This is a genomic window from Xanthomonas sp. D-109 (assembly GCF_017746095.1).
GTDB lineage: Bacteria > Pseudomonadota > Gammaproteobacteria > Xanthomonadales > Xanthomonadaceae > Xanthomonas_A > Xanthomonas_A sacchari.
Genome location: NZ_JAGHWV010000010.1, coordinates 110,875 through 216,505 on the forward strand (window position 1 = coordinate 110,875; position 105,631 = coordinate 216,505).

The window sequence follows — 105,631 nt, forward strand, 5'->3', positions numbered from 1 at the left end:
CTTCTCCCGAGGGGAGAAGGAACCGCAAGATCCCCTCTCCCATCGGGAGAGGGGTTGGGGTGAGGGTCCGGCGGCACGCAGCGTGCCCCAGCCATGCAGGCGCTGCCCAACCCTCATCCGCCCCTGCGGGGCACCTTCCCCCGAAAAGGGGGCCGTGGTCCCGACGGGAGAAGGAACAGCAGGCAGCCCCTCTCCCACCGGGAGAGGGGTTGGAGTGAGGGTACGGCGGCCACCGAACCCTCCATGCCGCACACCGCCACTCGCACGGGCGCCCGCGCGCCTATACTCCGCCGCTGCCTTCCTGCGCCGAGAGTCGCCGTGTCCGTGTCTTCCCTGCCGCTGCGCGACGCGCGCGACGATTTCCTCGGTCATCCCAAGGGCGTCTACGTCTGCTTCTTCACCGAGATGTGGGAGCGCTTCTCCTTCTACGGCATGAAGGCGCTGCTGTTGCTGTACCTCACCAAGTACCACCTGTTCGGCGACGACGCCGGGCTCGACCTGCTCGGCGCCTACGGCGGCCTGGTGTACTGCGTGCCGGTGCTCGGCGGGCTGCTCGCCGACCGCTGGCTGGGCATGCGCAAGGCGGTGGTGTTCGGCGGCCTGCTGCTGGTGCTCGGCCATATCGGCATGGCCTTCGAGGGCCACGCCGCCACCCGCATCAACGGCGAGGTGGTCCGCGATACCGCGTCCCTGGGCGTGACCTACCTGTCGCTGGCGCTGATCATCATGGGCGTGGGCTTCCTCAAGCCCAATATCTCCACCATCGTCGGCAAGCTGTATCCGGCCGACGACCCGCGCCGCGATGCCGGCTTCTCGCTGTTCTACGCCGGCATCAACCTCGGCGCCCTGTTCGCCTCGCTGGTCTGCGGCTTCCTCGGCGAGGCCTACGGCTGGCGCTACGGCTTCGGCGCGGCCGGCATCGGCATGCTGCTCGGCCTGGGCATGTTCCTGTGGGGCCAGAAATATCTGCACGGCCACGCCGAACCGGCGCAGCCGGCGCTGCTGCGCGAGCGCGTGCTCGGCGTGCCGCGCGAATGGGCGATCTACCTGTGCGCCGTGCTGGGCGTGCTGCCGGTGGCCGCCTTGATGTGGGCCGCGGCCAACGGCGCCTTCAGCCTGGGCGGGGAAATCTCCCTGGCCTTGCTGCTGATGCTGCTGGTGCTCGGCGCGGTGCTGCTGTGGTTCGCCTGGTTCACCGGCACCCAGTGCACGCCGGTACAGCGCCAGCAGATGATCGCGCTGATGGTGCTGATCGCGATGGCGCTGGTGTACTTCACCCTGTACGAGCAGACCTACGGCTCGTGGGTCACCTTCACCGACCGACTGATGACCAAGGACATCGTGCCGTCGCTGGTGATCCGCGGCGGCACGCCCCTGCCCTGGTCGATCGCCTCGTTGCTGCTGGCGCCGCTGGGCTTCGTGCTGGCGGCCTCGCTGTCCGACCGCCGCCCCGGCTCGTCGGCGCCGCGGCGGCTGTTCGTCGCGGTCAGCGCGCTGATGCTGCTGTTCCTGATCCGCGACTGCCTGGTGCTGCCGCAGACCGCCGGCTCGCTGACCTACCTGGGCGCGCTGTTCCTGGTGCTACTGGCGCCGCTGTTCGCCGCGCTGTGGGCATGGCTGGCGCAACGCGGACGCGAGCCGTCCAAGCCGACCAAGTCGGCGCTGGGATTGCTGCTGGCCGGACTGTCCTTCGTGCCACTGGCGCTGGCCGCGCAACAGGTCGGCGCCACCGGACAGATGGCCAGCGTGTGGTGGTTGGTGCTGGCCTACTTCGTGCTGGAAGCCGGCGAAATGTGCCTGTCGCCGGTCGGCCTGTCGGCGGTGACCCAGCTCGCGGTGCCGCGCGTGGTCAGCCTGATGATGGGCACCTGGTTCCTGGCCACGGCGTTCTCCGAGGCGCTGGCCGCGCTGTTCGGCAAGCTCGCCGCGATCGAGGTGCCGGACGGCCAGACCCTCAACGTCGCCGACGCCGCGGCCAAGTACGCGCACCTGTTCTGGCTGCTGCTGTGGATCGGCGTGGGTTGCGCGGTGCTGGCCTTCCTCGCCGCGCCGCTGCTGCGGCGGATGATGCATGGGGTGCGTTGAGCAGGTTGCCGCGGATGCCGCGCCAGCGCGACCGCGATTGCGACAGGCCCGGACGTGAGCCTGAGCCACTGACAGACCGAGTCAAGTGCGATCGGGACTCGCTTTGGACCGCACTGCCCTATGCACCTGCGATGCGTGCCGTGCAGGCACGCATCGCTAAGCGGGCCATTTACGGCTTCGCTGCCGCCGGCGCCGCCTGCGCACCGCCCAGCGACCTGCTGAGGAACGCCAGCAGCCGGGTGTAGAACTCGCGACGATGCGCTTCGGTGTAGAAGCCATGGCCCTCGGTCGGGACGTACAGCGTCTCCACCGGCACGCCCGCCTTCTTCAGGGCGGCTTCCATCTTCTTGGAGTGCTGGATGGGCGCAGTCTGATCCTCGCCACCAGCAGCCAGGAATACAGGCACCTTGATCTTGTCGGCCAGGTTCACTGGTGAAATCGCTGCCAATTCGTTGCCCGTCCCCATCCAGTCACGCAGAAAGTTCTGGCTGGAATCGCGCAGCTGGGCATCACCCCTGACATACATCATCGGCAGGTCGTAGACGCCGACATAGCCTGCCGCGCAGCGATACAGTGTCGGCTCCTTGGCCACGCCCATCAACGACGCATAGGCGCCATAGCTGGCACCGTACATGCAGATGCGCTGCGGGTCGGCGATGCCTTGATCGATCGCCCAGCGCGTGGCGTCGGTGAGGTCGTCCTGCATCTTGCCGCCCCACTGGCCGGCGCCCGCCAACTGGAACGCACGCCCGTAGTTGCTGGAGCCGCGATAATTGACCTGCAGCACCGCGTAACCGGCGCTGGCCAGGATCTGCGCATCCTCATCGAACATGCCGTTGTCGAAGACCAAGAACGGGCCGCCATGCGGCATCACCACCATCGGCACCTTGCCGGACTTGGCCGCCGCCGGCAGCGTCACAAACCCATGCAGCGGCAGGCCATCTCGCGCCTGCAACGCAATCGGCCGCACCTCCGCCAGCTTCGGCACCTGCAGTGCGGCACGGCGCGCGAACACGAAGTCGGCCTTCTTGGCGACGGTATCGAACAGGTAGAACTCGCCCGGATTGCGACCGGACTGCACGTTGACCAGGTTGAGCCGGCCGTCACGTGTGCTGGAAGTGACGTAGACCGCCTGTCCCGGGAATGCCGCTTCCAGCGAACGCTGGGTCTTGGCTTCGGGCGAATTCGTATCGAAGAACACGCTACGTGGCGTGTCGCCAAGTACCTCGATCCCGACGGGGACGCGGGTGCCATGGCGATACACGATCGCGAAAGGATCGGCTAGGGCATCGCGCGCCACTACCTTTCGCTCGCCAGTGTCCACATTCCAGGACTCGATCGCATCGCTACCTTTAGCCTGCTCGACTTGAAGGAAGGCGACACGCCCATCCTCGGAAAAGCCGATCGGCGTCTCTACGTGATGACTGACGCTTTCGTCATTGATCAGCTTCCAGTCGCTGCCCTGCGCATCGCGGTAGAACAGTTTACTGGCGTTGTCCGCGTCGGCGCCCCAGGCAAAACGCACTTTGCCTTGTCCATCGGAAAAAAATTTCGCCCTGCGGACGCTCGGCGAACCGACCAATGCACGTCTGCGGCCGCTGTACACATCCATGACCTCGGTCCGGCTGTAAGGATCCTTGCTCACACTGAAGGGACGTACACGAATGATGACATTACGATCATCACCGGGCAGCGGGCCAACCATGTCGGCAATGACATCCTCCACCTTTTTGGTCTGGATCAGCGTGCCAGGTCCGTTGCCGGTCACGCGCTGGCCCACCAACAGCTCGGCCGCCCCGCCGTCGGCGTTGATCGCGAACAGTTCCCCGGTCCCCCACGGCCGATCCCGCTGCCCGATCTTCTGGACCATGTTGAACAGCACGCGTGTGTCGTTGACCCACACGAAATCGGAGACGTGCGTGTTCTTCTCCATCGAGAAGCTGCCGACGATCTTGTTGTCGGAGCGGCGCATGATCGCCAGCGCGGTCCGATCCTCCAGGGGCACTGTCGCCGCGTAATACTCGCCAGTGGGCGACAGCTTCAGTGTTTCGACCTGCTCCTTGACCAGATACGGCGCCAGATCCACCTGCGCCCATGCACTCCCCGCTCCCAGCAGACACAACAACGCGACTGCGCGCAGTCCCCTCTTCATTCCCTGTTCCCCTGTTCCTGTTGGCGTGACGTCCGTGTGAAGTCTAATCCAGACGCTTGTCCGATGGCGTACCGAAAGCTGGCGTGACCCCTGGCGACCTACCCCCTCGGCGCAGCGGTCGACCCGCGCACCATCAAGCTGAAATCCAGCGTCTGCTGCAGCGGCACGTCCCCCCGCTCGATGATGGCGAGCAGCAGGTTGACCGCGCGGACACCGATGTCGCGCATGGGCTGCCTGATCGTCGTCAATGGGGGGCTGAGGTAACTGGACGAGGCCAAGTCGTCGAAGCCGACGATGGACAGGTCGTCCGGCACGCGGATGCCCAGGTCGCGGCAGGCCGCCAGGGCGCCCAGTGCCATCTGGTCGCTGAAGCAGAAGATCGCGGTCGGCGCAGGCGCACGGCCCAGCAGCGTGAGCGCCGCCGCATGGCCGGATTCGACGGAGAAATCGCCCGGCACGACGGTCAGGCCGCGCAGGCGGCGGTGCGCCTTGGCGCAGGCCCGGACCCCTTCCAGGCGTTGCTGATGCAGGGGATTGTCGGGCGGGCCGCCGACCACGGCGATCCGCGTGTGCCCCAGCCCATACAGGTGGTCCATCACGGCGCCCGCGGCGGCCGCGTTGTCGATGTGCACGCTGGGGATACCCAGCGCCGGGTCGAACTCGCAGCCGTTGACCACCGGCGCGGCGGCGCCCTGCTGCTTGACGATCGCGCGCGCCGTCGGCGGCAGGCGGTGGCCGAGCACGATCAGGCCGTCGGCCTCGTTGCGCCGGAGCATCTGCGCATAGCGCTCCTCGCGGTCGGGCTGGTGCTGGGTATCGCCCAGCAGCACGGCGTAGCCGACCGCCTGCGCAGCGTCTTCCGCGCCCTGCAGGATCTGCGCAAAGAAGGGATTGGCGATGTCCGGGACGGTGACCAGGAGCTTGCCGCTGCGCTGGGTCTTGAGCGTCCTGGCCACCGTGTTGGGGACATAGCCGAGCGCGGCGGCGGCCTGCTCGATGCGCGCGCGCGTGGCGGGCAGGACCTTTTCCGGCCGGGACAGCGCCCGCGACACCGTGCCCGCAGTGACGCCGACGTGCTTTGCGATGTCGTAGATGGTTGTGGCCATGAATCTGAGCTCTTCTTCTTTCTGCTGTGCAGTGCACAACGGGTCTTGCGGGGGGCCCATGCTAGGATCATTCAATCGATTGCACGAGGGCGAATCACGTTGAAGACGCTCAAGGGTCCGGCGCTGTTCCTGGCACAGTTCATCGCCGACACACCTCCCTTCAATCGCTTGGACACGCTGGCCGAATGGGCTGCGGGCCTGGGCTATTCTGGCCTACAAGTCCCGACCAGCGCGCCCCACCTGTTCGATCTGGCCCAGGCCGCGCACAGCCAGGCGTACTGCGACGACCTCGCCGGCATGCTGGCCGGGCACGGCCTGCAGATCACCGAGCTGTCCACCCACCTGCAGGGACAACTGGTCGCGGTGCACCCCGCCTACGATGGCCTGTTCGACGGATTCGCACCGCCGGACAAGCGCGGCAACCCCGCCGCCCGCCAGGCCTGGGCGGTGGAGCAGCTGCAGCTGGCGGCCAAGGCCAGCCAGCGCCTGGGACTGACCGCGCATGCCACGTTTTCCGGCGCGCTGGCCTGGCCTTATTTCTATCCCTGGCCGCAACGCCCGCCCGGGCTGGTGGAAGAAGCCTTCGCCGAACTCGGCCGGCGCTGGCGCCCCATCCTGGATGCCTTCGACGCCTGCGGCGTGGACCTGTGCTTCGAGATCCACCCGGGCGAGGACCTGCACGACGGCGCGACCTTCGAGCGCTTCCTCGACGTGGTCGACCACCATCCACGCGCCAAGATCCTGTACGACCCCAGCCACCTGCTGCTGCAGCAGATGGACTACCTGGGCTTCATCGATCGCTACCACGCGCGCATCGGCATCTTCCACGTCAAGGACGCAGAGTACCGGGCCAGTGCGCGCAGCGGCGTCTACGGCGGCTACCAGGACTGGATCGATCGTCCGGGGCGGTTCCGCTCGCTCGGCGATGGCCAGGTCGACTTCAAGGCGATCTTCTCCAAGTTCGCGCAATACGATTTCCCGGGCTGGGCCGTGCTGGAGTGGGAGTGCTGCCTGAAGCATCCGGAAGACGGGGCGCGCGAGGGCGCCGCGTTCATTCGCGACCACATCATCCGCGTGACCGAACGCGCCTTCGACGACTTCGCCGGCAGCGGTGCCGATCCGGCAGCGCTGCGCCGCATGTTGGGGACCTGAGCCATTGCCGCCCTGGGAGGGGACGCCATGACGCACACCATGTCGCGCTTGGGCGCGATGATGTTTCTGCAGTTCTTCATCTGGGGCGCCTGGTTCGTGACCCTGGGGACCTACCTGGTGCAGGGGCCGCTGCACGCAAGCGCGAGCCAGGTGGCGACGGCGTTCCTCAGCCAGTCCATCGGCGCCATCGTCGCGCCGTTCCTGGTCGGCCTGATCGCCGACCGCTACTTCGCCGCGCAGCGCATCCTGGGGGTGCTGCACCTCGCCGGTGCGGTGCTGATGTGGCTGGCATCCACGGCGACCGACTTCAGCGTGTTCTTCGCCTGCGTCATGGGCTACATGCTGCTGTTCATGCCGACGCTGGCACTGGCCAACAGCGTGGCGATGCGGCACATGCAGTCGCCTGAGAAGCAGTTTCCCCCGGTACGGGTCGCCGGCAGCGTCGGCTGGATCGTGGCCGGCGTGCTGATCGGCTGGCTAGGCTGGGAGCAGGCGCATCGGCTCGAGCTGACCTTCCGGATGGCGGCGATGGCCTCGCTGGCACTGGGCCTGTATGCCTTCACCCTGCCGCACACGCCACCGCTGGCGCGGCAGCGCGACGCCGGGCTGGGGCAGATCCTGGGGCTGGATTCGCTGCGGCTGCTCAAGTCGCGCTCCTATCTGGTGTTCTTCCTGGCCTCCATCGCCATCTGCATCCCGCTGGCGTTCTACTACAACTTCACCAACCCCTACCTCAACGACCTGGGCGTGCGTGGCGCGGCCGGCCTGCAGTCGCTGGGCCAGGTCTCCGAAGTGCTGCTGATGCTGGCCATGCCGTTCCTGTTCGTGCGGCTGGGGGTCAAGACGATGCTGGCGGTGGGCATGGCGGCGTGGGTGCTGCGCTATGCGATGTTCGCCTTCGGCGATGCGGGCGGCGGCTTCTCGCTGCTGGTGATCGGCATCGTGCTGCACGGCATCTGCTACGACTTCTTTTTCGTCACCGGCCAGATCTACACCGATGCGCATGCCGGCCCCGCCGCACGCAGCAGCGCACAGGGCTTCATCACCCTGGCCACGTACGGCGTGGGCATGCTGATCGGCACCTTCCTGTCCGGCGCGGTGGTGGAGCACTACACCACCGCGGCGGGCCCGGACTGGCGGCAGATCTGGCTGTTCCCGGCCGGCGTGGCACTGGTGGTGCTGGTCGCCTTCCTGCTGCTGTTCCGCGACCGGCCCAGCGTTGCGGCCGCGCCCTCCGCGTCTTGAGGATTCCACCGATGCCCCAGCTTGGAATCGCCATCGTCGGCACCGGCATGATCGGGGCCGTGCACCGTCGCGCGGCGCTGCTGGCCGGCGCCTCGGTCCGCGGCGTCGCCGCCTCGTCCCCGCAGCGCGCACGCGAGGTGGCGCAGTCGTGGGATGTCCCGCATGCCTATCGCGATATCGAGGAGGTGGTCGCCGACCCGCAGGTGCAGGTCGTGCACGTGTGCACACCCAACCATCTGCATCGCGCCATGGCACAGGCGGCGCTGGACGCCGGCAAGCACGTGATCTGCGAGAAGCCGCTGGCCACGACGCTGGAGGATGCCCAGGCTCTGGCAGCCTTGGCCCGCTCGACCGGGCTGGTCGCCACGGTGCCCTTCGTCTACCGCTACCACCCGGTGGTCCGCGAGGCGCGCGCCCGCATCGCCCAGGGCGAACTGGGGCCGCTGCGCCTGATCCACGGCAGCTACCTGCAGGACTGGCTGCTGGACCCGGCCAGCAACAACTGGCGCGTGGACCCGACGCTGGGCGGCACGTCGCGCGTGTTCGCCGACATCGGCTCGCACTGGTGCGACCTGGTGGAATGGGTGAGCGGCGAGCGCTTCGCCGAGGTCAGTGCGGCATTCGCGACGGTGATCGCCGAGCGCGGCACCAATACCGGGCAGAGCTTCACCACGCCGGCGGCGGGCGGCGCGATGCAAGCGGTCGCGAGCGAAGACGTGGCCATGGCGATGCTCAGAACCGGCGCGGGCACGCTGGCCTCGTTGACGGTCAGCCAGGTCTCGGCAGGGCGCCGCAATCGCCTCTGGTTCGAGATCGATGGCGCCAGCGCCAGCGTCGCGTTCGACCAGGAGGACGCCGAACGGCTGTGGATCGGCCGGCCGGACCAGCGCGAGGAGATCTTCGTGCGCGGGCCGGGTGCCGGCAGTGCCGAGCAACGCCGGCTGGCGACGTTGCCGGCCGGGCACGCACAGGGCTACGGCGATTGCTTCGAGGCGTTCGTCGCCGACACCTACCGCGCCATCGCAGGCGAGCGGCCGGACGGCCTGCCCACCTTCGAGGACGGGCTGCGCTCGGCGCTGATCGTCGATCGCGTCATCGCATCGGCCAGGACACGCGGCTGGACATCCATCGACTGACTTCCGGGAGGACTTCCTGATGAACACACCGACACGCAGAACCGCAACCCTCGCACTGCTGCTCCTCGTGGCCCTGCCCGCCTTCGCACACGACGTCGCCGGTCCGCAGGCCCCCATCGCGGTGCAGATGTACACGCTGCGCAACGCCGGCTCGCTCGACCAGCAGTTGAAGATCGTCCACGACGCGGGCGTGGGCGCGGTGGAAACGGTCGGCACGCAGAACGTGAGTGCGGTGGAACTCAAGCAGTTGCTGGACAAGTATTCGATCAAGGCGATCTCCTCGCACGTCCAGCTGGCCGACCTGCGCAAGGACCTTGACGGCGCGGTGGCCTTCAACCGCTCGATCGGCAACACGACACTGGTGGTGCCTTACCTGGACCAGAAGGAGCGGCCCACCGATGCCGCAGGCTGGACCGCACTGGGCAAGGAACTGGGCCAACTCGCGAAACGGGCACGCGCCAAGGGCATGCGCCTGGCCTATCACAACCACGACTTCGAACTGGTCGACTTCAATGGCAAGACCGGCCTGGAACTGCTGTTCGCCGCGGCCGGCCCCGATCTCAAGACCGAGCTGGACCTGGCCTGGGTCGCGCGCGCGGGCTACGACCCGGCGGCGATGCTGGGCAAGTTCAAGGGCCGCATGTTCGCGGTCCACGCCAAGGACAACGCACCGAAAGGCCAGGCCGCAGACGAAGGCGGCTTCGCCGCGGTCGGCAAGGGCGTCCTGAACTGGAGCGCGATCCTGCCCGCCGCGGCGGCGAGCGGCGTGCAGTGGTACATCATCGAGCACGACCAGCCACGCGACCCGGCCACCGTCATCAAGACCGGGGCCGAGTACCTGCGCGAACACCTGCCCGCCGCCACGCCGCGCTAGTCCACAGAGGAGTCCCGTTTGAACACGATCCCGACGATGACCGTGGTGCTGATGGGGGCGACGCTGGCGAGCACGGCCTGGGCCAAGGACGACCCGACGGCCGGCGCGCAGCTCTACGCGAACCACTGCACGGCCTGCCACGGTGCGAATCGCGCCGGCGTCCCGCCCACCTTCCCCGCGCTGACCGACGTGGGCACGCGACTGCAGCCCGCGCAGATCAAGGAGAAGATCCGCAACGGCGGCGGGTTGATGCCGCCGTTCTCGCAGCTGTCGCAGCAGGAAGTGGACGACCTTGCCAGTTTCCTGGCGCAGTAGGCGACCCGCGCCGACTGCGCGCGGACCCTACAATTCGCGCACCCAGATATTGCGGTAGCTGACCTTGGAGTCGTGCTCCTGCAGCAGGATCGGCGCGCAGGCATGCGGCGCATACGACGGCGCGCCGATGTACTCGGTCTTGCCCGACAGCACCGTGTCGTTCTGCACCAGCACGCCGTTGTGCAGGACAGTGATGCGGGCGGGCGACGTGAGTCCGCCGCCCTGCGAGAAGCGCGGCGCCTTCCAGATGATGTCGTACGCCTGCCACTGGCCCGGCGCACGCGAGGCGTTCACCAGCGGAATGGCCTGCTTGTAGATGGCACCGGCCTGGCCGTTGGCATAGGTGGGGTTGTCGTAGCTGTCGAGCACCTGCAACTCATAGCGTTCCTGCAGGAAGATGCCGCTGTTCCCGCGCTGCTGGCCGTCGAATCCGCGCGTCGCGGTGGGCGTGCGCCATTCCACGTGCAACTGGATGTCGCAGAAGCCTTGCTTGGTGCGGATGCCCTTGCTGCCCGGCACCACGGTCATTGCGCCGTCGGCGACACTCCAGGGCACGCGTCCGCCCTGCTCCGACTCCCAGGCCGACAGATCCTTGCCATCGAACAGCACGATCGCGTCGGAAGGCGCGCGGCCCGCAGGCGTGGCCACCATCGCGGGCACGGGCTTCCACACTTCGGTCTTGGTCGGATCGCGCGCGGGGTCGGCGTCGGCCTGCGCGAACGCAGGCGCGGTGGCCAGCAGGCAGGCCGCCATCAGCAGGGATCTGGTCATCGTGTTTCCAGGCAAGGAAGGGATGGCGAAGCGTGGCGGTGCATCAACTGGTTGCCCAGGCAGGCGTGCCGGGGACATAGGTGATGTCCTCGTAGCGGCCCGGCACGGCAACGTAGCGCAGCACGTCGGTCGCACCGATCTCGGAAGTGAAGAAACCGAAGATGGTCAGCTGCTTGATCATCGTGAAGGGATGCGGCATCGCGTCCGACGCTTCGGCGGTACCGGTATCGGTCACGTCGATGGCGTGCGCCCTGGCCTCCGCATCCAGGGCGCGCAGCAACTCGGTGCGCGCCTGCGGCGTGAGCGAGACGAAGCGACCGCCGGCACGTTTGTCGATCTCGGCCAGGCCGGCACGGAACGTCGCCTGCTGCCGGGCGGTGTAGCAGTCGGTGACGAATTTCGCCATGAACGCACCGGCAGCGGCGTCCTTCGCCCCCGGCGTCTTGGTCCGTGGCAGGATGGTCTCGGCGATCTCGTCCAGGGTGTCGATGTCGGCGGCGGAGAACAGCGCCTTCGCCCCCGCGGCCGGCGCCTGGCCATGCACGAGCGCGGGCAGGCCCACCATGGCCGCGCCCGTGGCGGCGAAGATCATCTTCAGCAGTTCGCGACGTTCCATCACAGGTTCCCCGCTTTCAGTTCGCGCACCGCATGATCGGCGGCCCGTGCGGTCAGCGCCATGTAGGTCAGCGAGGGATTCACGCAGGCGCTGGAGGTCATGCAGGCGCCGTCGGTCACGTAGACGTTCGGCGCGTCCCACACCTGATTGTACTGGTTCAGCACGGAGTTCTTGCGGTCCCGGCCCATGCGCGCGGTGCCCATCTCGTGGATGCCCTTGCCCGGCGCGTAGTCGGAATCGTGCATCTTCACGTCCTTGACGCCGGCCGCCTCCAGCATCTCGGCGGCGTCGGCGGCCATGTCCTTGCGCATGGCCTTTTCGTTCTCGCGCATGGCCACGTCCATCGCCAGTACCGGCAGCCCCCATTTGTCCTTGCGCTGCGGGTCCAGGCGAATCGCGTTGTCGTGGTGGGGCAGCATTTCGCCGAAGCCGGTCATGCCGATGCGCCAGTCGCCCGGCAGGGTCAGCGCTTCCTTCAGGTCGGCGCCGATGTTCAGTTCGGCGATCTCGCGCGACCAGCCGGTGCGGCTGGCGCCCCCCTGGTAGCCGAAGCCGCGCAGGTAGCCGCGCTTGTCCGCGGCAATGTTGCGGAACCGCGGGATGTAGAAGCCGCAGGGACGACGGCCGAAGTAGTACTTGTCCTCGTAGCCCTCGACCCGGCCGGAGGCACCGGCGCCGAAATGATGGTCCATCACGTTGTGCCCGAGTTCGCCGGACGACGACCCCAGGCCGCCGTCCCACACGTCGGTGGCGGAATTCATCAGCAGCCAGGTCGAGTTGAACGAGGACGCGTTGAGGAAGACGACCTTGGCCGTGTACTGGTAGGTCTGTCCGCTCTCGGCGTCGATGATCTCCACGCCGCGCGCGCGCTTGCGGTCCTTGTCGTAGAGCACTTCCTTGACGATCGAGAACGGCCGCAGGGTCAGGTTGCCCGTCTTCATCGCCGCCGGCAGCGTGGCCGACTGGGTCGAGAAATAGGCGCCGAAGGGACAGCCCAGGATGCACTTGTTGCGGTACTGGCAGTTGACGCGGCCCTGCTCGACCTTGGGCTGGGTGATGTTGGCGGTACGCGAGTGGATCAGATGTCGGGTGCCGCCGAAGGCCTTCTTGATCCGCGCGGCGACGTCCTTCTCGACGATGTTCAGCGGGATCGGCGGCAGGAACTCGCCGTCCGGCAACACGTCCAGTCCCTCGCGCGTGCCGGCGATGCCGGCGAACGTCTCCACGTGGTCGTACCAGGGCGCGATGTCGGCGTAGCGGATCGGCCAATCGGTGGCGATGCCGTCCTTGAGGTTCGCCTGGAAATCCAGGTCCGACAGGCGATAGCTCTGCCGTCCCCACATCAGCGAGCGGCCGCCGACGTGATAGCCGCGGAACCAGTCGAATCGCTTGATCTCGGTGTAGGGCGACTCCTGTTCGTCGGCCCACATCCCCTGCAGGTTCTCGACCAGGCCGTAGTCGCGCATCAGCACCGGATGAGCGGCCTTCATCGCCTGGGTGGGTCGGTTGCGGTGCGGGAAGTCCCACGCCTCCTTCATCGCGTTGACGTAGTCCTTGACGTGCTCGATGTTGCGTCCGCGTTCCAGCATCAGGACCTTGAGTCCCTTCTCGGTCAGCTCCTTCGCCGCCCAACCGCCACTGATTCCCGAGCCAACGACGATGGCGTCGTAATGATTGTCTGCCATGGGTTCTACTTCACCTTGGTGGATAGCGTTTCAGACGTCGCAGAGGCGGATCGCCTCGCGCAGCGAGCCGACGGGATCCGGCGCCGTGGGAATGAATTCCTGGGCCAGATAACCATCGAAACCGGTGTCGCGGATCGCGCGACAGATGGCGGGATAGTGGAGCTCCTGAGCGTCCCCGATCTCGTGCCGGCCCGGAACGCCGGCGGTGTGGTAATGCTTGAAGCACGCGTGATGCTTGCCGATGGTGGCGATGATGTCGCCCTCCATGATCTGCATGTGGTAGATGTCGTACAGCAGGCCGAAATGGTCCGAGCCGATCCGCTGGCACAGCTCCACGCCCCAGGCCGAGTGATCGCACAGATAGTCGTGATGATCGACCTTGGAGTTCAGCAGCTCCATCACCAGCACGACATCGCGCTTCTCGGCATGGCCAAGGATGCGCTTGAGCCCGGCTTCGGCGTGGGCCATGCCTTCCTGCGGATCCATGCCATTGCGATTGCCGGAAAAACAGATGAGGTTGCGATAGCCGGCATCGGCCACCAGGTCGATGTGCCGCGTGTAGCGCTCGACCAGTGCATCGTGGAACTGGCTGCCGGCGAAGCCCTTGTCCAGGCCGAGTTCCGCGCCATTGCACATCGCGCTGTACACACCGTGCGCCTTCAGCGTGGGCCAATCCGCCGGCCCTACCAGATCGATGGCGGCAAACCCGAGGCCCTTCACCACCTGGCAAAGCTGGGCGACCGACAGCTGCGGAAACGTCCAGCGGGCGACGGAATGCTTCAGGTTGCCCTTGAGCGGCGTGGCGGCAGCGAGTGCCGGCAACATGCCCACTGCCCCCAGGCCAAGGCTCCCGGCAACCACCATGCGCAGCGCCTCGCGCCGCGTGAACCCCGAGGCCGGCGCCGGTCCGATCGAATGGATAGACATCCACCTTCCGGCCTCCCAACCGGTTCAAACGCTGAAGAATCGCCGCGATTCAATCGATTGAACCATACGGGAGGAAATGAGTTTTTTGCAAGACGCGGTGCACGAAAACCAATGCTGCAGGGCACAACGTTGTCGCACCGATGGCCGCATGACAGTGATGGAACGTCGGGAGGTGCGTGGAGGTAGACACGTCGATGCACAACGAAAACAGGCTTGCGACAGCGGGAATCATGTCCCTGCAGGGGAAGCATCGCGAGAAGCAAGTGAAACCTTAGCTCGCATTCCGCTGGCGCACTGGGCTGCCCACAAGGCGCCTGGGATGGGGACCGGATGGAAGCTTCAGCGCATCCGCGCCACGCTGCCACGCGCATTCATGTGACGCGGATATTGGCATAGAGGCGAGCGCAACCAATGTGCTTTTCGTAGGAGCGGCTTTTAGCCGCGACAGGCTTTCCCAGGAACGCCGTCGCGACTAAAAGCCGCTCCTATGACGCTTGATCCATCCGGCCACGCCGGCCGGCACCAGCGACAGCATGAATTCGGCACGAGCCACCGCGCCAAGGCGTGCGCGAGGCGAGGGCATGCGAAGCCACGATCGGCGATCAACCCGATTCAGCGAAGGCGAGAACAGCGGGACACTCGCCGCGTGCACGCACGCTTCGCCCACCCCGATGCCCATCGCCCATCGTTTACACCGTCTCCGCGCAGGACACAGGGCCCAGGCCGGCAGAAAGGAAACCATCTCGTGCAAAAAGAAAACCCCGGCAAGCACATTGGCTTGCCGGGGTTTGTCTGCATCGCAGAACCACCAAGAATCAGAACGGGATATCGTCGTCCGCGAAGTCGTCCATCGGTGCGGACTGCTGCGGGGCCGGCTGCTGCCGGCGCGGCGCGTAATCCTGCCCGCCACCACCACCGCCACCACCGCCCATGCCGGAACGCTCCTGGCGCGGCGGTGCCGAGCGCTGCGGACGGTCGCCGCCGCCCATGCCGCCGCCACCACCCTCGCCGCGGCCGCCGAGCATCTGCATCTCGTCGGCGACGATGTCGGTGGAGTACTTCTCCACGCCGTCCTGGCCGGTGTACTTGTCGTAGCGGATCGAGCCTTCGACGTAGACCGAGCTGCCCTTGCGCAGGTACTCGCCGGCGATCTCACCGAGCTTTCCGAAGAAAACGACGCGGTGCCACTCGGTGCGTTCCTGCTGGTTGCCGTCGCGGTCCTTGCGCACGCTGGTGGTGGCCAGGCTGATGCGGGTGATGGCCATGCCGGCCTGGGTGTACTTGGTGTCGGGATCGTTGCCGAGGTTGCCGACGAGGATGACTTTGTTGATGCCGCGGGCCATGAGCTGCTTCCGTCTGGGGTCTCCGCGGGCCGGGGGCGCGCAGAGCGGTAAAGAAGATTTCGGGAAGCAATCCTAACATCGCCGGGCTGGACCGGCCTGCGCCAGGCGCCCGCCGGCGCCCCGGAAAACGCCGCATCGGCCTGTCGGAATCCTGCCTGCGCGCGCCCCGCAGGGCGCTGCAAAGCCAGCTGGGGCAAGCCTTCGGGCCCCGGCGCCGCCCCACCGCGGGACGGATGTGGCCGCGCACCCTATACTTTGCGCACGTTTCCAGTCCTGTCCGCATGAGCATCGCCGAATCCCCCAGCTCCGCCCTGGGCCTGCCCCAGATCCAGATGCTCGCCGCGCCGGACATGGCCGAGGTGGACGCCCTGATCCGCCGCCGCCTGGCCTCGGACGTCGTGCTGATCAACCAGATCGCCGACCACATCGTCTCCGCCGGCGGCAAGCGCCTGCGGCCGATGCTGGTGGTGCTGGCCGGCCGCGCCTGCGGCGCCGGCGGGCCGATGCAGCACCAGTTGGCGGCGATCATCGAATTCATCCACACCTCGACCCTGCTGCACGACGACGTGGTGGACGAATCGGACCTGCGCCGCGGCCGCAGCACCGCCAACGCGCTGTGGGGCAACGCGCCCAGCGTGCTGGTCGGCGACTTCCTGTACTCGCGCAGCTTCCAGCTGATGGTGGAGCTGGACAGCATGGCGGTGATGCGCCTGCTCGCCGACACCACCAACCGCATCGCCGAAGGCGAGGTGCTGCAACTGCTGCACGTGCACAACCCGGACACCGACGAAGCCGCCTACCTGCGCGTGATCGAGCGCAAGACCGCGGTGCTGTTCGCCGCCGGCACCCGCTTGGGCGCGTTGGCCTCCGGCGCCAGCGAGGACGTGCAGCAGCGGCTGTACGACTACGGCATGCAACTGGGCTATGCCTTCCAGATCGCCGACGACGTGCTCGACTACACCGCCGACGCCGCCGACCTGGGCAAGAACCTGGGCGACGACTTGGCCGAGGGCAAGGCCACGCTGCCGCTGATCCACGCGATGGCGCATGCCGACGACGCCACCCGCGCGCGCCTGCGCCAGATCGTCGAACAGGGCGACGCCAGCGCGATGCCGGAGGTGCTGGCGGCGATCGAGGCCAGCGGCGGCATCGACTACAGCCGCCGCCGCGCGGCCGACTACGCCGCCGCCGCCGAGCGCGCCCTGGACGGCCTGCCCGAGAACGAGGCCGTGGCTGCCCTGCGCGGGCTGGCGCGGTACGCGGTGTCGCGGAAGCATTGATCCGGCGCGCTGCGCGCGCCGGATGGGATTTGGGAGTCGGGATTCGGGATTCGTTAAAGCGGCTTGTCTGAGATCCGACGCACTGCTGGCTCACCGGACCAAGTCAACGGCGCACACGCTTTAGGTCTGGTGACGCAGTGGAATTGGCAAAGCGCGATGTACCGCTTTTGCCAATCCCCAATCCCCAATCCCGCCAAGCGCGCAGCGCGAGGCACCTCCCTAATCCCGCCCGAAGCGCTCCTCGAAGAAGTCCTCGAGCATCCGGTAGGCGCGCTTGGCGGCGCGGGGGTTGTACTGGCAGCCCGGCGGGCTGTTGGCGTCGGCTTCGGCGAAACAGTGCACCGCACCGCTGAAGTTGACGAACTGCCAGTCGGCGCCGGCGCGGTTCATCTCCTGCTCGAAGGCAACGATGTCGTCGCGGCTCACGCTCTTGTCGTCGGCGCCGTTGAGTACCAGCACCGGCGCCTTGGCGCTGCCTGCGGCCGCCGGGGCTGCGGTGGCCAGGCCGCCATGCAGGCTGACCACGCCGGCCAGTGGCGCACCGGCACGGACCAGTTCCAGCACCGTGGTGCCGCCGAAGCAGAAACCGACCGCGCCGATCTTGGCCGGGTCCAGCGGTACCTTGCCGGCCTGCGCTTTCAGCGCCGCCACTGCCGCCAACGCGCGTGCGCGCAGCGTGGCCGGGTCCTTCTTCAGCGCACCGGCGAACTGCCCGGCCTCGGCATCGTTGGCCGGACGCTTGCCCTTGCCGTAGACGTCGGCCACCAGCACCACATAGTCGTCGCCGGCCAGGCGCTTGGCTTTCTCCACCGCGGAATCGTTGACGCCGCGCCAGTTCGGCACCATCACCAGGCCCGGACGCTTGTCGTGGTCGGCATCGTCGTAGACCATCACGCCGCTGAAACTGTCCTTGCCGACCTGCCACTCCACCGGCTTGGCCTGCATCGCCGCCAAGGCCGGCAGCGGCAGCGCCAAGGCCAATCCAAGCAACCCGGTCCACCGCATCATCGAACGTGTGCGCATCGCCCTTCTCCCGTGGGAACCCGCGCGGGAGTGTACGCAAGGCGCCGCAAGCGCGATGTGTGCGCCGAGGCGACGCGGCTCAGGCGATGCCCAGCCCCGGAATGGCACTGATCGCGTCCGGGTCGAACCCGGCCAGCGCGGCGAAATGGCGGCCGCGCGCCACGTAGTCGCGGTAGGCGCCGAAGCTGGGCGCGCCGGGCGACAGCAGCACCACGCCGCCCTGCTCGCCCAGCGCCGCGCGCGCCAGCGCCACCGCGTCCGGCAGGTCGGCCGCGGCATGCAGGCCGAAGCCGGCGTCGGCGGCCAGCGGCGCCAGCAGCGCATGGATGCGCGGGCCGTTGGCGCCCATCGTGACGATCTCCAGCGGCGCCCCGCCATCGCGCATGTGGTCGGCGAAGGCCTGCCAGTCCAGGCCGCGGTCGTGGCCGCCCACCAGCAGCGCGATGCGCCGCCCGCGGAAGCACTCCAGCGCCGCGAGGCTGGCATGCGGGGTGGTGCTGATCGAGTCGTTCACATAGGTCACGCCGTCGCGCGTACCGAGGGTCTGCAGCCGGTTCGGCAGCGGCCGGAAACGATCGGCCGCCGGCGCCAGCGCCGCCGCATCCAGGCCCAGCGCCTCGATCGCGGCCAGCACCGCGCACAGGTTGCCGCGGTTGTGCCGGCCCGGCAGCGGCGCCTGCGCGCTGTCGTACACCGCGGCGTCTCCGCGGTAGACCACCTCGCCGCGCATGTGCCAACCGTCCTCGCGGTTGAACCAGCGCACCTCGCTGTCGGGCAGTTGCAGGGCGGCCAGTTGCGGATCGGCGGCGTTGAGCAGGGCGATGCGCGGCCGCGCATGGGTGACCAGCTCGAGCTTGTCGGCAATGTAGCGCGCCTGGCTGCCGTGCCAGTCCAGATGCTCGGGAAACAGGTTCAGCACCAGTGCCAGCTGCGGCCGTGCGCCGCTGCGGGCGACGTCGCCGGTCTGGTAGCTGGACAGTTCGATCGCCCAATACTGCGGCGGCGGCATCGGCGCCAGCACTTCCAGCAGCGGCACGCCGATGTTGCCGACCAGGCCGGTGCGATGGCCGCCGGCGCGCAGCAGGTGCGCCAGCAGCGCGGTGGTGGTGCTCTTGCCCTTGGTGCCGGTGACGCAGACGCTGCCGGGCACCACCCCGTCGGCACCGGCGTGTTCGGCGAACCACAGCGCGGTGCCGCCGATGAAGCGCGTGCCGCGCGCCGCGGCGGCCTGCGCCTCGGGCCGGTATGGACTGATCCCGGGCGACTTGATCACCACATCGAACGCGGCCAGGCGCTCGGCAGTGGCCTCGGTCTCGACATGCAACGCAGGATCGTGCAGCGCGGCGATCTCCGCCGCTTCGTCAGCCGAACAGAACACCGTCAGCGGCAGCACAACTCCCGATTCCCGCGCGCGCACCGCCGCATACGCCGCACGGCCCTCGCGGCCCCAGCCCCACAGCGCGACGCGCTGCGACTCAAGCTGCGAAATTCGCACGCACGCGTTCCCACAGGTCGGCCGGGATGCGGTGCTGCGCGTCCAGTTCCAGCAGCGGCTCCACGCGCAGCTCGGCGGGGTCGAGCTGCGGCTGGATCTCGCGGATGAACCGCGCCACCAGCGCGTCCTCCTTCCATTCCGCGCGCGCCGCCAGCGCCGCCATCGCCGCGCGCGACTCACGGCCTTCGCCGACGCACTCGAACGGCTTGTGGTCCTGGAACTCCAGCAACGCATCGAAGCCACCGGCCTGGCCGGCATCGTCGAGCAGGTTGCGGCCGAAGATCCGCACCAGCCGCGTCTTCGGCATGAACGGCGCCAGCGCCAGGAACACGAAATGGCATTTCGGGCAGACCCCGCACCAGCGGTGCGCCGGACGCTCGCCGAGGATATGGAAATTGCGGTTGCAGCTGGAGAAATGCGCGTCGTAGTGATCGCTCTTGGCGAACTGCCGCGCCACCGCCAGTTCCGACAGCGGGCGCAGCAGCGAGTAGTAGCGCAGGTCCGCGGCCACATAGCGCTGCACCTGCTCACCGAACGCCTGCTCGAAGGCCCAGCCCTTGGACCACTGGTGGTTGACCTCGCCGGTGCCGGCGATCTGGCTGCCGTAGCTGGCCGAGTGCTCGTTGGAGAACACCACCTGGCCGGCGTCGTGCAGCACCGCGGCGAACACCAGGATCGCCGAGTTCACCGCCGTCACCGGAATATGCCCGTTCCACGCGCCCTGCCGGTTAAGCTCGAACAGCTCCGGCGCCAGCGTGCGGCCGATGTTCAAGGTCGGCAGCCCGGTGCGCTCGGCGCAGGCGCGGATCAGCTGCGAGCCGCCGATCCAGGTCACCGTCTGCGCCACGCCGGCCGCGCGCAGGGCCTCGATGCTGACCAGCGAATCCTTGCCGCCGCCGATCGCCACCAGCGCCTGGTCGCGCAGCCCCAGCGCCGCGGCATCGGCCGCGTCGGCGTCCGCAGCCGGGAAGCGGATGCGCCCGCGCAGGTCCAGGCCGTTGCGATAGGCGAACTCGCCCAGGCCATGCAGGTACACGCTGTCCAGCAGCGCGGCGGTCTCCGCATCGATGGCGTAATCGTCGATGACGATGCGCGGCGGCACCGCCGCCTTGTAGTAGCTGACGCCGGCGATCAGGTGCAGCAGGCGCAGGGCGCGCTGCGCCGCCTGCGCGCGCGCCGGGTCGAGCGCGAACGGCGCGCCGGGCACGGTGATGGTCTCCACCAGCTCCGGGCCGTCGTCGAACGCATAGACCAGGCGCGCCACGCCGCTGTCGGCGTCGAAGCCGCAGCGCACGAAGCGGAAGGTGGCGATCTGCTGTTTGTCGAAAGCGGTCATGGACGTCCTGCAAGCACACGGGTGTGCCGCAGATAGCGGCGGCACAGAAGAAATTCGAGCATCGAAAACGGCAAGGCGGCCCACAACAGCGGCAGGCAACCCAACCCGTAGACCATCAGCAGCAACGGCCATGGCAGGCCGGCCGGCAATGCCGCCGCGGACACCAGGAAGATCGCCCCGACATACAGCGCCAGCACCGGCACATAGGCAACCGCGGTCAGCAGCAGGGTGCGCAGCGCCAGCGTGCCGGCGCTCGCACTGCGCCCGCGGCGCGGCCAGCGCAACGCCAGCCAGGCGCCGGCGGCAGCCGCGACCAGCGCCGGCGGCACCCACTTGAGGCTGTCGGCCCACGGCAGCGGTGTGCCGGCCTGGTCCAGTGCGGTGGCCGCGGCCATCGCCACGGCGCCGGCCGCGGCGCTGCACGCGACGAACTCAGCCTGCGCGCCCATCGATCGCCTCCTCGCGGGGCAACTCGCGCTGGTTGTAGGTGCTGGCCATGCTGTAGCCGTAGGCGCCGGTGTCGGCGATCAGCATCACGTCGTCGGGCGCGGTGCCCGCCGGCAGGCGCCGGCGCTTGCCGAACACGTCGCTGGATTCGCAGATCGGCCCGACCACGTCGAACACGGTCTCGGCCGGCTGCTCCAGGCGGCTCAGGTTCGCCACGTCGTGCCAGGCGTCGTACAGCGCCGGGCGGATCAAGGTGTTCATGCCGGCGTCCAGGCCGACCCGGCGGATACCGTCCTTCTCGATCACCTGGGTGGCGCGGGCCAGCAGCACGCCGCATTCGGCGACCAGGTAGCGGCCCGGTTCGATCGCCAGGCGGAACGCCGGATGCACCGCCTTGGCCTCGGCCAGGCCCTGGGCGAAGGTGTCCAGGTCGAACGGTTCGTCGTCTGCGCTGTACGGGATCGGCAGGCCGCCGCCGATGTCGATGATCTCGACGCTGCCGATACGCCGGGCGAAGCCGGCCAGCTCGTCGCACATGCGCCGCCAGTGCTGCGCCGTCTCCACGCCGCTGCCCAGGTGCGCGTGCAGGCCGACGATGCGGATGTCCAGCGCGCGCGCGGCCTCGACGAACTCGTCGACGCGGGTCGCCGACAGGCCGAACTTGGAGGCCTTGCCGCCGGTGTTGACCTTCTCGTGGTGGCCGTCGCCATGGCCCAGGTCGATACGCAGCCACAGGCTGCGGCCGCGGAACAGCTCCGGCCAGCGCTGCAGGGCCTCGACGTTGTCCACGGTCACGGTCACGCCCAGCGCAAACGCGGCTTCGTACTCGGACCGGGGCGCGAAGCTGGGGGTGAACAGCACGCGGCGCGGCGACAGCTCCGGCCTGATCTCGAACACCCGGCGCAGTTCGCCGTGCGAGACGCACTCCAGGCCGAAGCCCTCCTCGACCAGGGTCTGCAGGATGGCCGGATGCGCGTTGGCCTTGATCGCGTAGTAGCGCTGGTCCACCGCGGCGATCGCCTTGAGCGCGCGCGCGCGTTCGCGCAGGGTCGGCAGGTGATAGACGTAGCGCGGCGTGCCGGCCTCGGCCAGGCGCAGCAGATGCGCGCGCTCACCCTGCCACCACGGCACCGGCCGCGGCCGCACCGTGCCGGCGATCTCGCGCCAGCGTGGGCCGAACACCTCGGTCTCCTCCACCGGCATCGCGCCGCTGTCGATCAGCTCGGCGTGCAGGATCGGCAGCAGCCCGTCGGCGTCGGTCTCGTCGATGACGAAGGTCAGGTTCAGGTCGTTGGAGGACTGCGAGATCATGTGCACGCGCTCCTTGCCGAACGTGGCCCACACGTCCGAGAGCTTGTGCAGCAGCGAGCGCATGCCGCGCCCGACCAGGGTGATCGCCGCGCACGGCACGATGATCTTGACCCGGCAGATCTCCGCCAGGTCGGCCGACAGCGCGGCCAGCACGTCGGTGTTGACCAGGTTCTCGCTCGGGTCCAGCGACACGGTGACGTTGGTCTCGGCCGAACCGATCAGGTCCACCGACAGCCCGTGCTTCTTGAACAGCGCGAACACGTCGGCCAGGAAGCCGACCTGCTGCCACATGCCGATGCCTTCCATCGACACCAGCACGATGCCGTTGCGGCGGCTGATCGCCTTGACCCCGGGCACGGTGCGGGCGTTGCCGTCGATGCTGGTGCCGGGCAGCTCCGGGCGCTCGGTGTCCAGGATCGCCATCGGCACGCCGCCGTCGCGGCACGGCTTGATCGAGCGCGGGTGCAGCACCTTGGCGCCGGTGGTGGCGATTTCCTGCGCCTCGTAATAGTCCAGGCGGGTCAGCAGGCGCGCATCCGGCACTTCGCGCGGATTGGCGCTGAACATGCCAGGCACGTCGGTCCAGATCTCGACCCGGCTGGCGCCGAGCAGCGCGCCGAAATACGCCGCCGAGGTATCCGAGCCGCCGCGGCCGAGGATGGCGGTGCCACCGTCCTGGTGCCGGGCGATGAAGCCCTGGGTGATCAGCATGCGCGTGGGCTGGGCGACGAAGCGCGCTCGCCACTGCGGATCGGATTGCCACTGGCACGACACCGACAGGCGCCGCGACCAGGCGCTCTGGTTCGGCTGCGGCGGCAGCGCGTCCAGCCACTGCCGCGCATCCATCCAGCCCATGTCCAGGCCATTGGCGCGCAGGTAGGCGGCGCCGAGGGTGGAGGACAGCAGTTCGCCCTGCCCCAGCACCTCGGCCTGCCAGTCCAGCGTGCGCTCGGCCGCGCGCGGATCGTCGAGCAGGCCGCGCAGCGCCGCCAGGCGTTCGCCCAGCACCGCCTCGGCGTCCAGCTCCAGTTCGGCCAGGAAATCGCGGTGACGCTGCTCCAGCGCGGCCACGCGCTGCGCGCTGTCGGCGCTGCCGTCGGCGATCGCGGTCAGTTCGTTGGTGACCCCGGACAGGGCCGACACCACCACCAACACCCGCGCACCGGTCTCCTCCGCGCGTTTTTTCGCCAGCGTCCCAATCGTGTCCCAGCGATGACGACGCGACACCGAAGTGCCGCCGAACTTGAGGACGATCCAGCGATCGACAGGAGAGGAAGCTGACATGGAGTGGGGGTGTCTGAGATGTGGGGAAAACGCCCGAATGCTCGAGCGGAACCCCCGATTCTACTGCCAACCGAGCACCGATGAGCGAGCGCGGTTACCTGCAACTGGACGTCTTTTCGGCCAGTCCGTGGCTGGGCGTGGTGCGCGATGCCGCCGACCTGGACGCCCCGCGCATGCAGCGCCTGGCGGCCTGGCCGAACCTGTCGGAGACGGTGTTCTTGCTGCCGCCGGACGCGGGCGCGGACCACCGCATCCGCATCTTCAACCCCAGGGAGAACTGCCGTTCGCTGGCCACCCCAGCGTCTGCGCGGCCTGGGCGGCTGTCGAACTCGGCCTGGCCACGCCCCGCGATGGCGTGCTGATCCAGCAGTGCAATGCCGGTCTGCCGCCGGTGCGGATCGACACCGACGCAGACGGTCGCCGCGCCTGCGTACGCAGTCCGCGCGCACGGCGCCGCGACACCGTGCCGTCGTCGCTGAGGGATGAACCGGCAACCGGGTGCAAGCGGTGATCGCCGACAAGATCGCTTGGTAAGCTCCGGCCTCCCCCACCGCCGTCCGGAGTTTCCCGCCATGGCCGCACGCCGCTTCTTCCAGGTCGATGTCTTTTCCGCCCGCGCCGGCAACGGCAATCCCTTGGCCGTGGTGCTCGATGCCGATGGATTGGACGCCGCCACGATGCAGGCCATCGCACGCTGGACGCGCCTGCCGGAAACCACCTTCGTGTTCGCGCCGACGCGGCCGGACGCCAGCTACGGCCTGCGCATGTTCAGCCCGCAGAAGGAAGTGCCGTTCGCCGGCCACCCCAGCGTCGGCACTGCGCACGTCGCGCTGGAAGCGGGCATCGCCAGCCCGCGCGACGGCGTGCTGATCCAGGACGGCATCGCCGGGCTGCTGCCGCTGCGCGTCGATGTGGACGCTGGAGTACGCAGCATCGCCATCCGCACCCCGCGCGCGCAGGTGGCCGAGATCGCCGATGCCGCGGATCCGCGCCTGCAGGCGGCACTGCGCGGCTGGCCCCTGGGCGCGCTGCCGCCGGTGCGCATGGACGGCGGCCGCTGCTGGTGGCTGGTCGAAGTGGCGGACGAAGCCGCATTGCGCGCGCTGGCACCGGATTGGGACGCGATCGCCGCTCTGGCCGAAAGCACCGCCAGCATGGGCGTGTTCGCCTACGCGCGCAGCAGCGGCCAGGCCTATGCGCTGGCGGTGCGCGCCTTCGTCGGCAACGGCCGGCGCTTCGAGGACGCCGCCTCCGGTGCGGCCAACGCCGTGCTGGCGGCGTGGCTGGATCACAGCCACGCCCTGCCCGGCCATGGCGGCCGCTACGTCGCCAGCCAGGGCCGCGAAGTCGGCCACGACGCCCTGCTGACGCTGCACGTGGACGAGACTGGCGAGGTGTGGTCCGGCGGCCAGGTGCAGACGGTGATCGAAGGCCACATCGACTGGCCCTGATCGACAGTCGCCGGCACCTTGCATCGCAGGTGCCGACGGACGCGCAAAACGAAGGGCGCCTCGCAAGGAGGCGCCCTTTGGTTTAGTCGGGCAATACGTCAGTCGGGCAGCACGTCGACGCGGACGCGGATGCGGTCGCCCGGAGGCGAGGCGGTGCGGGTGTGGTAGTAGCGGCCGCCGTACTCGTAGGTCACGTCGTAGCCGTCGACGCGGTCGTAGCGTTCGGTCCGATAGGACACCGGCTCGCATTCGCGGACCACGCCGCCACCGTAGCCGCCGCCATAGGCGCGGGCATTGGTGTCGTAGATCGAACGGCCGGCCAGGCTGCCGAGCATGGTGCCGACGGCGGTGCCGACGAAGCGGCCATTGCCGCCGCCGACGCGGCTGCCGAGCACCGCACCGGCGATGCCGCCGACCACCGACGAGGCGGTGCGGCCGCCATCGGTGCCGCGGTAGCCGTAGTCGCTGGCGTAGCTGCCGGATGCCGGGCGGTCGTAGCAGCGCTCGGTGGTCTCGCGCGGGCCGTTGACCTGCACCATGATCGGATCGGCGCGCACCACGCGCGCATATTCGTAGGTGCCGGACGCATACCCACGGTCGCGGTAGTCGTCGTAGCGGGTGTAACCGTAATCCTGCGCGGCGGCGGAGCCGATGACGCCGACAGCGAGCGCAGCGGTCAACAGACGGATCGAGAGCTTGTTCATGGCGATGGTTCCAAGCGCGTGGATCGCGCGACTGCATGCTCGATCCGAGGCGGTGAAACCAGACTGAATAGGGACGGTTGCGCCGCTTACATTTAGTGGCGCGACAGCATCGGGCGGCCCATGCGTGCAGGTCGGTACGGCAGCGATGTGCATGGCCGCCTCGCGGCGACACCGTGTCGGTGCGCCGCAACACGCGCGGCCCGGCACGTCGCCGGGCCGCGCCGGGCTCAGCCCAGCTCCGCTTCCAGGCTGATCGGCACCGCGCTCAGCGCCTTGGACACCGGGCAGTTCTGCTTGGCGTCGTCGGCCAGTTCGCGGAAGCGCGCGGCGTCGATGTTCGGCACCACGGCCTTGACCTTCAGGCGGATCTGCGACAACTGCGGACCGCCTTCCATCGACAGATCGACGTCGGCGCGGGTGTCCAGCGCGGTCGGCGGGAAGCCGGCTTCCGTCAGCTTGGCCGACAGCGCCATGGTGAAGCAGCCGGCGTGCGCGGCGGCGATCAGTTCCTCCGGATTGGTGCCCTTCTCCTCGCCGAAGCGGCTGTTGAACGCATAGCGGGTGTTCTCCAGCAGGCCGCTCTGCGGCGTGTTCAACCGGCCCTGGCCGGTCTTGAGATCGCCTTCCCAATGCGCGGTGGCGTGACGCGAAATGCCCATGTGAGGCTCCTGTCGGTGAGTGGAGCGCGGACCATAGGCGAGGCGGCGTTACGGGCTTGTGCTTCTGCCCAGCAGCAGCGATGGGCACGCGCGACAGCGGAAATGCCCGACCATCTCTCCACGCAAAGTGCCGGCGCCGGCGAAAAAGACGCCAGTCGCGGCGAATATTCGCGTTTTTTTGCTTCCGGCCTATTGGCGCGGCGTAGCACATGCCCTACATTTCGCCATGCCGACGGGGTCGGCGCGACCCAAACCACCAAATACGGAATCAGGACATCATGGCAAAGACCGCAAAAAAGGCTGCCCCGAAGAAGGCAGTGAAGAAGGTAGCGACCAAGGCCGCCGCCAAGCCGGCCGCTCCCAAGCCGATCAAGGACGTGCTGAGCAAGTCCGCGCTCGTCGCCCACATCGCCGAGACCAGCGGCGTGATCGCCAAGGACGTGCGCGCCGTGATGGCCTCGCTCGAGCACGCCGTGGCCGGTTCGGTCAGCAAGAAGGGCGCTGGCTCGTTCACCCTGCCGGGCCTGCTGAAGATCACCGCCGTCAGCGTGCCGGCCAAGCCGAAGCGCAAGGGCATCAACCCGTTCACCAAGGAAGAGCAGTGGTTCGCCGCCAAGCCGGCCACCACCAAGCTCAAGGTGCGCCCGCTGAAGAAGCTCAAGGACGCCGCGCTCTGAGCAGCGTCGCCTGATCCAGGCAAGCACACCGACGAGACGGCCCCGGCCGTCTCGTTTTTTTGCGCGGCCTGCGCGCCCGGATTGACGGCCTGCTAAGGCCGCGGCCGCTATACCGGTGTTTCCTTTCCACCGGATCGCGTGCATGAAACTCCAGGGCTTTCTCGACCAACTGCTGCAATCGGCGCAGGGCGCTCCCGGCCAGGCCATAGGCAAGACCGGCACTGCCGCTCCGGCACACGCCGGCACCGGCGGCCTGGGCGGCCTGCTCAACGCCGATTTCGGCAAGGGAGCCCTCAGCGGTGGTGCGCTCGGCCTGCTGCTCGGCAAGCACCGCACCACGCGCAAGCTGGCGACCTATGGCGGGCTGGCCGCGCTGGGGCTGATGGCCTATCGCGCCTATGGCGACTACCGGCGCCAGCAACTCGGCGCCGCCGCGCCCGAACCGCAGACGCTGGACCGGCTGCCGCCACTGGAAGTGGAACAGCACAGCCAGGCCGTGCTGCGCGCACTGGTCGGCGCGGCCAAGGCCGACGGCCACCTGGACGAGCGCGAGCGGACGCTGATCGAAGGCGAGTTCGCCCGCCTCCATGGCAACGACGCCGACGTGCAGCAGTGGCTGCATGCGGAACTGGAAAAGCCGCTGGATCCGGCAGAGGTGGCGCGCGCATCGACCACCCCGGAGATGGCCGCGGAAATGTATCTGGCCAGCTTGCTCGCCGCCGACGAACAGAGCTTCATGGAGCGCAGCTACCTGGACGAACTGGCACGGCAGCTCGGCATCGACGACGCATTGAAGCAGCGCCTGCAGGAACAGGCGGCCGCCCTGCACGCGGGCTGAGCGCATGGCCGCGGCGCCCACGCTTTCGCCAGCGCAGCGCCTGCGCCGCGAACTGCTGCGCGCGGCCTTGCTGGCCGCACTGGCGGTGGCCGCGGCCTGGGCCTGGCGGCATCCCTGGGCGCAGCGCCTGCGCGTCGGCTGGGAGTTGGCGCGCGCGCCGGCGCCGACGGCCCTGCACATGCCGGTCGAAGGCGTGGATCCGCGGCGCGTGGCCGCCACCTTCGGCGCGCCGCGCGGGCGCGACCGCCAACACGCCGGCGTGGACATCTTCGCCAGGCGCGGCACCCCGGTGGTGGCTGCGACGCGCGGCATCGTCGTGGCCATCGCCGACCGCGGCCTCGGCGGCCGCCAGGTCTGGGTGCTCGGGCCGGCCCGGCAGCGGCACTACTACGCGCACCTGGAAACGTGGGCGCCCGGGCTGCAGGTCGGCGACCTGGTGGAACCGGGCGACCCGCTCGGCGCGGTGGGCGACAGCGGCAACGCGCGCGGCACGCCGCCGCACCTGCACTACGGCGTCTACGCCGAAGGCGGCGCCTACGACCCGCTGCCGCTGCTGCGCGCGGCACGCTGAACGGACGCACTGGAACAGAGCGTCGCGAGCGACAGGCTCGTGGTGCCGCTCGCGCGCGCCTATCTTGGAGGCACACCCCGCGTGCGCCACTGCCATGACCGCCTCCCAACGCTATCGCGTCACCGTCACCCCGATCCAGGACGACGGCCTGCCCTGCCAGGGCCGCTGCACCATCGAACTGGAGGCGCGCTGCCGGCAGGACTGGATGCGCCTGCTCGAAGCGGCACAGCGCCAGCCCGGACTGCGCGGCGACGAGCGTGCCGCGCTGATCGTCGGCACGCAGTTGCTGCGCGGCCTGGGCGAGCGCAGCGAGGGAGAGGCGCGTGAACTGCTGGCGCCGCTGCAGCCGGCGCTGGACGCGCTGCTGGCACGGCTGGCGCTGCCGGCCGCCTGAGCGGCGACACGGCGCGGCGCCGTTTCCGCTAATCGCGCATTCACCGGCCACGGTTATGGTGAATTCCTCTCGTTCGCCCAGGGCTTCCCGATGATCTTCCGCAAGTTCACCCTGCGCGCGGCCGCGCTGCTGGCGCTCGCCGCCGCCACCCAAGCCCAGGCCGAACCGACCATCCAGGGCCACCAGGTCAGCGTCGGTGCCGCCGACGTGCAGCACTACCTGGACGGCAGCTTCCCGCAGACGCACAAGGCGCTGGGCGGGCTGATCAAGATGACCGTCCGCGATCCGAAGCTGAGCCTGCCGCCGGGCGATCGCCTGAAGATGCAGTTCGACCTGAGCATGGCCACCGGCGGCGGTGCGCCGACGCCACTGGGCCAGGTCCTGCTGACCAGCGCGCTGCGCTACGACCAGCAAAGCCAGAGCTTCCACCTGCAATCCCCCACCATCGACGACTTCCGCCCGGCCGCCAACGGCGGCAAGCTCGACGCCAATACGCGCGAGTTGCTCAATGCCTGGCTGGAGGACTACGCGCGCAAGGAGCCGATCTACAAGCTCGACCCGCGCCTGACCGCGATGCTGGGCGACGTGCAGATCCAGTCGGCCGGCGTGGAAAACGGTTCGCTGGTGGTGCGCTTCAACCAGGACATCGGCAAGCTGGTGCCGGCGGGCATGCTTCCGGGGCAGTAGACGCACGCTCCTGCACGGCCTCGGTCTGCCCAGAACGCGGATGCAGAAACGGCGGCCTAGGCCGCCGTTCTGCTGTTTATCGTTCGTGTTCGCCGCAACGCGGCGCCGTCGCGTCGCCGCCGGTGACTCAGCCCAGCGCCTTGGCCACCGCCTGCGCGAAGGCCGGGATGTCGTCCGGCTTGCGGCTGGTGATCAGGTTGCCGTCCACCACCACCTCCTGGTCCTCCCAGCGTCCACCGGCATTGGACAGGTCGGTCTTCAGCGACGGCCACGAGGTCACCTGGCGGTCGCGCACCAGCCCGCTCTCGGCCAGCAGCCACGGGCCATGGCAGATCGCCGCCACCGGCTTGCCGGCGCTGGCGAAGGACTGGATGAAGGCGATCGCCGTCGGCTCGGTGCGCAAGTTGTCCGGGTTGATGACGCCGCCCGGCAGCACCAGCGCGTCGTAGTCGCCGGCCTGGGCCTGCTGCAGACGCTTGTCCACCGGCACGCTGTCGCCCCAGTCCTTCTTGTTCCAGCCGCGGATGCTGCTCGCGTCGCCCGGCGCGATCACGTCGACCTGGGCACCCCAGGATTCGAGCAGACGCTTGGGTTCCTGCAGTTCCGACTGTTCGAAACCATCGGTGGCCAGGACAGCCACCTGCTTGCCGGCAAGGGAAGGAATCGCGCTCATGGGACACTCCTCGAGTAGGGGGAGTCCCACCGTAGAAACGCGCCGGTGGCAATGCCGTGAACCGCGCGTCGGCGCGGCGTGCACGGCTGGACGCGACCTCAGCGCTTGGGCTGAAGCATGGTGCCGGTGCAGTTCTTGGCGCCGCAGCGGCATTCCCAGATCTTCTTCAGCCGCGGCGTGTGCCGCTCGGCCAGGGTGATGCCGTAGTTGTAGGTGAGCTCCTCGCCGGGCTTGATGTCGCGCAGCGCCTCGATCACCACCTTGTCCTTGCGGCGGTCATCGCCCTCGGCCTCGACGATCACCGCCTCGCAGTTCGGCGCACAGCTGTGGTTGATCCAGCGCGCGTCGTTGCCCTCGTAGTTGGCGTCGATCACGTAGTCGTCGCTGAGGGTGAACAGGAAGGTGTGCCCGGTCTCGACGTCGCCGGCCTCGTCGCGGTCGACCTCGGCGTGGCTGCGGCGGCGGCCCTTGTACTCGATGACCCGCTCGCCTTTCTTGAGCGGCAGCACGGCGAACACGCCGTTGCCATGGATGCGGGACTTGCGGGCGGCGATCTTGCGGGGCATGCGGCGATCCGGACAGGAAAGGACAGATTCTGGCGCACATCGCGCGCGATCCCAAGTCCGCGCGTGCCGGCCCGCCGACCGCGTCCCCGCTCCGGCCCGATCGTACCGATCGAAATAAGAGATGAATGGCCCGGTTGGACGCTGCGGCGCAAAAGAGTACAATTTCGGTCCGCATTGAAAAACCACCGTGTCGCCATGCTCCGCGTCACCAAGCTCACCGATTACGCCACCGTCGTGCTGACCGTGCTCGCCGCGCGTCCGAACGAAGTGCTGAGCGCGACCGAACTGGCCGAACAGGCCGGTCTGGAGCCGCCCACGGTCAGCAAGCTGCTCAAGCCGCTGGCCCAGGCCGGCCTGGTCGAGGGCCTGCGCGGCGTGCGCGGCGGCTACCGGCTGGCACGCCCGGCCGACGCCATCACCCTGATCCAGATCGTCGAGGCGATGGAAGGTCCGCTGGCGATCACCGAATGCAGCCACCACGGCAGCCAGTGCAGCATCGCCCAGACCTGTGGCGTGCGCTCCAACTGGCGGCTGATCAACGACGTGGTCGCCGACGCGCTGCGCGGCGTGACCCTGGCGCAGATGCTCCACCCCCTCCCCCCCTCCGGCGATCCGAAACGGCGTCCCATCGCCGTGCGGTTCGCGACCACCTGACCTGTAGGCAGCCCCATGGCCACCGAAAACGCTGAAATCCTGGAACGGCTGGGACGTCGCTACGACGCCGGCTTCATCACCGACATCGAATCCGATTCGTTCCTGCCCGGCCTGAACGAGGACGTCGTGCGCGCCCTGTCCGTGAAGAAGGACGAGCCGGAATGGATGACCGAATGGCGCCTGGCCGCCTACCGGCACTGGCTGAAGATGCCGATGCCGCACTGGGCCAAGCTGGACATCGCGCCGATCGACTTCCAGGCGCTGAGTTACTACTCCGCGCCCAAGGGCCCGAAGTACGCCTCGCTGGACGAGGTGCCGAAGGAGCTGCTGGACACCTACGACAAGCTCGGCGTGCCGCTGCACGAGCGCGCCAAGCTGGCCGGCGTGGCGGTGGACGCGGTGTTCGATTCGGTCTCGGTCGGCACCACCTTCCGCAAGGAACTGGCCGAGAAGGGCGTGATCTTCTGTTCGATGTCCGAGGCGATCAAGGAACACCCGGAGCTGGTCAGGCAGTACCTGGGCAGTGTGGTGCCGGTCGGCGACAACTTCTTCGCCGCGCTCAACTCGGCGGTGTTCTCCGACGGCAGCTTCGTATTCATCCCCAAGGGCGTGCGCTGCCCGATGGAACTGAGCACCTATTTCCGCATCAACGCCGGCCACACCGGCCAGTTCGAGCGCACCCTGATCGTGTGCGAGGACAAGGCCTACGTGTCCTACCTGGAAGGCTGCACCGCGCCGATGCGCGACGAGAACCAGTTGCACGCGGCGGTGGTCGAGCTGGTGGTGCTGGAAGACGCGGAGATCAAGTACTCCACCGTGCAGAACTGGTACCCGGGCGACGAGGAAGGCCGCGGCGGCATCTACAACTTCGTGACCAAGCGCGGCGAGTGCCGCGGCGCGCGCAGCAAGATCACCTGGACCCAGGTCGAGACCGGTTCGGCGATCACCTGGAAGTACCCCTCGTGCGTGCTGCTGGGCGACGACTCGGTGGGCGAGTTCCACTCTGTGGCGCTGACCCATCACCGCCAGCAGGCCGACACCGGCACCAAGATGATCCACGTCGGCAAGCGCACCAAGAGCAAGATCGTCAGCAAGGGCATCAGCGCCGGCCGCGGGCAGAACACCTACCGCGGTCTGGTCAAGGTGGAGCGCAGCGCCGAGGGCGCGCGCAACTACACCCAGTGCGACTCGCTGCTGATCGGCAAGCAGTGCGGCGCGCACACCTTCCCGTACATCGAGGTCAAGCATCCGACCGCGACCGTCGAGCACGAGGCCACCACCTCCAAGATCAGCGACGACCAGCTGTTCTATTGCCGCGCCCGCGGCATCGACCAGGAGAACGCGGTGTCGATGATCGTCGACGGCTTCTGCAAGCAGGTGTTCCGCGAACTGCCGATGGAGTTCGCAGTGGAAGCCAAGAAGCTGCTGGAAGTGTCGCTGGAAGGCTCGGTGGGCTAGCGCCCTTCCCTTCTCCCGTCGGGAGAAGGTGGCGCGAAGCGCCGGATGAGGGTACGTGCGAAGCCTCGCGCACCCAAACCCGCTAGATGCTTCGCACCGCACCCTCACCCCAACCCCTCTCCCGGCGGGAGAGGGGCTAATCAAGAATTCTGATGGACTACCCCATGCTCACCATAGAAAACCTCCACGCCTCCGTCGCCGGCAAGGACATCCTCAAGGGCCTGTCGCTGCAGGTGAAGCCCGGCGAAGTGCACGCCATCATGGGTCCCAACGGCGCCGGCAAGTCCACCCTGGGCAACGTGCTGGCCGGCCGCGACGGCTACACCGTCACCGACGGCAGCGTGCGCTTCGACGATGCCGACCTGCTCGAACTGGAACCGGAGGAGCGCGCCGCCGCCGGCCTGTTCCTGGCCTTCCAGTACCCGGTGGAAATCCCCGGCGTGAACAACACCTACTTCCTGCGCGCCGCGCTCAATGCGCAACGCAAGGCGCGCGGCGAGGCCGAGCTGGATTCGATGCAGTTCCTCAAGCTGGTGCGGCAGAAGCTGGCGGTGCTGCACCTGAAGGACGAACTGCTGCATCGCGGTGTCAACGAGGGCTTCTCCGGCGGCGAGAAAAAGCGCAACGAGATCTTCCAGCTGGCGGTGCTGGAACCGAAGCTGGCGATCCTCGACGAGACCGACAGCGGCCTGGACATCGACGCGCTCAAGACCGTGGCCGAAGGCGTCAACGCGCTGCGTTCGCCGGAGCGCGCGTTCGTGGTGATCACCCACTACCAGCGCCTGCTCGACTACATCAAGCCGGACGTGGTGCATGTGCTGGCCGACGGCCGCATCGTGCAGACCGGCGGCCCCGAACTGGCGCTGGAACTGGAAGCGCACGGCTATGCCTGGCTGAAGGAGCGCGTGGCGCCCGAGGCGGCAGTGCAATGAGCGCCCTGCTCGACTCGCTGGCCGCCGCATTCCACGGCGATAGCGCGCGCCGTGCGCCGCTGGAGCAAGCGCTGCGCGACGGCCTGCCCGGCGCGCGCAGCGAAACCTGGAAATACACCTCGCTGCGTGCGCTGGAACGGCGCAGCTTCGCCCCGGCGCCGCAGAGCGCGCCAGTGGTGGACGCCGCGCTGCTCGACGGCATCCCGGCGCCGCGCCTGGTGTTCGTCAACGGCCGCGCCAGCGATGCGCTGTCGGACCTGTCCGGCCTGCCGGCCGGGGTGGAACTGCAGCGCCTGTCGACGATCCTGCAACGCGGCGACGATGCCATGCGCTTCCTCGGCCGCCGCTTCGAGCGCAGCGACGAAGTGTTCGCCCGGCTCAACGCTGCCCTTGCCGACGAAGGCAGCGTGCTGCGGGTGGACGCCGGCGTGCGCGTGGAACTGCCGCTGCACCTGGTGTTCGTCTCCACGGCCGCAGAGGCCGACCTGGCCTGGCACCATCGCCACCTGATCGAACTGCGCCAGGACGCGGCGCTGGCCGTGGTCGAGCATCACCTGCATGCCGGCGATGCCGCGCACCTGAGCAACAGCCTGGCGCACGTGCACCTGGCCGCCGGCGCGCAACTGACCCACGCCCGCGTCCAGGACGAGGCCGCCGGCGTCACCGCACTGCTGCGCACCGATGCGGTGCTGGCGCGCGACGCGCAGTACCGGCGCGTGGACCTGGAACTGGGCGGCGCGCTGGTCCGGCACGAACTGAATGTGCGCCTGGAGGGCGACAACGCCCGGCTGGTCGCCAATGGCGTGCTGCTCGGCAACGGCCGGCGCCAGCTCGATACCCGCCTGGGCATCGAGCACATTGCCCGCGACACCGCCTGCGAACTGCTGTGGCGCGGCGTCGCCACCGGGCGCAGCCGCGTGGCCTTCCATGGTGGCATTCATATCCGCCACGGTGCCGACGGCACCGACGCGGCGCTGTCGAACAAGAACCTGCTGCTGTCCGCCGACGCCGAGATCGACACCCAGCCGGTGCTGGTGATCGACGCCGACGAGGTCAAGGCGGCGCACGGCGCCACCGTCGGCCAGCTCGATACCAATGCGCTGTTCTACCTGCGCTCGCGCGGGCTGCCGCAGGAACGCGCCCAGCAACTGCTGACCGCCGCGTTCTGCCGCGAGCCGGTCGGCACGCTGGAACCGGTGCTGGGCGAAGGCCTGCTGGCACGGCTGGAGCGGGCGCTCAGCGCCGCAGGCGTGGCATGAACGGGCCCGCCGCGCATACCGTCACGCCGCACGCGCCGGACTGGGACGCGGTCCGCCGCGACTTCCCGCTGCTGATGCGGGAAGTGCACGGCAAGCCGCTGGTGTACTTCGACAACGCCAACACCGGGCAGAAGCCGCTGCAGGTGATCGCGGCGACCGACGCGTTCTATCGCCGCCACAACGCCAACGTCAGCCGTGCCGTGCACGCGCTCGGCAGCGAGGCCACCGAGGCCTACGAAGGCGCACGGACCCGGCTGGCGCGCTTCCTCAACGTGCGCGCCGACGAACTGGTGCTGTGCAGCGGCGCCACCTTCGCGCTGAACCTGGTGGCGTACTCGTGGGCATTGCCGCGGCTGCGTGCCGGCGACACCATCCTGGTGTCGCGCATGGAACACCACGCCAACATCGTGCCCTGGCAACTGGTCGCGCAGCGCACCGGCGCCACGATCAAGGTCGCCGAAATCACCGCCGACGGCGCGCTGGACCTGGACGCGTTGCGCGCGGCGATGACCGCCGACGTCAAGCTGCTGGCCCTGGCCCATGTCTCCAACGTGCTGGGCACGGTCAACCCGGTGCGCGAGATCTGCCGCGAGGCGCGCAAGCGCGGCATCGTCAGCGTCATCGACGGCTCGCAGGCCGCGCCGCACCGGCCGCTGGACGTGGCCGCGATCGGCTGCGACTTCTACGCCATCACCGGCCACAAGATGTGCGGCCCGACCGGTACCGGCGCGCTGTGGGCGCGGCGCGAGCACCTGCAGGCGATGCCGCCGTTCCTGGGCGGCGGCGAGATGATCAAGGAAGTCAGCTTCGACGGCACCGTGTTCAACGACCCGCCGCACAAGTTCGAGGCCGGCACCCCGAACATCGCCGGCTTCGTCGGCCTCGGCGCGGCGGTGGACTATCTGCAGGGGATCGGACTGCAGCACGTGGAAGCACGCGAGAGCGAACTGCTCACGCACCTCACCGAGGAGCTGCAGCGGATCGACGGCCTGCGCCTGTTCGGCACCGCGCCGGGCAAGGCCGCGGTGGTCTCGTTCCTGATCGAGGGCGCGCACGCCCACGACCTGGCCACCCTGCTCGACCTGGAAGGCGTGGCGGTGCGTTCCGGCCAGCACTGCGCGCATCCGCTGCTGCAGTTCTACGGCGTCGCCGCCACCTGCCGCGCCTCGCTGGCGTTCTACAACACGCATGCCGAGATCGAGCGTTTCGTGGCGGCGCTGCGGAAGGTGCGGGCGCTGCTGGGGTGATTGAAGCCGGGAATCGGGAGTAGGGAATCGGGAATCGGCAAAGCGCTCCACGTATGGACTTTGCCTAGCGGGCGGGAGGTGTCCTCGCCTCCCTGAGAGCGCGCATTTCGATTCCCGATTCACCATTCCCCATTCCCGGCGGCACGCCCTAGAATCGCCCCCATGCACACGCTCACCTTCCGCACCGCCACCGTCGACGATCTCGACGCCATCGCCGCGCTGGTCACCTCGGCCTATCGTGGCGACAGCAGCCGCGTCGGCTGGACCACCGAAGCCGACCTGCTCGACGGCAACCGCATCGACCGCGAGGTGCTGCGCGCCGACATCCTGCGCCCGCGCAGCCTGGTGTTGCTGGCCGAGCGCGACGGCGTGCTGATCGCCTGCGCGCACGTCGCAGACGAGGACGGTGCCGGCTATTTCGGCATGTTCTCGGTGCAGCCGCAGGCGCAGGGCGGCGGTCTGGGCAAGACCGTGCTGGCCGAGGCCGAGCGCATCGCCTGGCAGGAATGGCGATTGCCGCTGATGCGGATGTCGGTCATCGACCTGCGCGAGGAACTCATCGCCTTCTACGAGCGCCGCGGCTATCGCCGCACCGGCATCAAGAAGCCGTTTCCGTACGGCGATGCGCGCTTCGGCCTGCCCAAGCGCGAAGACCTGCGTTTCGAGGTGCTGGAAAAGCCGCTGGGCGGTGCCGCATGAGCGAGACCTGGACCTTCGTCTGCGCCGACGGCGAACTGCTGCCGGGCGAAATGAAGACGGTGTGGGACGAGGTGACCGATACGCCGATCGTGGTGTTCAACTTCGACGGCCAGTTCTACGCACTGGAAGACCGCTGCAGCCACGAGGACTACGAGCTGTCCCCCGGTACCTTCGACCCTGCTGCCGGCAGCATCGAGTGCGTGCTGCATGGCGCCCGCTTCGACGTGCGCGACGGCCGCGCCCTGTGCGCGCCGGCCTACGGTCCGGTGCCGAAGTTTCCGGTGAAGTCCGAACACGGCGGGCTGTGGACCCGCGACGACCGCGGCTGAAGCCGCCCCACTCCGCCGCAAGACGCACTTTGCCGCGCCTCTGGCAATAGCGTGACGCAGCATGCTGCTGCGCCTTGAACGCGCGTGGACACGGCCTTGATCCCAATCGCAGCATCACGGCGCGTGCACCTGCTGTGTGCATGCGCATGCGTGGGACATCCACAACTGGGATGAAAAGACCATCTCGATCGATCCGATTAAAGATCCCGATACCCTCGCCGTTAACGGGAAACGAGGTAGACGAATATGCAATTGCGTCACGATTGCGTGAAATATTCGTTGCTTTTCGTATCAATAAAGTGCCGCGACCATCCCTGGTACTCCCACCCCTCTTGCTAGGACCAGAGCATGACCGCTCTTCTGCATCGCTATAACGTTTCCCGGCGCCTCTCCTTCGCCTTCGGCCTGCTCATCCTGCTGTCCTGCGGGCTGGTGGTCGGCGGCCTGGTCACCCTGTCGCAGGCGCGCAGCCAGTTGGACACCGTCGCCCACCGCACCGTGTCCAGCATCGTCTATACCAACGAAATGCTCGATGCCAGCTCGGACATCGGCATCCAGTTGCGCAACATCGTGCTGCCGACCACACAGGAGGAAAACATCGCCTTCGCCAAGATCATGGTGACGGAACTGCGCCGTTATCGCGAATACTGCACCAAGCTGTTCGCCATGCCCGCCACCAGCGCGCGCGATCGCGCCTTGCGCGAGCAGATGAACCGGACCTACGCGCAGGCGAGCGAGGTCAACCAGCAAGTGCTGGAACTGGGCCTGACCTACAAGTCCGACGACGCGATGAAGGTGCTGCTGCAGCAGGCCGCGCCGGCGACTCAGCGCTGGCGCGAGGCGATCAGCGCCTACGCCAGCTGGCAACGCAACAACGGCGAACAGGCCTACGCCGATGCGACTGCGGTGATGGCGCGCGGCCGCTTCCTGCTGATCGCTGGCGGCTTGGCAGTGGTGCTGGTCAGCAGCCTGCTGGCCTGGACGATCACCCGCAGCCTCACCGTGCCGCTGGCCCGCGCCACCCGTGCCGCCGAAGCCATTGCCGAGGGCCGCCTCGACAACGACGTGGTCACCGACGCGCGTGACGAACCCGGCCGCCTGCTGGTCGCGATGGGCCGCATGCAGACCCAGTTGCAGCGCTTCTCCCGCGAAACCGCGTTGATGATCGAGCTGCATGCCGACAAGGACATCAGCCACCGCATGCCGCAGGACTTCCCGGGTGTGTACGGCGAGCTGAGCAAGGGCATCAACACCATGATGTTCGAGCACCTGGATGCCATCGTCGAGGCGGTGGAGATCCTCAACGAATACGCCAATGGCGACCTGCGTCGCGACGCGCGCCGCCTGCCCGGCAGCCGCGCGGTGCTGCACGAATCGATGGATGCGGCCAAGGCGAGCCTGCTGGCGATCAACACCGAGATCAAGCGCCTGGCCGCGTCGGCCGCGGCCGGCGACTTCAGCACGCGCGGCGATGCCGCGCGCTTCCAGCACGACTTCCGCCTGATGGTGCAGGACCTCAATGCGATGATGGAGGTCAGCGACGTCAACCTGGGCAAGCTGTCGGCGTTGCTGCAGTCCATCGCCGCCGGCGACCTCACCACCCGCATGCAGGGCGACTTCCACGGCGTGTTCGCACGGATGCGCGAGGACGCCAACGCCACCACCGACCAGTTGACCGGCATCGTCGCGCGCATCCAGACCGCCGCCAGCAGCATCAGCGCCGCCGCCGGGGAGATCGCCAGCGGCAACGATGACCTGTCGCGCCGCACCGAGCAGCAGGCCGCCAGCCTGGAGGAAACCGCCGCGTCGATGGAAGAACTGACCTCCACCGTGCGCCAGAACGCCGAACACGCCCGCCAGGCCAACCAGTTGGCGGTCGGTGCCGCCTCGGTGGCCTCGCAGGGCGGCATGGTGGTGGGCCAGGTGGTCGAGACCATGAGCGGCATCGAGGCCTCGTCGAAGAAAATCGCCGACATCATCTCGGTGATCGACGGGATCGCCTTCCAGACCAACATCCTGGCGCTCAACGCCGCGGTGGAAGCGGCGCGCGCCGGCGACCAGGGTCGCGGTTTTGCGGTGGTCGCCACCGAAGTGCGGACCCTGGCGCAGCGCTCGGCCAACGCCGCCAAGGAGATCAAGACGCTGATCGACGAGTCGGTCGACCGTGTTGCTGAGGGATCTGCCCTGGTCGACCAGGCCGGCAAGACCATGCAGGAGATCGTCGGTTCGGTGCAGCGCGTCACCGACATCATGGGCGAGATTTCCGCCGCTTCGCAGGAACAGTCGGCCGGCATCGAGCAGGTCAACCAGACCATCACCCAGATGGACGAGGCCACCCAGCAGAACGCAGCACTGGTGGAGGAAGCCACGGCCGCCGCGCGCGCGATGGAAGAGCAGGCAGGCCAGCTGACCCAGGCGGTGGCGCTGTTCAAGATCGAGGCGGGCGGCAACGCGTCGCCGGGCATGGCGCGCACCGTGACCGTGCAGCGCGCCCGAGCGCAGGCCGAGGTGCTCGAACCCGCGGCCTGAGTGTCGTCTCGGCATGGCCTGCGGCGCGCACGATCGGCGCGCCGCAGGCCATTCGCGCGACATGGGCCGGCGCCGGCACCTGGCGGCGCCGGAGCCGGCTGCGGCACACTGTGCGCCTCCCCCTTGCGAGCGCGCCCATGAAGATCGTCGAAGTCCGCCACCCGCTGGTACAGCACAAGATCGGCCTGTTGCGCGACGCGGCGCTGAGCACCAAGGGCTTCCGCGAACTGGTCACCGAGCTGGGCACCCTGCTCGGCTACGAGGCCACCGCCGACCTGGAGACCGAGACCCACACCATGGACGGCTGGGCCGGCCCGACCCAGGTGCAGCGCATCGCCGGCGCCAAGATCACCCTGGTGCCGATCCTGCGCGCGGGGCTGGGCATGCTGCCGGGCGTACTGGCGCTGATTCCCGCGGCGCGGGTCAGCGTGGTCGGCCTGCAACGCGACGAGGAAACGCTGCAACCGGTGCCCTACTTCGAACGCCTGACCGGCCGCCTGGAAGAACGCGACGCGTTGATCCTGGATCCGATGCTGGCCACCGGCGGCACGCTCATCGCCACCGTGGACATGCTCAAGCGCGCCGGCGCACGGCGGATCAAGGGCATCTTCCTGGTCGCCGCGCCGGAAGGCCTGCAGGCGCTGGAAGCGGCGCATCCGGACGTGGAGGTGTACACCGCCGCCATCGACGAACGGCTCAACGACAAGGGCTACATCCTGCCGGGCCTGGGCGACGCCGGCGACCGCATCTTCGGCACGCGCCTGGGCTAGGGCGCGTCATCAATCCCCGAGCATGCTCGGGAATCGGTGACTCGCCCTGAGCGGCGCCATCGCGCCGCGGCCGCGGATCAGCGCTGCAGCACCTGCAGCGCGGCGCTGACGTACACCAGCGGCGCATTCCAGTTGATCGCCACTTCATTGGTGGCGTAGCTGCATTCCTTGTCCAGGTACGACAACGCCGGCAGCGACGACGTGTAGGCGTGCTTGCACGCGTCGGCGTCCTGCTGCCCCGGCTGCGGACCGCCCACCAGCCATCCCGGCACCGGCGTGGCCACGCCGTCGGCGATGGAGATGCGATGGTGGATGTGCATCGGCGAGCGCGCGCCGATGCCGGTGACGAAGGACAGGCCCAGCGGATTGCGGCCGAGCACGTAGTCCAGCTGCGACTGCGCGGCCTGCAGGTATTCGGGCTTGTGCTGCAACTGGTAGGCCTGCAGCAGCATCATCGCCTGGTTCAGCGCGGTGGCGTTGCTGCCCCAGTGGAAGTCGGCGTCGCGCATGGTCACGCGCCAGGCCGAGCCCTGCCACACCTGCACCAGGTGATCGGCCAGGCCCTCGATCTCGTCGGCGATACGCGCCTGGTCGGCGCGCGGGGTCAACCGCGCACGGTGCTGCGCCAGCGACATCCACGCCAGCCCGCCGACCTGACGCCAGTCGGGCACGCTGGCCGGCACCTTGCGTGCCATCGCCGCCTCATAGAACGCGTCGTCGGCGGTGGCCAGGTACAGCTCGGTGGCGGCCCAGGCGAACTCGTCGTCGAACTCGGTGTCGCCGTAGGCGCCGGTGTGCACGTCGTCCGGCTGCCGGTAGGCCACGTCCGGATGCGCCTGCGCCCAGGCCCACGCGCGCCGCGACGCCTCCAGCATGCGCTTGGAGATGCCGCCGAACTGCGCGTCGTACGGCGCGTAGATGCGGCTGGCCTGGGCCATCACCGCGGCGAAGTCGAGCGTGGCCGCGGTGCTCTTCTGCACCACGTAGCGTGGCGCACGCGCCTGGTCCGGCATCTGCATGCCGGCGAAGTCCAGGTTGGTGAGCTTGTGGTACACGCCGCCGTCGTGCGGATCCTGCATCGCCAGCAGCCACTGCAGGTTCCAGTCGACCTCGCGCAGGATGTCCGGCACGTCGCCGCCACTGTTGGGAATGCCTTCGGGGTGCGTGCTGAAGTAGGTGGGAAACTGCTCGTAGGCGGCCAGCAGCGTGTAGACGGTGATGCCGGAGCTGACCACGTACTTGTTGTAGTCGCCGGCGTCGTACCAGCCCTTGGGCGCGGCGATCACGGTGCCGGCCGGGCGCTCCGGCGAGGCCGCCGAGGCATGCACCAAGATATGGTCGTCCGGGTGGCCGGCGGCGCGCGCGTGGCGGCCGGCGTAGGTGCCGTCCAGCGCGGTGCTGGCGCGGTTGTAGTAGTAGGCCTTGAGCGCGGCGCGCGACAGGGCGTTGTAGGCGTCTTCGCCGATGGCGAAGCTGTCCGACGGCGGCAGGCCGTCGACCAGCAGGCGGTAGCGGCCCGGTGTGCGCAGCGCGGAGAAATCGGCGATGCGCACGGTCTGCTGCGCCGGCGGCCACGCCGCGGCGGTGCCGAGGGTGCCGCGCAGCACCACCTCGTCGCTGTCGGCGCGCGCGATCGAGAATGCGTCGCCGTGGCCATCCGGCACCACCGCCAGCTTGCTTGCGGCAGGCAGGAAACCGACCTGGTTCAGGCGGATCGGCGAGGGCATGGCGGTGTCGGCGTGCGAGGTGCAGCCGCCCAGCAACAGGCAGGCGAGGAACAGGCAGGACAGGGCGTGGGGCAGTTTCATGCGCCGATACTGGCCGGCCAGGATGACGGCTGCAAGCGCCAAATCACAGGCATGTCGGGCGTGGCCTGCAACACGGCGCGGAACGGCCGCAGGCGGCCTTGCTGACAGCGTCGTCAGCGAGGCGTCAGCGTGGGGTCGCCATGCGGCGCCTACGGTGACGGCCTGTCCCCACTGCCGGCGCCGCCCCGTGACCGCCCTGCCCCGACCGCCCGTTTCCCGTCGCCTGGCGCCGCTCGTGCCGCTGCTGAGTGTGCTGCTGCTCGGCGGCTGCATGGCCGGCCCGGACTACGTGCGCCCAGCGCCGCCGGCCGGCACGCAGCAGCCGTTCGAAGAGGCCGACGGCCGCTGGACGCCCGCCGCGCCGGCCGCCGCCGACCCGGCGGTGGCGTGGTGGACCCGCTATGGCGATCCGCAACTGGATGCCCTGGTCGAACAGGCCGACCGCGCCAACCAGACCCTGCGCCAAGCCGAGGCGCGCTATCGGCAGGCGCAGGCGCTGGTCGGCAGCGCGCGTGCCGCCGAGGCGCCCACGCTGGGCGTGCAGGCCGCGACCACGCGCGAGCGCAGCGTCACCCCCAAGCCTGGCCTGCGCGACGCCGATACGCTGGGGCTGAGCGCCAGTTGGGAGCCGGACTTCTGGGGCAAGGTCCGGCGCAGCGTGGAACAGGCCGGCGACAACGCCCAGGCCAGCGCCGCCGACCTGGCGCAGGCGCGGCTGTCGCTGCAGGCCGCGGTGGTCGCCGATTACCTGCAGTTGCGCTTCGACGACCAGACCCTGGCGCTGTACCAGCGCACCCTGGCCGGCTACCGCGACGCGCTGCGGCTGACCCAGGCGCGGGTGCGCGCCGGCGTTGCCAGCGCCGCCGATGTCGCCGCGGCCGAGGCCACCCTGCACAGCACCGAAGCCGCATCGACCGACCTGGCGCTGTCGCGCCGGCAACTGGACCACGCGCTGGCCGTACTGCTCGGCCACACCCCAGCCGAATTCTCGCTGGCGGCGAGCGACGCACCGTTGCCGGCGCTGCCGCCGACCCCGCAAGCGCTGCCCTCGGTACTGCTGCAGCGGCGCCCGGACATCGCCGGCGCCGAGCGGCGCATGGCCGCAGCCAATGCCGGCATCGGCATGGCCGTGGCGGCCTGGTTCCCGACCCTGTCGCTGAGCGCCAGCGGCGGCTACGACGGCGCCGGGCTGGCCTCGCTGCTGAGCGTGCCGAACCGGGTCTGGGCGGTGGGCGCGGCGCTGGCCGGCACGCTGTTCGACGGCGGCGCCCGCCACGCGCAACGCGCGCAGGCGCAAGCCAGCTTCGATGCGGCCGCGGCCAGCTATCGGCAAACCGTGTTGAGCGCGTTCCAGGGCGTGGAGGACCAGCTCGCCGCCACGCGCGAACTGGCGCGCGAGGAGCAGCAACAGCAGCGCGCCGCCGACGCCGCGCAGCAGGCCGAGCGCGTGCTGATGGACCAGTACCGCGCCGGCACCGCGCTGTACAGCGCGGTGATCACCGCCCAGGCCAACGCGCTGGACGCACAACGCACGTTGCTGCAGGTGCAAGCGCGCCAGTTCGGCGCCCAGGTCGCGCTGCTGGTCGCGCTGGGCGGCGATTGGGACAGCGCCCGTCTCCCCGCCGTGCGCGGCGCCTCGCCGGGCGCCACGCCGGCTCCTGTCGTCCCGGAGTAGCCCATGTCCACCGCCGCGCCCACCCGCCCCGCCGATCCGCCACCGCGCCATGCCATGCCGCGACGGCGCTGGCCATTCGTTGCCGCCGCAGTGCTGGCCGCACTGCTGCTGGCGGTGTGGTTGCGCCCGCGCCACGCACCGACCAAGGCGACGCCGCCGGTGCCGGTGACCAGCGCGCCGGTGCTGCGCAAGGACGTGCCGATCCGCCAGACCGGGATCGGCACGGTGCTGCCGATCGCCTCGGTGACCGTGCACTCGCGCATCGACGGGCAACTGATCGCGGTGGGCTTCAGCGAAGGCCAGGACGTCAAGGCCGGGCAGGTGCTGGCGCGGCTGGATCCGCGCACCTACCAGGCGCAACTGGCCGCGGCCACCGCGCAACTGGCCAAGGACAAGGCGCAGTTGGGCAATGCGCAGGCCGACCTGCAGCGCTACCAGCAACTGCTGCAGGACAACGCCACCACCCGCCAGACCCTGGACACCCAGAAGGCGCTGGTGACGCAACTGCGCGCCACCCTGCAGAGCGATGCGGCGGCGATCGACAACGCACGGGTGCAACTGGACTTCACCACCATCCGCGCGCCGATCGACGGCCGCGCCGGTGCAAGGCTGGTCGATCCGGGCAACATCGTCCACGCCAGCGATGCCGGCGGCCTGGTGGTACTGAACCAGATCGACCCGATCGCCGTGCAGTTCACCCTGCCCGAAAGCGCCTTCCAGCAGATCAACCGCGCACTGCAGGCCGCACCGTCCAGCGTGGGCGTGGACGCGGTCGAGCACGGCAGCGGACAGGTGCTGGCGCACGGCACGCTGGCCCTGCTCAACAACCAGATCGACACCAGCACCGGCACGATCGCGATGAAGGCGCACTTCGCCAATGCCGCGCACACGCTGTGGCCCGGGCAGAGCGTGGATGCGCGCATCACGCTGGGCATGCGCAGCGGTGCGCTGGTGGTGCCGAGCGCGGCCGTGCAGCGCAGCCAGGACGGTGAGTTCGTGTACGTGATCGGCAGCGACGGCAGCGTGCGCGACCAGCCGGTGCAGGTGCTGGACGAGGCCGAGGGCGAGACGGTGATCGGCCAGGGCCTGCAGGCCGGCCAGCGGGTGGTGGTGGATGGGCAATACCGCCTGCATCCCGGGGCGAAGGTGGTGGACGCCAAGCCGGCCAGACACGCCACGCCGGCCAGCGCGGGAGCGCACGCGTGAGCGTCTCGGCCGCTTTCATCAAACGCCCGATCGGCACCTCGCTGCTGGCCATGGCGCTGCTGTTGCTGGGCCTGGTGGCCTGGCCGCTGCTGCCGGTGGCGCCGCTGCCGCAGGTCGACTTCCCCACCATCCAGGTCTCGGCCAGCCTGCCCGGTGCCAGCCCGCAGACGATGGCCTCGAACGTGGCGCAGCCGCTGGAGCGGCAGCTGTCGCTGATCCCGGGCCTGAGCCAGATGACCTCGACCAGCGCGCTCGGCTCGACCCAGGTGACGCTGCAGTTCGACCTGGACCGCAACATCGACGCCGCCGCGCTCGACGTGCAGACCGCGATCAACGCCGCATCCGGGCAATTGCCGAGCGCGCTGCCGAGCGCGCCGAGCTTCCGCAAGATCAATCCGGCCGAATCGCCGGCGCTGATCCTGGCGGTGCAATCGCGTGTGCTGCCGCTGACCCAGGTCAACGACTACGCCGACAACGTGCTGGCGCAGCAGATCTCGCGCATCTCCGGGGTCGGCCTCGTGAACCTGTACGGCGCACAGAAACCGGCGGTGCGCGTGCAGGTGGATCCGGCCAAGCTGGCGGCGCTGGGCCTGAGCCTGGAGGACATCCGTTCGGTGATCGCCACCACCACGGTGAACGCGGCCACCGGCTCGATCGACGGTGCGCGCCAGGCCTTCACCGTCTCCACCAACGACCAGGTGCTGCAGAGCCAGGCCTGGAACGACGCGGTGCTGGCCTGGCGCAACGGCGCGCCGATCCGCGTGCGCGACGTCGGCACCGCGGTGGACGGGCCGGAGAACGCCAAGATCGCCGCCTGGGGCTACGCCGGCGCCGCCGCGCCCGCCGACAGCGGCATCGTCAATGGCCGCGCGATCATGATCGCCATCACCAAGCAGCCCGGCGCCAACGTCATCGACACGGTGGAACAGGTCAAGGCCGCGCTGCCCAGGCTGATGGCCTCGATCCCGCCCAGCGTCAGCGTCAAGATCCTCGCCGACCGCACGCAGAACATCCGCGCCTCGGTCAAGGACGTGGAGTTCACCCTGCTGCTGTCCATCGTGCTGGTGGTGGCGGTGATCTTCGTGTTCCTGCGCAGCGCGGTGGTCACGTTGATCCCGAGCCTGACCGTGCCGCTGGCGATCCTCGGCACCGCCGCGCTGATGTACGCGCTCGGCTACAGCCTGGACAACCTGTCGCTGATGGGCCTGACCATCGCGGTCGGCTTCGTGGTGGACGATGCCATCGTGATGCTGGAGAACATCTACCGGCACATCGAGGACGGCATGGCGCCATTGCAGGCGGCGCTGCAGGGTGCGGCCGAGATCGGCTTCACCCTGGTCTCGATCTCGGTATCGCTGGTGGCGGTGTTCATCCCGCTGCTGCTGATGGGCGGCATCGTCGGACGACTGTTCCGCGAGTTCGCGGTGACGGTGAGCCTGACCATCCTGGTGTCGCTGCTGGTGTCGCTGACCCTGACCCCGATGCTGTGCGCGCGCCTGCTCAAGCCGCACGCCGAGCAGGCGCAGGGACGCCTGGCGCGCGCGTTCGAGCGCGGCTTCGATGCGATGCTGGCGGCCTACCGGCGCGGCCTGGAGACGGTGCTGCGGTATCCGCGGCTGACCCTGGCCAGCTTCCTGCTGACCGTGGCCACCAGCGTGGCGCTGTTCGTGGTGATGCCCAAGGGCTTCTTCCCGCAGCAGGACACCGGCTTCATCTCCGGCACCGCCGATTCGGCGCAGGATTCGTCCTCGGCGGCGATGCGCACGCGCATGCTGCAACTGGCCGACATCATCCGCCGCGATCCGGACGTGCTGTCCTTCGGCATGCAGACCGGCGCCAGCACCTTCAACTCCGGCACCTTCTCGATCGCGCTCAAGCCCAAGGACGCGGGCCGCACCGCCAGCGCCGACCAGGTGATCGCGCGGCTGCGCAAGCGCCTGGCGCATGTGCAGGGCGTGACCCTGTTCATGCAGGCCGGACAGGACATCAACGTCGGTGGCCGCCTGGCCCGCACCCAGTACCAGTACACCCTCACCGACGCCAACCTGGACGAGCTCAACACCTGGGCGCCGAAGCTGCTGAAGGCATTCCGGGCGCTGCCGCAACTGACCGACGTCGCCTCCGACCAGCAGAACGCCGCGCCGATCGCCAGCCTGACCATCGACCGCCAGCGCGCGGCCAGCTTCGGCATCACCCCGCAGCAGATCGACGCGACGATCAACGACGCCATCGGCCAGCGCCAGGTCGCGCAGTACTTCACCCAGCTCAACAGCTACCACGTGGTGCTGGAGGTGACGCCAGCGCTGCAGGGCGATCCGTCGCTGTTCCAGCGGCTGTACCTGACCTCGCCGCTGACCGGCAAGCAGGTGCCGCTGTCCACCTTCGCCACGCTCGATACCAGCAAGACCGGCTACCTGTCCGTGAGCCACCAGGGCCAGTTCCCGGCGGTGACCATTTCGTTCAACCTGGTGCCGGGCGCGGCGCTGGGCGATGCGGTGGACGCGATCCAAAAGACGCAGGCGCAACTGCGGGTGCCGGCCACGCTCAGCGGCAGCTTCCAGGGCACGGCGCAGGCGTTCAGCGCCTCGCTGCGCACCCAGCCGTACCTGATCCTGGCGGCGCTGGTCGCGGTCTACATCGTGCTCGGCCTGCTCTACGAGAGCTACATCCACCCGCTGACCATCCTCTCCACCCTGCCCTCGGCCGGCGTCGGCGCGCTGCTGATCCTGATGGCCGGCGGCTACGACTTGAGCGTGATCGCGATGATCGGCATCATCCTGCTGATCGGCATCGTCAAGAAGAACGGGATCATGATGGTGGACTTCGCCCTGCATGCCGAACGCCAGCGCGGGCTGTCCTCGCGCGATGCGATCTTCGAGGCCTGCCTGATGCGCTTCCGGCCGATCATGATGACCACCCTGTGCGCCCTGCTCGGTGGCCTGCCGCTGATGCTCAGCCACGGCGCCGGTTCGGAACTGCGGCGGCCACTGGGCTATGCGATGGTCGGCGGGCTGCTGCTGTCGCAACTGCTGACCCTGTTCAGCACGCCGATCGTGTACCTGTACCTGGACCGCCTGCACGGCTGGTACCTGCAGCGGCGCCAGGCGCGGCGCGCCCGCATCGCCGCGCCGGAGGCGCTGCAGCCGTGAAGGTGCTGATCGTCGAGGACGAGCGCAAGACCGCCGACTACCTGCAGCAGGGGCTGAGCGAACAGGGCTGCACGGTCGACGTGGCCTACGACGGCATCGACGGCCAGCACCTGGCCCTGCACTACGACTTCGACGTGATCGTGCTCGACGCGATGCTGCCGGGCCTGGACGGCTTCGCCATCCTGCGCTCGCTGCGTTCGGTCAAGACCACGCCGGTGATCATGCTGACCGCGCGCGACAGCGTGGAGGACCGGGTCAAGGGCCTGCGCGAGGGCGCCGACGACTATTTGATCAAGCCGTTCTCTTTCATCGAACTGCTGGCGCGGCTGCAGGTGCTGGCGCGGCGCGGACGCGCCCAGGAAAGTACGCTGCTGCGCGTGGGCGACCTGCAGATCGACATGATCAGCCGCAAGGCCGTGCGCGGGCGGCAGCGGCTGGACCTGACCGCCAAGGAGTTCGCGCTGCTGGCGGCCCTGGCCCGGCACCAGGGCGAGATCCTGTCCAAGACCGCGATCGCCGAGATGGTCTGGGACATGAACTTCGACAGCAACACCAACGTGGTGGAAGTGGCGATCAAGCGCCTGCGCGCCAAGATCGACGTGCCGTTCGACGCCCCGCTGCTGCACACCGTGCGCGGCATGGGCTACGTGCTGGAAGAACGCGAGGACGCGGCCGGGTGAGCGCGCCGGCGCGGCCCTCGATCGCGCTGCGCCTGGCCGGCCTGTTCGCGGCCACCGCGCTGCTCGGCTTCGCCCTGATCGGGGTGGTGCTGCATCAGGTGCTGGAGCACGAACTGCGCCGGCACCAGCGCGAAGAACTGCGCTCGCACATGGACGCGGTGCAGTACATGCTGGTCAACAGCCGCTCGCCGGACCTGGCCGCGCATGCGCGCACCCGCCTGGCCAGCGTCTCCAGCGCGCCGGACCTGCGCTTCTGGCTGTGGAGCGCCGATCCGGCGTTCCGCTACGGGCACGGTGCCGAAGCGATGGCTGCGGCCACGCGCGGCCATAGCGGGCTGGTGCGTATCGACGATCCGCAGGCGCTGGGCATCGCCGATGCGCATCCGCAGGCCTGGCAGGCCATCGGCCAGGCGCTGCCGGCCACGCCGGTGCGCCCGCCGGTGCAACTGATCGCGGCGATGGACAGCGCGCCGTTCGCGCTGACCCGGCGCCGTTTCGACATCGCCCTGGCGCTGGTGACGCTGGCCGGCACCGCGCTGGTCGGCGCGCTGGGGTACTGGACCGCCAAGCTCGGCCTGCGCCCGGTGCAACGGCTGTCGGCCGACGCCCAGCGCATCGGCCCGCACGACCGGCGGCGCCTGGACCTGCCGCGGCTGCCGCGCGAACTGGAGGACCTGGGCGCTTCGTTGAACGCGGCCTTCGACCGGCTCGATGCGGCCTATGCGCAGCAGGAAAGCTTCAACGCCGACGTCGCCCACGAACTGCGCACGCCGTTGGCCAGCCTGATCGGCCAGACCCAGGTGGCGCTGACCCGCCATCGCGATGCCGAGCAGTTGCGCCAGGTGCTGCAGTCGAACCTGGAGGAACTGGAGCGGCTGCGCGCGATCGTCGCCGACATGCTGTTCCTGGCGCGCGCCGAGCAGGGCCAGCGCGCGCGCCAGTGCGAGGACGCGTCGCTGGCCGAGGAAGTCGGCAAGACCGTGGAGTTCTTCGAGGTGCTGCTGGACGAGGCCGGCTTGCAGGTGGAGGTGCGCGGCGACGTGGTGGCGCCGGTGGAGAAGTCGCTGCTGCGGCGCGCGCTGTCCAACCTGCTGCACAACGCCATCCAGCACTCGGCCGGTCACGCGCCGATCGTGGTGGAGATCGCACAGCGCGGCGGCGAGGCGCTGATCGCCTTCTCCAACCCCAGCGTGGCGCTGGCGCCGGAGCATCTGCAGCGCCTGTTCGATCGCTTCTACCGCGGCGACGCCGCCCGCGCCAACAGCCGCGAAAGCCACGGCCTGGGATTGGCCATCGTCAAGGCGGTGGCGACCATGCACGGCGGACGCGTGTTCGCGCAGCACCGCGACGGCATCACCACGATCGGGTTTTCGGTGGCGCTGGACGGCGCCGCGGCCGCAGTGCCGGCGCACGCCGCCCTGCGCTGGTAAGCCGCAACGCCGGGCTCAGGCGGCCAGTGCGCGGGCCTGCAGCGCCGGCAGTTCGTGCGCAGTGACGAAACGGCCCTTGGCATCGCGCTGCAACTGCGCCAACGCGCAGTCCGGATCGTGGGTGAAGAACAGGCGCACGTCGCGCGCCAGCGCGTCTTCCAGGAACGCGCGCTTCTCGTCGATCAGCAGTTCGGCGTTGCGGTCGTAGCCCATGGTGATCGGCACGTGCACCCAGGAGCGGCCCGGGATCAGGTCGGCGCAGAACGCCACCCCGCCGTGCGCCTGACCATCCTCGCCGTGGCGGGGGCCGACGATCTCGGCCAGCATCAGTCCCGGCGTGTGGCCGTCGCTGAAACGGAACCGCACCGCCTCGCCGAGCGCGCGCGAATAGCCGCCGTCGACCAGTTCCAGGCGGCCGCTGGCCTCGAGCAGGCCGGGCAGTTCCGGGATGAAGCTGGCGCGGTCGCGCGGATGCGGCTGCAGCGCGCGCCGCCAGTGCGCCGCGCCGACCAGGAACTGCGCATTGGGGAACAGCAGTTCCGGCGCAGCGCCCTCGCGGTACGCGGCCAGCAGCCCGCCGGCATGATCGAAATGCAGGTGGCTCAGCACCACCACGTCGATGTCGGTATGGGCGAAGCCGGCGTCCTGCAGCGAATCCAGCAGCACGTGGCGCGCCTCCTGCACGCCGTAGCGCTCGCGCAGCGCCGGCGGGAAGAACGCGCCGATCCCGGTCTCGAACAGCACCGTCTTGCCGGCCAGCGGGCTGGCCAGCAGCGCGCGGCAGGCCAGCGCGATGCGGTTGCCGTCGTCGGGCGCGGCCCACTGCTGCCACATCGCCTTGGGCACATTGCCGAACATCGCGCCACCGTCGAGTTTCTGCGCGTTGCCTTGGATGGACCAGAGCTTCATGGGCGGGGATTCGGGAGTCGGGATTGGGGATTCGCAAACGCGCGTCAGGGCGCCGGCGCGGTCTGCAGCACTTCGGCACTGCCGACTTCGTTTCGCGGGTCGCTGCCGCCGCTGAGCACGTTGCGGCGCTTGTCCCATTCCACGGTCTGCAGGTTGCCCCAGACGTGGCTGGAGCCGTGGCCGTCCTCGGCAGTGTCGCCGGGCAGCTTCAGCACATGCCCCATCGCCTGCAGGCCCTTGGCAGTGGCCGCGTCGAAGGTGCCGGTCTCGGCCTCGATCACGTCCGGCAGCCACTGGTGGTGGTAGCGCGGCAGCGCAGCGACCTGCTGCGCGGTGAGGCCGTCGTCGTAACCGAGGATGCCGAGCAGCACCATGGTGATGATGCGGCTGCCGCCCGGGGTGCCGAGCACGATCGCCTTGTCCGCGTTCTCCATGAACGTCGGCGACATCGAGCTGAGCGGGCGCTTGCCCGGCTTGGGCGCGTTGGCCGCGTAGCCCATCACGCCAAATGCGTTGGGCGTGCCCGGACGCAGCGCGAAATCGTCCATCTCGTTGTTGAGCAGCACGCCGGTGCCCTTGGGGATCAGCCCGGAGCCGTACAGCAGGTTGACCGTCTGGGTGGCGCCGACGCGGTTGCCTTCGCCGTCGATGATCGAGAAATGCGTGGTCTCGTCGTCTTCCAGCGGGGTCGGCTGGCCCGACAGCAGGTCGCTGGGCGTGGCCTTGTCCGGGTTGATGGTCGAGCGCAGGCCCACCGCGTAATCCTTGCTGAGCAGGATGCGCTGCGGCACGTGGGTGAAATCCGGGTCGCCCAGGAAGAAGGTGCGGTCGCGGTAGGCGCGGCGCATCGCCTCCACGGTCAGGTGCACGCGGTGCACCGGGTCCATGGTCTTGAGATCGTAGCCCTCCAGGATCTGCAGCATGCTGGCCAGGGCGATGCCGCCGGAGGACGGCGGCGGCGCGGTGGTGATGGTCCAGCCCTTGTAGTCGAAGCGGATCGGCGTGCGTTCCTTGACCGTGTAGCCGGCCAGTTCCTCGGCGGTCCAGCGCCCACCGGCCTGCTTCACGCCGGCCAGCAGCTTCTTGGCGGTGGCGCCGCGGTAGAAGCCATCGAAGCCCTTGTCGGCCAGCAGTTGCAGCGTGTTGGCCAGTTCCGGCTGCTTGAACACGTCGCCCACCGCGATCGGCCGGCCGTTGCGCAGGTAGACCTGACGGGTGCCGGGATAGCGCTCCATCACCTTGCGCCGCGACTGGTAACCCTCGGCCATGCGCGCGTAGACGGGGAAGCCGTCGCGGGCGATGCGGATCGCCGGCGCCAGCGACTGCCGCAGCGGCAGCCGGCCGTGCTTGGTCGCCAGTTCCACCAGCGCCGCCGGCAGCCCGGGAATGCCGGCCGACCACGGGCCGTTGATGGAGCGATCGCGGTCCAGCTCGCCCTTGGCGTCCAGGAACGCGGCCGGCGTCGCCGATTCCGGCGCGGTCTCGCGCGCGTCCAGCATCACGTCCTTGCCGGTTTTGGCGTCGTGCAGCAGGAAGAACCCGCCGCCGCCGAGACCGGAGCTGATCGGTTCGACCACCGACAACGTCGAGGACACCGCCACCGCGGCGTCGAAGGCATTGCCGCCCTCGCGCAGGATCTGCAGGCCGGCCTCGGTGGCCAGGCGGTGGCCGCTGGCGATCGCGGCGCCGGGCGGGTGCGCGGCCGGGGCGGTGGCGGTCGCTTCGGCGACCGGCGCCTCGGCCCACGCCGACGGCGTCAGGACCAGGGCGAGCAGCAGGACACGGCGGACGAGGCTTCTCATGCGGCGGGGGGCTCCTGTGGGTACAACTCGGGGTGGTCGCGCTGCAGGCGCTGCAGCTTGGCCAGCAACTGCGCGTGGGTCTCCGGGATGGCCGGGTCCGGGTCGATGCATTCCACCGGGCACACCACCACGCACTGCGGCTCGTCGAAATGGCCGACGCATTCGGTGCAGCGGGCCGGGTCGATCACGTAGATCGTCTCGCCCATGGCGATGGCCTGGTTCGGGCAGGCCGGCTCGCAGACGTCGCAGTTGACGCAGAGCTCGTTGATCTTGAGGGACATGTGGCGCAATTCGGCACTGACCGGTGCAGTTTACCGGATCGGGGCGGGACGGCCCTGCGAAGGCGGCGTCGCGGTGCGGAACGCTGTATCGCCACCATGCCGGAAGCCGCGGAGCGCATGGCGCGTGGCGATTGACGACCGCATTGGCCGCGCCTAGAGTCGCTGCGTCGAAAATGGCTGGCCTGGTCTCGGTAGGCCCAGGCCCTTCTCCGCGCTGGCGGAGAGGCTCTGTTCGCGCCGTGCCGCGCAATTCCCCGACAGTCCCCGTGTCCATCGTCCCGGGGTCTGTCCGTGGGCGCCTTCGACCGGGCTTGCTGCGGCGGATCCCTCCAGCAGGAGCCAACGCATGTCCCCGATTCCCTCTTCCGGCCCCCTCCTCGTCTATCTGGGCAACGGCGTGCAGGGCGCCGCCGTGGTCCGCGCCGCACGTCGGCACGGACTCGCCGTCCGCGCCCTGGTTCGCGAAGGCGCCGCCACCGCGGCGCTGCGCGCGCTGGGCGCGGAGGTAGTCGAAGCCGACCTGGACGATCCTGCCGCCGTGCTCGCGGCCAGCCGCGGCGTCGCCCACGCGGTCCTGCAGTTTCCCGCCGGCCCCGGCGAGACGACGCTGGCTCGGGCCAGACATGCGTTGGCCGCCGCGCGCGCGGCGCGGCTGAGCTCATTCGTGCTGAAACTGAGCAGCGCGCCGCTGCCGGCGCCGTGTCCGGAACCCAGCCTGCGCACCAATGCCGAGCTCGCAGCACTGGCGCGCAGCGCCGGCCTGCCCGGCGCGGTCCTGTGGCCGACGCTGTACCTGGACAACCTGTTGAAGCCCTCGGCGCGCGCCGAGATCGTCGCGCATGGCGTGTTCGCGCCGCCGATCGCCGCCACGCAACGCATCGCCTGGACCTCGGCCGATGCTTGCGCCGAGGCTGCACTGGCACTGCTGCGACAAGGCGTGGACGGCGGCAGCTACCGGATTGCCGGCACCGAGAGCCTGACCGGCCCGGAACTGGTGCAGCGGCTCACCGCCGGACTCGGCCGCCCGGTGCGCTATCGCGCGCAGCCGCTGGACGCGTTCGAGCGCGAGGTCGATGCCGCGCTAGGCGCCGGCCACGGCCGCGTGGTGGCGTCGAAGTTCCGCTTCTTCGCCGCGTCCCCGCAGCAGGCCGATGCGCTGCTAGCCGCGCCACTGCAGGCGCAGCCCGGACTTGGGGATTTCCAACCCGGTTCGATCGATGCCTGGATCGCCGCGCATCGGCAGGCATTCCTGGCGCCTTCATCGGCACCGGTCGGGCAGCCCGCCGGCTAGTCCAGCGGCGGTGGCAATCGCGCGCGGCTGTGGCGAATCAGCAAGGTCCTGGCGCGGAACGGCGCGAGCTTGGCCAGCAGCAGCGCGCGCTCTTCACGATGGTAGTCGCGGCTCCAGGCCAGCATCTGCGGCAACCGCGCCAGGGTCGGCCGGTAGGCGGCGGCCTCCAGGCCAAGCCACTGTCGACCCAGCCGCAGCACGATCTGCAGGGTGGTGCGCCAGGATGGCGCATCGATCACCACGATGTGGTCTGCGCGTGCGAGCGCCGGGTCGGCCCATTTGAACTGCACGCCTTCGACGATCCAACACTCGCCGTCGACGATGTGCTGCAGCAGCGGCAGTTTCTCCTCGAGCGGGCGACGGACATCCCCCTCGGGACGTCGCACCCAGTGCAGGTCGTCCAGCGCGTGGCAGGCAATGCCGTGGCGGCAGCCGAGCGGGCGCGCCAGTGTGGTCTTGCCGGCGCCGGTGGGGCCGGTGATGAAGATCCGCATCGCCTGTGCCCTGCCTGGAACTGCGGAACTGCGGAACTGCGCGACGGCATCCGGCACGTCGGCGCGACGCAACCGCCCGTTGCGGGCGGCGCGGGATGGCGGAACCGGCGCGCATCGGCGCGCCGGCCCGCGCGGGGCTTACTTGGCTTCGACGAAGATGTAGTCGGCGCCGGTCGGCTTGACCACGGCTTCGACGCGGGCGTTGTCGGCCGGAGCGCCGATGTAGACCACGCGCACGCCCTTCATGCTGTTCGCCTCGACCTTGGCGAACGCGGCGGCGATCAGGTCGGCCATCTTGGCCGAAGCCGAGGAACCGAACGCCAGCATGTTGCCCGGCTGGATGCCGCGGCCGATGGCGGTGGTGGCGCTTTCGACCTGGCGCTCGTACTTGGCCTGGAACTCCGGATCCGATTCCGGCGGCAGGTAGTACAGGAACGGGCTGTTGGTGACGTTGCCCATGTTCTGGATCGCCACTTCCTGCAGGTACTTCTTCCAGCCGGCATCGTCGTCCTTGGCCGGGGCGGTCAGCGCGGGCTGCGCGTCGGCGGCCGGCTTGGCGGCCTCTTCCTTCTTGCAGGCGGTGAAGCCCAGGGCCAGCGAAGCGATCAGCAACGCGCGTGCGGTGGTGTTCATGGAACGGCTCCCTCTGTGTCGTCAGTGAATGGTGGTCGGCTCAGCGCTGCGCGGCGGCCTGGCGGGCCTGAACCAGCGCCTGCACCACCGACGGCGGCACGAAGCCGGAGACGTCCCCGCCCAGGCGCGCGATCTCGCGCACCAACGAGGACGAAATGAAGCTGTGTTGCTCGGCCGGGGTGAGGAACAGCGTCTCCACCTCCGGGATCAGATGCCGGTTCATGCTCGCCATCTGGAACTCGTATTCGAAATCCGACACCGCGCGCAGGCCGCGCAGCAGCACGCCGCCGCCGACCGAGCGCACGAAATGCGCCAGCAGGGTGTCGAAGCCCAGCACTTCCACGTTGCGGTGCCCGGCCAGCGCTTCGCGGGCCAGCGACACGCGCAGGTCCAGCGGCAGGGTCGGCCCCTTGGACGGGCTCTGCGCCACGCCCACGATCACCTGCTCGAACAGCGGTGCGGCACGGTTGACCAGATCGATATGGCCGTTGGTGATCGGATCGAAGGTGCCGGGATAGACGGCGATGCGGCTATGGGCCACGGTCATGCGTCGGGTACCGCGTGAAGGTCGCCGGGAAGTGTAGCAGCGGTGCGCCGGTACAGGGCAGCACGCACCTCGCGGCTGCCGCCCTCACGGTAAAGCGCCCAGGACGCCGGCGCTGCGGGCGCCTGCCCGGCCGGCGACTCCAGGTACAGCCAGGCGTCGGCCGCCAGCCGCGCCGGCAGGCGTTGCAGCACCACGTCCCACAGCCCGGCGGCGAACGGCGGGTCGACGAAGGCGATGTCGGCCGGGGCTTCGGCCGATGGCTCGGCCAGCCAGCGCAGCGCATCGCCCTGCACCACCTGTACCTGGTCCTGCGCCTGCAGCCGCGCGACCGTGGCGCGCAACTGCGCCGCCTGGCCCGGATCGCGTTCGACCAGCACCGCGGCGGCCGCGCCGCGCGACACCGCCTCCAGCCCCAGCGCGCCGCTGCCGGCGAACAGGTCCAGCACGCGCGCCCCGGGCAGCACCGGCTGCAGCCAGTTGAACAGGGTCTCGCGGACCCGGTCGGAGGTCGGGCGCAGCCCGGCCAGGTCCGGCACCGGCAGCCGCGTATTGCGCCAGCGCCCGCCGATGATCCGCACCTGGCCGCCGCCGGAACGGCTCATCGGCGGCCTCGCAGGGGCCGGGACAGGCAGGACGGGGAACGCAGGAACGGCATGGGCGGCGGGCAGTGGGTGGCGCGGAAACGGGGTCCGGATCATAGACCAGCGCGGTGTCGCGCGTATGCGCGGCGCGGCGCTTGAAGCCGGCCGCGGCCGCCACCATGTCGGCCGGCAGAGCCGCGCCCTCCTCCGCGCGGCCGCCCATCCTTCATGGAGCACCTACCGATGAGCGTGGAAACCCAAAAAGAAACCCTGGGCTTTCAGACCGAGGTCAAGCAGCTGCTGCAGCTGATGATCCATTCGCTGTATTCCAACAAGGAGATCTTCCTGCGCGAGCTGATCTCCAACGCCTCCGACGCCGCCGACAAGCTGCGCTTCGAGGCACTGGTCAAGCCGGAGCTGCTGGACGGCGATGCGCAGTTGCGCATCCGCATCGGCTTCGACAAGGAGGCCGGGACCGTCACCATCGACGACAACGGCATCGGCATGAGCCGCGAGGAGATCGTGGCGCACCTGGGCACCATCGCCAAGTCCGGCACCTCCGAGTTCCTCAAGCACCTGTCCGGCGACCAGAAGAAGGACTCGCACCTGATCGGCCAGTTCGGCGTGGGCTTCTATAGCGCCTTCATCGTCGCCGACCAGGTCGACGTGTACAGCCGCCGCGCCGGCCTGTCGGCCAGCGAAGGCGTGCACTGGTCCTCGCGCGGCGAAGGCGAGTTCGAGGTCGCCACCATCGAGAAGGCCGAGCGCGGCACCCGCATCGTGCTGCACCTGAAGGACGACGAGAAGGACTTCGCCGACGGCTGGAAGCTGCGCGGCATCGTGCGCAAGTATTCCGACCACATCGCGCTGCCGATCGAGTTTCACAAGGAACACTACGGCGAGGACAAGGACAAGCCCGAGACCCCGGAATGGGAAACCGTCAACCGCGCCAGCGCGCTGTGGACGCGGCCGCGCACCGAGATCAAGGACGAGGAATACCAGGAACTGTACAAGCACATCGCCCACGACCACGAGAACCCGGTGGCATGGAGCCACAACAAGGTCGAGGGCAAGCTGGAGTACACCTCGCTGCTGTACGTGCCCGGCCGCGCCCCGTTCGACCTGTACCAGCGCGACGCCTCGCGCGGGCTCAAGCTGTACGTGCAGCGCGTCTTCATCATGGACCAGGCCGAGCAGTTTCTGCCGCTGTACCTGCGCTTCATCAAGGGCATCGTCGATTCCAGCGACCTGCCGCTGAACGTCTCGCGCGAAATCCTGCAGTCCGGCCCGGTGATCGACTCGATGAAGTCGGCGTTGACCAAGCGCGCCCTGGACATGCTGGAGAAGCTGGCCAAGGACGACGCCGAGCGCTACCAGGGCGTGTGGAAGAACTTCGGCCAGGTGCTGAAGGAAGGCCCGGCCGAGGACTTCGGCAACCGCGAGAAGATCGCCGGCCTGCTGCGCTTCGCCTCCACCCACGGCAGCGACGGCACGCAGACCGTGTCGCTGGCCGACTACGTGGCGCGGATGCAGGAAGGCCAGGACAAGCTGTACTACCTGACCGGCGAGAGCTACGCGCAGATCAAGGACAGCCCGCACCTGGAAGTGTTCCGCAAGAAGGGCATCGAAGTGCTGCTGCTCACCGACCGCATCGACGAGTGGCTGATGAGCTACCTCACCGAGTTCGACGGCAAGTCCTTCGTCGACGTGGCGCGCGGCGACCTGGACCTGGGCAAGCTCGACAGCGAAGAAGAGAAGCAGGCCAAGGAAGAAGCCGCCAAGGCCAAGCAGGGCCTGGTCGAGCGCATCCAGAACGTGCTCAAGGACGACGTCTCCGAAGTGCGCGTCTCGCACCGCCTGACCGACTCGCCGGCGATCCTGGCCATCGGCCAGGGCGACCTCGGCCTGCAGATGCGGCAGATCCTCGAAGCCAGCGGCCAGAAGCTGCCGGAGAGCAAGCCGGTGTTCGAGTTCAACCCGGCGCATCCGCTGATCGAGAAGCTGGATGCAGAAGCCGACGGCGAGCGCTTCGGCGATCTGGCGCGGGTGCTGTTCGATCAGGCTGCGCTGGCGGCCGGGGACAGCCTGAAGGATCCGGCGGCGTATGTGCGTCGGCTCAACAAGTTGTTGTTGGAGTTGTCGGTGTAAGCATCCGATATGACTACCGTCGTTACTAAGCACAGCTTAGCAACGACGGCGTTACTGCCAATAAAGTATATGCTGGTTTCTTTTGACGGGAATGGCCGCTTAGCCTGGCTGAGAATTAAGTATGCGGCAAATCACATAAGTGCCTTTGTCGGCCGCTACGGCGAACTGGCTACAGTGAAGAACTGAATATTAATGTCTGATCTTGCCGCTGCGTCCTTCGTTCACCTGCGGCCTATTCCATTGCAACAAATTATCTAGCCGTGTTGAATCCACCGATCTCGCTCAAGGTGACGCCAAAGTGGTTAACTCGATGCGTCGGCAATCGGGTATCGCATCGCAAGCGCATTAGCTACTTATTTCATTGCTAACTCAGCAAGCTTGAATAGGCTCTCAAATAGCCGGACATCCAGCTCGCCACCACTACGCGCGGGAGTAAAGCCCACAATCAATGCTTGCTTCAGAATTAAAATAAAATGATAAAAAATTTATTGCACCTTAAGACTTACCTAGCAAGCACGCCTTAAAAATTTGAGCATCACGGCTCTTTGGACCTTTTTTCCAGCCCTGAAATATCCTCCAGAATGAACAAAATTTCCGGCCTTTCCCCTTTCTTGATTACCACCCTCCCCGTGAATGTTGCCCATACCCGATAACTTCCATCAAAAGCCTCTGGCCCAAAGCTACTCCCGACCAGCTCAACAACATCTGGATTTTTTCTCATCTTTTTCGGCACAAAAAGCGCCACACCTTTTGCACCAGAAGCATTATCGTAAAGCATAGTCATGTGCATATCCGTTAAAGCATATGCGTTGACGCGAACGCGCCTATCATTAAATTTATCTTTCGAATATATTATTGAGCAAATTTTTGCGTCCTCCACCCCCTCATCTTTAGCAATAGCCACTCCTGATGCGACCATAAAATAATAAAAAAATCCAAATCCAATGAAATTCCCAATAATTTTTTTCATTTACATGAATCTCCGCACCAAAGACTAGTGGCCGCATCGGCCTCTTTTTTTATCGCATCCTCGTTGTAACCGCCAAGATTTGTCCAAGTACCCCACCAAGAATCCGTTTTCATTAATTCCCAGGCACTAGCCTCAGTTCTCGCCGCACGAACTTCTCCTGCATGTTCCTGGCGGCTTGTTTTAGGCATACCATCCCGCTTCCAGTCTATTCCATGTTGACCTTCATGGAATAGGGTTGCTGTCAAAGCAGCATCCCGAGAGATCCCGCGCCTATCAGCCAAACTATTTATCCCGTCCCTGTCGATAGATATTGTTGTTTTCCCACCTTGAGATAAGGTATTCCCCATCCCATATCCATCACCAAATTTTATTGTCACACCATTATCAACACCATCTTTTCCAAGAAATTTCAAAACTGAATTAAGCGCAGCCTTATCCTCACCAACCTTTATAGCGCTTTGCGTCATAGAGCGCGCGTCCCTAAGTGCGGCCTTTACTGCCTTACAATCTGAATCACTTCCAGAAGAACAAACATATCGCCCATCCGGATCAATAAATCGATATGGGTTATTATTGGAGTACCAATAGCGATTCATGTTGCTACCTTTTGCAGAACTCACTGATACTGGATCTACAGACAAGAACCGCCCGACGACTGAATCGTAGTACCGCTGCTGCATGTACGTCATTCCGGTCGCTGCATCCATGACATGACCGGTGTAGCCAGGCCCATCCATTAGGGGTTGGTTCACCACACTCCCGTAAGGCTCGTATTCTCGGCGTTCAACAACATTACGGTCCTTGTCCGTCACCAACACAACAGACCCCAATCCATCCGTATGGATGTAGCGGACTGTTTGCGCGGAGACACCAAAGGCAATGAGCAATGAAAGGGCGGCTGCAGCCGTAAGGCGCATTGCCGCACGAATCCCCTGGAAATTTGACATCACTCGTCCTTGCGAGTTGGAACCATCGACACGCGTTACAGAAAGACCTCTCTTGCAAAGATCCAACGGCAACGTCTCTCTTCGCCATACTGAATAATGCAACCGGTCACTTCGCGATCGAGACCGCTTTCAGCTTCATCGATCCGCCCGAGCATCCCTCCACATGCAACTGCGCGGTTTGTCCGCTCTGAAGCAGCATCATCAGGAGCGCGACCATCTCCTTCTGCATCGGGGTGTTCGTCTCGAGGATGAAACGATTGCCATCGCCGCAGTCTGCCCCGGCGGGCAGTTGGCCGTCGGTGTTGACGAATAGCCCTTCGCCCGACCACCCCGTGAATAGCCGGGTCACGACATGGTTCTTCACCTCGTACGACTCGGCGTGGCTATTTCCGCTCGATAGCGCAATGACGGAAAAAGCAATGATCTTGACGACGACAAACATGATCGAGCGCGACATGTAATTCTCCAATTTTTGGAATAGGCAAGCTCTCGACTCCTCAAGAACGTGCAAGGAAGGGGATCAGTTCAACAGCAACTGGTAAAGCAACGGCACGATATCCACCGCAGGCCGCTGGTCATGCGTCACGTTCGAAGCCGCAGTGCAGTTACCGTCTGCCGTGCATGCAGTCACGCGGTACGAATAGATCCCTGCCGGCCTCGCCAACGAAGTCCAGTTCCCCTGACTGCCGTCGTACACCGTAGTCCAGCTCACGCCGTCCACGCTCTCTTCGACCACATAGCGGGTCGCACCGGAGACCGCGCTCCAAGTCACATAGTCCTTGACCGAAGCGAGTTGGCCCAGCGGCCAGTCGGCTTCGGCAACGAGGCTGCCGCTCAGCAGGATGTAATCCGTAGATTTGGACTGGCGCTGGTTCTTTTGGAAGCGTAGCGCGCCCGACTGATCGTACAGCGAGCCGATGTTGCCGGCGCTCTGCAGCGCCAACGTGCGGCGGCCGTTGCCGTCGTAGCGATAGGTCTCCTTGCCGGTCGCCTGGCGCAAGCGGTTGCCGTAATCGAACACGAAGGCCTGGCCATTCTTGTTGCTGAGGTTACCCTGCGGGTCGTAGCTCATGCCGATGACCGTGCTGCCGCCGCAACTGCCGGTCTTGACGTTGGTGAGCTGCCAGTTGGCGTCGTAGCAGTAGTACTGGTCCCGACCGGGTGCCACAACATGGATCAGGTTGTCGAGGACGTCGTAGCTGTAGCTTGCGGGTGTGGAGCCGAACATCGCCGACTTGGTAGAAATCAGGCGATCCAACCCGTCGTAGGTCATGTCGCGATTGCCGCGTCCACCACGACCGGTGGCGCCGTCACTGATCGCGGCAACGTTGCCATTGGCATCGTAGTCGTAGCCGTCGCTGAGGAACGCCGTGCCGCCGTAGGCATCCTGGCTGGTATCCGGCAACTGACGCGCGTTCTGCGTCATGGTGTGGACGATGCCGTTGCCGTAGGTGAACTGCTTGATCGCGCCATTCGGGTAGTAGCTCACGCCGGTGGCATAGCTGCCGGCCTGGGTCGGCTGGCCCAGGGCATTGGGCGCGTAGTCCACCGTCTGCCCCGACGGATAGCGATGCGCGGCGAGGTGGCCATTGGCATCGTAGGCGTAGCCCAGCGCCCAGGTCTCGCCATCGGCCTGGCCCTGGCTTTCGGCGATCAGCAGGCGACGCTTGTTGTAGGCGTAGCTGTTGTAAGTGGCGACGCCGTTGTTGGTGGTGGTGATCTGCTTGACCACCCCATCCGGCCAGTAGCTCCAGGCCTGGTTGCCGTTGCCATCCGGGAAGCTCAACGCCTTGATGCGGTTACGCACGTCGTAGCTGCGGTCGACTCGGCGGCCAGAAGCAAACGCGGTATCCGCATCGCACGATGACGTATTGGGCAGGGACAGGCCCGCCGCGCTCCAGACCAGGTTGCCTACGGCGTCGTAGCCATTGGCGGTAGCGCCGGTTTCGGGTTCTACTGTCTTGCATAGCTGCTGATAGCCGTCGTAGACGTAGCTGCGCGTCACCGACACCGTGCTATTAACATCACGGCGGCGGATGGACAGCGGCTTGCCGAAGATGTCGCGGTTGATGTCGGTGTAGGCACCTTCTGGATGCTGGATCCAGACCGGTGTCGTGTAATCGGGCTGGTCAAAAACTTGATAGCCCGTCACGGTCTTGTTGCCGCGTGGATCAGTCACGCGGGTTTGGTTGCCTGCCAAATACTCTGTCAAGGTGGTCAACGCCCCACCCTGTTCGCTGTCCTGGGAAACCGAGGTCTTGCGCCCGAGCGCGTCGTATCTGGTCCAAGTCCCGGTACTCAATGCGTCGCTGGTCCCAGGGTACGAGGCAAACGTCGCGCGGCCGTCTTGATCGTAGGCAAACCTCTGGAGCCGCTGGGTAGCCGCTTCGTTGCCGGCATCGAACTCGCGCGTCAGCATCGGCTGCCACAATGCATCGAAGTACGTCACCTTGCGCGCATTGCCGGTGGCGACGATCTGCCGCCAATGCCCCGCGGCCAGTCCGTACTCGCTGGTGCCGACCTGCTCGAACGCTTGCGTGGTGGAAGCCCAGGCCACAGTGTCGTTGGCCGGATAGGTGATGCTCGCCAGTCGGCCCATCGCGTCATAGCTATAGTTCGTGGTGTAGCCGTTCTCGTCGGTGGTCGCGGTGATCCAGCCGCTGTCGTTAACCATTGCCGCGTCGGTGGTGCCATCCGGATAACGGATCGATTGCGGAACGCCGCGCTTCCAACTGGACACGGTGGTCGTGTTGTTGTTGCCGTCCTTGACGGTAGCCAACGTGCCATCGCCGTTGTAGCCAAGTGTCAGGCGCAGCTTGCCGAACGACCAGCGCTGCGACGGCATCGCATTGGTGTCGTAGCTGGTCTGGGACTCCACCAGACCGGTGTCGGTGTTGGTACTCCTGGCGCGCTGCCCGATGATCCACTTACCCAGGTCGTCGTAATACTCGGTTGCATCCGTACGCGAATACCAGGGGCTAGCGCGGGTCACGCTAAGCGTCCGCGCAAAGGCATCGAAGCTGTTCGCTGTCCAGGTATAGGAGGTACCGTCCTGCACCACAGCCTTGCTGCGCAGCGGACGCAGGACGTTGGTCAGTGGGTTGGGAATTCCCAGCAGGGACTGCCCCATTTCCGCCGGAAATGGCTGCGCAGCCACGTCGCCATCAGCGAAGTAGGTGTTGTTGGTCTTGGAGACGGCATTGCTGTTGGCATCCAGCAACGTCGTGCTCAGCAGGCGACCATCGTTGAGGCCGTACATGAAACCGAATTCGTAGGCAGCCGCCGTGCCGTCGGGATTGGTGACCTTTACGGTCTTGCTCGGAATGCAGGTCGGGCACGGATCGGTGGCCTTACCGGATGTATAGAGCTTGGTTGCCGGGGCATCGGCCACATAGCTCCATACGCGCTGCGGCAGGCCGGGACCGGTGATGGTCTTCGACCGGAGAACATAGTTGTCGAAATAGCTTGGCACGTAAGGAACCGGCGGCTCCTGCCCGGTAGGCACATCGCAACGACTGGCTGGCGTGTGGGTGCGGTACTGACGCTGATAATCGAATACGAACAGGCCGCTGGCACCGGACGGATGGGTGACCTGCAGGGAGACAGCGCCATTCATCGAATCTGGTTCGGAAACGCAATTGCTGGCGCCACCACCGGCAGGCGGTTCGCGCGTCGGCATCATGTTGCCGCTGGCGATCGTGTAGGTCCACTGCGAACCGTCGGGCTCGGTGACGGTCTTCAGGCGATAAGCACCCTGTGGCCATGGATAGGCGGTGCTGAACTCGTAGCCATAGCTCCAGGTCTGGCCGTTGGCCTGGACGCTGCTGATCAGATCGCCGTTGTAGGTCAGTGCAACCGCTCGCCCGTCGCTGGATTGGATCGAGGACAGCTTGTCGCCCGTGTAGCTGTAGGTCACCCAGTTGCCGAAGCGGTCTTCGACGCGACTGGCCATCAATGCGACGCGCGTGCGCGCCGCCACATTGATCTTTCCACTTATGGTCAACTTATACGGTTTGACGTTGATGACGACGGCATAGTCGAAGTAGTACTTCACACCCGATGGCGAGATGGCGAGAAAGCCCTCGCCTGCATAATTGCTGACGCTGCTCAGACAGCCCAGGCGCCAGGCTTCCTTGGTGATCCACGGGCGGGAGGCGCCATCAGTCGGACGCGGCGTCTTTGTCTGGTTGTCGACCAGCAACTCCTGATCACCGGCGCCGGGCACATGCAGGTAATAGCCATGCCAGACATCGTCTGCCGTGCCCGGATAGGTCGTGCCGTTGACCGTCATGGCGGCGTCCGGCCGGGCCGGCACCGAACAACGCGCCGTGGGCGAGCCGCTGGTCGTCACCCAGCCCTTCTCCGCAAGGAACTCACCGTAGACACGCGGCACATCGATTTCCCAGTCACCGAATCCCTTCGCCACATACTCCTGGCGCCGGTTCATCACCTTGAACTCGCGCGCCACCGTCACCGGCAATGCGTTATTGCCCGGGATATCCACATCCGTGGCGCGGAAACCCACGCTGAGATCGTAAAGGCTGATGTTCTCGCCGAAGATATCGCCTTTCAGCGGACCGACGACCTGAGCGGCCTTGATCTTCTTCTCGTATTCCTCGTAGGGCGCCACTTCGTCCGCCGCGTGCGCACGCGCACCCATACAAACCAGCAGCATGCCGATCGCCAGCCTTGCCTTGAACATCGCTTGCCTCTTCCCTTTCAGCCCGAAGGGGGCCGAATTCTCTGGACGACCGCGATACTTCCACTTGGAAGCATCGCGGTAACGAAATCGCAAAAAACACAACGCCCCAACGCGCCGGGGCACGAGGCAATCGATCGAACAAATCCCCTATAGGCCAGGTCCTGGCCTTGTCGAATTATCGGATTGGTTCAGGGATAGCTGTCAAGAAAATTTTCAAACATCCAATAGGCGGATCGTCTTTCGCAAGGTCCGGCACCGCCAGCATGGCCACGTTTCAACGCACTTCACTCCTCATGACAAGCCGCTCGGGTCACACTGAACCCCTCCGACTTCTCACCACTTCCAGCGCAGGCGAGAATCCGGCACTCCCCCCCCCCCTGCTTTTTCTCGATGAACCCCAGCGACACCATCACCCTGTCCCTGGACCAGGCCACCACCCTGGTCGAACGCATCCTGACCCACGCCGGCTTCAGCCCCGCGCACGTGCAGGCGCTCACCCACACCATCGTCGCCGGCGAACGCGACGGCTGCGCCTCGCACGGGTTGTACCGGACGCTCGGCTGCGTGGCGACGCTGCGCAACGGCAAGGTGGTGGGCGATGCCGAGCCTGTCGTGCACGACCATGCGCCCGGCATCGTGCGAGTCGATGCACGCGGCGGGTTCTCGCTGCTGGCGTTCGAGCGCGGCCTGCCGCTGTTGATCGAGAAGACCTGTGCCAATGGCCTGGCGGCGCTGGCGATCAACCATTGCGTGCATTTCTCTGCGCTGTGGCCGGAAGTCGAGCGCATCACCGATGCCGGGCTGGTCGCGCTGATCTGCAATCCCAGCCACGCCTGGGTCACGCCGGCCGGCGGACGCACGCCGCTGCTGGGCACCAATCCGCTGGCGTTCGGCTGGCCGCGCGTGGATGCGCCGCCGTTCGTGTTCGACTTCGCCACCAGTGCGGTGGCGCGCGGCGAGATCGAGCTGCGCCGCCGCGCCGGCCAGCCGATTCCCGAAGGCTGGGGTGTGGACGCGGCGGGTGCGCCGACTACCGATCCGGCGGCGGTCGCCGACGGCGGCGCGATGCTGACCTTCGGCGGCCACAAGGGCTCGGCGCTGTCGGCGATGATCGAGTTGATCGCCGGGCCGTTGATCGGCGACCTGACCAGCGCCGAATCGCTGGCCCACGACGCTGGCGCCGGCGCGGCGCCCTACCATGGCGAACTGATCCTGGCGCTGGATCCGGCGCGCTTCCTGGGCGCCGAGCGGGTCACGCACATGGCACGCGCCGAGGCGTTCTTCGCCGCCTACCAGGACACCGGTGCGCGGCTGCCCTCGCAACGTCGCTATCAGGCGCGAGCGCGCAGCCTCCACGAGGGCGTGCGGATTCCGCGCGATCTGCATCGGGACCTCCTGATGTTACTGGAGTAAACCGGCGCGGCTACGGCGTGGGCGCGCCAGACATCGCTTGCGCTCAGTGCCGCGCAGGCGACCAGGCATCGCGCCAATCGATCCGGAAGCCCTGGCCATCCAGCGCCAACGGCAACCAGACATAGCGCCCATCGATGGGATTGCCGGGATTCCAGCGGTCGCCAAGATAGATGAAATGCCCTGGCCGTCCCGGCCAAGGCAGCACATAGGCGCTCTGGCTGTGGAAGGTCAGCGCCGCGTCCTCGCCACGGGCCGGATTGCCGAACTCGGTCCACGGTCCGGTCGGCGACGGCGCGGTGGCGCCATGCGCCGTATTGGGCTTCCAGCCGGTGCATTCGGAACCGAGGAAGTAGTAGCGCCCTGCATGCTTGAACACCGCCGGCGCCTCCAGCCAGCGCTCGACGAAAATGCGCGCGAAAGTCGGCTCGGTGTCCAGGTAATCCGGACGCAAGCGGGTGACATGCATCGTCGCGTTGCCTTCGGAGCTGTAGAACAGGTAAGCGCTGCCGTCGTCGTCCTGGAACAGGGTCATGTCGCGCGACTCCTGGCCATTGGGCCGGAACGAACGCAGGTAGCGGTACGGCCCGTCCACCCGCTCGGCCATCGCGACCCCGACCCGTGCATCCTTGTAGCCCTGCCCTGGCCGCTCCAGGTGGAACCACATCACGTAGCGGCCGGTGGCTGCGTTGTACAGCACCTTCGGACGCTCGATCACGGCCCCCTTGGCGATATCGGACTGCCGGTCATCGGCCACCTGCAGCGCGATGCCGCGGTTGTCCCAATGCAACAGGTCGCGCGACCGATACACCGACACGCCCACCTGGGCGGTATTGCCGCCCGCGCCGGCGGTCTTGTATTCGCCGAACCAGTAGTAGGTGCCGTCGCGGTCGCGCAGCACGCCGGCGCCATGGGCGTTGATGGCAACGCCCTGGCGATCGTTCCACACCGCCCCGGGGCGGATCTGCCCGGCACCGGCAGCCGCCATGCATGGGGCCGCCAGCAGCAGCGCGCAGCCCCACATCACGCTGCGCTTGCGCAGACGCCCGCCTGCGACGGGCGCTGCAACGTCCCGGGTCGGACTGCCGGAAGGCACGCTCAGAACTTCACCGTCGCCCGCGCCCAGTAGTAGCGGCCGAGCAGATCGTAGGTGGCCACGTCGGTGTTGGCGTTGGTGACGTTGTTGGCGTAGTACAGCGGCGGCTGGCGGTCGGCCAGGTTGTCCACGCCCACTTCGAAGCGCGTGTTCCAGGGCTTGACCTGATAGCCCACCTGCACGCTGTGGTAGACGTAGGCACCGATGTCGCGGACCACGGCGGGCTGGTCGGCATCGGCCGACAGGCTCTGGCGGGTATCGGCGCTGCCGATCTCGGTGCGGCCGATGTAGCGGACGCGCCACGACGCGCTCCAGTCGCCCAGGTTCCAGTTCAAGGTTCCCAGTGCACGCCAGCGCGGGAAGTTGCCGTAGGCGTAGGTGTACTTGCCGGCGTTGTGGATGGTGACGGTGCTGGCGTCGGTGGTGTCGGGGTTGATGTCGTAGCGGATCACGTAGGTGCCGTTGAGGCCGGCGCTGAAGTTGCCCCAGGCGGTGTCCGGCAGGCGGTAGGTGAGGCTGAAATCCGCACCGCTGGCCCACAGCTTGCCGAGGTTCACGGTGGGCTCTGCGATGTAGTTGATGGTGCCGTTGTCGTTGCGATGGATCAGCGCGCAGAACGCGCTGGCATCGTTGGCGTAGCACTGGTTGAGCACGGTCTGCGCCGAGACCTGGGTGATGGTGTCCTTGAGGTTGATCTTCCACAGGTCCGCGCTCATCGACAGGCCCTCGACCCAACCCGGGTCGTAGACCACGCCGAAGTCGTAGGACATGCCGGTCTCCGGCTTGAGCTGGTAGCCGGCCACTGCCGCGCCGGAGGCCTTGGCGCCGACCTGGTTGTCGGCCTGCTGGTAGCTGCCGTCGGTCGGCACGTTGGCGCAGGCGGCGGAATGGCCGCCGGTGTAGCCATTGCACGGGTCGGTGACCGACGGCGAGTCGCCAGCCACGCCGGCATACAGTTCGCTGATGTTCGGCGCGCGGAACACCTGCGAGGCGGTGCCGCGCAGCAGCAGGTTCTCGATCGGGCGGTACTCCAGCGAGACCTTGCTGTTGGTCTTGCTGCCGACGGTGTCGTAGTCGGAGAAGCGGCTGCCCACGGTCAGGTTGAGCGAGTGCACGCCCGGCAGCCCGGCCAGCAGCGGGAACAGCGCTTCGGCATAGGCTTCCTTGACGCTGAAGCTGCCGCCGAGCACGGAGGCGCAGAACTCGATCACGCCGCACATGCCGTTCTCGTCGCCGGTCCACAGCGGATCGGCGGCGGTGCTGGTGCTTTCCTTGCGATAGGAGACACCCACGGCCAGGCTCGCGGTGCCGGCCGGCAGCGCGAACAGTTCGCCGTTGGCGTTGGCCTCGAACTGCTTGACCGTATAGACGTTGGTGACGATCGGGTTGACCACCAGCGCTTCCAGCGCGGCCTTGTTGCTGGCGGCGTTGAGGTTGAACACGTCGATCGGGGTGCAGCCGGCGATCACCGCGCCGGCGCTGCCGCACTTGACCGTGCCGTCGGCGGCCAGGAACGACGGCCCCACCGCGGCATTGAAACCGGCGTAGTCGAGGAAGCCGTAGTTGATCGACTTCTGCTTGACCTTGCCGTAGTTGAGGCTGGCATCCCACTGCCAGGAACTGTCGCCGAAGCTGCCGCGCAGGCCCGGATTGATCTGGAAATTGTAGGTGTTGTACTCGTAGCGGCGGTTGCCCAGCACCGTGGCGCGCGTGTTGAAGTTGTTGTACGAGGTGCCGGTGCTGCGGTCGGTGCCGAAGTTGACCCCGAACGGGTTGTAGTAGCTGGCCGAGGAGACCAGGAAGTTGTCGCCGTTGGCGAAGATCGGGATCGGCGCGATGATCGAGGACGAGGTGGTCTTGCTGAAATAGGTGTTGACGTAGCCTTCCAGGTGGTCGCTGAAGCGGTAGCTGCCGAGCACGAAGGCGTTGGTGCGTTCCTGCGGGGTCTGCAGCAGGTTGTACGGCTGGTAGTTGTAGGAATCGGTGGAGGCGACGTAGCAGTGGTACTGGCTGGCGTTGGTCGGGCTGCTGCTGCCGCCGTTGAAGGTGACCCGCGAACAGCCGTTGCTGGCCGCCAGCGCCTTGGCCGCGGCAGAGCCGTCGTTGAAGCTGATGCTGCCGGTCGGCGTGGCCGAGGAGCCCTGCTTCACCCCGACGCCGTCGATCAGCGACAGCGCGTCCTTGGAATACGCGCGCGCGCCGGCCGAGACCGGGTCGATGTCGTGGTAGGACAGGCCGGCGACGATGCTGCCGCGCTCGCCGGTCTTGCCGGCGGTGAGCGAGAAGTTGCGGCGGTTGCCGTCGCTGCGCGAACTGGTGCCGAAGTCGGCGCTGGCCTCGACGCCGTCGAAGCCCTTGCGCAGGATGAAGTTGACCACGCCGCCGATCGCGTCCGAGCCGTACACCGCCGAGGCGCCGTCGCTGAGCACTTCCACCCGCTCGATCATGGTCGCCGGGATCGCATTGACGTCGTTGCTGGCCAGGCGCGTGCCGTTGACCAGGACCAGGGTGCGCTTCTCGCCGAGGCCGCGCAGCGAGATCACCGACGCGCCGGTGCCGCCGCCGTTGTTGGTGTTGGGATTGGTGGCATTGCCGGCGATCGAGGGCAGTTCCTGCACCAGGTCGCCGAGCGTGGCCTTGCCGGTGGCTTCGATCTGCGCGCGGCTGATGGTCACCACCGGGTTGGCGGTCTCGGTATCGACGCGGCGCAGGCGCGAGCCGGTGACCACGATGCTGTCCAGGGTCTGGGTGGCGCTGTCGGCGCTCGCCTCCTGCGCCTGCGCCGCCCCTGCGCTCCCCAGCGACAGGGCAGTGGCGACTGCCAGCGCCAGCGGCGTCGCGGCATGGCGGAAGGAAGGGCGTGGCTGCGGAAACGACATGGGGCGGGCTCCTGGAAGGTGGCGAGACGAGACAGCGGAGAAACGCAGGCCGAACGACGCCATGCCGGCGCCATGCCGACGGACGGACCTGCTGGACGGTGGCGCCTGCGCGGCGCCTGCGGTGGCGTGCCTGCACCGGACCACGACGGCCTGGCGCACAACGGGGAAGCCGATCTCCTGCGCGCACGGCCGTGCGCGGCTCCCCCGCTCCTGCGATGACGTCCGACGACGATGGCGGCGCTCCGGTGGCGCGCGCCGGCGCCACGGCCGGTACGACGATGCGATCAGATTTTCATCACGCGGTCACACTGTGACGTGTGCGCACGCCCGCGTCTTGTCGCGATTCGCGGTTTCGCATGCGGAATCATGCATGGTCGTGCGTGGCTGCGCGCCTGCATGAGCGATCGTGACGAGGCATGGCGCTGTGTCGCGCAGACACCGATACGGCAGGCACACACTGCCATCGCTGCGCACGGCGATGCCGCTGGTTGCGGTCACGCCGGGATCAGCCAGCCACCGAACAGTGGGCCGGCGGTGTCGCCGTGCTGCGGCTCGATGCGCACGGTCAGCGGCTGCGCATCGCGCGTCAGTTCCGGCGGCAACGGGTAGTCGCGGTCGACGAAATCGATCACCTGGCCGCGCTCCACCGCCACTTCCACCGCCAGCTTGCCGTTGACCAGGATGTTGAAGCGGCCCTTGTCGCTGCCCCAGAAGCGCAGCCGCAGCGCCAGCGGCTGCGCGCTGCCGCGCATGCGGAACTCGACGAAGCCCTTGCCGCGCACGTCGCGGCACTGCTGGCGGCGGTAGGCACCGCCGAAGGAGGTGTCGCTGCGCAACTGGTGCGCCTGCTCGGAAGCTTCGTCGCCGAACTGGATCATGTCCACCGCGATCGCACGCAGCTTGTCCTGCTCGGCCTGGCGGCGCGCCCGCCGCTGGGATTCCTGCGTCCACTGGGTCGGGCCCATGCGCTTGAAATACAGCGCACTGCGGCGCTCGTACTGCGCATAGAACGGCACGAAGGTCAGGCCCGGCGGCTGCGTGCTGCTGGCCAGGAAATGGCCGGGCTGCGGCAGCTCGGCGAAGCCGCGCAGCGGATCGGCCGCGGCGACCAGCGCCGGGTCCGGCGCGTCGTAGGGTGTGCCGACCGGCCCGAGGTCGGCGGCCAGCGCCAGCGGCCCGCGCATCACGACCACCGTGTCCGCATCGCCGGCGGCGTGTTCCAGCCGCAGCGGCGTGGCCAGGTCCAGGTCGATCACGTCGCCGGCGCGCCAGTCGCGCTCCAGCGTCAGGTAGCCATCAACCAGCGCGGCCCGTGCGGGGCTGCCGTTCACGCGCAGCGTGTAGCGGCCCTGGCACCAGGCCGGCACCCGCAACAGCAGGCGCCGCGGCGCGCGTTCTCCCGCGCGCAGCACCTGCAGGCGCACCTTGCCGTTGTCGGGCACGCCGCTGTCCAGTTCCAGCGCCAGATCTCGCTCGGTCCAATCCAGCCGCGAGGGAATGTAGAGATTGACGTACAGCGAGGTGGCGTCCTGCCAGTAGATCGCATCGCCGAACTGCGCGTGCGCTTCCATGCCGCTGCCGACGCAGCACCAGAACGAATCGAACTTGTCGGAGAAACCGCGCTCGCCGCCGCTGATCATCGGCGTCATGTAGGTGAACATGCCGGTGGCCGGATGCTGCGCGGCCATGGTGTGGTTGTGCAGCGTGCGCTCGTAGTAGTCGAAGTAGCGCGCCTGCGGCGTCCACTGGTACAGGTGCCGGGTCAGCTTGAGCATGTTGTAGCTGTTGCAATGCTCGCAGGTCTGCTCGGTCAGGAACGCGGCGATGGTGTCCGGCTCCTGGAAATACTCGCGGTCGGCATTGCCGCCGATCACATAGCTGTAGTGCGCGGTCACCGTCTCCCAGAAGAAGCGTGCCGCCGCGGCCGCATCGGCATCGCCGGCGACCTCGAACTGACGCGCCTCGCCGATGAACTTGGGCACCTGGGTATTGGCATGGATGTGCGGCAGTTCGTCGCGCCCGGCCGCGGCCGGATCGATCACCTTTTCGTGGCGCAGGCGCTTGCCGATGGCGACCCAGCGTGCATCGCCGGTGCGCGCGCCCAGTTCGATGTAGGACTCGTTGAGCCCGCCGAACTCGGTGTCCAGCAGGGTCTGCATCTGCGCGTGGTCGAGCGCATCGAACACGCCGGCGGTGTAGGCGGCCAGCGGCAGCAGCACCTCCAGCGCCGGCTTGCTGCCGGCCAGTGCATGCGCGTCGAGCAGGCCGGCGAACAGCTTGTGCTGGGTATACAGCGGCGACCAGCTGCCGTTGAGATTGAACTTGCTGCCCTTGATGATGCCGCGGCGCACGTCCTCCAGCACCGCCTTGCCGCCCTCGATCTCGCCCTTGTCGTTCTTGCGGGTGAAACCGCCGACGTAGCCGTCGGGATCCTGCGCCTGCGCACGCGCCAGCTCGGCGACGATGTAGTCGATGCGTTCGCGCAGCACCGGGTCGCGGGTCTGCGCGTGCATCTTCGCCAGTGCGCTGAGGTAGTGGCCCAGCGTGTGGCCGGCGATGGTGTCGCCCTCCCAGCCGCCGTACACCGCGCCCTTCGGCGGCAGGCCGGCGTATTGCAGGAAGTTGTGCAGCAGGCGGTCCGGCTCCAGTTCCAGCAGGTAGCGGCGGTTGGTCTGCAACGAGTCCAGGAACAGCGAGGGTTTCAGCGTGACCTGCTGCAACGGCAGCGCCTGCACGCGCCCGGGCGTGGACGCGGCGGCGTCCAGCGGGAAGCGCAGCAGCCCGGCGGCCACCGCCAGTGCGCTCCATTGCAGGAAGCGGCGCCGCGAAGGATCCAGCGCGGCGCCGGCCGCGTCGGCAGCTGCGTGCGCGCAGGCGGCGCCATGCCGATGCATGCCCTGCCCGCTCATCGCCGGCCTCCCGCGTGCGAGGCGGCATGCGGGAAAGAAACGCATCGAGGCATGGACTGCTCCTGTGTGAGATGTCGGGACGCCGACGCCGCAGGGCAACGACCGGCGGATCCATGGTCACTGTGTCATCCGGGTGACAGCGCGTCTTGTCCCCACTGATGCGTGCAGATGCGGATTTCTGCCGAATCACCGCATCGCCTGCCACAGGTGACCACGCCCTGCGGGCAGCGCCTGCAAACGCGAACGGCACCGGGAAACTGCGGCGGTGTCGCAGCGAATGCACCGTGCATCCGCTGCGACACCGCCTGGCAGTCATTGCCGGGCGGTCATTGCGGCTTCGCCGTGACCTCTGGCACCGCGTCGGTGAGGTCGGCGCCATAGTCGGGGTTGGTCACCGTATCCGCATCGACGTAGCCGTAGAACACGCCCTTGCTGGCCGACGCGCCGCGTTGCTCGACGTCGCCACGCAACTGCGCGGAACCGGACAGCGTGAACCCGCCGAACGCTCCCGCCGGCTTGAACACCGTATGCAACTGGGCGCGGTCCTTCACCGTCACCCCGTCCTGCAGCAGGCTCAACCCGCCGACCACGGCGCCGTCCTGCACCTGCCCGCCCAGGATCGTCGCATGATCCTCGATGCGCGCATCGCCCAGCACCTTGCCCCCCAGCACCCGCGCATGCGGGCCGACATAGGCCGTCGACGCGACATAGGCGTTCTGGGCGACCCAGCCACCGCCGTTGGAGTGACGGCCGCCCACGCGCGTCGGCGTCGGCGCACCGGGCTGCTGGCCCGACGGATACGCGTTCTCCAACGTGACGCTCCACGGGTAGCGGTAGACCGAATAGTAGGACTGATCCCACTTGATCTTCTGCATCTTGCTCGGCGTCCCCATCACCACCAGATACAGGTCGCTGTCGCCGCTGCGGAGCTGGAACGACAGCGAGGCCTCGGCGCCTTGCTGCAGCGCGCTGTAGCGTGGCTTGCCGTTGGCATCGATCGCGACCAGGCCCCAGCGCCAATCCGAGTCCGGCGTGCCGATGCCATCAGGATCGTTCGCCAGCCCAGGCAAGGTGTCGACCGCCGATGCCTGCTGCACGTCGCCGTGGAATCGCACCACGACCGCCCCGGCGCCCTGGGCGGGAACCAGCCGGACCAGGTTGTAGCCCCAACGCTGCGGCGCCCAGTCGAACGGCACTTGATAGACGCCTGTCTGGCCCTGCACCGGATCCAGCTGGGTCAGGCGCAGTGCGCGATCGCGATTGGTCTCGTCGGCCAGGTTTTCCGGATCGAACGCGGTATTGCTGCCGTATTGCTGGCGCATCACGGCGCCATGGTCGCGACCGTCCGGGTCGGTGTAGTCCCACTGCACGTTGTGCATGGCCCAGTCGCCGAGCACGTCGTTGAGCTGCGACTGGCTCCACCCCATGTTGTCGCGAATGATCGAGAACGGATCGGCATCGGCCTGGCGGGAATCGCCGGGCTTGGGCGCCTTGGCCCACAGATCGTTGATGATCGCGTAACCGAAGCGATCCTTGAGGTACTCCATGAACTGCCAGTTGCAGTAGCGGTCGCGGGTCGAGCCAAGATAGAGATGCGGGTAGTTCACCAACATCTCCGAGCATTGCACGTCGTCGTGGAAATACTGGTGCGCCATCCAGTTGGCATGCGATTCCCAGATCCAGCCGACGTACGGCGAATCACGCAAGCCGCCGGTACTGCCTTGCAAGCCATGGGTCAATTCATGCGCCAGGCCCCAGTGATACCCCAACTGGTCCGGATTGATCCACATGCCCATGCCGCCGCTGGCGGAGGTACCGCCGTTCAGGCCGAAGCTGTGGTCGAGGTAGACGCTGACCTTGTACTTCGTTGCCGTGTTGCAGTACGGCTCGGGAAACCCGACGCGCCCCATGTAGTCGTCCCAGATCGACTCCAACTCCTTGGCTGCCGAAGTCACGTCGTCCTGCGACACGGCTTGTCCGTCCTTCCAGCGGAACGCGAAGTGCTGGGTTTCGTAGCGGACGGCCGGCATGTCGGTGTCGTCGGGATTGGCGACCCATTGACCGGCGGTGCAGACGGCCGCCGCATGCGCATGCTGCGCAGCCAGGACCAGAACCGCCGACAGGCACACCGTGGACACCAGACGCACGAATCGAGAAGCAGCAATTTTCACGGCTCCACACTCCTCTTGTTCGGTGACATTGGATGGATTGGGCGAGCGACGCGCGATGCGCTGCAACAGGCTGCGGTGATGGATGATCCGCCATCACCCCGATGGCATGCAGGTACAGGAACGCGGCCGGCGCAACGCCGACAACAGGCGGCGTCAGCCACGCGCATATCGCTAGCCCATGGGCAGCCTAATGCAGTGAAACGCAATGCACCTTACGGTTATCCCCACGGAATCGGGCTAATTCCGCACACATTCCGAAAATCAAACTGGCGTCACGACAGGAACATGATGCGGCCGGCAACTGCGGCCGATGTCGGCGACGGGCTCGCCACTGGAACGCACGCGAAGGTCGGCGACGTCGGCGCAATCGGCATCCCCGCCTCGCCTCAAGGCGTGTCGCAGCGCTGCGCATCCGCCGCGGTGGCCTGCGGCAGGCGCTGCGCCTGCGGTGCCAGCATCTCCCACTCCTGCACCGCCAGCGCCGCGTAGCGCTCGCCGCTGCCCGCCGCGTCCAGCACGGCGCGCACGCAGCGCGTGGTCACCGGCGCGAAGCGCAGCGTCTGCCAGCGGCTGGCGACGGGTGCCCGCTTACTTTCTGCCAGCGGCCACCAGCGGCCGTCGCGACGGTACTCGAGCCGCCAGCGCACCGGCGGCGCCACGCCGCTGTCCGCGCCCGGCGGATGATCGGCCCAGAACAGGATGCGGCTGCCCTGCAGCGTCACCGGTTGCGCCCAGCTGTACTGCAGCCATTGCTGCGGCGGGTTGTGCGGTGTCCAACTTCCCCACAGCTGCGGCGGCAACGGATTGCGCTTGACCCGGCCGTCGTTGAGCGCGGCGATCCAGTACTGGTGCGGGATGTCCGGGCCGTTGGACGCGCTGGCCTGCGCATAGCGGGCGAGGTTGCGCTGCGGCGGCAGCGGCGCTTGTGCCCGCCGCGTGGCGACCACCGGCAGGATCCGCGCCGGCTGCCGAGTGTCGTCCCACTGCAATCGGTCGATCGCCACGCTGCGGCGGAAATGCCCGCCGCCCTTGGCGTCGGCGGTGTGGTAGACCAGGTACCACTGTCCCTTGAACTGCACGATGCCCGAGTGCGAGGTGGTCGAGGACACCGGCGGCAGAATCACGCCGCGGTAGGTCCATGGCCCCAGCGGCGACGGCGCGCTGCCGTAGGCGATGCACGCGTGGTACAGCGTCGGCGTGCAGTCCGAATCCGGCCCGGCATGGTTGCCGGCGTAGGCCATGTAGTAGGTGCCGTTGCGCTTGAACAGCCACGGCGCCTCGAAGTAGCCGTCCAGCGTGGTCACCGCCACTGGCTGGCCCTTCGGCGTCACCATGTCGCGTTCCAGTTCGATGCCGAACAGCTTGCCGAAGGTGCCCCAGTACACGTACACCCGCCCGTCGTCGTCGACCAGCACGGTCGGGTCGATGTTCTGGATGGCGTTGGGCGTCAGCAGCGATTGCGACAGGATCGGTCCCTGCGGATGCGCGTCGCGCCACGGGCCCACTGGGCTGTCGGCCACCGCCACGCCGATCGCGAACGGATCGGCATTGCGCGAGTGCGCCTCCTGCACCGGCGCATACAGGTAGTAACGCCGGTCCGGGCCCTGCACGATCTGCGCGCCGTAGGCGTGCCCGGGCGCGGCCCAGGCGAACACCTGCTGCGGACGCAGCAGTGCCGGGTAGTAGGTCCAGCGGCCGCTGCCGACGTCGTCGGTGACCAGCAGTTGCCAGCGGTCCATGACGAAGTCGTTGAGCTCCGGCGGCGCTTCGTCGCGGCCGGCGATGATGTAGAGCTTGCCGTCGGCGACCAGCGGCGCCGGATCGGCCGCATAGTCGCGGCCATCGGCCAGGATCGGATTGCCCGGCGCCTGCACCTGCCGCGACCACGGTACTGCCGGTGCGGCGCCCGCGAGCAGGCCGATGCAGGCGCCCCATGCCAAGAGCAGCGATGCGACCACCCTGCGCATGGGAGGGCGGCTCATGGCGCCGCCTCCGCCTCGATCACCAGTTCCAGCCGCACCGGCAACTCGCCGCTGCCCTCGCGCCCCTGCGCCTGCCCGACCACGCTCAGGCGACCGGGCTTGGCATAGGAGGCCGGCGCCAGCGGTGCCCAACGTACCGGCACGCGCTCGCGCGAGCCGTCGTTGTACTGCACGGAGACAAGTTCCGGCAGCACCAGCGCCTGCCCCGCAGGCACGTGCAGCGGCGGCGGCGCCTGCACGGTGGTGAGCTGACCCGGCGCGGTCGCGCGGACCCAGATGCTGGCAGTGACCGGCACGCCGCCGTCGGCCAGGCCTTGCACCTGCACGCGGCCCTCGCCGGACAGCGCCGCCGCATCGACCTGCGGCCAGCGCACGCCCAGCCAGGACCAACGGCCGTCGGCGAAGTAGCAGGCGATGCGTGCCGGCAGCGTCGGCGCCTGGCCGGGCGCGATACGCACGTCCACCGCTTCGGTCGCCACCGCGCGCTCGGCGAACACCTGCCATTCGTCCAGGCCGACCGCGTAGTGACCTTCGCCCTGCGTCGCGGTCTGCAGCACCGCGCGCAAGGCCGTGGTGACCACCGGCGCGAACGTCACCCGGCTCGGCGCGCCATCGCCCTGCACCGGATAGCCGCCGCGCACGGCGATGTCGCGCCACTGTGTGCCGTCCCGGTATTGCAGCGTCCACGCGCGCGGCAACGCCACCCCGCCCTGCGGCTGGTCGTCCCAGAAATACAGCGCCGCCGCGTTCAGCCGTTGCGGTTGCGGCCACTCGTACTGCACCCACACCGAGGCCGGCTGCGCGCGCCCCCAACTGCCCCAGCGGCGGTCGGCGGCCGGCACCTGGTCAGGCGTCGGCAGCAGCCCATCGTTGAGCGCCTGCAGGCGGTGATGGCCGGCGGTAAATTGCGCGCTCGGCGTGGCCTCGCCCTGCACCTGCAGGGTCTGCCCGGCCGGGGCCGCTGCCACGATCACCGCGACCTCGGCGTGCCCCTGCAGCGCGCCATCGTCGGCCTGCAGCTGCAGGGTGTAGGCGCCGGGCGCAGTGAAGCGCACCTCGGTCGTGGCCGCCTGCGGCTGCTCGAACAGCGCCGCACCGCCGGGCGGCGCCTGCAGCACGCGCCAGTGCAGGGAAAGCGTGCCGTTCGGCAGCGCGTCGTCGCCGACCCGCCCGGCCAGGCGCACCACGCCGCCGGCACTGCTGCCGTCTTCCTGCCAGGCCTCGACCTGCGGCGCCTGGTTGCCCTGCACCGCTGGCGCCGGGGCGCCGCTGGCATAGGCCTGGATCTCCTTGATCCCGGTGCGCAGCGCGCCGGCATGGGTGACCTGCAAACGCCAGCGCTGCGCGCGCAGCGGTGGGAAGCGGATGCGGTTGCGGTTGCCCTGTGCGATCGGCGCATCGCGCACCTGACCCGGCACGGTCTTCCACACGCCGGCGTCGAAGTACTGCAGCACATACAGCCACGGCGGCGCGTAGCCCGCGCGCGTGCCCGACGGGAAGCCGTGCTGTTCGCCGGGCGGCGAGGAGCTGCGATAGAAGTACACGCGCACGTCGTCCAGGGTCTGCGGGTGCTGCAGATCCAACTCCAGCCAGTCGCTGCTGCTGCTCGAACCGGCGGTGCCCCAGAACGGTTCGTTGGCGGTGCTGCCGTCGACCGCGGCAGTGGCCGGAAACCCGTCGGCCGCATAGCTGGCGCTGACCGTCGCGCCCTGCGCCAGGTTGCGCGCGGCCGGCGGCAGCGTGGTGTCCAGCCCGGCCTCGGCCAGCACCGCACCGATCCGCGCCGCGGCAGGAAACCGCACCTGCTGCGGCGCCTGCAAGGCCAGCCGATGCGCGGCCAGCACCTGCATCTGCGCGGCACCGGCATTGACCACATCCGGCAAGGCCTGCACGCGGCCGCTGGCCGGGTCGTACAGCAGGTGCGCCAGGCGGTCGACGGTAAAGGCCAGGTGGCCATCCAGGTACAGCGAATAGCCCTTCGGCGCCGCTCCGCCGTAGCGGCGGCCGTCGCGATCCCAGACGATGCTCAGGTCGCGATCGCGATAGCGCAGGCGGTCGGCGGCGAAATGGCCCCAGCCGATGTCGATGGGATACAGCTCGATCAGGGCGTCGCTGCGCGGGCGCAGGCCCATCGCATCCTCGATCACGGTGAAGTTGGTGGCGCCGAGCTGGGTGTGGTGGATCCACGAGCGATAGCCGATGCGGCCGCCATCGGCGGCGCTGCCCTGCGCCCAGAACTCGTTCTGGTCCGGGTAGCGGTTGTCGCCGTCGATGTAGTGCGCCCACGCGTTCCAGTACAGCAGCTTGCGGTAGCTGGACGCATCCAGGTACGGGCTTGGGTAATCGCGCAACACGCTGCCGAGCAGGCGGAACGCCACGGTGGAATTGATCACCGAGAAGTTGTTGCTGCCGCCGGCGCCGCGCGCCTGCGCATCGGCCTGGTTGGCGGTGTAGAACGGAAACAGCGGGAACTGCCGCGCATCGGCGAACAGGCGCAGCGCGCGCACGTACTTGGGGTCGTCGTCGGCATCGCCGTGCTTGGGCATCAGGCCGACGCTGAAGGGGTAATAGTTGTTGGTTTCCTTCCAGTCCACCGGCAGCCGCGGCCCGTCGGCCTGGCGCTGCTCGAGCAGGTCGCCGTGCAGACCCATGCCGTCGGCCTGTGCACTGTGGTCCTGCCACAGCACGTCCAGCACGGCACGGCGGATCTTCGCCGCCAGCGCCTGCATGCGCGTGGCCGTGGCGGCATCGCCGGCCAACTGCGCGGCTTGCGCGGCGGCCAGCGCATTGGCGTACACGTACGCGCTCTCGCTGCGGTCCATGCGCGGCGCGCCATGCCGCTTGGCCCAGTCGAAGGACACCGCATCGGCGTCGTTGCCGGTCATCGCCGCCCAGTCGTATTCGATCAGGCCGTTGCCATTGTGGTCGTAGGCACGCAGCAGCGCGTCCACGTCGTCGCTGGCGTAGCGCGCCAGTTGCCCGGCGATCGCGGGCGGCCCGCCGTGCACCTGGTAGGCGCGCCAGGCGGCAGCACTGAGGTATTGCGCGTAGGAGTTGGACCAGTTCTCCGGCGCGCCGGGATTGTCCACGTATTTGCCGCCGCCGGCGGTCTCGCCGGTGCCGAGCCAGGAGCCGTAGGCGTAGAGCGGATCGCGCAGGTACTTGAGGTCGTCGATGAACATGCCGGTGGTGAGCACGATGGCGTTGTCGTAGCCGAGCACGCCTTCGATCGCCACCGGGAACTGGTAGTCGTTGCCGGGCACCGCCGCGTCCAGGAAATTGAAGCGCAACAACCACCAGCGGTAGAACAGGGTCTTGTCGAGATTGTCCTCGGGCGTGTCCAGGTACGGCAGGTTGTCGGCCCACCAGCGGTTGTAGGCGACGACGTGGTCGCGGTAGGCCTGCTGCGGCGACTGCGCGGCGATGCGCCGGTATTCCTGCTGTGCGGCCGGCAGTTCGCGCGCGATCAGCCCCAACTGCACCTTCAGCGTCGGCGCGGCGCCGTGCGCCGGCACCGCCAATGGCCGCGCGATGCTCGCGCCATCGACCGCGAAGCCGTCGCCGGAGAGCCGCGGGAACAGCGTGGTGATGGCGTTGTGGGTGACGAAGGCGCCAGTCAGCTCGGCACCGTCGGGATGCGTAGCCATCGGCGAGACCGCGCGCACGGTCAGCGCATGCGCCGCGCCATCGGTGCTGGACACGGTGAGCTCGGCCACCGCCACGTTCTGCTCGCTGATGAACTTGACCAGTTGCAGGCGCACGCCGCCGCCTGCGTACACGCTGCTGAAATAGCTCGGCGTCTGCCGCCGCTGCGCACTGTCCTCGACCAGCGCGATCGGCACGCCGTCGCGCTCCAGTTGCAGGCGGAACAGCGCGTCGTGGCCGGTCTTGTGCACGTAGGCCACGTCGCCGACGAAGCCAGGCTCCTCCGGCTTGTGCGTGTACAGGTAGGCGGCGCGGCCGCGGGTGAACAGCCAGTTGTTGCTGTCGCCGAAGCCGCCGCCGGTGCCCTGCCGCGCCAGCAGGCGGTCGATCCAGAAATCGCGGCCGGGCGCGCGGCCGGCACCCGCCGCCAGGTCGGCGGCGAACGTGCGCTGCAACTGGCCCTGCGCCTGCCCCGGCGCGAACGCCACGCCGCTGTCCGGCAGCGGCTGCGCATCGCCGCTGAAGCGCGGCATGCCGACCGCGGCATTGCTGGGCTGCAGGCCTTCGCCATCGCGGTCGAGGTCGCTGACGGCGGCTGACGCCGCCACCGCAGTCGCAGCGAACGACAGGCCAACCAGGAGAACGGCAGCGCCGCGCCGCATACGCGACGCGGCGCCACCGGGGACAGGCATGCGACTCAAAACTCGGTCCTGATCCGCGCCCAGAAGTAACGCCCCAGCGTGTCGTAGGTGAACGCATCGGTGTTGGCCGCACTGGCGTAGCCGTAGTAGCGCGGCGGCGTGCGATTGCCGAGGTTGTTCACGCCCAGCGCCAGGGTGGTATGCAGGCTCTCGAACTTCCGGCTCACGCTGGCGTCGTGATAGGTCACCGTGCCGACCGGGAAGTACACGCAACTGCCGTCGGCGGCGGTGTTGACGCAGAAGTCCTCGTAGGCGCTGCCGACGGTAGTGCGTCCGATCAGGCGCGTGTTCCAGCTCGCGTGCCAGGGGCCGTTGTCCCAGTCGAGCGTGAAGTTGGCGCGCCAGCGCGGCATGTTGCCGTAGCTGGATTGTTCGCCCACGTAGTTGTGCGGATCGCCGCTGAACTTGTAGCTGGACAGGTAGGTGGCATCGACGCCGGCGCGGAAGCGGCCCCAGGCCGTCTCCGGCAAGGCGTACTTGATGCCGACGTCGTCGCCGCGGATGTCGACCTTGCCGCTGTTGATCGCGAACGGCACGGTGACGCTGACCAGTTGCCCGGTGGGGCCGCGCTTGATCAGCGGGCAATAGGCGCTCTGGCCGTCGTAGCAGTTCTGCAGCACCTGATCCAGGCCGGTGCCGTTGATCATGTCGTCCAGGGTGACGCGCCAGCTGTCCAGGTTCAACGACAGGCCCTCGGCCCAGCCCGGGTCGTACACCGCGCCGATGTTGTAGGAGCGGCCCTGCTCGGGCTTGATCGCAAAGCCCGCGTTGGCCGAGCCGGTGGTGAGCACGGTGAAGGACGAGCTGTTGACGAAGCTGCCGTTGGTCGGCACGTTGGCGCAGGCCGCGGGATTGCCGCCGCCGGTGTAGCCGTTGCACGGATCGGTGTAGGTCCCGGCGTCGTCGACCACGCCGTTGAACGGCGAGCCGTACAGATCGCCCAGCGCCGGCGCGCGGAACACCTGCGAGCCGGTGGCGCGGATCAGCAGGTTGTCGATCGGCCGCCATTCCAGCGCCACCTTGCTGTTGGTGGTGCTGCCCCAGTAGTCGTAGCGCGAGTAGCGCGTGCCCAGGTTGAGGTTCAGCGCCTGCGCGCCGGTCACGCCCTTGAGCAGCGGCACCAGCACTTCGGCGTAGGCCTCCTTGATGGTCTCGTCGTGGCCCTGGTTCATGATGCAACCGTCGTTGTAGTCGCAGTTGCCTTCCGCATCGGCCGCCGCCACCGGGTTGCTGGTGCCCTGCGAGAAGCCGTTCTTGCGGAACGACAGGCCGAACGCGGCCTGCACCGCACCGGCCGGCATCGCGAACAGATCGCCGTTGACGCTGGCCTCGGCGAATTTCATCGTGCTCTCGTCGATCAGGTCGACCGCGCTCTGGGTGGCCTTGATGGCGGCGATGGTGGCCGGATCGTCCGGGTTGAACACGTTGATCGGGGTACAGCCGGCGATGACATTGCCGGGCGTGCCGCACTTGATGGTGCCGTCGGTGTCGCGGAACGAGGCGCCGACCGCGTTGTTCAGCGCCGAGGTGATGGAGAAGCCGTTGCGCACCAGGGTGTCCTTGTAGTGCGCGTAGCCGGCCGCCGCGTCCCACTGCCAGCTGCTGTCGCCGAACTTGCCGCGCAACCCGGCGACGATGTTGGTCTGGTACATCGTCGAGGTGTAGACGCGGGTGTTGGCCGGCACCGAGCGCAGCAGATAGCGGGTGAGCTGGCTGCCGAAGGGGTTGTAGTAGTTCTGCGCGGCGTTGGGCAGTTCCAGGCCGTAGGCGGTGAGCTGCGAGGTGGTCTCGCTGCGGGTCCAGAACATGTCCAGGTAACCCTGCACGTTCGGGGTGAAGTCGAAACTGGCGTGCGCCGAGGCGTTGGTGCGCTGCACCGGGGTGATCAGGTACTGCCCGGTGTAGGAGTTGTAGCCTTCCACCGCCTGGCTGTAGGTGTGGAAGTCGCTGGCGGTGACCTGGCCCGGCGGCAGGTCGGCGTTGGGTGTCAGCACGCTGCCGTTGCTGAGGAAGGCGCGGGTACCGTTGCCGCGGCGTTCGACCACCTGGCCGTTGAGGTAGTTTTGCGCGGTGCGCGCATAGTCGCGATCGCTGTCGTACAGCGCGTTCATCGAGCTGCGGCTCACCCCCAGGATCAGCCCGCCGCGCTCCCAGGTCTTGCCCCACTCCAGCCCGAGCGAGCGGCGGTTGCCGTCGCCGTGCGTGCTCAGGCCGTAATCGGCGGTGGCGGCGAAGCCGTCGTACTTGTCCTTGAGGATGATGTTGACCACGCCGGCGATGGCGTCGGAGCCGTACACCGACGAGGCGCCGTCGGTGAGCACCTCGATGCGCTCGACCATCGCCGCCGGAATCGCGTTGACGTCCACGCCGGGCGCGGCCGAGACACTGCTGGCCGGCCCGGCCATGCGGTGGCCGTTGACCAGCACCAGGGTGCGCTCGGGGCCGAGGTTGCGCAGCGACACCAGCGCCCGGCCATGGCTGAAGCCGGAATTGAGCGAGACGTTGGGCATGTTGCCGGCCATCGCCGGCAGTTGCTGCAGCAACTGGCCGAGGGTGTCCTGGCCGCTGTCTTCGATGCGCTGGCGGTCGATGGTGATGACCGGGCTGGCGGTCTCCGCATCGACGCGGCGCAGGTGGCTGCCGGTGACGCTGATGCGTTCCAGGGTGGTCGCCTGGGTGTCCTGGGTCTGCGCCTCCTGCGCCTGCGCTGCCGGCGCGAGCAGGGCCAGGGCGGTGCAGATGGCCGCGGCCAGCGGACCGGGCTGCGGCGCGGCGCGCCAGGAACACGGGAGCAGCGGCGCAACGCGTTCGAGCAAAGACGGCATCGGAAATCTCCTGAGCGGCAGCCTGGCGTTCGTCGGAGCGCCGCCCTTCCCCAGGCGGGCGCCCCGTCGCCAGCGCGTGTGGCGGATACGAAAACGGACGTGTCCACGCATGCGCCGCCGGACGGGACGATCCCGACGCCGCCTGCACGGCGACGCGCACGACCCATGCGCTGCGTCCCCGGTGACGTGCAATGAATCTCCCCCTGGACATTCACTGCACGGTCACAATGTGCGCGTAGGACGCGCGCGGCGTCTTGTCGTATTTATCGGGAAAACGTGCGGAATACCGCACTGCCCCGCAGGCCGGCGGGACGTTTCCGACTTTTTCGCCACTCAGCCGTAGACGGCCGAAATCGCCACCGTCGCCGCGCTGCCGGCCGGCACCAGCACGCGCTCGTTGCGCGGCCCGGACAGCGCCGCCAGCTGCCCGTCCAGCCGCACTTCCTGCAGGCGGGTGCCGGCCGGCACCCGCAGGGTCAGCCAGGTGCGTGCCGGCCGCTGCGCCGGCAGCGTCACGCTGCCGTCGATGCGCTTGCGCGCCGGATCCGCGTGCAGCGCCAGCGACACCCTGCCCCAGCGCGTCGGCGCCGCGTCGATCGCGATCGTCTCGCCGCTGCCCAGCCAGTCGCGCGGCACCGCCCGCGCCAGGAACAGCTCCTCGCCGGCGCTGTCCTCGAACACCAGCATCCAGCGCAGCAGCAGCGGGACGGTCAGCTGCGCGGGGATGCAGAACAGCGGCATGCCGCCGGTGATGCCGCTGACCTCGCCCGCGGTCCAGCTGCCGCGGGTATGCACGTGGAAGCGGTGCGCGTACAGGAACAGCAGGTATTCCTCGATCCGGTCCAGGCGCAGCAACTGCTGCGCGTAGCCGTAGGAGATGAAGCCAAGCAGGTCGCGCGCCTCCGGGGTCGGCGCGGTGATGTTGCCGACCACACCGAGGCTGGTGCCGCCGTGGCCGCGCACGCAGTCGATGACCAGGTGCGCCAGGTCGTCGGGCAGCACGTCGGCCTGCAGCAGTTCGGCATAGGCGCGGTGCGGCCAGCCCTGCTCGCTGGGATGCTCCTGCTGCAGCGACTGGCGGAACGTCAGTTTCACCCCCGGCAGCGGGCCGATGTACGGCGGCTGCAGATCGCGGCGGATGTTGCCACGCAGCGTGCGCAGCAGCTGCGCCGAGAGTTGCTGCGCACGGCGCTGCCATTGCGCCGCGGCGGCCTGCCCGCCGGGCCCGGCGATGCCGCTCCACACCGCCGCCAGGTCCTGCCAGCCGCGCACCGTCAGCGCGCTGTTGGCGTAGTACGGCTTCCACCACACCTGCGGATCGGGGAACAGGCAGGCATCGGATTCGTTCCAGCCGTGGAGTAGGCCATGCCCCGGTGCCGATGCCGGCAGGCGCAGGCTGGCGTCGTGCAGCTCGACCAGCACCTGCGCGGTGGCGGCGATCTTGTCGCGGTGCTTGCGCAGCAGCGCGGCATCGCCGGTGTAGCGCAGGTAGCGCGCCAGCAGCGACAGGGTCAGCCCGAACTGGCCGGTCTCCGGGCCGCGCATGTTGACCATGCCATCGGCCTGCACGAAATCGCTGAAATAGCCGTCCAGCACCGCTGCGGCCTGGGCGAAGCGGCCCCACTCCAGGTTGGCGTAAAGCGAACTGGTGAAGGTGTCCTGGAAGCCGTCGTACTCGTTGCCGTAGTAGTCGCGGTCCACCGCACCGTACTTGGGATAGGTGCCGCCCGGGCGCACCACCAGTTCGCGGGCGAAGGCGAAGCGCGCCATGTCGCGCCAGCTCGCATCCGGAGTCTGCGCCTGCACGGTGTCGGCGAGCTGCGCCTGCCAGTAGCCGGCGAAGGCGAGCAGGCCGCGGTAGAAATCCTCGGCGCTGCGCGGGCCGCGCCGCGGCGGGTAGTCGGGATAGCTGTAGCCGTACACCACCTTGCTGACCTTGCCGTGCTCGACCAGCGCGCTGCGGTGCCAGGTCTGCACCACGAAGCGGTCCTCGGCCAGCACGTCGGCGAACAGCAGGATGTCGTAGTAGCGGCCCTCGCCGGCCGGCACCACCTTGCGCACCGCCGGCATCCAGCCGCCGAGCAGGCCTTCGCTGCGGCGCCGCACCAGCTCGTCCTTGCCCAGCTCCGGGAACGTCTGGATCGCGCGGTAGCAGCGGGTGCGCCCGTCCGGGTACACCGGCATGGTGTCGGCGCATTCGCGGGTACCGACGAAGGTGGTCCACGGCAGGCGTCCGTTGTAGTCCTTGGGATCCAGTTGCGAGGCCGGCGGCGGCGCCACGTCGCGCACCTCGTCGGCGCGGGGGTCGCCGTCGCGCAGCAGGCGATCGGCGAGCAGGTCGGCATCGGCCATCGCCACCTCGGCCAGGGCCATGCCGAAATACGGCGCCTGCGCGGCCGGGAACACCGCTTCGGTGCGCTTGCCCAGCACCAGCGCCCCACCCGGACCGCACAGGGTCAGATCGCCGTCGGGCTGGCGCAGGTCTTCGTACACCTCCCAAGTCGCACCGGCCTCGACGAAACGACATTGCAGGGTGTGCCCGGCCAGCGCGTCGGCCGCCAGCGGCTGCAGTTGCGGCGGTGCGGGCGCACGCGCGGCGCTGGCCGCTGTGGGTGCCGCGGCGGCACGCCCGGCCAGCGCTTCCACGCCAGCGACCGCGCCGACGGCCAGGCCCTGACGCAGGAAATCTCTCCGATCCATCTACCGTCCCCGATGCAATGCGATCGTCGCATCGTGCGCTGCGCGCGCCGCAGCGTCTTGTGCGCTGTGCCGAGGATGGATGCGGAAAATCGCACAGCCGCGAGGTCGCGGCGATGTTGCGTTGCGGGAACGCAACGGCCTAGGCGAGCACGTCGAGCAGGCTGCCGATGCTGTCGTCGGCCGCTCGCAGCACCCGCGCATTGGCCTGGAACGCGGTGCGCTCGGTCAGCGTGCCGACCATGTCGTCGACCAGATCGCTGCCTTGCCCGTCGGCCTGCTGCACTTGGCCGACCACGCCACCACCGGCGCTCGCCTGGTTCACCGGCACCGAACGCTGGAACCCGTCGGTGGCGAGATTGGCGATGTTGTTGGCGCGCACCTGCAAGCCGGACGTCGCGGCGCGCATGCCGGACAGCGCGATCGAGGAACTGGCAGCGATGGTGGTCATGGCGGGTCGAGGCGCAGGGAGACTTGCCGGGTTATCGGCGGAGTTGGCGGGGGCTTTAGTGCGGGGATTGGGGATTGGGGATTCGAAAGAGCGGCCCATGACGCCGATAGCCAAAGCCCCTCTCCCTCCGGGAGAGGGGTTGGGGTGAGGGTCGGGGCGCGAAGCGCGTGAGGTAGTTCGGCTGCACGAGGCTACGCCCGTACCTTCATCCGCCCCTGCGGGGCACCTTCTCCCGAGGGGAGAAGGGAAAAACAAAGCCCCTCTCCCCTCGGGAAAGGGGTTGGGGTGAGGGTACGGCGCCGCGATGCGTCCGAAACGCCAGTGCCTACCCGTACCCTCATCCGCCCCTACGGGGCACCTTCTCCCGGAGGGAGAAGGAAAAACGCGAGTCCCGAAGGAACAGGAACCACCGCGCCTCTACGAATCCCCAATCCCCAATCCCAAATCCCGACCCCACCTACAACCGATTCCACGCCGGCGTCGGCTCCCCCAACAGATGCCGCACGAAGAAGTCGTACTGGCGACGCTGCACATAGTCGATGGGGCCGGTGGAGCGGCCGACGGTGTGCTCGCCGCCGGGCACGACCAGCAGGTCGAAGTCCTTGTTGGCCTTGATCAGCGCGTCCACCACCTGCCCGGTCGAGGCCGGGTCGACGTTGCTGTCCTGCTCGCCGACGATCAGCAACAGGTTGCCACGCAGCTTGGCCGCATTGTCCACGCCGGAGGCGCGTGCATAGCTGGCGTCCACCGGCCAGCCCATCCACTGCTCGTTCCAGCTGATCTTGTCCATGCGGTTGTCGTAGCAGCCCGCATAGGCCACGCCGACCTTGTAGAAGTCCGGATGCCGCTCCAACGCGCCCAGCGTGCTCTGTCCGCCGGCCGACGCGCCGTAGATGCCGACGCGGCCGATGTCGTAGGACGGATCCTGCGCAGCCAGTGCCTTGTGCCAGGCGATGCGGTCGGGGAAACCGGAATCGCCGAGGTTCTTCCAGGCCACGTCGTGGAAGGCCTTGGAGCGGTTGGCGGTGCCCATGCCGTCGATCATCACCACGATGAAGCCCAGGTCGGCCTGCGCCTGCATGCCGATCTGCTTGTCGCCGCCGGAGTGGTAGCCGAACGGCCAGAAGGTCTTGGGCACGAAGGAATCGTGCGGACCGGCGTAGATGTTCTCGATCACCGGATACTTCTTGTGCGGGTCGTAGTCGCGCGGCCGCACCACCATGCCCCAGATGTCGGTCTTGCCGTCGCGGCCCTTGGCGACGAAGGTCTGCGGCGCGCGCCAGCCGGCGGCCTGCAGCTTGCGGATGTCGCCGCGTTCCACCACCTGCAGCAGCCGCCCGTCGATGGCATGCAGTTCCATCACCGGCGCCATGTCCGGACGCGAGTACACGTCCACGTAGTGACGGCCGTCGTCGGCGATGGCCACGTCGTGGTCGGCATCGCTCTCGGTGAGCCGGGTCAGGTGGCCGCCGTCGAAATCCACCGCGAACAATTGCCGGTAGTACGGATCCTTGCCCGCATCCATGCCGCTGGCGGTGAACCAGATGCGCCGCTGCACATCGTCCACGCGCAGCACGTCGCGCACGATCCACTCGCCCTTGGTGATCTGCGTCTTGATCCGGCCGCTGGCACCGTCGAACAGGTACAGGTGGCGCCAGCCATCGCGCTCGGAGATCCACAGGATCTCCTGGCCCAGGCCATCGACATCGTGGTGGTAGCTGCGGTCGGCGTACACGAAGGTCTTGGCGTCCTCGCCCACCGCCACGTGCGCCTGGCCCGTGGCCGCGTCCACCGCGATCGCGCGCATGCGCTGGAAGCCGCGCTGCACGTAATCGAACACGAAACTGGCGCTGTCGCGTCGCCACTGGATCGGCGAGAGCTGGTACGGGTTGGCGAACAAGGCGTCGTCGATGGGCAGGCGCTTGGGCGCGCCGCCGCGCGCCCAAGCGCCCAGGTCGAACAGCACCGGTCGCTCGATGTCCACCGCATCGCCGGGCTTGGGATACAACTGCGTGCGCACGATCGGCTGGCCGCCGCCGGGCGGCGCCGCCTCCACCCGGGTGACGCGGCGGGGAAAGCCAGGCTTCACCCGGTACAACGCCAGCCGCTGCGAATCCGGCGACCAGGCAATCGTTTCCGGATCGTAGAAATCGTCGCTGCGGCCATCGTCGGCCAGGCGCAGCGTGTGCCCGTCGGCCACCGCGCGCAGCATTACCGCGTTGCCGTCGACATAGGCGTCCCAGCGTCCGTCCGGCGAGCGCCGGGGGGTGGCGTCGGCCGGCACGCTGAGATCGCGCACCACGCCGAAGCCGCGCGGCCGCGGCTGCGGACCGCTGTCGGCGCGCGCGCAGACGTAGGTGGTGAGGGTGCAGCGCCACGGCAGTTCGTCGAGCTCGAAGGCGATCGCCGCCTGCGGCCGGCCGCCCTCGGCGACGTAGGCGAAACGCACGAACGGCAGGCGCAGCGCCGCATAGTCGGTGCCGGTCGCCGCGCCCAGCGCGCGTACCAGCCGCTGCTGGTCGAACGCCGGCTGCTTGCGCTGGCTGGCCACGTCCTCGACCACGAAGGCGAAGCCGCCCGGCACGGTCTTGCGATAGTAGAACGCACCATCGTCCCGCCACTGCGCCGGCCAGGTCACGTTCTCGGTCAGGCCGATCCAGGCCTCCCGCAGGCCCAGCGAGCGCTGGTAGTCGGCGACGCTGGGCGCAGCGTGGGCGGCGCCGGCGCAGCACGCCAGTGCCATGACGATCGATACGACGAACTTGTTCATGCGGTTTCCAAAAATTTCATGACACGCTGTTTCCCGTAGGAGCGGCTTTAGCCGCGACGGGCGTTCCCGATAACGCCTGTCGCAACCAATCACAACAAAGGGGACAAGCGCCGCTTCTTCGTACACCCACACACGCGACGGGCTATTCCCCGTCGTCTTCTTCCAGTGCCAGTTCCTCCGGACGCAGGCCGCTGCGCGCGCCCCAGTGGTAGCAGCCCAGCGCGATCGCGGCCACGCACAGCGTGTCCCAGGGATGCGCGATCCAGCCGCTGCCGCCGAAGGTGCCCAGGCGCGACACCATCAGCACCAGCGCGAAGAACACGATCAGCCACAGCACGCCGCGCACCTGCCGCCACAGCCGTGCGCGGCCGGCCGCGTTGGGCAGGCGGTACAGCACGTACAGCGCGAACATCGCAATCTGCAGGCCGAGCAGCCACGACAGCGTGCTCCAGGTCGACCAATACACGATCAGGCCTGCGACGATGAACGACAGCGGCCCGAGCACCGCCATGCCGCGCAGCCGGAACGGCCGCGGCAGCTCCGGCGCGCTGCGCCGCAACGCGGCCACGGTCACCGGCGCCACCGCATAGCTCAGCACCAGCGCCGCCGACACCACGTTGATCAGCGCCTCCCACGAGGGGAACGGCAGGGTCCAGAACACCGACAGGCCCAGGCTCAGCCACAGCGCCGGGCGCGGGATGCCGGAGGCGGCGTCCACCTTGGTCAGCGCCGGCATAAACCCGCCGCTGCGCGCCCAGCCGTAGACCACCCGCGGCGTGGCGTTCATGTAGATGTTGCCGGTGCCGCTGGGCGAGATCATCGCGTCGCAGATCACCAGCGCCGCCAGCCAGCCCATGCCCAGCGCCAGGGCGATGTCGTGGTACGGCAGCGAGAACGCCTTGTCGATGCCGCCCCAGCCGTTGGCCAGGTGCTGCGCCGGCACCCCGCCGAGGAAGGCGAGCTGCAGCAGCACGTAGATCACCGTGGACAGCGCCACCGACAGGATCAGCGCGATCGGGATGTTGCGCTGCGGATCGCGCACCTCGCTGGCCACCGACACGATCGGCGTGAGCCCCAGGTAGGCGAAGATGATGCCGCCGGCGGAGATCGCCGCCTCCACCCCGGCCGCACCGAACGGCGCGAAGCCCTGCACGTGCAGGTTGCGCGCATCGAAATGCGCCATCAACAGCACAATCACCAGCACCGGCACCAGGAACTTGAACACGCTGACGATGTTGTTGGCGGTGGCGAAGGTCTTGACGCTGTAGTAGTTGAGCAGGAAGAACGCGACCAGCAGCGCCAGCTGCAGCAGCCAGCCGGCGACGCTGGGATGGGTGCTGCCGGCCTGGTTGAGCCAGGGGAACCACGCTGCGGCGTATTGCCGTGCCGCTTCCACCTCGATCGCGATCAGGCTGGAAAAGGCGATCAAAGTGATGAAGCCCATCAGCCAGCCGAGCAGCACACCGTGCGAGTACTCCGGGTAGCGCACCACGCCACCGGCACGCGGCAACGCGGCGCCCAGTTCGCAGTACACAAGCCCCAGCAGCAGCACCGCCACGCCGCCGGCGATCCACGAGACGATGCCGGCCGGCCCGGCGATCGCCGAGACGTGGCTGGCCGAGAACAGCCAACCGGAACCGAAGATCGAGCCCAACCCGATGAAGGTCAGATCGGTGAGGCTCAAACGCTTGTGGAACTTGCCTTGTGCGGCCATGGCGTCTCCCGCTGGATTGGTGTCACTGGTGATTCGATGATCTGCGGCGTTCCGTACCCTCACCCCAACCCCTCTCCCGGAGGGAGAGGGGCTCGGCGTTTCCCTTCTCCCTCCGGGAGAAGGTGCCCCGAAGGGGCGGATGAGGGTCCGGGCGAAGCCTCGTGCAGCTGAAACACCGCATGCGCTTCGCGCCCTACCCTCACCCCAACCCCTCTCCCGGGGGGAGAGGGGCTTATTGCTCCCTTCTCCCTCCGGGAGAAGGTGCCCCGAAGGGGCGGATGAGGGTCGGGCGAAGCCTCTTGCAGTTGAAACACCCCAAGCGCTTCGCGCCCGAACTCACCCCAATCCCCCGCTCCGCGCCCCGGCCCGCGCTTGCGGCGCGGGCGCTCAAGGGCACGCGCGCCAGTGGCGCGCAAACCGTGCCCTTTCGCCCCGGAGGGAGAAGGGCTATTACTTCGCCCCCTCCTTCGACCAAGGCGATTTCCCACCCTCGGCAATGAACCGGTCGATGCGCTGCTCCAGCACCGGCAGCGGCACCGAGCCCGTCTCCAGCACCGCGTCATGGAACGCACGGATGTCGAACTTCTCGCCCAGTGCCTGCTCCGCCTTGCGCCGCAGCTCCAGGATCTTCAGTTCGCCCAGGTAGTACGACAGCGCCTGTCCGGGCCAGGCGATGTAGCGGTCGACCTCGGTGGTCACCTCGTGCTCGCTGAGCGCGGTGTTGTCGCGCAGGAACGCCTGCGCCTGTTCCCGCGTCCAGCCGTCGTGATGGATGCCGGTATCGATCACCAGCCGGCACGCGCGCCACATCTGGTAGGTCAGGTAGCCGAAGCGGTCGTACGGGGTGTCGTACATCCCCATCTCCTGCCCCAGGTATTCCGAGTACACCGCCCAGCCCTCGCCATAGGCGGAAATGAAGGTGTAGCGGCGGAAATCCGGCAGGTTGTCCTGCTCGGCCGCCAACGGCATCTGCAGCGCATGACCCGGCGAGGACTCGTGCAGGGTCAGCGCAGCGAGGTTGTACAGCGGCCGCGACGGCAGATCGTAGGTGTTGACCAGGTAGATGCCGGGGCCACCGCGGCCGCCGGTGTAGAACGGCGCCAGGTCCGCCGGCACCGGCTCGATCGCGAAGCGCTGCCGCGGCAGCCGGCCGATGTAGTCGCCGATCTTGCCGTCCACGCGCTTGGCGATCCACGCCGCGTCCTTGAGCAGTTCCTCCGGGGTCTTGGCGTAGAACTTGGGATCGGTGCGCAGGTAGTGCAGGAACGCCGGGAAGGTCTGCTGCCCGGGCGGGGTCTTGAAGCCGCTGTCGACGATCGCCTGGTCCATCTCCTTGCGCAGCCGCGCCACTTCCTTCAGCCCCACCGCGTGGATCTGCTCGGGGCTGAGATCGAGCGTCGTGTATTCGCGGATCTGCGCGCGGTAGTACGCCGCGCCGTCGGGCATCGACTCGGCGGCCAGCGCCGGGCGTGCCTTGGGCAGGTATTCCTCGCGCATGAAACGCAGCAGCTTGGCGTAGGCCGGGACCACCTGCTGGGCGATCGCCGTGCGCGCCTGCGCGCGCAACTGCGCCTGCAACGGCGCCGGGATCGTCGCCGGCATCTGCTTGAACGGGGTGTAGAACAGATTGGTCTCGCCCGGCGCCTGCGCGACCTCGGCGATCGACTGGTCGCGGCCCTGCAGGATCACGCCGGGCTGGGCGAAACCGCGCGCCAGGCCGGCGCGCATGTTGGCGATCTGCTCGTCGAAGTAGCGCGGGATGTCGGCAAGCTGCCCGAGGTAGCGCTGGTAGTCCTCGCGGTTGCGCAGGGTGGCGCGCGCAGTGAATCCCAGGTCGCTCCAGAACGCGGAGTCGCTGTTGAACGGCATTTCCCAGACGCGGAAACGCTGCTGGTCGAGCAGCACCTGCAACTGCTGGCGATAGACCTGGTAGTTCACCTGGTCCTGCGCCGACAGCTGCGTCGGGTCGATCGCGTCCAGGTCGCGCAGCACCTGCTGCCAGTACGCGGTGCGCTGCGCCTGGGTGGCCGGGTCGACCTTGGGCAGGTGATCGGCCGCCTGCCCTTGCGCGTCTTCGTCGTCGGCACCGGCGAATTGCTCCTGGCGCCATTTCCACTCGCGCTGGTACAGCGCCTTGAAGCGCGCACCGGCATCGTCGGCAGGCGCGGCGGCCGCTGCCGCCGCGGTCTTTGCCGGCGCGGCATGGGCGGCGCCCTGCCAGGCCAGGGTGCAGGCGATGGCCAGGGCCAGCGCGGTGCGCAGTCGGGAATGAGCGGTCATCGCGAAGTCTCCGAAGTGGCGGGAGCGCCGGCCTGGACCTGGGCGATCCAGGCGTCGATGCGCGCGTCCAGCAGGTCCAGCGGCATCGCGCCGCCGCCGAGGATGGCATCGTGAAAGGCGCGGATGTCGAAACGATCGCCCAGCGCGCGCTTGGCCTTCTCGCGCAGCGCCAGGATGTCCAGTTCGCCGAGCTTGTAGCCCAGCGCCTGGCCCGGCCAGACGATGTAGCGGTCGGTCTCGGCCTGGATGCTGGGCTCGTCGTCGGACGGATGCGCGTGGAAGAAGTCGATCATCTGCTGCCGCGTCCAGCGCTTGTAGTGGACGCCGGTATCCAGCACCAGCCGGTTGGCGCGCAGCAGTTCGCCGGCCAGGCGGCCGTAATCGCTGTACGGATCGCGGTAGAAGCCCACCTCCTTGCCCAGCCGCTCGGCGTACAGCGCCCAGCCTTCCACATAGGCGTTGTAGCTGGATTGCTGGCGGAACGGCGGCAGCGGCAGGGTCTGTGCCAGCGAGATCTGCAGGTGATGACCGGGCACGCCCTCGTGGTAGGCGGTGGCTTCGATGTTGACCAGGGTACGGTGCGCGTAATCGCTGGTGTTGACCATCACCAGCCCCGGCTTGCTGCCCTGCGCATCGCTCTGCCAGTACTCGGCACCGGGCGCGGTGGCGCGGAACGCGGGCATCGCGCGCACCTCCAGCGGCGTCTTCGGCAAGGTGCCGAACAGCTTGGGCAACTGCGGCTGCATCTGCGCGATGTCGTCGCGGTAGCGCTGCAGGATCTGCTCGGACGAACTGGCGAAGAACTTGCGGTCATGGGCCACCGCCTGGCGCAATGCCGGCAGGTCGGCGTAGCCGAGCTGCTTGGCGATGACGCCCATCTCGCCCTCGATGCGCGCGACCTCGGCCAGGCCGGTCTGGTGGATCTGCTCGGGCGACTGATCGGTGGTGGTCTGGGTGTGGATCGCATAGCGGTAGCGGCGCGCGCCATCGGGCAGCGACCACAGGCCTTCGTGGACGCGGCCCTGCGGCGCGTACTCATCGGCGACGAAGTCGGCGAGCTTGCGATAGGCCGGCCGCACCTGCTGGTCGATCGCCGCGATCATCGCCGCGCGCAGCCGCGGCCGCTCGGCCTCCGGCACTGCTGCGGGGAACTGCTGCAGCGGGAGCGCGAACGGACTGTCGGCACCGGCCGGCGCGGCGATCTCGCGCACCTGCGCGGGAATGCGCTCGAGCAGGTACTTCGGCTGCACCAACCCGTCCTTGGCGCCGGCGCGCGACAGCGCCACCACCTGGTCGAGCAGCGCCGGAATCGCCTGCAGGCGCTTGATGTAGTCCTCGTAGTCCTTGACGCTGGCGAACGGAAACGCCTGCGCATAGCCCGGCAGCGCCACCTGGATGCCGCCGACCGGCTCCAGCGGCATCTCGTCGTTCTTCAGCGCGATCGCCTCCAGCCGGTCGCGCAACTGCCGCTGCATCATCTGCAGGCTCAACTGCTCCTGCGCCGACAGCGCCTTGGCATCGACCGCATCGAAGCGCGCCAGGAACCCGACGGTCGCCTGGCGTTCGGCTTCCAACGCGGCTGGCGAATAGTCGGTCCAACGGTCGTTGTAGCGGCTGTCGCCGATGATGCTGGCAAACTCGGGATGGTGTTCGAGCTGGTACTGCCACTGCGCATCGAGCAGCGCGGCGAAGGCCTGCGATGGCGAGGTGCTCGCCTTGCCCGGCGCCGTCGCCGCTGGCGTGGAAGGCGCCGACGGTGCCGACGGCTGACAGGCGCTCAGCAGGGCCAGCGCCAGCATGCCGACGACGGGCAGACGGATGTGCTTCATCGTGGAACTCCGCAGGGCGACATGCGCCCGTGACACACCGCGGCGGCCGCCGCACAAACGTGGCAGGTGGCCGCCCTGCGCATCAGGCGAACGGCCGGTCGATCGCCGGCGACGGCGGCGTGAACCACTGCGCGCCGTCCTCGGTGACGTAGAAATGATCCTCCAGGCGCACGCCGAACTCGCCCGGCACCACGATCATCGGCTCGTTGCTGCAGCACATGCCCGGGGCCAGCGCCAGCGCATTTCCGCGCACCAGGTATGGCGCCTCGTGGATGCTCATGCCGCAGCCGTGGCCGGTGCGATGCGGCAGCCCCGGCAACTGGTAGTCCGGGCCGAGCCCGGCGCGCTGCAGCACCTTGCGCGCGGCCTCGTCCACCACGGCGCAGGCCACGCCCGGCCGCACCGCGGCGAAGGCCGCCGCCTGCGCGTCGTGCTCCAGTTGCCAGATGCGTCGCTGCTTCTCGCTGGGTTCGCCGAAGATGTAGGTGCGGGTGATGTCGGAGTGGTAGCCCTGCACCGTGCAGCCGGTATCGATCAGCACCAGCTCGCCCGGGCGCAGCGCCTGCACGCCGGGAATGCCGTGCGGATACGCGGTGGCGTGGCCGAACTGCACGATGCAGAAGGTCGAGCCGTTGTCGGCGCCGAGCGCGCGGTGCGCCTGGTCGATGAAACGGGTCAGTTCCGCGGTGGTGATGCCCTCGCGGATCAGCCCGGCAGCCAGACGCTGCACCTGCAGGGTCATGTCGCAGGCCTGCTGCATCAGCGCCAGCTCCGCCGGCGACTTGCGCATGCGGCAGCCGTCGACGATCGCCGCGGCATCGCGGATCGCGATCCGGCCCAGCACCGCCGTCAGCCCGGTGTGCACCGCGAAGGCCACGCCCGGGTCCAGCGCCAGGCTCTGCGCGTCCAGTTCCAGCAAGGCCTCGGCGACCAGCGCGTGCGGATCCTCGTGTTCCTGCCACAGGCGCTTGCGTACCGGCACCGACAGCACCGCGTCCAGCGAGCCTTCCTCGAACGCCGGGCAGATCAGCAGCGGATCGCCTTCGGCGGTGAGCAGCATCGCCACCAGGCGCTCGCTGGCGCCCCACGGCACGCCGGTGAAGTAGCGCAACGAAGCGCCGGCACCGATCAGCAACGCGTCGGCGCCGTGCGCGCGCATCAACGCACGCGCGTTGGCCAGGCGCTGCCGGTACTCCTGCTGCTGGATTGCCGGCGCGCGATGCGGCCACGGCGCCAGTTGTGCGTGCGCCTGCTCCAGGGTCAAGCCGCCGATCTGGGCCTGCTCGCTCATGCGCGCGGCTCCACGTCGGCAATGCTCCAGCAGCCGTCGATCAAGCGCTGCACGCCGCCGGGATTGCGATCGCGCAGCAACGGCGGCAGCAACGCGTCGGGCACGCCGTCGTAGCTGTGCAGCGCGGCGAAGCGGCGGATCGCCGCGGGCATGCCGACCGCCGTGAAGCCCGGATGGCCGGTGCTCGGATACGGGCCGCCATGGTTCATCGCCGGGCTCACCGCCACGCCGGTCGGCATCTTGTTGCAGATCAGGCGACCGACCCGCGGACGCAACGCCGCGGCCAGCGCGGCGAAGGCCATGTCGTCGCTGCCATCTGCGGCGCGATAGAGCGTGCCGGTGAGATTGCCCTCGAAGCTGCGCGCCAGGGCGGTCAACTGCCCCAACCCGCCGCCGCGCACGATCAGGCTGACCGGGCCGAACGCCTCGGTCTGCAGCGCCTCGGGCTGCTGCAGGAAGGCCTCGGCCGACACTTCCAGCAAGGTCGGCGCATGCCGATAGCCGGGACCCTTGTCGGCCTCGCCACCGGCCAGCGCCGTGGCGCCGGCATCGCGCAGCGTACCCACGCTGCGCTGCAGATGCTCCAGCACGCCGCGCGAGAACAGCAGCGCCGGCGCAGCCGCGGCGAAATGCGCGGTGGCCGCGACGACGAAGGCATCGCCGGCCTCGCCCTCGGGCACCACCACGATGCCCGGGTTGGTGCAGAACTGGCCGCTGCCCATGGTGCAGGAGGCGAAGAACTCCTGCGCCAGCGCCGCGCCGCGTTCGGCCAGCGCGCCCGGCAGCAGGAACACCGGATTGACGCTGGACAGCTCGACGTAGGCCGGCACGCCGGCGCGGTCGGCGGCGGCCTTCAGCGCCAGCCCGCCGGCGCGGCTGCCGGTGAAGCCGATCGCGCCCAGCCGCGGATCGCCGGCCAGCTCCAGGCCCAGCGTGCTGTCGAAGTGGTAGAGCAACTGCACCGTCGCCGCCGGCAGGTCATGCGCCAGCAGCGCCTGATGCGCGAGCTGGGCCAGGCGCTGGCTGGTGGCCGGATGCGAGGGATGCGCCTTGGCGATGACCGGATTGCGCGCGGCGATGGCCGAGGCGAAATCGCTGCCGGCCACCGCGTTGAACGCGAACGGAAAATTGTTCGGGCCGAACACCAGCACCGGCTTGTGCAGCGGCCCCAGCTGCGCGCGCAGGCCCGCCGCGGTGTCGATCACCGGCTGCGCCCAGCTGTGGCTGCGCACTGCCTGCGCGGCCTGGCGCAGCTGCCCGCTGGCGCGCGGCAGTTCCACCTTGGCCAGGCGCGGCTCCACCGGCAGGCCGGTTTCGGCATGCGCCAGCGCCACCAGCCGCTCGACGTCGGCGTCGATCGCGTCCGCATACGCATCCAGGAACCCGGCGATGCGTTCCGGCGCGGCCGCGGCCAGCGCATCGGCGCTCAGCGCCGCCGCGCTCAGCGCCGCTTCCAGATCGGCGGCGCCGCTGATCGGGAACGACGGGCCGAACTCGCTTCCGTCGCGCGGATCCTCGGCGCGGAAACTGCCGCGCTCTTCCAGCGAGGCCTGCCAATGGCCGGCCAGCAACAGCGGTTGCGTACTCATCTCAGTGCCCGGGATGGGTGGCGATGGCGTGGTCGATGACCTTCAATGCGGCCTCGCGCTCGGCGCCTTCCAGCACCAGCCGCGGCGCGCGCACGCGCTCGCTGCCCAGGCCGACCTTCTCCTGCACCAGCTTGATCAGCTGCACGAACTTGGGCACGGTGTCCAGGCGCAGCAGCGGCAGGAACCAGTCGTACAGCGCCTTGGCCGCCGGGTAGCCGCCGTCGCGGGCCAGCTCGAACAGCTTCACCGACTCCTTCGGATACGCGTTGACCAGGCCGGCGATCCAGCCCTTGGCGCCCATGCTCAGGCCTTCGACGATCGCATCGTCCATGCCCACCAGCAGCACCAGGCGGTCGCCGAGCAGCTCGCCCAGCGCGGCGAAGCGGCGCACGTCGCCCGAGGATTCCTTCACCGCCTGCAGGTTCGGGAACTCGGCCGCCAGTTCGGCGATCTGCGCCGGGCTGAAGTCGGTCTTGTAGGCGATCGGGTTGTTGTACAGGATCGCCGGCAGGTCGGTGGCGGCGATCACCGCGCGCATGTGCGCGCCCATTTCGCGCCAGTCGGTGGAATACACGTACGGCGGCAGCACCATGATGCCGCCGCAGCCGACCTGCTTGGCCGCCTGCGCCAGGCGCACGGCCTCGTCGGTGGACAGCGCGGCGATACCCGGCACCACCGGGATGCGGCCGTCGACCGCCTGCACCAGGGTCTTCAGGATCGCCAGCTTGTCGTCGAAGCTCAGCGTGGCCGCTTCGCCCAGCGAGCCCAGCGGCACGATCGCGGTGCAGCCGGCGTCGACCATGAGCTGGGCATGCTTGGCCAGGAACGCGTGGTCGATGCTGCCGTCGGCGTTGAACGGGGTGGTGATGGCCGGCAGCACGCCGTACCAGAAGGAAGCCTTGCTCATGGAAGTACACCTTGTGGAGAGTTGCGAAGGGAGGCCGCGCGCGAGGGCGCGGCGGAAGCAGCGTCCGGACCGGTATCCGGACAAGGATGGGCCAGCGCGTCCAGACGCGCCGGGAACAGCGGCGGCCGGCGGCCGTCGTCGGAGAAATCGGCGGCGCGCGCGGCCAGCCCCAGTTCGGTCAGCGCACTGCCGCAGATGCGGCCCTGGCAGGCGCCCATGCCGCAGCGCGAGGCCAGCTTGGCGTCGCGCAGGTCGGCATGGCCCTGCAGCGCGGACAGCGGCACGTCCTCGCAGCGGCACACCAGGGTATCCGGCGCGGCCAGCGCATGGATGCGCGGATCCAGCGCGAACTGCCGCTGCAGCAGCGCGGCGAAGGCACGCGCGCGGCGTCGCTGCGATTGCAGCGCCTGCGCAGCTGCATCCTGGCCGGCGGCCAGATGGCCGGCGATGGCACCTTCCACCCGCGCGCAATCGCGCCCGCCGATGCCCAGCGCCTCGCCGGCGGCGTACACGCCGTCGACGCTGGTGCGCAGTTGCGCATCCACCGCCACGCACGGATGCGCGCCGCTGCGGCCCAGGCGACAGCCCAGCAGTTGCGCCAGTTCCACGTTCGGCACTAGGCCGTAGCCCACCGACAGTTGATCGCAGGCGAGACGGCGGCGGCCGCGCGGGCCGTCGATCTCCACCTCCTGCACGCGGCCCTCGCCATACGCAGCCAGCACCACGCTGTCGGCGTGGTAGCCGACCCCGGCCAGTTGCGTGCGCAGCGCCAGCGCCTGCAGCGCCTTGTCCGGCCAGCGCAGCGGCAGCTGCGCAGCGAACGCGGCCAGCGCGCGCCACGGCGCCTGTTCGACGATGCCCAGCACCTGCGCGCCGTGGCGATGCAGCGTCGCCGCCGAGGCCAGCAGCAGCGGCCCGCTGCCGGCGACCAGCACGCGCCGCCCGGTCAGCGGCCAGCCCTGCTTGGCCAGCGCCTGGGCGCCACCTGCCCCGGTCACCCCGGGCAGGGTCCAGCCCGGGAACGGCAACAGCAATTCGCGCGCGCCGGTGGCCAGCACCAGCGCGTCGTAGCCCAGCCAGCGCGCGCCATCGGGTCCATCGGTGAGCAGTTGCCGGTCCTGCGCCAGCAGCACCTGGGTCTGCGGCAGAAAGGTCACGGCGCTGGCCGCCAGCTGCGCCAGCGTGCGCGCGGCCAGGCGCGGCGGCGCCTGCGCCACGTCGTGGCGCCAGATCTGCCCGCCGGCACGCGCCTGCAGATCGACCAGGCCGACCCGGCGGCCATGTCCGGCCGCCGCCAGCGCCGCCGCCAGCCCGGCCGGGCCGGCGCCGATCACCAGCACGTCGTAATGGGTGCGCGGCTCAGCCATCGGTCCACACCTGCATGCCGTCGCGCGCCGGGGTGATGCAGGCGCGCAACTGACCGACGCGGTCGATGCGCACCCGGCACTCGGCGCACACGCCCATGCCGCACAGCGGCGCGCGCGGCTGGCCGCTGCGCGAGCGGCGGAAATGCGTGGCGACCTGCGCCACCGCCGCGGCCACGCTGCTGCCGTCGAGCACTTCGACATCGCGGCCGTCGACCTGCAGGCGCAGCATGCGCGCGCTCATGCCAGCGCCCGCGCCGGCGCGTAAGGCGCCGGGTCGATCGCCGCGGGCCGCTGCAGCAACTGGTCCAGCAGCAGGCGCGCACTGCCCAGCGCGGTGGTCACGCCCAGGCCCTCGTGGCCGGCCGCGACCCACACGTCGCGCCGCTCCGGCACCGCGCCCAGGTACGGGCGCCCGTCCGGCGTGGCCGGACGCAGCCCGGTCCACACCCGGATCGCCTGCAATTGCCGCAGGCCGGGCAGGAACGCGAAGGCGCGCTCCAGCATCCGTTGCAGCATCGGCATCGACACCGCGCGGTCGGTCGCATCGAATTCGCGCGAGGAGCCGATCAGGAGTTGCCCGGTCGGCCGCGGCTGCACGTTGAACGCCACGCTGCTGCCGTCGCTGCCGTGCGCGCTGTCGGCATAGCCCAGTTCCAGCAATTGATGGGCGACGAAACCCGGGTAGCGGTCGGTGATCACCAGTTGCCCCTTGCGCGCGCGCATCGGCAGTTCCGGCAACAGCTCCGACACCGCGCAGCCGGTGGCGACCAATACCGGGCCATGCAGCACGCTGCCGTCGTCCAGGCGCACGCCGGCATCGGCCAGCGCAGTGGCGCGACGCCCGGCGTACAGCCGCGCACCGGCGGCGCAGGCGCGCTCGACCAGGTAGCGCGCCATCCGCGGCGGATACACCACCGCCTCGGCGGCCACGCGCATGCCGCCCGCCAGGCCCGGCACCAGCGCCGGCTCAAGCTGATACAAGCGCTGCGCATCGAGCGCTTCGGCGTGGACGCCGGCCGCGGCCAGGCGCTGGATCTTGGCCGGAATCGCCTCCAGTTCGCGCGCCTGCCGCGCCACCCACAGCGTGCCGCAACGGCTGAACTCGGCCTCCGGCAGCGGCGCGAATTCTTCCCACAACCGCAGCGAATACGCCGACAGCGCCAGTTCCGCCGGATCGTCGTCCATCGCCACCAGATGCCCCATCGCCGCGGCGGTGGAACCGCCGCCGATGCTGCCCGACTCGACGATCGCCACGCGCAGGCCGGCGGCCGCCGCCGCATCGGCGCAGGCCGCGCCGACGATGCCGGCGCCGACGACGATCAGGTCGAAACCGCTCATGCGGCGCCGATGCCCCAGGCGAACGGATCCTGCGGATCGATCAGCAACTGCGCGCGCGCAGTGATGTAGGCCTGCCCGGTGATGCGCGGCAGTACCCCGCGCGCACCGACGGTGTAGCTGCCCTCGAACACGCTGCCGAGGATGCCCTGCTGCCGCCACACCTGGCCCGGCGCCAGCTTGCCGTCGGCGGCCAGGCACGCCAGCTTGGCGCTGGTGCCGGTCCCGCACGGCGACCGATCGTAGGCCAGGCCCGGGCACAGCACGAAGTTGCGCGCATCGGCGCTGGCGTCCGGCGCCGGCCCGTTGATCTCGATGTGATCGATCTCGCCACCGTCGGCGCCGCGGATGCCCGCCGCCTCCAGCGCCAGCCGCACCGCCTCGGTGTAGGCGGTCAGCGCGCGCTGGTGGCGCAGCTCCAGCGCGCATGGCGTCTGCTGGGTGATGAAGAACCAGTTGCCGCCCCAGGCCACGTCGCCGCGCACGCGCCCATAGTCGGGCACCTGCACTTCGACGCCGGTGGCATGGCGGTAGCTCTCGACGTTGTCGACCGAGACGCGGCCGTCGGCGTGCAGCTCCACACCGACCGTGCCCACCGGCGTCTCGATGCGGTGCGTGCCCGCGCTCAGCCGCCCCAGCTCGGCCAGCGTGCGCACCAGGCCGATGGTGCCGTGGCCGCACATGCCCAGGTAGCCGACGTTGTTGAAGAAGATCACCGCCGCGCAGGCATCGGCGGCCACCGGCGGCAGCAGCAGTGCGCCGACCATGGTGTCCGAGCCGCGCGGCTCGCAGGCGATGGCGCTGCGCCAGGCGTCGAAGCGCGTGCGGAACAGCTCCCGGCGCTCGGCCAGGGAACCGGTTCCCAGATCGGGGAAGCCGGAGACGACGACACGGGTCGGTTCGCCGGCGCTGTGCGAGTCGATGACATCGAGTGTATGCATGGAGCCATGCTCACATTCGGCACCGCCGCCGGCTAGCAGCGTTTGCCTGTCGCCAATGCGGAAGTTCGCACAACCCGGCGACGCCCGCCGGTGCCGACTTAGGCTAGCATCGGCATTCAGGGGACGCGCGGCGGCGCGCCCGCACCGCCGCCCACTTCCGCAGGTGAACGCCATGGACACTCTGATTTCGGCACTGGAACTGCAGACGCTGTTCGACGCCCTGCCGGACGTGGTGTTCTTCGTGAAGGACCGCGACGGCCGCTACACCCATGTCAACCTGACCCTGGTGCGGCGGCTGGGCAAGAAATACCGCGCCGACCTGATCGGCAAGTCGGCCGCGGACGTGTTCCCGCTGCCGCTGGGCGGCAGCTATCTGATGCAGGACCGCCGGGTGCTGTGCGGCGAGGTGATCGAGAACCAGCTGGAAGTGCACCTGTTCCCGAACCGCACCCCCGGCTGGTGCCTGACCTTCAAGCGCCCGTTGTGCGAGGGCGAGGAGGTGATCGGCGTGGTCGGCATCTCCCGCGACCTGGGCCAGCCGGACAGCCGCCATTCCGCCTACGAGCGCATCAGCCGCGCCATGGAACACATGCAGGCGCACTACGGCGACAACCTGCGCGTGCAGACCCTGGCCGACCTGGCCGAGCTGTCGGTGGCGCAACTGGAGCGGCACTTCCGCCGCGTGTTCCAGCTGACCCCGCAGCAGTTGCTGACCAAGATGCGCATCGAAGCGGCGATGCGCCTGCTGCACGGCGACGACAGCATCGCCAGCATCGGCCAGCTGTGCGGCTTCGCCGACCAGAGCGCCTTCGCCCGCCAGTTCAAGGCCACCGTGGGCATGACCCCGCGCGACTACCGGTCGATGAAGGGCAAGCTGTGAAGAGCTGGGAATGGGGAATGGGGAATGGG

The 105,631-nt window shown here is 68.6% G+C and carries 79 protein-coding genes and 1 pseudogene; 32 read left to right on the plus strand and 48 right to left on the minus strand.

The window, feature by feature from the left end:
* Window positions 1-324 precede the first annotated feature (324 nt).
* Window positions 325-2,085, plus strand: coding sequence for an oligopeptide:H+ symporter (locus tag J7357_RS11045; RefSeq protein ID WP_209246550.1), 1,761 nt, complete (start codon window positions 325-327; stop codon window positions 2,083-2,085).
* Window positions 2,086-2,254: 169 nt separating this feature from the next.
* Here J7357_RS11045 and J7357_RS11050 read toward each other — a convergent pair whose 3' ends face one another.
* Both J7357_RS11050 and J7357_RS11055 read right to left on the minus strand, forming a co-directional pair.
* Window positions 2,255-4,237, minus strand: a complete 1,983-nt coding sequence (locus J7357_RS11050) for a S9 family peptidase (protein WP_209246432.1) — start codon at window positions 4,235-4,237, stop codon at window positions 2,255-2,257.
* A 98-nt stretch (window positions 4,238-4,335) separates the two neighbouring features.
* Window positions 4,336-5,343, minus strand: a complete 1,008-nt coding sequence (locus J7357_RS11055) for a LacI family DNA-binding transcriptional regulator (protein WP_209246552.1) — start codon at window positions 5,341-5,343, stop codon at window positions 4,336-4,338.
* A 99-nt stretch (window positions 5,344-5,442) separates the two neighbouring features.
* Here J7357_RS11055 and J7357_RS11060 point away from each other — a divergent pair, with 99 nt between their 5' ends.
* The 5 genes from J7357_RS11060 to J7357_RS11080 are packed head-to-tail and all read left to right on the plus strand — an operon-like array spanning window position 5,443 to window position 10,065.
* Window positions 5,443-6,495 carry a sugar phosphate isomerase/epimerase family protein gene (locus J7357_RS11060; protein ID WP_209246437.1) on the plus strand — a complete coding sequence of 351 codons (1,053 nt, stop codon included), beginning with the start codon at window positions 5,443-5,445 and terminating at the stop codon, window positions 6,493-6,495.
* Between the two features lie 27 nt (window positions 6,496-6,522).
* The gene (locus tag J7357_RS11065) at window positions 6,523-7,740 is read left to right on the plus strand and encodes a nucleoside permease (protein WP_209246439.1); all 1,218 of its coding nucleotides are present in this window, start codon (window positions 6,523-6,525) and stop codon (window positions 7,738-7,740) included.
* 11 nt (window positions 7,741-7,751) lie between these two features.
* The gene (locus J7357_RS11070; protein ID WP_209246441.1) at window positions 7,752-8,876 is read left to right on the plus strand and encodes a Gfo/Idh/MocA family oxidoreductase; all 1,125 of its coding nucleotides are present in this window, start codon (window positions 7,752-7,754) and stop codon (window positions 8,874-8,876) included.
* A 19-nt stretch (window positions 8,877-8,895) separates the two neighbouring features.
* A complete protein-coding gene (locus tag J7357_RS11075; RefSeq protein WP_209246443.1) occupies window positions 8,896-9,750 on the plus strand; it encodes a sugar phosphate isomerase/epimerase in 855 nt (284 codons plus the stop codon).
* A 36-nt stretch (window positions 9,751-9,786) separates the two neighbouring features.
* Window positions 9,787-10,065, plus strand: a complete 279-nt coding sequence (locus tag J7357_RS11080) for a cytochrome c (protein ID WP_209246445.1) — start codon at window positions 9,787-9,789, stop codon at window positions 10,063-10,065.
* 27 nt (window positions 10,066-10,092) lie between these two features.
* Here J7357_RS11080 and J7357_RS11085 read toward each other — a convergent pair whose 3' ends face one another.
* The 5 genes from J7357_RS11085 to J7357_RS11105 all read right to left on the minus strand — a co-directional run bounded on the left by J7357_RS11085 (window position 10,093) and on the right by J7357_RS11105 (window position 15,407).
* Window positions 10,093-10,836: a DUF1080 domain-containing protein gene (locus J7357_RS11085; RefSeq protein WP_209246447.1), complete on the minus strand. Its 744-nt coding sequence runs from the start codon at window positions 10,834-10,836 to the stop codon at window positions 10,093-10,095.
* Between the two features lie 43 nt (window positions 10,837-10,879).
* Window positions 10,880-11,452, minus strand: coding sequence for a gluconate 2-dehydrogenase subunit 3 family protein (locus J7357_RS11090; protein ID WP_209246449.1), 573 nt, complete (start codon window positions 11,450-11,452; stop codon window positions 10,880-10,882).
* Entirely contained in the window at window positions 11,452-13,137 is a 1,686-nt protein-coding gene (locus J7357_RS11095; protein ID WP_209246450.1) for a GMC family oxidoreductase, read from the minus strand. Before J7357_RS11095 ends, J7357_RS11090 begins: the two co-directional genes overlap by 1 nt.
* A 30-nt stretch (window positions 13,138-13,167) precedes the next feature.
* Entirely contained in the window at window positions 13,168-14,064 is an 897-nt protein-coding gene (locus tag J7357_RS11100; protein WP_209246452.1) for a TIM barrel protein, read from the minus strand.
* Between the two features lie 815 nt (window positions 14,065-14,879).
* Complete coding sequence (locus tag J7357_RS11105) at window positions 14,880-15,407, minus strand: single-stranded DNA-binding protein (protein ID WP_048489408.1); 528 nt, start codon at window positions 15,405-15,407, stop codon at window positions 14,880-14,882.
* Window positions 15,408-15,688: 281 nt separating this feature from the next.
* On the opposite strand from J7357_RS11105, the gene J7357_RS11110 reads away from it, so the two are divergent.
* Complete coding sequence (locus tag J7357_RS11110; protein ID WP_209246454.1) at window positions 15,689-16,687, plus strand: polyprenyl synthetase family protein; 999 nt, start codon at window positions 15,689-15,691, stop codon at window positions 16,685-16,687.
* Window positions 16,688-16,906: 219 nt separating this feature from the next.
* Here the strand turns inward: J7357_RS11110 and J7357_RS11115 are convergent, their stop codons facing one another.
* The 5 genes from J7357_RS11115 to J7357_RS11135 form a co-directional block, all read right to left on the minus strand.
* Window positions 16,907-17,710: a dienelactone hydrolase family protein gene (locus J7357_RS11115; RefSeq protein ID WP_209246456.1), complete on the minus strand. Its 804-nt coding sequence runs from the start codon at window positions 17,708-17,710 to the stop codon at window positions 16,907-16,909.
* Window positions 17,711-17,789: 79 nt separating this feature from the next.
* On the minus strand, window positions 17,790-19,205 hold the full coding sequence (murD, locus tag J7357_RS11120) for a UDP-N-acetylmuramoyl-L-alanine--D-glutamate ligase (protein WP_209246458.1): 1,416 nt from the start codon (window positions 19,203-19,205) through the stop codon (window positions 17,790-17,792).
* On the minus strand, window positions 19,186-20,541 hold the full coding sequence (gene murL, locus J7357_RS11125) for a UDP-N-acetyl-alpha-D-muramoyl-L-alanyl-L-glutamate epimerase (protein WP_209246460.1): 1,356 nt from the start codon (window positions 20,539-20,541) through the stop codon (window positions 19,186-19,188). Before murL ends, murD begins: the two co-directional genes overlap by 20 nt.
* Window positions 20,538-20,990, minus strand: a complete 453-nt coding sequence (locus J7357_RS11130; RefSeq protein WP_209246462.1) for a hypothetical protein — start codon at window positions 20,988-20,990, stop codon at window positions 20,538-20,540. Before J7357_RS11130 ends, murL begins: the two co-directional genes overlap by 4 nt.
* Window positions 20,974-23,583: a bifunctional aspartate kinase/diaminopimelate decarboxylase gene (locus tag J7357_RS11135; RefSeq protein ID WP_209246464.1), complete on the minus strand. Its 2,610-nt coding sequence runs from the start codon at window positions 23,581-23,583 to the stop codon at window positions 20,974-20,976. Before J7357_RS11135 ends, J7357_RS11130 begins: the two co-directional genes overlap by 17 nt.
* An 80-nt stretch (window positions 23,584-23,663) precedes the next feature.
* Here J7357_RS11135 and J7357_RS11140 point away from each other — a divergent pair.
* Both J7357_RS11140 and J7357_RS11145 read left to right on the plus strand, forming a co-directional pair.
* Window positions 23,664-23,983, plus strand: a pseudogene (locus J7357_RS11140) (PhzF family phenazine biosynthesis isomerase); the annotation flags it as partial.
* 172 nt (window positions 23,984-24,155) lie between these two features.
* Window positions 24,156-25,034: a PhzF family phenazine biosynthesis protein gene (locus J7357_RS11145; protein WP_209246466.1), complete on the plus strand. Its 879-nt coding sequence runs from the start codon at window positions 24,156-24,158 to the stop codon at window positions 25,032-25,034.
* A gap of 98 nt (window positions 25,035-25,132) precedes the next feature.
* Here J7357_RS11145 and J7357_RS11150 read toward each other — a convergent pair whose 3' ends face one another.
* Window positions 25,133-25,738, minus strand: a complete 606-nt coding sequence (locus tag J7357_RS11150; RefSeq protein ID WP_209246468.1) for a glycine zipper 2TM domain-containing protein — start codon at window positions 25,736-25,738, stop codon at window positions 25,133-25,135.
* A gap of 227 nt (window positions 25,739-25,965) precedes the next feature.
* Window positions 25,966-26,397, minus strand: a complete 432-nt coding sequence (locus tag J7357_RS11155) for an OsmC family protein (RefSeq protein WP_209246470.1) — start codon at window positions 26,395-26,397, stop codon at window positions 25,966-25,968.
* Window positions 26,398-26,675: 278 nt separating this feature from the next.
* Here J7357_RS11155 and J7357_RS11160 point away from each other — a divergent pair, with 278 nt between their 5' ends.
* From J7357_RS11160 to J7357_RS11180, 5 genes are all read left to right on the plus strand, one after another.
* The gene (locus tag J7357_RS11160) at window positions 26,676-27,074 is read left to right on the plus strand and encodes an HU family DNA-binding protein (protein WP_026143706.1); all 399 of its coding nucleotides are present in this window, start codon (window positions 26,676-26,678) and stop codon (window positions 27,072-27,074) included.
* Window positions 27,075-27,216: 142 nt separating this feature from the next.
* Complete coding sequence (locus tag J7357_RS11165) at window positions 27,217-27,912, plus strand: tellurite resistance TerB family protein (protein WP_209246472.1); 696 nt, start codon at window positions 27,217-27,219, stop codon at window positions 27,910-27,912.
* A gap of 4 nt (window positions 27,913-27,916) precedes the next feature.
* Complete coding sequence (locus J7357_RS11170) at window positions 27,917-28,483, plus strand: M23 family metallopeptidase (RefSeq protein ID WP_209246474.1); 567 nt, start codon at window positions 27,917-27,919, stop codon at window positions 28,481-28,483.
* A gap of 94 nt (window positions 28,484-28,577) precedes the next feature.
* Window positions 28,578-28,877, plus strand: coding sequence for a DUF3861 family protein (locus tag J7357_RS11175; protein WP_010342007.1), 300 nt, complete (start codon window positions 28,578-28,580; stop codon window positions 28,875-28,877).
* Window positions 28,878-28,967: 90 nt separating this feature from the next.
* The gene (locus J7357_RS11180; protein WP_209246476.1) at window positions 28,968-29,564 is read left to right on the plus strand and encodes a DUF1439 domain-containing protein; all 597 of its coding nucleotides are present in this window, start codon (window positions 28,968-28,970) and stop codon (window positions 29,562-29,564) included.
* Between the two features lie 127 nt (window positions 29,565-29,691).
* On the opposite strand, the gene J7357_RS11185 is transcribed toward J7357_RS11180, so the two are convergent.
* Together J7357_RS11185 and J7357_RS11190 are read right to left on the minus strand one after the other, a co-directional pair.
* Window positions 29,692-30,237, minus strand: a complete 546-nt coding sequence (locus tag J7357_RS11185; protein ID WP_209246478.1) for a type 1 glutamine amidotransferase domain-containing protein — start codon at window positions 30,235-30,237, stop codon at window positions 29,692-29,694.
* A 98-nt stretch (window positions 30,238-30,335) separates the two neighbouring features.
* Window positions 30,336-30,803, minus strand: coding sequence for an SET domain-containing protein-lysine N-methyltransferase (locus tag J7357_RS11190; RefSeq protein ID WP_010342011.1), 468 nt, complete (start codon window positions 30,801-30,803; stop codon window positions 30,336-30,338).
* Between the two features lie 195 nt (window positions 30,804-30,998).
* On the opposite strand from J7357_RS11190, the gene J7357_RS11195 reads away from it, so the two are divergent.
* The 9 genes from J7357_RS11195 to upp all read left to right on the plus strand — a co-directional run bounded on the left by J7357_RS11195 (window position 30,999) and on the right by upp (window position 40,680).
* Complete coding sequence (locus tag J7357_RS11195; protein ID WP_017913833.1) at window positions 30,999-31,457, plus strand: SUF system Fe-S cluster assembly regulator; 459 nt, start codon at window positions 30,999-31,001, stop codon at window positions 31,455-31,457.
* 15 nt (window positions 31,458-31,472) lie between these two features.
* Complete coding sequence (gene sufB, locus J7357_RS11200; protein WP_209246480.1) at window positions 31,473-32,915, plus strand: Fe-S cluster assembly protein SufB; 1,443 nt, start codon at window positions 31,473-31,475, stop codon at window positions 32,913-32,915.
* 164 nt (window positions 32,916-33,079) lie between these two features.
* Entirely contained in the window at window positions 33,080-33,847 is a 768-nt protein-coding gene (gene sufC, locus J7357_RS11205; protein WP_209031706.1) for a Fe-S cluster assembly ATPase SufC, read from the plus strand.
* Window positions 33,844-35,106 (plus strand): Fe-S cluster assembly protein SufD, encoded by a 1,263-nt coding sequence (sufD, locus tag J7357_RS11210; protein ID WP_209246482.1) that lies wholly within the window; start codon window positions 33,844-33,846, stop codon window positions 35,104-35,106. The genes sufC and sufD overlap by 4 nt, the downstream gene beginning before the upstream one ends.
* Complete coding sequence (locus J7357_RS11215) at window positions 35,103-36,353, plus strand: cysteine desulfurase (RefSeq protein ID WP_209246484.1); 1,251 nt, start codon at window positions 35,103-35,105, stop codon at window positions 36,351-36,353. Before sufD ends, J7357_RS11215 begins: the two co-directional genes overlap by 4 nt.
* A 162-nt stretch (window positions 36,354-36,515) precedes the next feature.
* The gene (locus tag J7357_RS11220; RefSeq protein WP_019799167.1) at window positions 36,516-37,052 is read left to right on the plus strand and encodes a GNAT family N-acetyltransferase; all 537 of its coding nucleotides are present in this window, start codon (window positions 36,516-36,518) and stop codon (window positions 37,050-37,052) included.
* Complete coding sequence (locus J7357_RS11225; protein ID WP_017915885.1) at window positions 37,049-37,381, plus strand: non-heme iron oxygenase ferredoxin subunit; 333 nt, start codon at window positions 37,049-37,051, stop codon at window positions 37,379-37,381. The genes J7357_RS11220 and J7357_RS11225 overlap by 4 nt, the downstream gene beginning before the upstream one ends.
* Window positions 37,382-37,729: 348 nt before the next feature.
* Window positions 37,730-39,910: a methyl-accepting chemotaxis protein gene (locus J7357_RS11230; RefSeq protein WP_209246486.1), complete on the plus strand. Its 2,181-nt coding sequence runs from the start codon at window positions 37,730-37,732 to the stop codon at window positions 39,908-39,910.
* Between the two features lie 137 nt (window positions 39,911-40,047).
* A complete protein-coding gene (upp, locus tag J7357_RS11235; protein WP_010342021.1) occupies window positions 40,048-40,680 on the plus strand; it encodes a uracil phosphoribosyltransferase in 633 nt (210 codons plus the stop codon).
* A 77-nt stretch (window positions 40,681-40,757) separates the two neighbouring features.
* Here upp and J7357_RS11240 read toward each other — a convergent pair whose 3' ends face one another.
* Entirely contained in the window at window positions 40,758-42,488 is a 1,731-nt protein-coding gene (locus tag J7357_RS11240) for a glycoside hydrolase family 9 protein (protein ID WP_343237408.1), read from the minus strand.
* Window positions 42,489-42,723: 235 nt separating this feature from the next.
* Here J7357_RS11240 and J7357_RS11245 point away from each other — a divergent pair, with 235 nt between their 5' ends.
* The 5 genes from J7357_RS11245 to J7357_RS11265 are packed head-to-tail and all read left to right on the plus strand — an operon-like array spanning window position 42,724 to window position 50,628.
* Entirely contained in the window at window positions 42,724-44,163 is a 1,440-nt protein-coding gene (locus tag J7357_RS11245; RefSeq protein ID WP_209246490.1) for an efflux transporter outer membrane subunit, read from the plus strand.
* Between the two features lie 3 nt (window positions 44,164-44,166).
* On the plus strand, window positions 44,167-45,369 hold the full coding sequence (locus tag J7357_RS11250) for an efflux RND transporter periplasmic adaptor subunit (protein WP_209246492.1): 1,203 nt from the start codon (window positions 44,167-44,169) through the stop codon (window positions 45,367-45,369).
* On the plus strand, window positions 45,366-48,518 hold the full coding sequence (locus J7357_RS11255; RefSeq protein WP_209246494.1) for an efflux RND transporter permease subunit: 3,153 nt from the start codon (window positions 45,366-45,368) through the stop codon (window positions 48,516-48,518). Before J7357_RS11250 ends, J7357_RS11255 begins: the two co-directional genes overlap by 4 nt.
* Entirely contained in the window at window positions 48,515-49,198 is a 684-nt protein-coding gene (locus J7357_RS11260; RefSeq protein WP_152235783.1) for a heavy metal response regulator transcription factor, read from the plus strand. Before J7357_RS11255 ends, J7357_RS11260 begins: the two co-directional genes overlap by 4 nt.
* Window positions 49,195-50,628, plus strand: a complete 1,434-nt coding sequence (locus J7357_RS11265; RefSeq protein WP_209246496.1) for a heavy metal sensor histidine kinase — start codon at window positions 49,195-49,197, stop codon at window positions 50,626-50,628. The genes J7357_RS11260 and J7357_RS11265 overlap by 4 nt, the downstream gene beginning before the upstream one ends.
* Window positions 50,629-50,643: 15 nt before the next feature.
* On the opposite strand, the gene J7357_RS11270 is transcribed toward J7357_RS11265, so the two are convergent.
* Genes J7357_RS11270 through J7357_RS11280 form a run of 3 tightly spaced genes read right to left on the minus strand, consistent with a single transcriptional unit; the run spans window position 50,644 to window position 53,620 of the window.
* Complete coding sequence (locus J7357_RS11270) at window positions 50,644-51,537, minus strand: MBL fold metallo-hydrolase (RefSeq protein ID WP_209246497.1); 894 nt, start codon at window positions 51,535-51,537, stop codon at window positions 50,644-50,646.
* A 44-nt stretch (window positions 51,538-51,581) separates the two neighbouring features.
* On the minus strand, window positions 51,582-53,339 hold the full coding sequence (gene ggt / locus J7357_RS11275) for a gamma-glutamyltransferase (RefSeq protein ID WP_209246499.1): 1,758 nt from the start codon (window positions 53,337-53,339) through the stop codon (window positions 51,582-51,584).
* The gene (locus J7357_RS11280; protein ID WP_017908325.1) at window positions 53,336-53,620 is read right to left on the minus strand and encodes a YfhL family 4Fe-4S dicluster ferredoxin; all 285 of its coding nucleotides are present in this window, start codon (window positions 53,618-53,620) and stop codon (window positions 53,336-53,338) included. The genes ggt and J7357_RS11280 overlap by 4 nt, the downstream gene beginning before the upstream one ends.
* A gap of 346 nt (window positions 53,621-53,966) precedes the next feature.
* Between J7357_RS11280 and J7357_RS11285 the strand changes: the two genes are divergently transcribed.
* On the plus strand, window positions 53,967-54,911 hold the full coding sequence (locus J7357_RS11285) for an NmrA family NAD(P)-binding protein (RefSeq protein ID WP_209246501.1): 945 nt from the start codon (window positions 53,967-53,969) through the stop codon (window positions 54,909-54,911).
* On the opposite strand, the gene J7357_RS11290 is transcribed toward J7357_RS11285, so the two are convergent.
* The 4 genes from J7357_RS11290 to rsmD all read right to left on the minus strand — a co-directional run bounded on the left by J7357_RS11290 (window position 54,908) and on the right by rsmD (window position 57,187).
* Window positions 54,908-55,477, minus strand: coding sequence for a hypothetical protein (locus tag J7357_RS11290; protein WP_209246503.1), 570 nt, complete (start codon window positions 55,475-55,477; stop codon window positions 54,908-54,910). The two genes, J7357_RS11285 and J7357_RS11290, sit on opposite strands and share 4 nt — an antisense overlap.
* A 66-nt stretch (window positions 55,478-55,543) precedes the next feature.
* A complete protein-coding gene (locus J7357_RS11295; protein ID WP_010342035.1) occupies window positions 55,544-56,038 on the minus strand; it encodes a hypothetical protein in 495 nt (164 codons plus the stop codon).
* A 40-nt stretch (window positions 56,039-56,078) separates the two neighbouring features.
* Window positions 56,079-56,585 carry a pantetheine-phosphate adenylyltransferase gene (gene coaD / locus J7357_RS11300; RefSeq protein ID WP_010342036.1) on the minus strand — a complete coding sequence of 169 codons (507 nt, stop codon included), beginning with the start codon at window positions 56,583-56,585 and terminating at the stop codon, window positions 56,079-56,081.
* On the minus strand, window positions 56,582-57,187 hold the full coding sequence (gene rsmD, locus J7357_RS11305) for a 16S rRNA (guanine(966)-N(2))-methyltransferase RsmD (protein WP_209246505.1): 606 nt from the start codon (window positions 57,185-57,187) through the stop codon (window positions 56,582-56,584). Before rsmD ends, coaD begins: the two co-directional genes overlap by 4 nt.
* Before the next feature lie 222 nt (window positions 57,188-57,409).
* Between rsmD and htpG the strand changes: the two genes are divergently transcribed.
* Entirely contained in the window at window positions 57,410-59,314 is a 1,905-nt protein-coding gene (gene htpG, locus J7357_RS11310) for a molecular chaperone HtpG (RefSeq protein ID WP_209246507.1), read from the plus strand.
* 535 nt (window positions 59,315-59,849) lie between these two features.
* Here htpG and J7357_RS11315 read toward each other — a convergent pair.
* From J7357_RS11315 to J7357_RS21355, 4 genes are all read right to left on the minus strand, one after another.
* Entirely contained in the window at window positions 59,850-60,284 is a 435-nt protein-coding gene (locus J7357_RS11315) for a hypothetical protein (RefSeq protein ID WP_209246509.1), read from the minus strand.
* A complete protein-coding gene (locus J7357_RS11320) occupies window positions 60,281-61,231 on the minus strand; it encodes an RHS repeat-associated core domain-containing protein (protein ID WP_209246511.1) in 951 nt (316 codons plus the stop codon). The genes J7357_RS11315 and J7357_RS11320 overlap by 4 nt, the downstream gene beginning before the upstream one ends.
* A 106-nt stretch (window positions 61,232-61,337) precedes the next feature.
* Window positions 61,338-61,688 (minus strand): hypothetical protein, encoded by a 351-nt coding sequence (locus tag J7357_RS11325; protein ID WP_209246513.1) that lies wholly within the window; start codon window positions 61,686-61,688, stop codon window positions 61,338-61,340.
* A 63-nt stretch (window positions 61,689-61,751) separates the two neighbouring features.
* On the minus strand, window positions 61,752-65,933 hold the full coding sequence (locus tag J7357_RS21355) for an RHS repeat protein (RefSeq protein WP_244667437.1): 4,182 nt from the start codon (window positions 65,931-65,933) through the stop codon (window positions 61,752-61,754).
* Between the two features lie 390 nt (window positions 65,934-66,323).
* Here J7357_RS21355 and J7357_RS11335 point away from each other — a divergent pair, with 390 nt between their 5' ends.
* Window positions 66,324-67,346 carry an Ldh family oxidoreductase gene (locus J7357_RS11335; RefSeq protein ID WP_209246515.1) on the plus strand — a complete coding sequence of 341 codons (1,023 nt, stop codon included), beginning with the start codon at window positions 66,324-66,326 and terminating at the stop codon, window positions 67,344-67,346.
* 43 nt (window positions 67,347-67,389) lie between these two features.
* Here J7357_RS11335 and J7357_RS11340 read toward each other — a convergent pair whose 3' ends face one another.
* The 20 genes from J7357_RS11340 to J7357_RS11435 all read right to left on the minus strand — a co-directional run bounded on the left by J7357_RS11340 (window position 67,390) and on the right by J7357_RS11435 (window position 104,722).
* A complete protein-coding gene (locus tag J7357_RS11340) occupies window positions 67,390-68,331 on the minus strand; it encodes a glycoside hydrolase family 43 protein (RefSeq protein ID WP_244667438.1) in 942 nt (313 codons plus the stop codon).
* Between the two features lie 110 nt (window positions 68,332-68,441).
* Window positions 68,442-71,318, minus strand: coding sequence for a TonB-dependent receptor (locus J7357_RS11345; protein WP_209246519.1), 2,877 nt, complete (start codon window positions 71,316-71,318; stop codon window positions 68,442-68,444).
* A 494-nt stretch (window positions 71,319-71,812) separates the two neighbouring features.
* The gene (locus J7357_RS11350; protein ID WP_209246521.1) at window positions 71,813-74,227 is read right to left on the minus strand and encodes a glycoside hydrolase family 127 protein; all 2,415 of its coding nucleotides are present in this window, start codon (window positions 74,225-74,227) and stop codon (window positions 71,813-71,815) included.
* A gap of 326 nt (window positions 74,228-74,553) precedes the next feature.
* Window positions 74,554-76,356 carry an Svx/AvrXca family virulence/avirulence protein gene (locus J7357_RS11355; RefSeq protein WP_209246556.1) on the minus strand — a complete coding sequence of 601 codons (1,803 nt, stop codon included), beginning with the start codon at window positions 76,354-76,356 and terminating at the stop codon, window positions 74,554-74,556.
* 428 nt (window positions 76,357-76,784) lie between these two features.
* Window positions 76,785-78,365 carry a family 43 glycosylhydrolase gene (locus tag J7357_RS11360; protein WP_209246558.1) on the minus strand — a complete coding sequence of 527 codons (1,581 nt, stop codon included), beginning with the start codon at window positions 78,363-78,365 and terminating at the stop codon, window positions 76,785-76,787.
* An 11-nt stretch (window positions 78,366-78,376) separates the two neighbouring features.
* Window positions 78,377-82,558, minus strand: a complete 4,182-nt coding sequence (locus tag J7357_RS11365) for an Ig-like domain-containing protein (RefSeq protein ID WP_209246560.1) — start codon at window positions 82,556-82,558, stop codon at window positions 78,377-78,379.
* A gap of 164 nt (window positions 82,559-82,722) precedes the next feature.
* A complete protein-coding gene (locus J7357_RS11370) occupies window positions 82,723-85,551 on the minus strand; it encodes a TonB-dependent receptor (protein WP_209246523.1) in 2,829 nt (942 codons plus the stop codon).
* A 333-nt stretch (window positions 85,552-85,884) separates the two neighbouring features.
* Window positions 85,885-88,251, minus strand: coding sequence for a Tat pathway signal protein (locus J7357_RS11375; protein WP_209246525.1), 2,367 nt, complete (start codon window positions 88,249-88,251; stop codon window positions 85,885-85,887).
* A gap of 139 nt (window positions 88,252-88,390) precedes the next feature.
* On the minus strand, window positions 88,391-88,699 hold the full coding sequence (locus J7357_RS11380; RefSeq protein WP_209246527.1) for a flagellar basal body protein: 309 nt from the start codon (window positions 88,697-88,699) through the stop codon (window positions 88,391-88,393).
* Between the two features lie 457 nt (window positions 88,700-89,156).
* Entirely contained in the window at window positions 89,157-91,469 is a 2,313-nt protein-coding gene (locus tag J7357_RS11385) for a S9 family peptidase (RefSeq protein ID WP_209246529.1), read from the minus strand.
* Between the two features lie 142 nt (window positions 91,470-91,611).
* Window positions 91,612-93,183, minus strand: coding sequence for an APC family permease (locus J7357_RS11390; protein ID WP_209246531.1), 1,572 nt, complete (start codon window positions 93,181-93,183; stop codon window positions 91,612-91,614).
* A gap of 450 nt (window positions 93,184-93,633) precedes the next feature.
* A complete protein-coding gene (locus tag J7357_RS11395; protein WP_209246533.1) occupies window positions 93,634-95,463 on the minus strand; it encodes a DUF885 family protein in 1,830 nt (609 codons plus the stop codon).
* Window positions 95,460-97,292, minus strand: coding sequence for a DUF885 family protein (locus J7357_RS11400; RefSeq protein ID WP_209246535.1), 1,833 nt, complete (start codon window positions 97,290-97,292; stop codon window positions 95,460-95,462). The genes J7357_RS11395 and J7357_RS11400 overlap by 4 nt, the downstream gene beginning before the upstream one ends.
* An 82-nt stretch (window positions 97,293-97,374) precedes the next feature.
* Window positions 97,375-98,583 (minus strand): Xaa-Pro peptidase family protein, encoded by a 1,209-nt coding sequence (locus tag J7357_RS11405; protein WP_209246537.1) that lies wholly within the window; start codon window positions 98,581-98,583, stop codon window positions 97,375-97,377.
* Window positions 98,580-100,172, minus strand: a complete 1,593-nt coding sequence (locus tag J7357_RS11410; protein WP_209246539.1) for an aldehyde dehydrogenase family protein — start codon at window positions 100,170-100,172, stop codon at window positions 98,580-98,582. Before J7357_RS11410 ends, J7357_RS11405 begins: the two co-directional genes overlap by 4 nt.
* 1 nt (window position 100,173) lies before the next feature.
* Entirely contained in the window at window positions 100,174-101,079 is a 906-nt protein-coding gene (locus J7357_RS11415; RefSeq protein ID WP_209031823.1) for a dihydrodipicolinate synthase family protein, read from the minus strand.
* On the minus strand, window positions 101,076-102,446 hold the full coding sequence (locus J7357_RS11420) for an FAD/NAD(P)-binding oxidoreductase (protein ID WP_209246540.1): 1,371 nt from the start codon (window positions 102,444-102,446) through the stop codon (window positions 101,076-101,078). The genes J7357_RS11415 and J7357_RS11420 overlap by 4 nt, the downstream gene beginning before the upstream one ends.
* Window positions 102,439-102,687, minus strand: a complete 249-nt coding sequence (locus J7357_RS11425; RefSeq protein WP_010343411.1) for a (2Fe-2S)-binding protein — start codon at window positions 102,685-102,687, stop codon at window positions 102,439-102,441. The genes J7357_RS11420 and J7357_RS11425 overlap by 8 nt, the downstream gene beginning before the upstream one ends.
* Entirely contained in the window at window positions 102,684-103,784 is a 1,101-nt protein-coding gene (locus J7357_RS11430) for an FAD-dependent oxidoreductase (RefSeq protein WP_209246542.1), read from the minus strand. Before J7357_RS11430 ends, J7357_RS11425 begins: the two co-directional genes overlap by 4 nt.
* Window positions 103,781-104,722, minus strand: a complete 942-nt coding sequence (locus J7357_RS11435) for a 4-hydroxyproline epimerase (RefSeq protein ID WP_209246544.1) — start codon at window positions 104,720-104,722, stop codon at window positions 103,781-103,783. Before J7357_RS11435 ends, J7357_RS11430 begins: the two co-directional genes overlap by 4 nt.
* Window positions 104,723-104,894: 172 nt before the next feature.
* On the opposite strand from J7357_RS11435, the gene J7357_RS11440 reads away from it, so the two are divergent.
* Complete coding sequence (locus J7357_RS11440) at window positions 104,895-105,602, plus strand: AraC family transcriptional regulator (protein WP_017911046.1); 708 nt, start codon at window positions 104,895-104,897, stop codon at window positions 105,600-105,602.
* Window positions 105,603-105,631 lie beyond the last annotated feature (29 nt).

Excerpts from the sequence above, each read along its gene's own strand:
- J7357_RS11050 (WP_209246432.1), bottom strand. The coding sequence starts at position 4,237 with ATGAAGAGGGGACTGCGCGCAGTCGCGTTGTTGTGTCTGCTGGGAGCG.
- J7357_RS11055 (WP_209246552.1), bottom strand. The coding sequence starts at position 5,343 with ATGGCCACAACCATCTACGACATCGCAAAGCACGTCGGCGTCACTGCG.
- J7357_RS11065 (WP_209246439.1), top strand. The coding sequence starts at position 6,523 with ATGACGCACACCATGTCGCGCTTGGGCGCGATGATGTTTCTGCAGTTC.
- J7357_RS11070 (WP_209246441.1), top strand. The coding sequence starts at position 7,752 with ATGCCCCAGCTTGGAATCGCCATCGTCGGCACCGGCATGATCGGGGCC.
- J7357_RS11075 (WP_209246443.1), top strand. The coding sequence starts at position 8,896 with ATGAACACACCGACACGCAGAACCGCAACCCTCGCACTGCTGCTCCTC.
- J7357_RS11080 (WP_209246445.1), top strand. The coding sequence starts at position 9,787 with ATGACCGTGGTGCTGATGGGGGCGACGCTGGCGAGCACGGCCTGGGCC.
- J7357_RS11085 (WP_209246447.1), bottom strand. The coding sequence starts at position 10,836 with ATGACCAGATCCCTGCTGATGGCGGCCTGCCTGCTGGCCACCGCGCCT.
- J7357_RS11090 (WP_209246449.1), bottom strand. The coding sequence starts at position 11,452 with ATGGAACGTCGCGAACTGCTGAAGATGATCTTCGCCGCCACGGGCGCG.
- J7357_RS11095 (WP_209246450.1), bottom strand. The coding sequence starts at position 13,137 with ATGGCAGACAATCATTACGACGCCATCGTCGTTGGCTCGGGAATCAGT.
- J7357_RS11100 (WP_209246452.1), bottom strand. The coding sequence starts at position 14,064 with ATGTCTATCCATTCGATCGGACCGGCGCCGGCCTCGGGGTTCACGCGG.
- J7357_RS11105 (WP_048489408.1), bottom strand. The coding sequence starts at position 15,407 with ATGGCCCGCGGCATCAACAAAGTCATCCTCGTCGGCAACCTCGGCAAC.
- J7357_RS11110 (WP_209246454.1), top strand. The coding sequence starts at position 15,689 with ATGAGCATCGCCGAATCCCCCAGCTCCGCCCTGGGCCTGCCCCAGATC.
- J7357_RS11115 (WP_209246456.1), bottom strand. The coding sequence starts at position 17,710 with ATGCGCACACGTTCGATGATGCGGTGGACCGGGTTGCTTGGATTGGCC.
- murL (WP_209246460.1), bottom strand. The coding sequence starts at position 20,541 with ATGACCGCTTTCGACAAACAGCAGATCGCCACCTTCCGCTTCGTGCGC.
- J7357_RS11130 (WP_209246462.1), bottom strand. The coding sequence starts at position 20,990 with ATGGGCGCGCAGGCTGAGTTCGTCGCGTGCAGCGCCGCGGCCGGCGCC.
- J7357_RS11135 (WP_209246464.1), bottom strand. The coding sequence starts at position 23,583 with ATGTCAGCTTCCTCTCCTGTCGATCGCTGGATCGTCCTCAAGTTCGGC.
- J7357_RS11145 (WP_209246466.1), top strand. The coding sequence starts at position 24,156 with ATGGCCGCACGCCGCTTCTTCCAGGTCGATGTCTTTTCCGCCCGCGCC.
- J7357_RS11150 (WP_209246468.1), bottom strand. The coding sequence starts at position 25,738 with ATGAACAAGCTCTCGATCCGTCTGTTGACCGCTGCGCTCGCTGTCGGC.
- J7357_RS11155 (WP_209246470.1), bottom strand. The coding sequence starts at position 26,397 with ATGGGCATTTCGCGTCACGCCACCGCGCATTGGGAAGGCGATCTCAAG.
- J7357_RS11160 (WP_026143706.1), top strand. The coding sequence starts at position 26,676 with ATGGCAAAGACCGCAAAAAAGGCTGCCCCGAAGAAGGCAGTGAAGAAG.
- J7357_RS11165 (WP_209246472.1), top strand. The coding sequence starts at position 27,217 with ATGAAACTCCAGGGCTTTCTCGACCAACTGCTGCAATCGGCGCAGGGC.
- J7357_RS11170 (WP_209246474.1), top strand. The coding sequence starts at position 27,917 with ATGGCCGCGGCGCCCACGCTTTCGCCAGCGCAGCGCCTGCGCCGCGAA.
- J7357_RS11175 (WP_010342007.1), top strand. The coding sequence starts at position 28,578 with ATGACCGCCTCCCAACGCTATCGCGTCACCGTCACCCCGATCCAGGAC.
- J7357_RS11180 (WP_209246476.1), top strand. The coding sequence starts at position 28,968 with ATGATCTTCCGCAAGTTCACCCTGCGCGCGGCCGCGCTGCTGGCGCTC.
- J7357_RS11185 (WP_209246478.1), bottom strand. The coding sequence starts at position 30,237 with ATGAGCGCGATTCCTTCCCTTGCCGGCAAGCAGGTGGCTGTCCTGGCC.
- J7357_RS11190 (WP_010342011.1), bottom strand. The coding sequence starts at position 30,803 with ATGCCCCGCAAGATCGCCGCCCGCAAGTCCCGCATCCATGGCAACGGC.
- J7357_RS11195 (WP_017913833.1), top strand. The coding sequence starts at position 30,999 with ATGCTCCGCGTCACCAAGCTCACCGATTACGCCACCGTCGTGCTGACC.
- sufB (WP_209246480.1), top strand. The coding sequence starts at position 31,473 with ATGGCCACCGAAAACGCTGAAATCCTGGAACGGCTGGGACGTCGCTAC.
- sufC (WP_209031706.1), top strand. The coding sequence starts at position 33,080 with ATGCTCACCATAGAAAACCTCCACGCCTCCGTCGCCGGCAAGGACATC.
- sufD (WP_209246482.1), top strand. The coding sequence starts at position 33,844 with ATGAGCGCCCTGCTCGACTCGCTGGCCGCCGCATTCCACGGCGATAGC.
- J7357_RS11215 (WP_209246484.1), top strand. The coding sequence starts at position 35,103 with ATGAACGGGCCCGCCGCGCATACCGTCACGCCGCACGCGCCGGACTGG.
- J7357_RS11220 (WP_019799167.1), top strand. The coding sequence starts at position 36,516 with ATGCACACGCTCACCTTCCGCACCGCCACCGTCGACGATCTCGACGCC.
- J7357_RS11225 (WP_017915885.1), top strand. The coding sequence starts at position 37,049 with ATGAGCGAGACCTGGACCTTCGTCTGCGCCGACGGCGAACTGCTGCCG.
- J7357_RS11230 (WP_209246486.1), top strand. The coding sequence starts at position 37,730 with ATGACCGCTCTTCTGCATCGCTATAACGTTTCCCGGCGCCTCTCCTTC.
- upp (WP_010342021.1), top strand. The coding sequence starts at position 40,048 with ATGAAGATCGTCGAAGTCCGCCACCCGCTGGTACAGCACAAGATCGGC.
- J7357_RS11240 (WP_343237408.1), bottom strand. The coding sequence starts at position 42,488 with ATGAAACTGCCCCACGCCCTGTCCTGCCTGTTCCTCGCCTGCCTGTTG.
- J7357_RS11250 (WP_209246492.1), top strand. The coding sequence starts at position 44,167 with ATGTCCACCGCCGCGCCCACCCGCCCCGCCGATCCGCCACCGCGCCAT.
- J7357_RS11270 (WP_209246497.1), bottom strand. The coding sequence starts at position 51,537 with ATGAAGCTCTGGTCCATCCAAGGCAACGCGCAGAAACTCGACGGTGGC.
- ggt (WP_209246499.1), bottom strand. The coding sequence starts at position 53,339 with ATGAGAAGCCTCGTCCGCCGTGTCCTGCTGCTCGCCCTGGTCCTGACG.
- J7357_RS11280 (WP_017908325.1), bottom strand. The coding sequence starts at position 53,620 with ATGTCCCTCAAGATCAACGAGCTCTGCGTCAACTGCGACGTCTGCGAG.
- J7357_RS11285 (WP_209246501.1), top strand. The coding sequence starts at position 53,967 with ATGTCCCCGATTCCCTCTTCCGGCCCCCTCCTCGTCTATCTGGGCAAC.
- J7357_RS11295 (WP_010342035.1), bottom strand. The coding sequence starts at position 56,038 with ATGAACACCACCGCACGCGCGTTGCTGATCGCTTCGCTGGCCCTGGGC.
- coaD (WP_010342036.1), bottom strand. The coding sequence starts at position 56,585 with ATGACCGTGGCCCATAGCCGCATCGCCGTCTATCCCGGCACCTTCGAT.
- rsmD (WP_209246505.1), bottom strand. The coding sequence starts at position 57,187 with ATGAGCCGTTCCGGCGGCGGCCAGGTGCGGATCATCGGCGGGCGCTGG.
- htpG (WP_209246507.1), top strand. The coding sequence starts at position 57,410 with ATGAGCGTGGAAACCCAAAAAGAAACCCTGGGCTTTCAGACCGAGGTC.
- J7357_RS11315 (WP_209246509.1), bottom strand. The coding sequence starts at position 60,284 with ATGAAAAAAATTATTGGGAATTTCATTGGATTTGGATTTTTTTATTAT.
- J7357_RS11320 (WP_209246511.1), bottom strand. The coding sequence starts at position 61,231 with ATGTCAAATTTCCAGGGGATTCGTGCGGCAATGCGCCTTACGGCTGCA.
- J7357_RS11325 (WP_209246513.1), bottom strand. The coding sequence starts at position 61,688 with ATGTCGCGCTCGATCATGTTTGTCGTCGTCAAGATCATTGCTTTTTCC.
- J7357_RS21355 (WP_244667437.1), bottom strand. The coding sequence starts at position 65,933 with ATGTTCAAGGCAAGGCTGGCGATCGGCATGCTGCTGGTTTGTATGGGT.
- J7357_RS11335 (WP_209246515.1), top strand. The coding sequence starts at position 66,324 with ATGAACCCCAGCGACACCATCACCCTGTCCCTGGACCAGGCCACCACC.
- J7357_RS11340 (WP_244667438.1), bottom strand. The coding sequence starts at position 68,331 with ATGGCGGCTGCCGGTGCCGGGCAGATCCGCCCCGGGGCGGTGTGGAAC.
- J7357_RS11345 (WP_209246519.1), bottom strand. The coding sequence starts at position 71,318 with ATGTCGTTTCCGCAGCCACGCCCTTCCTTCCGCCATGCCGCGACGCCG.
- J7357_RS11350 (WP_209246521.1), bottom strand. The coding sequence starts at position 74,227 with ATGAGCGGGCAGGGCATGCATCGGCATGGCGCCGCCTGCGCGCACGCA.
- J7357_RS11360 (WP_209246558.1), bottom strand. The coding sequence starts at position 78,365 with ATGCGCAGGGTGGTCGCATCGCTGCTCTTGGCATGGGGCGCCTGCATC.
- J7357_RS11365 (WP_209246560.1), bottom strand. The coding sequence starts at position 82,558 with ATGCCGCGCTTCAGCGGCGATGCGCAGCCGCTGCCGGACAGCGGCGTG.
- J7357_RS11370 (WP_209246523.1), bottom strand. The coding sequence starts at position 85,551 with ATGCCGTCTTTGCTCGAACGCGTTGCGCCGCTGCTCCCGTGTTCCTGG.
- J7357_RS11375 (WP_209246525.1), bottom strand. The coding sequence starts at position 88,251 with ATGGATCGGAGAGATTTCCTGCGTCAGGGCCTGGCCGTCGGCGCGGTC.
- J7357_RS11380 (WP_209246527.1), bottom strand. The coding sequence starts at position 88,699 with ATGACCACCATCGCTGCCAGTTCCTCGATCGCGCTGTCCGGCATGCGC.
- J7357_RS11385 (WP_209246529.1), bottom strand. The coding sequence starts at position 91,469 with ATGAACAAGTTCGTCGTATCGATCGTCATGGCACTGGCGTGCTGCGCC.
- J7357_RS11390 (WP_209246531.1), bottom strand. The coding sequence starts at position 93,183 with ATGGCCGCACAAGGCAAGTTCCACAAGCGTTTGAGCCTCACCGATCTG.
- J7357_RS11395 (WP_209246533.1), bottom strand. The coding sequence starts at position 95,463 with ATGACCGCTCATTCCCGACTGCGCACCGCGCTGGCCCTGGCCATCGCC.
- J7357_RS11400 (WP_209246535.1), bottom strand. The coding sequence starts at position 97,292 with ATGAAGCACATCCGTCTGCCCGTCGTCGGCATGCTGGCGCTGGCCCTG.
- J7357_RS11405 (WP_209246537.1), bottom strand. The coding sequence starts at position 98,583 with ATGAGCGAGCAGGCCCAGATCGGCGGCTTGACCCTGGAGCAGGCGCAC.
- J7357_RS11410 (WP_209246539.1), bottom strand. The coding sequence starts at position 100,172 with ATGAGTACGCAACCGCTGTTGCTGGCCGGCCATTGGCAGGCCTCGCTG.
- J7357_RS11415 (WP_209031823.1), bottom strand. The coding sequence starts at position 101,079 with ATGAGCAAGGCTTCCTTCTGGTACGGCGTGCTGCCGGCCATCACCACC.
- J7357_RS11420 (WP_209246540.1), bottom strand. The coding sequence starts at position 102,446 with ATGGCTGAGCCGCGCACCCATTACGACGTGCTGGTGATCGGCGCCGGC.
- J7357_RS11425 (WP_010343411.1), bottom strand. The coding sequence starts at position 102,687 with ATGAGCGCGCGCATGCTGCGCCTGCAGGTCGACGGCCGCGATGTCGAA.
- J7357_RS11430 (WP_209246542.1), bottom strand. The coding sequence starts at position 103,784 with ATGAGCGGTTTCGACCTGATCGTCGTCGGCGCCGGCATCGTCGGCGCG.
- J7357_RS11435 (WP_209246544.1), bottom strand. The coding sequence starts at position 104,722 with ATGCATACACTCGATGTCATCGACTCGCACAGCGCCGGCGAACCGACC.
- J7357_RS11440 (WP_017911046.1), top strand. The coding sequence starts at position 104,895 with ATGGACACTCTGATTTCGGCACTGGAACTGCAGACGCTGTTCGACGCC.